Consider the following 113059-nt stretch of genomic DNA (forward strand, 5'->3'; position numbering starts at 1 on the left):
GGTCCGGCTGGCCCGTGACGAGTTCGTCGGCGCCGGCCCCCTCGCGCCGCTTCTCGAAGAGCCCGGCGTCACCGACATTCTCGTCACCGCTCCCGACGAGGTCTGGATGGACACCGGTAAGGGTCCCAAGGCGACGGACATCCGTTTCGCCGACGAGGAAGCGGTCCGCAGGCTGGCCCAGCGGCTCGCCCTCGCCGGCGGGCGGCGGCTGGACGACGCGCAACCGTTCGCCGACTGCTGGCTGCCCGGAGTGGGGCCGCAAGGCCGGGTCCGGATGCACGCGGTACTCCCGCCGCTCGCGCCCGCCGGGACCTCCCTCTCGCTCCGCGTCCTCCGGCCCGCCACCCATGATCTCGCCGAACTCCGGTTGCGCGGGGTGTTCGGCACCAGCGGCGCGGACCTGCTCGGCTCGGTCATCCGGCGACGGTTCGCGTTCGTGATCTCCGGCGGGACCGGGACGGGCAAGACGACCTTGCTCGCCGCGTTGCTCGGCGCCGTCCCGCCGTCCGAACGCATCGTCTGCGTCGAGGACGCCGGAGAACTGCAACCGGACCATCCGCAGTTCGTCAGCCTGCTCACCCGCCCGGCCAACGTCGAGGGCGCGGGCGAGATCGGGCTGAGCGAACTGGTGCGTCAGGCGCTGCGAATGCGTCCGGACCGCCTGGTCGTCGGAGAGGTTCGCGGCGGGGAGGTGATCGCGTTGCTGAACGCGATGAACACCGGGCACGAGGGTGGCGGCTGCACCGTGCACGCCAATTCCTCGGAGGAGGTCCCCGCACGGATGGAGGCGCTGGCCGCGCTCGGCGGGCTGAAACGGGACGCGTTGCACAGCCAGCTGACGGCGGCGGTCCGGGTGGTCCTGCACATGGTCCGGCTGCCGAGCGGGATCCGGCGGCTGGACGAGGTCGGTGTCCTCCGGTCCTATCGAGGCGAGGCCAAAGTCGTTCCGGTCTGGAGCAAAGGCACCTGGATCGGCGACGAGACTCCGTTCGAGGAGTTGGCGGCATGAACCCGTGGTTCCTGCTCTCCTGTGGCGCGAGCCTGGCCTGCTGGCCGAAGCGTATGGCGCGCGCGCCGATCGCTTGGCGTCCGCCACGGGCGCTTCGGACGGGTTGGTGGCCTCTGCCGGCGCTGCTTGTCCTGCCGTTCCTCGGGATCGGCTGGGCCGTCGCGGTACTCATGCTCACCGTGACCATCCGCCAGGAGGTCCGGTCGCGAGCGCGGGCGAACGCGGCGCTGGCCGAAGCCGAGCTCACCGCGTCCGTCCTGCGGACGATGATCGGTGAACTCCGCGCGGGCGCCCATCCGGTGACGGCGGCCGAAGCCACCGCGGAGGCGATCCCCGGGGCGTCCGAGCGGCTGCGCGGGCTCATCGCGGCCGCCCGGCTCGGTGGTGAGACCGCGGCTGATCCGGACGCGCCACCGGCTTTGGTGAACGCGTGGACGCTCGCGAACCGGTTCGGGCTGCCGATGGCCGACGTGCTCGACGCCGCGAGACGGGACGCGGAGGCGGGGATCGCCTTCCGCCGCCGTCTCAAAGCCAAGATGGCCGGTCCCCGGGCGAGTGCCGCCGTACTCGCGGCTCTCCCGCTGGTGTGCTTGCCGCTCGGCGAGGCGATGGGGGCGGGGCCGGTCCAGGTCCTCACGGGGACGGGCGCTGGCCAGTTGCTGCTTGTCATAGGTAGCGCGCTGATCTGGGCGGGCACGGCTTGGTGCCGGGCCCTCACCGGGCGGGTGGCGTCGTGCTGACCGGCGCGGCGTTGATGCTGCTGGGCGGTGCCGTCTTCTGTTGGCCGCGCGTCGCGGCCGGAGGCGTAGCGCGGCCAGGCCGGCTTCTCATCCGGCTTCGGGCGCGGTCGCCCCGGGATAACGGCGTCTTCGAACTCGTCCGGTCCGCGGCCACCCTCGACCTGCTGGCCGCTTGCCTGGCGGGCGGGCTGCCGGTGCCCATCGCGCTCGAGGCCGTCGTGCCGACAGCCTCACCGAAGACCGCGGCGGCTCTGCGTTCGGTGGCGTCGCATCTCGCCGTCTGCATCGGGCCGGCGGAGGCCTGGGCGCCGGTCCGCGACCGGCCCGGCCTGACCGAACTGGCCGTCGCCGCCGTCCGGACGGCGCGGGCGGGCACCGCGCTCGCCACGCACGCGAAGGACCTCGCGCGAAGGCTGCGCGAGTCGCTCTCCGCCGAGGCCGAGGAACGCGCGGAACGGGCGGGAGTGCTGCTGGCGGCACCGATCGGCCTGTGTTTCCTCCCCGCGTTCCTCTGTCTCGGTGTCCTGCCCGTCGTGCTCGGCCTCGCCGGGCGGCTCGGCGGCGTCCTCTGATCCGCCGGAGAGCGGCGCTGAAGAAATAGCGCGAGAAGCGATCAAAGACGTGAACCCGCCCGGCCGACGTCGATCGCGGGTTCACCTGCGAACAATCACTGAAAGGCGAATCCCTTGAACAAGCTCCCCACCTTCCGCGAAGACGACGGCATGGCGACGATCTTTGTCGCTGCACTCGCCGTGTCTAGATGTGTTCGTGTCCCGTTCCGGCGGCTGGCTGCCGCCCTGCGGAGACCCGGCTGCTCATCGTTGCGTGTCTCGTTTCTTCTCGCCAACGCGTCTTCTTGATCTTACCTTCCAGCAACGCCTGCTCCACTCAGCGACCGCGCGAGACAGGACGTCGTCCGGTTGGATGACGTCGCGCCACAGGGCGGTCGCTACCTGCGGTGTTTAACTTTCGGCGTGATATTATCACGCCCATGGTTCAAGACCATGTTGAGCGGATCAGGTCCGCCATGCTCGCCCTCTGCGAGCCGCTGCACGACGCCTTCACCTTCGCCGAACAGCGCCGCCAGGTGCTGCTCGCAGACCTCGACGGTCCGGAGTACGTCTGGTACGGGACGCACACGGTCCGCGCCTTCGCGCACCACCGTCTTCGGCAGCTCGCTGGCGAGCTCGGCGACTGGAAGCTGAGCGGCAACCACGCGCGCAATGGCGAGCTGTGGCTGACAGACGACCACTACGGTGTCCGGATGCTGCACAGCCCGAACGGCGGCATAGTTCCCCCACCCGGGTCGAATCTCGCCCGGAGGGCCTTCTACTGCAACCCTCCGTTGACTGGCATGATCCCGTTGTTCGGCGATCTGGGCGACAAGCTGCTCGGCTTGTGGCGCATCGACCCGGAGACCGCCGCACCGAGCTTCCGGATAGTGCGCACGATCGGAGAGTGGAAGTGGGGCAAGCACCAGAAGACCGACCTGGACTTCCCGTTGCCCGCGACTTCAGACGAGCTGGCTGACCTGTCCTTCGAACCGACAGACGAAGACCTGGGGCTGGACTTGCCCCTCAACGACCAAGAAGAAGAGGGCGATTCCGATGCTGGCGGCTTCACCGGGTGAGCGACTGCGGACCCTGCGGGATCTGCTGGGCCTTACCCAGGAGCAGCTGGAGAACATCTCTGGTGTGAAGCAGTCCTGGATCTCCCAGGTGGAGACCGCAGCTCGCGACGCGACCGAGGACGGGCTGCGGGCGATCGCCGAGGCCACCGACACACCCTTCGGGTTCTTCGCCGTCCAGCCGACGACGGTGCCGCTGGACTCGCTCAGGTTCCGCAAGCGGGCCTCGGCCAGCAAGGTGCTGACCCGCCGAGTGCGCACCTTCTACGCCGAGAGCTACCGCATCAACGAGGCTCTGGTCGCGGCCGAGGGCTACCCGGCCCCGCCGCTGCCCTACGCCACCGCCGAGGACCTGTCCACTGAGGACATCGACGAGTTGGCCGCGCAGACCCGTGAAGCGCTGCGGCTCGCGCCGGACAAGCCGATCCCGCACTTGACCAGGGCCTTGGAACGCTCCGGTGTCGCGGTGGCGCCGTTCATGCTGACCGACGACCCGGACGAGCAGCCGGTCGCGGGCGGCCACTTCGGCGTGTCCTACTGGGGCGGTGTCGGCGAGCCCGCACTGATCGGCTACTTCCCGGGCAGCCAAGGCGACCGAGAACGGTTCACCCTCGCGCACGAAGTCGGGCATCTCGTGCTCCACACCTTCCGGCCCCGCGCCGCAAACGCAGAGCGGGAAGCCGACCGGTTCGCCGGTGCGCTGCTGATGCCGCGCGAACGCGCTGAGGAGAACATCTCCGAACGCGCCACACTGCGGGAGTACGCGCGGCTGAAGGCGACCTGGGGCGTATCCATGCAGGCGCTGATCCAGCGCGCCTACGGCCTCGACCTCATCGGCGAAACCCGCCGCCGGTCGCTGTTCGTCCAGCTGTCCTCGAAGGGCTGGCGCAAGCAGGAACCGGTGAACGTAGGGCGAGAAGCTCCGCTGCTGCTGTGGACACTGCTGAGCAGGAAGTTCGGGGCGCGTCCCTACCGGCCGGCGGCGGAGTCGCTTGCCGTCCCGCCGACGATGCTGCGATCCATCGCTCCGACGCCGGTCGATGCAGCACGGCAAACCCGCGACGAGTCGACGACAGAGTCACCTATCGTGGCGGTCCGCCGGATCGGCCGGGCCAACCGCGGCTAGGAGGCCGCTGCGACCAAGGTTCGCGCTCAAGGTCGGCTGTCTTGTCTCATCGACTTCGTGCGTGGACCGCCGACGTCGAGCTGCTGCTTTATGCCGCTGTCGAGCCTGAGTTGGTCGGGGGTGCCATTGAAGGCGCGGACGGCATCGAGCAACCTCCGATCAGCGCGTCCAGTGAGTTTCGGTGCGATGAGGTCGAGAAGCTCAGCCCACTTGGTGCGCCCAAGATCACGCCGGAGCCGACTGGCGATCTTGCTGTCGGTGAAGACGCGGAGCGCAATCCCGGCCTGCCTGCCATCGAACTTGCCGATCAGCTCCTTGTAGATGGGATCGGCGTTCCAGGCGGTGCCGTTGCCGTTGGTCAGGAAGACGTAGACGAGCTGGCGAACATAGGTCGGGCTGAACCGCGCGGGAACCTGACCGTGCGTGCCGACGAGATTCAGCAGGCGCTGGGCGATCGATGGTTCCTCGTAGAAGTTGTTCCAGCCCTCGTGGGCGTTCGTGAGGTCATCGAGGGCTTGGGCGAACTCGGCCTCGCGGTCAGACTCGGGCAGGTAAGCGGTTCCGTCGACGAGGTCGAGCAGGTCTCGGGCGCGTTGGGCTCTGTCGGTGTCGCCGTTGGCGCGGAATCGCCCGAGCTTGATGCCGCACTCGTTGCGCTGCTCTTCGCCGACGTAGGGCCAGAGTTCGGGCCAGAGGTTGCGGACGTTGTCCAGTGTGTCCGGGGTTGCGTCAGGCGGGTTGAAGATGCCGAAGAGGCCCGCGGCGAGGTTGTCGGCCTGGTCGGGTGGGAGGTTGTCGAAGAAAGCCGCAGCGTTGGTCAGCTCGGCCTCGGGCAGGCGCTGGGCCCTGACGTTGTGCAGGAGCCTGCCGATCTCGGCGACGACGTTGTCGCGGGGAAGAGTGATGACCTCGCGAATGCAGGTTTCCAGCCATTCCGCGAGTTTCAGGCCGGTGAGCGCGACCTGGTTCGGGTGTGCGGCGCTGGCGTTGTTGCGCATGTAGCGGATGTGGTCGAGCTGCTGGTAGCCGACATCGCTGATCAACTTGATCCGGTTGGCCGCCTGCATCAGCTTCGCGTCGTCGATCTTGGCCAGATCCTCCGGGGTGCGGAGCATGTTGCGGCGGGCTGGATCGGTTTCGGCGATCTCGAAGAAGTAGGCGACGTCGAACGAGGCAACCCGGGCGCGCAGCTCGTTGATCGTCTCGTTCCAGAGATAGTTCAACGCGGCATCGAACAGCCCCACTGACGCGGCAAGGATCATCTTCGCGACGTAGGAGGCACGCGCTCGCTGGGTGTCGTCGAGTCTTTCGAGAGCGTCGGGCGTGTTCCGGAGCAGTTTTTCCCGCTCCCGGACGTTGATGATGATGTCCTCGGTGGGCAGTCCCCACTGCTCGATCATGGTGAGCATGAGGTGCTCGAATGCCTCGAGGTCCTTGCCTGCTGCTTCGACTTGAGCGCGTGGGTCCGCACGGACGACCTGCCCGTCAATGGCCTGGCCGGCGTCGCTGACAAAGCCCTCGCTCATGGCGGTGTCTCCCTCGTCCGTGCTGCTCACCAGAACCAGTCGCTTCCGACCAGGTAGTTCGTTAACGACTCCCTAGCAGAGGACGAGGATCGTGATCTCACCGTGCCGTGCCGATTGAGGCGTCCATCCTGTAGCCACGCCGTCCAGCAGAACGCCACCGTCACTGCCTTGCCCCGGGTGGTTGCCCCGATCGTCATCCCGTCCCAAATGGACACCTCCGGCAGCTTCTCCAGCACCGAGCGCGGCTGGCGTGTTGCCGTTCTTGCCGATCCCATGACTGGGTCCGGCGCGTTGACCGCAAAGCTCCGGCAGACGGGAGCGCATGGTGCGCATGACCGGACCGGCAGGGGCGAGCCCGGTATGCCGACGGCCTTGCTGACCGTTTGTCAGGCTGGTTTGCGGATGAGGCCGGTGTAACCAGCAAGAGCGAGGGTGGCCAGGCCCCAGACGGCGGCTTGCACGATCCACACTGCGACCGTGAAGACCTGGCCTGAAGTTGTGGTGGTGTCCAGGTCACAGCGGGCGCGTAGCCCGGTTGGGGCGAACGGGAGGCCTCGGTCGAGGCCGAGGCCGATCAGTTCAACCGGAGTGCACTGCTGGCCTGGAGTTCCGGATCCGACTGTGCGTTCGGCGGCGTAGCCGGGGCTGGTCTCGACGTGTCCCGCCCACAGGCCCAGTCCGACAGCTGCCGCCAGAGCAAGCAGCAAGGCAGCCGCTGTGCGGCGGGCGCGGTAGCCGTAGCCCGCCAAAATCCCCCAAAGCTGGTGGACACTACGGGGCAGCCACCCACCCAGTCCCTCCGGCGCGAGACGATGCAGGTCCTGTTGCTGGGCAATGAGAATGCGGCGGGCGTTGCCGTCATGTCCGGCGGCGCGTTCTATGGCGGCCAGTTGCTGGTACGACGACGGCGAGTAGGAGGCAGTGTGGAAACGGATCAAGTGCAGCCACTCGTGCCAGTCGATAGATATCAGCGCATCGAAGGTGAAACCATCCAGGCTGATACGGCGGGAACAAGGGCACGAACGGCCCCATGGCTGTAAACACACCAGCTCAGCTGGCAGGATCACCGCACCAGCAACCTTTGCGCCTTCGAGATCGACACCTTCCGCAGCACCACTGAAGATTCTCGTCCCGACGAAGCTGAGTTGGCCGCCGACACGGGCTGAGTGCAACAAGACCCCGCCGTGCCGAGCGCTGCCGGTGAGCCACGAATCCTCCAGCCACATACTGCCGCCTACTTGGAGGTCGTCGGCGTAGAACGCAGGGCCGGAGGAGTTGACAACGTGCATCCTCGTTGCGCCGAGCTCGCCACCTATGCGGGCGGCGTGCAGCCAGACGGCGGCCTGCTCGCCGCTGCCGGTAAACCGCGTCTCATCCATCTCCAGATAGGCGTCCACTTGAAGCCTGCTGGCGTGTAGAGCACGGCCGGTCGAGTTCTCGCTGTGCATACCCCTTGCGCTCAGAACACGGCCGATGTGGGCACTGTGCAGCCGGACAGCTCCACGCGCTCCGCTGCCGGTGAACCGCGCATCATCCAAGAACACGTCTAGGTCTACCCGGAGGCCATCGGCGGTCAGGGCGGGGCCGGTGGAGTTGTCGCAGTGCATCCGCTCTGCTCCAAGTTGACCACCAATGTGCGCGCCGAGCAGCCGGACGGCGCTCCGCTCGCCGCTGCCGGTGAACCGCGCATCATCCAGCAACAGGTCTCCGTCTATCCGGAGGTCTTCGGCGGTCAGGGCGGGGCCGGTGGAGTTGTCGCAGTGCATCCGCTCTGCTCTGAGCCGACTACCAATATGCCCACGGTTCAGCCGAATGGCACCGCTGTCGCTGCTGCTGCTGAGCCGCGCGTCCTGCATGGACATGTCGCCGTCTACGCGCAAGCGATTTGCGTTCAAGACAGGCCTGTCAGAATAGTCAGCGCGTAGCCGGTTGCAGTCGAATTTTCCGCCGATGTGCGCGTCGTACAAGCACACTGTCGCTTGAGCACCAGTGAGCTGCACATTAGTTAGCGTCAGGTCGCCGTCCACGCGCAGGCCCTGCGCGTTCAGGGGGTTGATGCGGCTTGATGTCAAGTCGAACCTGGGTAGGTGAGCACCACGTGCCGTGATCGGCTCGTCGAAGCTACAGCCCACCAGTGCGAGTCCCGTTGTTGTGTCGACGTAGCTCAGGTCGAGCTGGCCAAGGATGCGCGCGCCCCTGGCGCGGATCCCGAGCGGATCGAGTGGCCCGTGCAGCCCCAAGAGCATGTCACGAACCACGCGAGCTCGAATATGGTGCTCGGTCGCCGTGCTCATAGCAAGCGTGTGACCGCCCAGCTTGCTGCACACCAGTTCGACGCCGTTGCGCGCGGATTGGATGAGTTCCTGTTCACGCGCGGATAGGTCATTCAAGACAGGAAGCGAAGAAGGCACAGTGTCGGTCACCTCAACATCGTCGGAAACCGTGCGGTGACCGCTACAGCGCACTGAGTCTCCGCAGTTAGGACCCGACTGTTCAGGAGGTGGGCTCAATCAGCTTCCGCACCGCGGACGGTCCGGTGAAGTCCTCGGGCACGGCGTCCATCAGCGTCTCGTTGGCGGGCTGGCCGAGCCAGTAGCCGGAGTTGCGCTTCTCGCCGATGACTCGGAACCCGGCGCGTTCGTAGGCGGCGATGGCGCTCTTGTTCGGGGAGAGCACCGCGAGGTAGACGCAGCGCAGCGCGGTGATGTGGAAGGCGTAGTCCAGCGTGAGCCGGGTGGCGTCGGTGCCCAGGCCCTTGCCGCGGTGGCTGGGGCCGAGCTGGATAACGAACTCGCCGCTCCGGACGTGGTGGTCGATCAGCACTGCGGTCGTGCCGACCGGGGTCGCGGGGGTGGTGGTGATGTCGTAGACGGTGAACCTGAGCTGGTCGTCGGTGCCGCGGGCCTGGTGCTGGAAGCCTTCGCGACGGTTGTTGAGCGAGTCGGGAGTCTGGCGGCCGTAGCCGACGAGCGTGCCGGGGTCCTGCTCCCACTGCCAGTACTGGTCGACGAGGTCTTCGGTGAACGGGCCGAGCCCCGCCCGCTCGCCGCGGATCCACACGATCGGTTCGGTCTGCTCGCTAATCGCTCTCGCCTCCATCGTCACGGGCCGGGATAGTGCGAAGCACCGCGAACCGCTCTGTGGACGGCTGTTCGGCTACCGGCTGTCGGTCGTCAGTCTCCACCCACGCGTGCAGCCGCACTGGATCGGCCGCCGCGCCGTGGCACCACGTCACCCGTTGGCGCGACGCGGCCAGGAGCACCAGCACGGCCGCCGATTCCTCCAGGCAGGCGACCCGGCCTGGTGCGAGCAGCCCGGCCCGGCGGACGGCGTGAACGGCGCGGCGCGCGTGTTCGATGGTGGCCGGGCGCCTGGCTCGGCGGGAAACCCGGTTCAGTAGCCGGGTCAGCCGAGCCAGGCGCCGGCGGCGAGGACCGGCGGCCAGCGTGGCGAGCACGATGGCCAGTGCCATACCGGCGATCACCGTCGTGGTGAGCGGGACGGAGACGTGCTCGGGTCGTCCGNTCGGCGGGAAACCCGGTTCAGTAGCCGGGTCAGCCGAGCCAGGCGCCGGCGGCGAGGACCGGCGGCCAGCGTGGCGAGCACGATGGCCAGTGCCATACCGGCGATCACCGTCGTGGTGAGCGGGACGGAGACGTGCTCGGGTCGTCCGGCGGCGAGTTCGTGGGTGCCCCAGCTTGGTACCCAGGCCGGTCCGGCTGTTGGCGCGGGCCACGGCTGGGGTCGTGCCGTTGGGGCGAGCAGCCCGGCGGCGAGGAGTTGCCCGCGCAGTGTCCGCGCTGATGCCGCGTCCAGCGCGGCAGTTTTCTCCGTGTCGCCGGTGGTGGCGAGTTCGGCCCACCATCGGGCTGCGGGGCCGATCAGGGTTTCGGCCTGGCCGCCGCGGTAGTTCACGATCACTGTGGCGGGGCCGACGTCGACGGCCCGGACATGCGCCGTCGCGGTGAGGTAGTGGTGGTTCATGCGGCGCCCGCTCGGGTGCCGGTGGCCGACCACGCCACGCGGGGTGCGTCGGCGAGCGCGCGTAGCCAGACCTCGGCGGCGATCGCGGGTTCGACAGTGGAGAACGCGACCGGCAGTCCGGCGGCGGTCATGGTCAGCGTGCGGCGCAGCGCGGCCGGGTCGACGAGCCCGAGCGCGGCGAGCTGTCCGTCGGCGAGGGCGTGCAGCGCGGGCAGGTTGGCGCGCATGCCGCCATAGTGGTCGGGATTGAAGTCGCCTTTCGTGGTGCGCGCGGCGAGCTTCGCGGGGAACAGGTCGGCGAGCGCGGCGCCCAGCACGGGTTTGTAGTGGGCCGGGCCAGGCCGGGCGTCCAGTGGCACGGACAGGTAGGTGTCGATCACGCGGGAGTCGGTGAACGGGTTCGCCAGCAGCACGCCGGCGTGTTCGGCGAGCTGGATGTCGGCGCGGGCGGACCGGCCGACCTCGGCCATGTTCTCGGCCGCGACGGTGGTGGCGAACGCGCCGCCCGGGACGTCGGCGAGCCGGGCCGCCGCGCCGTGGGCGAGGGCGGCCGCGCGGCCCCGCGCCGCCGGGCTCGCCCACGGGGGCACGGTTTCCGTGGTGTACCAGCCGATGTGCCCATCCGGCCTGTTCGGGGCGGTGCCTGTCCACAGGTCGACCGCCAAGGTTGTCAGAGCGTCGACGCGGCTGGTGCGGGCAGTCCGGACTGCCGCTGTCAGCAACGGCCAGGCGGGCAGCCGTCGCAACCGTGCCCACCTCACGGTTTCGGCGACGGCCCGGCGGTGGTGGCCTGTGGCGACGAGGTCGGCGAGCATGATCGGCGGCGTGCACAGCAGGCTGTCGCCGCCGTCGCCGGTGAGGTGGCAGTCGGTGCCGAGGGTGTCGCGGATCCAGCGGAGCTGCCCGGCGAACCGGGCGTGCGCGATCGTGGACGGTGCGGGCTCGTCGGTCACCGAGACCTCGTCCAGCGCGGTGTAGGGGGCGTGTTCGCCGGTCAGGGGCATCAGGCGGTGCGCGAGGCCGGGCCGCTGCGCGGCCAGCCGCGCGTAGTCCAGGTCCCCGCCCGAGCTGCATCCGGCCGGGTGCACGGTCACCCCGGTCACGATCCGGCCGGGTCCGGCCTGCTCGGCCGCTAGCAGCGCCAGAGCGGTGGAGTCGAACCCGCCGGACAGGTCGCTGGTCAGCATGGTCGCGGTGGCCAGACGTTCGGCCACGGCCGCCGCCAGCTCGTCGCGCAACCGCCGGGGCGGCGAGCCTGGCTGGCGTCGGGGCCACCACACGCGGTTGACCCGGGTGTTGTCGCCGTCGATGGTCAGCCGGTGTCCCGGCGGGACGAGCGCGATGTCCTCGAACGCGGATCGCTCGGCCAGCAGTACCGGCACCGACGGGGCGAGCAGCCATCCGGCGAGCCGGTCCAGATCCGGTCCGGCGCCGGTGAGCCCGGCGAGGGCGCGGGAGCTGGAGGCCCAATAGACACCGCCGTCGGCGAAGGCGGTGTAGATCGGCCAGGCGCCGCCGAGGTCGGTCCAGATCCGGGTGGCCGCGCGGGTGACCTCGACGGTCGTGTAGCTGCCCGGCCAGCGCCAGGCCACGTCATCGGGAACCCCGTCGGTGCCCAGCCGGGTCAGTTCGGCGGCCGTGACGCCGCAGGTGCCGACCACGGCGACGAACCGGGTGCCGGACCAGGTGGTGTGCACTTCGTTCCCCGACCACGTCCCGACCGTCCAGCACCCGGGCATCGTGGGCCACAGCCGCGCGCCGCCGATCGGGCTGCGCGGTGGCGTCGCCGGTGTGGCGAACCCTCCGAACCAGCGCATGACTTTCCCCTTCCCTGACCGTGGTGGTGATCCGGTGCCCAGCCCCCAGGACGGGCTGGGCACCAGATCGGTGGCCTAGTTGTAGGCCCGTCGCTTGTCCTCCGAGCTGCCCTTGCCCTGCCCCAAGGTCACCTCCGACGCCTCACCGAGGCTGACCAGCAACACCGGCGCGTCAGTCGTCTGACCGCTCTCTGGCTGGTCGTTCACGGTCTCCATGTCTGCCCTCCCTTCCCTTGTCTCACATGGCTTTCGCCGCACTCAGTTGTTCCTTGCACACCCCGCTGGACGGCTGATAGCCGCGCCGGGGTGAACCTGCGGGGCCGTTCGGGAACGGCCTGCGGTTGCGGTATGTCAGGACGAGGTCGGCGTCGCTGGCCGGAAGTGGTGCCGTCCCGTGGCTTTGCCGGTCGCGGCGGGGTGTTCGGCGGCGTCGGTGATCAGGTGGCGGTGAGCGGTCCGCCATACCGTGCATCCCGCCCGGCCGAGTAGCCGCCACGGTGAGCAGGCGCGGCAGCGGCCGCGCTCGTCGGGTTCGTGCGCCTCCAGCAGTTCCCGCCACGCACCGGTCATCTGGGTGATGACGGTGTCGGCCAGCGCCGACTTGGACTCTTTGTCGGCCTCACCGACGATCAAGTCGAGGTAGTCGAGGCGGCCGTAGACCGCTGTCCGCAGAGTGGAGTTCAGGACTTCATCCACGATCGGTCTCCTCATCGGTATCGGAAGGCCACGCCCGCGGGTCTTGCGGAGCAGTCGGTGGCCACAAGCGGGGGTGCAGATCCAGCGGGACGATGTCGCCGACCCGCAGCCGGGCGGTGTGCACGCGGTAGGCCGCGTCATCGAAGTACTCGCACGGCCAGAACCGGCCCGCGCACGTCGGGCAGGCGTTCGGCTCGCCGGGCTCCGGCAGATGCCGAGTCAGGTCGTTGATGGCCTCGGCGGCGCGTCCGGCCGGGCTGTCCGCCGCCACGACCAGCCCTTCCATCGGCCGGAAATTTGTCCCCTCCACCAGTTCACGCCATCCCGGCGGGGCCGGTCGGTGTCTGCAGCGTCGGAAGGCGGCGCCGCCCGAGACGGAGATCGGTGACCAGGTCGTCGTAGGCGCGGCCCAGCTCGCCGAGCTGCGCCGAGGCGATCCGCACCTGTGGGTCGCTCGCATCGAGGTGGTTGTCGGCGAGGAGCTGTCCGCGCATCCAGACCGTCACCATCCGGTCGATGAGCTGCCCGAGCGACTCGGTGTGCAGCACTCCCGCGCGGCCTTCGGCGAGTTCGGTGGCGGCCCAGTTGTCGATCCGGTCGATCAGCACCGCACAGGCGGCGGCGTGAGACCGGGCCGTCCGGGCGGCGGCGGCCACTGTCGGATCGTCGGCCTGGGGATCGCTGACGATCCGGTGGAGGCCGGCGCGCGACCGGTGCTCGGTGGCCAGTGCGGCCGCGGCCTCCAGCACGGGGTGCTGGTAGCCGCCGGGCGGGACGGTGATAAAAGCGCGGACCACAGCGGCCGCGCGCGGCGGAGCGGGCGCGATGCCCGCCGAGGTGGTCATCGGGTCCGCGGTCGTGAGCGTCACGAGGCCGATCCGTTTGGCACTGGGCTGACCGGAACAGGCCGCCCGGTCATCTCCCATCGGGTGAAGTGGGCGACGATGCGGTCCCACAAGCCGGGTTCGCCGATCGCGGCGACGTGCATCCGCACGCGGTGAGCGCGGTCGTCCCAGCAGGCCAGGACTCGTGCCCCCGTCCTGGCGGTGATATCGAGGAACAGATGCTCGTCGATGCGCCGCTGCAGCGTGCGGCGCTGGTGTTCCACGGTCGGCAGGCCGGTGCGCAAGATCTCGGCGGCGGCCTGGTGCTCGATGCCGGGCACGAAGCACGCGGGCGTGAGCGGGGCGGTGGCCAGCTCGGCGATCAGCTCGACGCGATGGTCCGTGCGGCGGGCCGCGCGGACGAGGGCGGTGGCGAGGCCGGACAGGGGCGTCCTGGGCACGGTCAGGGTCGTGGTCATCGCGCGGGTGCTCCTTCGCTGGTGGTGGCAGCGGCCCCGGACTGGTCGGGGGTCAGCGCCGGGGCCGCTGCCGGTCGGATGGCCCCGGGGTGGCGCTCGACGGCGGCGGGATCGCCGGAGCACCACCCCGAGACGGGGGCGCGCCGCCCAGGTACCGTGTTCGCAACCTGAGTGACGTGGGTCATGATGACGACGGTACATCTGACGATCGTCAAAACAGATACTCCGATCGGGTGTGCTCGCGCGTGCGAAGATTCGACGACCGCGAACGCGCTACCAGGCAGAAGAGGAGCAGTGCGTGGCGACGAACAGCCCGACCGCGCTGAGATGGTGGTTTGCCGTCGCGATGCGACGCCTGCGCGAAGCTGCCGGGATCAGCCGCGAGTCCGCGGCCGCTGAGATCCAGGGCAGTGTCTCGGCGATCGCGCACATCGAGAACGGCCGGTCACTCCCGAAACCACTGGAGCTGAGGAGCCTGCTCGCGCTCTACGGGGTCGCTGAGCAGAACGAGAAGTTCCAGAGCCTGCGAGAGCGCGCCCGCAAGGGCAAGGACTGGTTCATCGGCTTCGACCAGCACGAGGTTCCCGAGGACTTCGGGCTGTTCCTCGGCATGGAGTCCTCCGCCAGCCAGTTGGAGAGCTGGGACGCCCAGGTCGTTCCCGGCCTGCTGCAGACCCGCGCCTACGCCGAGGCGATCATCCGCGGCAGCGACGCCGAACTGCCCGATGACGAGGTCGGCCGGCGCGTTGAGCTGCGGATGGCCCGCCAGCGCATGGTCTTCTAGGAAGGCGACCGGCCGCTCGTGTGGCGGGTGATCGCCCAACCAGCGCTGGACTGGCTCGTCGGCGGTGCAGAGGTCATGCGCGAGCAGTTGGAACACCTCGCCGTCCTGGCCGCGCGTCCCGGGATCAAATTGCAGGTGCTGCCCACGTCGGTCGGCGCGCACACTGGTGTCGAAGGAACCTTCACGATCCTGTCCGCGCCACCGGAACTTGAGGACTACCCCGGCTGCGTGTACGTGGAGACACTGGTGGAGCCCTACTACTACGTGGAGCCCTACTACTACGAGGAGTTGAAGAAGATCAGGGCCTACCGCAACGCCTTGGCCGAACTCCGCGTCAAGGCCAGCGAGCCGGAGAAGACACCGGCGCTGTTCCGTCAGCTAGCAAAGGAACTGTGAGCACGATGAACAACGAGGACGCCGTTGCCGCCCTCGCTTCCGCGACCAACTGGCACAAAGCCTCCTACAGCAAGGAAAACGGCGGCTGCGTCGAGGTCGGGTCCGTTCCCGGCGTGATCGGGGTCCGCGACACCAAACTCGGTGCCGCAAGCCCGATCCTCGCGTTCGACCCCACCGAATGGGCCGCGTTCATCCGTAGCGTGAAGGACGGCGAGTTCGACACGCTGTAACTCGAATCCGCGAGCGGGAATACCCCTGACCACCGTTGCTGAACAGGGGTATTCCCGGCGCTGAACTCGGCCGCGCTCCCTCCGATCATGCCCCTCGCCGAGTCCTAATCCATGCTGGCGAACGGGCGAGCGGTCAGAAGCTCCAGTCTTGCTGTTCGATGAAGTCGTAGAGGTTCAGCCAGGGAACACCGAGTACTTCGCATACGTCGGGCACCTTCGGCTTCTCCAGGTTCCCGGTCTTGTTCTCCAGCGTCACGACCGTCATGCCCCGGGCTTTGGCCAGCGCGATGACCCACGGATCGGCCCCGTTGTGTCCCTTGTGTGAGCCGGCCATCTTCTTGCAGTGCAGCAACGCCTCACGCACCGCGAGCTGAACGTCATGCTCGTGGGCGACGAAGAGGTCTGGTCGCTGCTTGCTCCACACCTTGAGCTCGTCGTCGCGCTTGTCGATCTCGATCTTGACCTCTTCGCTTGCCCGCAGGCAGCCTGAGGCGATCATCGAGTCCAGGTTGGTCCAGTAGGTGCTGAACGTCCTGGGGCGGTACAACCGCTGCCACGACTCGATCAGGACATTCGTGTCGATGGAGTACGACTTCACAGCTCACCTCGCAGTGCTGCGGCGTCTGCGAGTTTGTCGATACCACGCACTTTGACGTCGAGATAGCTTGCAGCGGTATAGGTGTCGATCGCTGACTGGCGATACGCGGCCACGACGAGCCGGACGAAACCCTTGCCGAGATCCCGGGCATGCGTGCGGTAGTAGTCGCCGCTGCCCGACGCCTTGTTCCTCGCATCGCGCTGCTCCAGCTCGTCCTCGTACTTGCGTACGAAGTACTCGCGGCGCGCCGAGTAGAACCCGTCCGTCGTCATGCCCAGCGTCAGCAGGCGACGCAGGGCTGCTTCGCTGCTCACTCCGAACGGGCGTGCGACCGCGCGCAGGGTCGCGTCGGTCCAGCCCTCGTGCCCGGGGCGAACTCCGGCGACCTGAGGCACCCTGAGCAGCAGTTCTCGCGGCATCAGGATGGCCGCGGCAAGCGCGTTGCACCTCGCTTCGAGCTTTCGGTCCACGCTTACCGCCCGCTGGGCAACGACCTGGTCGCACAGTCCGCTGCTGTGCAGTAGGAGGTGGGCGTACTCGTGCAGGAGGGAGAACAGGCGACCGCGGGGGAAGTCCTTGCCGTTCATCATGATCACGGGAAGCACATCGAAGTACAGCGAGAAGCCCCGCATCTCGCGGCGCTCGACCCCGGCCGAGGTCATGACGAGCACACCGGCCTCCTCCAGCGCGGTCACCCAGAAGCCGAGCTGGGCGTACTCGTCTGCCGTGGGACCCGGCAGCGGAATCGGCGCCGTTTCGAGCAGCCGACGGCGCGCAGCAGCGGCCAACGCCTCGTCATCAAGGGAAATCGGCTCAGGCAGACGCCAGCTCGTCGGCAGTTCCTCGCGGGTTCGATCGGCGATGTCGAGGGCGGCATCACGTTGATCGAGCGCACGCCGGTACTCACCGTGCAGCTCCGGCGACCATTGTCCAGCTTCGGGGTCCGGGACCCGACGGAAGTCGCGCATGACGTCCCACCCTTGCGGCGGGCTGTCCAGGAAGAAGACGGCAAGCGGCCGTTTGTACTGCTTGGCTAAGATCCTGAGCTGCGCGATGGTCGGCTCGGAGTCTCCGGACTCCCAGCTCTCGAGCTTCTTCTCGCTGACGCCAGCCTTGGCCGCAGCCACGTCGACAGACAGCCCGATCGACCGCCGCGCCCAGACCAGCAACGCTGGACTGACGAGCGCCGTGGGCGTCCTGGGCATATCGACCGCTTCCCTTCACCGACTGTGACGACCATAGCCGAGCAGATGGTGTTTTCCACAGGATTCCCCGTCTGGCGCGGCGCTGCACAAGCAGCTTTCGCAACCGTGAGCCGTAGCCGTTTCACCTGGTTGAGCGGTTGTCGGGTACCGGTCGACGGAGTGGCGGCGCGCCTGACACCTCGTGACGACGCGGGGCCGTGATCGTGTCCGGTGTGACTCTTGAACCGCGTGGCACGGTCCACCATTTCGAAGTGCTCGGCAGGCTGATGTCTGCCCTGTTCGATACCGGCGCGCCGGGCATCCTCGAAGGAGCGAAGAACTTCCGGTTCTGGGAAACCGCGTCCGGTGGGTTCTCCTTGAGCTGGGACCGCGGCCCGCACGCCGTGGAAGTCGTCGCCGAGTTGCTTGCGCTGGCCGCTGACGGCGAACACACGCGCCTGCTGCGCTCCGGCGACGTGGTGTTCGTCCATAACGGCGTCGCCGACCCCAGCCGTTACACCACCGTCGACGTCCAGAACGTGCGGATCCTGCTCCGCCCATACGACACCATCGGTCACGAAGCCGCCGTCGCCGAGGCCTTCGGCCTGATCAGTACTTCCTAGCCCCAGGACTGCGCGAGGTACCCGGGCGACGGTCAGCCGTCGCCCGGGAAGGCGGAACTCCGCCTGTAGCCCAATCCATGATCATCGAGACTGCTCTGAGAAAATCGGAAAGTCTCCCCTCCAGGGGGCTATGATCCCCAGGCCGGAAACCCGTTCATGAGGGGTCTCGCGGCAAGTCGGCGTAGCGGCGATTGAGGTGGTCGTAGCGGCTCTCGTAGCTGGCAATCGAGGCCGTCGAGTAGCACTGTCTGTCGAGGTAACTAACCCAGGGTCGCCGAAGCCACGAAGCCGCTCACAGGGCGCATGATGGGTTCATGCACGACGACAACGGGTTCGAGCCCGATGAGCAACCGGCCAGCCGCGAAGAGATCGTGGCCGCGTACGTCCGCCGGTCCAAGCGCAAGCAGGGTGTCGGGATCCGCAAGGCCTTCATCCAGCAGGGCGGGCGCGGGCGCCACGCGAGACCCGGCCCGCTGGCCAAGCTGGTGCGCAACAGCGATCACACCGCGCTCAACGCCTACTTGTTCGCCCGCATGCTTGGCAGCAGCGCCCCGTGGGACGTGCAGCTCGACGCGAGCGTCTGGGTGCTGGCGCTGAATCTCGAGGACAGGACGCCGACCGCCGCCAAAAGTCTCGTGTCCAAGGCGCTGCGTCGTCTGGAGGACGACAAGCTGATCACCCGGTCGCGCGCCGGCCGCAAGAGCGTCGTCTACCCGATGCACGAATCCGGGAACGGCGACCCGTACACGGAGATCACGGGCGAGAGCGACGATCCGTACCTGCAGCTCCCGCTCACGTACTGGACTAACGACTGGCACCGCAAGCTCATGCTCCCCGGCCTGGCGATGTTGCTCATCGCGCTGGATGAGAAGCGTCAGTTCTGGCTCCCCGCCGACGATGTGCACGAGTGGTACGGCATTTCAGCCTCCACGGCGAACCGCGGCTACCTGGAGCTGGAGGAGCACGGTCTGCTCGCCTCGCGATACCGCAAGGTCAGGAACGAGTACTCCGCCGATGGCCTGGAACGCCGGCTGATGCGGCGGCTCACCGGCGACTTCGCCAAGCCCGCCAAGAAGCCCGCGCTCGAAAAAGTCGTCACTGACGCGGAGGGGACCACCTCGCCGAAGGAACGCCGACTGCGCGCCGTGTGAGCCGCTGCTTCGGCTTTCCTTGTGCTGTCCGGTTTCTGCGCACCAGCTGAGTTCAGAAACCGATCCGCCTCGCGGGTCCGAGCAGCAGGAGGGCCTCAGTGGCCAAGCACAACAACCGTTTTCCGGGGCATCGACGATCGCTTCGCCGTCGATCCCACCCACGATCGGAGGTGACCGGCAAGCGCTCATTCGTCGCGAAGATCCTCGGCAACCTCGTGGCGCGGATCATCGCCGAGTGGCTGAAGGACCTGTTCGGCGACCTGTGGAGCAAGTTCGATCGGCTATGGGACGAGGTCGACCGGTTCTTGTGACCGTGCGAACCGCGCCGTTGCCCGGATACCGGGCGAGCGAGCAGGGCTGTGCAGGTGAGTGCGGACCTCACGGGTTGGCCTCGCACACCTGCACACCGGGCTTCCGCTGCTGGTCATCGCGCTATGCGGGGCCGGATCGAAGCCTGCACGTGACCGGGTCGGGTCAGCACAACTGTGCGGACCCGACCCGATGCTCAACCTCCGGTCAACACGGCGAGCGGTTCTTCTAAAAGCCCTGGCCTCGCCCACCGTGTTCGCCGATGGCGGTGAGGATCGCGTCGACCTGCTGCACTGAGACCGGATGTTTGCTTCCGCTGATGCGCTGTCGCGACGGCTGCGGCGCGGGAATTTCCAGACGTCGCAACGTTTCTCCGAGCGTCTTGGGGTCCCAGCCGATCCGGCCAGCGAGGTCGGCGGTCGCGATGATCCCGGTTTCGTCCGCGGCAATGACGTCGGCCAGTAGTTCCAGGACCTCCGGCACCGGACGGGCTGTCGCGTCGTCGACGATCTCGGCATCTAGGGGATCGGCGTCGGCGGCGCTGGCCGCGACCAACTCGGTCAGCGCCGCCGCGTCGACAGGTGCCGGCGGGCGGTGGCCAGCGGCGTCACCGGTGAGCAGCCCAAGCACATCGCGTCGTTCGCGTCCAGACTCGGCGGCAGCGCGAGTCGGGCCGAGGTCCAGCTTCGCCGCCCGGATGATTACGCCTTCCGACGCGCCGACGCCGGAGAGGTCGTCAGCCAGCAGCCAGGCCGCGCCGCGGTGGCGTTCGGTGAACTTGGTGGCGTCGACCCCGGCGGCGGTCTTCCCTGTCCCGAGGGCCATGTCGTTGGACTGTTGGGTCGGCAACCTGAGTGCTGCGCGGCTGGAGATGTTGTCCCGCAACCGGGTCGGGATCGATCCGCGGTCCGGCTTCTGCGTCGCCAGCAACACCGTCGCCCCGGCAGCTGGTCCTTTGCGGACCAGCCAGGACACCTTGTCCACGATCACCCGCCGCAGATCCTTGACGGTCTTGGTGTCGCTGCCCAGTTCCTCGAACCCGAGCTGGCATTCGTCGATGGCCAGCACCAGCCACGGCATGTTCGCCTCGCACAGGGCACGGGTGATCTTGCCTTCCGGGACGTCGGACTCGGGCATCGCCTTGAATCGCTTGTAGCGGTCCAGGACCTCGGTCTCCAGCTCGATCAGCAGCGCCAGCAGCCGCAGCAGCGTCTGCTCGGTCTCGGCGCCCTCGGCAGAAGCGATCAGCATCCGGTGCGCGACCGGGCGCAGCGGGTTGAAGTCCGCGCCGTCCTTGAGATCCACCGCGTAGATCCGGGTGTGCGGGTCCAGGCAGGCCGCGACGAGGAACAGCCTGAGCAGGTTGGATTTCCCGTAGCGTGGCAGCCCGGCGATCAGCCACGCGGTCCAGCAGAAGGCCACCGTCACCGCCCGGCCGCGGGCGGTCGCGCCGATCGTGACTCCATCCCAAATGGACACTTCGGGCAGCTTCTCCAGCCCTGACCGCAGCGGCGGCTCGGCCAGCGGGTCACGGTCGGCGACCCAGAACGCCAGCCGCCCGGCGTGCCCGCCGGTGCCCCGGACCCGTTCCAGGATCAGCTGGGTTTCGTCGACGCCGAGCGCGCTGGCCAGCGACTCCCGCGCGGCGATCGCCGAGGACGCCTTCCGCCCGGCCGGGAGGTCGACCACGACCGCCCAGCCCTCGCCCTCACGGGTCGGACGGGCGAAGAACGCCAGGCCCTCCTTCGGGCCGATCACCTTCGCCGCCCGAAATGCCTCCACCAGCACGTCCCCGTTGATCGTCCACGCCAGCGTCCGGGTGCCCGGGAAGACGTTCTTGCGGCCCGGCGAGCCGTCCTTGCGCCGCCCCGCTGCGGCAAGCGTGAGCGACAAAGCGGTGGCGGCGATCCACCACACAACCGGCCCGTAGATCAGTTCGACGGTTACCAGTCCGCCGGCACCCACGGTGAGGATGGCGAGGGTCCACCAGCGGCGCCGGACCCGGTGCGAGTGGATCTCGTCGAACCGGTCGGCGAGCTTATCCGCGCTCTTCGCTGCGGCGTAGAAGTCCTCCACCCGCACCCAGGCCCACCACGCCCGCGCGGACACCGCCGTACCGCGTGCGACGGCGACGGGGTAGCGGATCGGTGCCCTGGCGACCGTTCCCGCCAGGCGGAGACCGGCATGGCGGGCGGTGGCGGCGCTCTGCCACTGCGGCGGCAATCTAGCGACCGCCACCGCCACCACCCGGCGTGTCCGGCGGCGTCGGTACTCCTCCTCGCTGAGCAGCTCCCCGTCCAGCGCGGTGTTCCCGCCAGCGGTGGTGACGGCGTTGGTGGTGCTGGTCGCCAGCTCGGTTCCCGCGTTGGTGCTCTCCTCGTCGGCGCAGTCTGTGGAGACGTCGCCAGTAGTGGCGTGGGCAGGGTCGGGGCTGGTGTCGGACATACGGGAACTCCTGGTCAGCGCGAGCGTGGACCCTGAGCGGGCAGCAGGTCCAACGCCGTGGTGCAGGCTCGGCGCGTGCGCCGACCGCGCAGCGGTCGCCTGGGCCGCGGCGGCTGGGCCTGCTACTTTGCCCGGTCCACGCCGCGCCGACGGCCGTTCCGGTCCTGGGGATGTAGGCGGTGGTGGGGCCGGGTCCACGCCGCGCCGACGGCCGTTCCGGTCCTGGGGATGTAGGCGGTGGTGGGGCCGTTTCTGGCCCCACCACCTGCTCACCGGCCACGGCCGACCCCGTCCAGGCCATCGCCAGCGCTGGCGGCGCTCATCGCCAGCAGTGCGAACCCGGAGATCACCATCAGCCCGTCCAGCACGAGCGGACCGACGTACGCGGCCACCGTGGGATAGCCCCAGGCGAGCAACAGGTCGTGCACGTGGCCGTAGCTGATCACCGCGGAACCGAGCGCGACGGTGCCGGTCCCGCCGAACCGGGCGAACCGCCACGCCCACCCGTCCGGCCAGCGGACCCGCGACAGCACTTCCACCGACAGCAGCAGCCCGATCGGCCAGACCGCCGACCCGATCTGCGCCGCGATTCCGGGGCTCCAGCCCGGCGGCATCCGCTCGGCGGGCAGCCAGGTGTGCAGCACGTTGGCGGCTACCGACATCACCGACCCGAACACGAATCCGGCCCAGGACACCACCTTCGCACCCGGCGGGGTTGTCACCGGCTCCTCAGGCGTCACGGCGCTGGTGGTCGTGCTGGCGCCGCTGGTGTTCGTGTCTGCGGCGCTGTCGCCAGTGTCCGTCACTGGGTTCCCGGCCACCCTGGTGACGCCTTCGGGTACCGCCGTCTCGGGCGCGTCCGGGACGTGATCGGCGGGTGGCCGGTGGCCGGGCGCGGGAACGGCGCCGGTCCCGATGGCGATACTGGTGACGTCCTGGTGCTGACCGTTGCCAACGGTGGTGGATTCATCTACGGCGGGCTTACCGCCGACGGTAAGTTCCGCCACCGCCATCCGCACCCGGTAGTCCGTGGCGCCGGTCAGCTTCGCCAGCGTCGGCCGCCCAGGCAGCGGCTGCCCCGCCGCTCGCGCCCGGTCGAATAACTCGCGAATCTGGCCCACCAGATCCTCGTGCACCGGTGCGCTCATCGGGCGCCACCGCCCAGGGCGTCCGCCAGCCGCGCCAGGTCCTCGGCCTCGGCGATGGTCACGCCTATGCCGATGTCCCGGTAGAGCCGAACCTGCTCGGCCAGCCAGCTGGCGAACTCGGTGGCGGCGTCCGGGCCGCTCATGTCGAGCGCGCTGCCGACTTCCGACCAGTCACCGACCGCACCGGCCAGCAGCAGCCGGGTCACCACGACCCACCGGCCAGCCGTGACTTGGCGAGCGAGACGGGTACCCACCGCCAGCTCGGTCCAGTAGTCCTCGACGTCAACGGCCCGCCCGGCGAAGGTGGCCTCAGCCGTGCGTTGCAACGCGGTCTCCCACCACACCAGCAGCTCACCGGCCGGGACATGCCGGGCCGGGCTGTGCGTGCTTCGGGTACGGACCGCGTCACGCCCGCTGTGCGGACGTGCGTCATCGATAGGGTTTCCCATGGGTCGCAGCTCCTCTGCGATCAAGGCCCCGGCCGGTGTTAGCCGCACCGCGCCCGGGGCCGCCTGAACTTTCTGTTGCCGTACACGCGGAATCCGGTCACTCGGCGACCCGGCGGCCTCGATCCCGCACTGCTTCTCGGGGATCGAGGCCGCCGGACCGTCACCGGCCGGGCAAGGACGCCTCACCCGCCTCGCTACGGCCGGCGGGCAGGCCGCGCACCGTGCCCTGCTGCCGCATCGCCTCGCGCAACCGCAGGATCTCCGCGTGCNGCGACCCGGCGGCCTCGATCCCGCACTGCTTCTCGGGGATCGAGGCCGCCGGACCGTCACCGGCCGGGCAAGGACGCCTCACCCGCCTCGCTACGGCCGGCGGGCAGGCCGCGCACCGTGCCCTGCTGCCGCATCGCCTCGCGCAACCGCAGGATCTCCGCGTGCTGAGCCGCGAGCCGCGACACCGCCGACGTACGGAAGGTCTTCAGCACGACGATCTCCTCGTCCCTAGCCGTCAGCCGCTCACGTAGCTCAGTGACCTGCTCCTTGAGCCGCTCGATCTGGTCCTCGCGCGGATCGGGGATGACACCGGCCTCGCGCAGCTGATCGCGGCGCTGCTCGAACTCCTCCTTCAGGTGCAGATAGGTGGTGTAGATCGCCGCGCGGGCCACCCCGGACTCCGCAGCGAGAGTCTTCACATCGCACTTGCCGCCAGGCGGAAGCTCACCACGCAGCAGGCGATCCATCGCCGCCCGGATCCGCTCCTCGGTCTGACGTCGCTGCTCCTCGGTGATCCGCATCAGACATCCCCTCCCTCTCGTCGTTCTCGACCGTGCTGGCGGTGTCGATCTCGGCGACCACACGGACAGTGCGGTCGTACTCGGCCTGCAGCCGCGCCTTCTCGCCCTTGGGCACCCGCGGGTTGCCCAGGAACACCTCGACGGTCTTGGCTTTCCCCGCCCAGACGGGACGGTGTTCGCGGTGATGAGTCGCCTGCGGGCAGCGGCCGGAGTCGCACATGCCGACTAGCGGACGCGAGGCGTCCGGGGTACCGGCCAAGCGCAAGCACAACGCCTTCGCGGGGTCTTTGAACCAGCAGTAGTTCGCCGCTCCCACGTGCAGGGAACCGGCTTGCTGGCGCAGCAGGTTCTCCAGCCGCCGATCGTTGTCCACCATCATCGGCTCCGACCGGGACAGGTCGCTGATCGCCGCATCGACATGCCGGAACGTGGTGATCAGGTCACGTGCGCCCGGACCGGCGGGCATCACGCCCGCCTGGTAGTCCTTGAACGCCGCGACGGTCAGCCCCAGGTGGTGCTCGTGCTCAGCCTGCTCGACTTCAGCGTGGAACAGTGCCTGCGAGCCACCTGGCCGATGCGCGTAGCCCTCGGTGGTAACCACCGACACGTGCTTGAGGTGGATCTTCGTCGCCAACAGCCCACCCGGGCGTTTGGCCATCTCCAGCGCCAATGTGCGTCGGAGCATGCGCGCGTTGAGCGGACCGTCAGGTAGTTCGGCCAGGCCGAGACGCTGGGCGAATGGCCGTCGAAGCCATTCCCGAAAAGTGACGTAGCTGGTGCTGATGTTGCTGGTGCCGAAGAGTGGCTTTCCCTGCGGTACGGACCTGATCCGTTCGGCGAGACCGACGGCGCGATCAACTTCTTCGACGACGACCCACTCGTCAAAAACGCCTCCGAACTCTTGATGCTTGATGAGTTTGCTGCCCAACCGGAAACGGCGGCCGCCGCCGGCGACGTCTATCTGCGGGAGTCGTGCGCCACTCTCGATCTCCTTGAGCTCGCTGGCCCGCATCCCGGTGACCGCTGCGGTCAGCAGGTGGGCGGCGTGGACACAGAAGCTGGCGTTGTCGCGGACTTCTCGGGCATTCATCGGCTCCGTCCAAGGAACCATCTCGCCGGAGTCGGCCCTCGGCACCAGCGCGGCGTCCCGCCCCCACCAGTCCACAATCCCAAGTTCGGCGACAGCAGGTTCCAGGAAGGGGCGCAGCTGAGCGATGTGACCCGTCTTCCAAGGGACGAACCCCGCCTCGCCTGCCATAAGGTTCACGTGGAGTAGCAACAGAGGGTCGTCGGGGCTCCACCCTCTCTCAAGGCGATCACGCACGTCCTTGTCGTGAGCGCGAGGAAGCGGAGTCTTGGTTTGGCGGTACCGGTCAACGACCTCCTCGAACCGGGAGAGGCGGACGTCGCCGATGCGTTCGTATGCAACTGTCGATGTTTCGGGGACGTAAGCGCGAACCTGATCGAGAAGATCCGCCATACGCGGCCCGATAACGTCTACGAGATAGAGGCAGTTGGCCACCAGCGGCCGTAGAACCTCATCCGGGACCGGCGGTGTGGTGTTCGGTGTATGGGCTTTCCTGCCGCTGACACGCCACGCGCTCCGGGTCCCCCAAGGCACGAAACCTGAACGGTACCGGTCTGCCTTGAACAAGGGGGCGTACAGGGTGAGTGCCTGGATCGCTTTGATTGGCTCGTGCATGGTGGCCTCCGCGAGCCGGCGACGGGGCTTCCCGGGCTTTTCCTCGCTCCAGGACTGCTCCTCCAGATAGGCGTCGCAATGTTCCTGACTCACATCCGCGAGCGTGGTAATGCCCTGCGCAGTGAGCCAGCCGAACCACGTCTTCAGCCGGATCAGGTAGCGGTAGCACGTTCGGGGGCTGCGCAGCGTACGGAAGGCGCGTGGCAGGTCGAGCACACGCTCGTCCTGAGCTGCCAACAACCCAAGGAGAAGGTCTTTGAGCACAAGCCGCCACCGTGGGTTGGCGATGTCGGCGAACTCCCATTGCTTCTCGTGGCGCAACATCGAGTGATGCGCGTCGGCCAAGCCGGTCAGATCCCAGGTGTCCTCGTCGTACATCGGGCGGTGAGAGCCGGGACGCAACGCCAACCCAGCAGTCGCGCAGACATCGGCACCTGAGAAGACCGACAGGCCAACGGCCTCATCGAGATGATCGGAAGGGGCAGACATCAGGTCGTCTCCTCTGGACGCAGGGGAATCTCGGTGTCGTCGTCACGGACTTCCTTCACGGCCTCGTCGACCACTGCGGAGTTGAGGCGCGGCAGGATCTCGGTGTCCAGGCGATCGGCGTACGGTCCGAAGACCCGCACGAACTGGTCTGTGGTCATCAGCCGGAACTGGCGAGCGAAGAACGCTTTCAACCGCAACAGATTCGGCGCGTGGCGGGGCAGGAACACCGCCAGAGGACAGAGCAGGCACACCCACGGCCGCGCCGGGCACGGCTTGCCCTTCGGACCATGCTGGCCTGCAAGTTGATCGGCGCACGCGGCGGTGAACACGTCCCGATCCCCACCGACCAGCTCCGCGATCGCGGCGTCATCGAGCGTCAGCCGAGCCACCGCATCCGGGAATCCATCCACCAGCTCGGCGGTCTGCTCGTCGGACAGCACCACCGGGGGCACGGCTTTGCGCAGGATATCGGCCTGCCCATCCTCGATGATCGACTCCACGGCGTCCTGCTGGGCTGGAGTAGTGGCGGTCAGATAGTGGTCACCCTCCACTTTCGCCGTGTGGTTGGGGTCGATCGTCGTGCGGCCAGTCCACCCTCGACGTGCCAGCAGCTGCTGGTACGTCGTGCGGATGCGGCCGCGGTGAACCAGCAACGGTGCGCCGTCGTCGCCTGTCAGGCCACGGCTGCGGACCCAAACCCGCTGAGCTTTCCCGGTGGTGGGGACACCGACGACTCCTTCAGAGCTGCCCGGGACGTAGAGAGAGGCCGCTATCCACAGGCTCTCCCTGCGCTCCGGAGACGCGAAGCGGCGCAACACAGTGGAGTACTCAAGCCAGCGGGTGAGCAACCGCACCGCCCGTGCTGGGAGCGTGATCCCCTCGGGCCCAGAGCGCCCCTTGACGTAGTCGAGCAAAACCGTTTCGTCGCCAGCCCAGTCGATGTCGTCTAGCCCAAGATCGTCGATCCCGTCCGGGACGATCCCGGTGTAGGTGCCGAACAGCAGGCGGTAGGCGATCTGGGTGTCATATGTGGGGAACAACGCTTCGCGCACTTCGGACACCATGAAATGGGGCCTCGTCTTTGCAGGCCCCCACGTAACATGCCCGCGCACGTAGTCGTGGAAGGCCTCGGTGGTCATCGGCCCGTTCCGGAGCAAGAGCCACGCCACGTTCTCCCTGCGCACACCGGCGACTCGTGGGTCGGCACCCCCAGCCGCGAGATCCAGCACAGCGGTGTGAGCTGCCCAACTGTCATCCACGGTCTTCTTGCAACACTCGACCAGGCGGTTCCACTCGGCCTCCGTGTAGGGCTTATACGTCCCACGCCGTGGCTCGATATGAAGGCTTCGACCCGCCAAATGCTCGCGGATCTCTGGCTTGAGCGCGCCAGAAGCGGCGTCGTATCCGCGGAGCAGCATCCGGCTGCGCCGCTCGTCGGCATTGGTGCAAGCCATCCAGAAACGCAACAGAACTGGGCGAGTCAGCTCTGAACCGCCTCCCGAGAATCCCGCCTCGGCGAGCTCCCTGGTCATCTTGCGGGCGGTGACGGCGTACGTCGCCACCGTTCCCTGGCGGGTGACCCGGCCATGCGGATGAACCAGCATCGCCAAGCCGCGCGCGAGATCCAGGGCCAGGCGCGGATTCGGCAGACCGTTCAACCGTGCGGTCCAGGTGGTCTCGTCAGGAAACACACACCGCACCGACAACGGTTCCTCGACCACTGACGCCGGCATCAGACATCCTCCTTGTCGAACTCCGCATCGACCTCCATGCCAGCTGCACCGAGTAACCCGGCGCGCTGGCCTGCACGGTTGTAGGAGTCCTCATAGATCCGGGTCACGTCCAAACGGCGGAGATAGACCTCCGTGGTGACCACCGAGGAATGCCCAAGCAGATCACGCAAAACCGTCAACGGATCGCTCTTCCTCAGATACAGCGCCAGACCGGCATCCGCGTCCGTGTCCTTGACCAGCTCGGCTGCTCGCTCGTGATAGCCACTCACCAAACGCTCCAAAGTGGACATCGCGAAGGTGTGGCGCAACCGATGCGGCGACACAATAGGAAACCGCGGCTCGAACCGCGCCCGGATCCGTTCGGACGTCCGCCGGAACACCGTGGCCCAGTCCACGAACGGAGCACCCGTGGACTGCAACGCCAGCAGGCACGAGCCGCCCTCCGGCGAGACCAGCCGCAGCCGCTCGTTCGGTGACAGCACCCGCCAAGGTCGCCGCACACCGTTGATCCGTGCGCCTTCCCAATCCGGGTTCTCCACGCACAGCGACTCGCCCAGCTTCCGCGGCGGCCGCCACTGGAAGCCCTCGGCCGCAACCGCTCGCTCCAGCTCGATGTACTGCCAGACCTCGGCCAGGTCGTCGTAGTCGATCCACGTCGTACGCGGCTTCGAACCCTTCGTCAGACCCCGACCCAGCGGGAACAGCACCGGCACCGGCGAACGCCGTTGCGGCAGCGGCGGCACCTCATACACCAGCAAGTAGGTGAACTCCTGCCGCCGCAAGCCGCTCGACCGCGCCAGCCTCCCCATCGCCGCGTTGCGGCCCAACTCACGGCCCCGGTACGCCTCGTCCGGGCTACCGTCCGGCAGCAAACCGGCCAGCGCCTTGACGAACAGGTCCGCGAAGTCCTGCTCCAGGTACTTGATCGTCGAATGCGGCTTCGGCGCGCGCAGCTTCGCGTTGTTCCACTCGTATTCCCGCACCGCGCCGTCGACCATCCGGCGTCCCAGCGTGTAGGTGAAGGGAACGGCCTGACAATGTCCCTCCGCCTCCGCCCACTGGTAGAAGCGCGACAACACCGTCATATTCAGGTTCCACGTCGCGACGTCCCAACGGGCCTCCAGCGGCCCAGACAGCCGATGCCCGGCGTACGCGCTCAACGCCGCCCTCAACTGCTCCCGTGACGCGAACGGGTGAAGATCCGCCACGCCGAGGACGAATTCCAGCCACGATCGCAACGCCTGGGCGTACACCTTCCAGGTCCGCTGAGCCGGGGCACCGCTTACCGGCAACTCCCGTAGCCACCGGTTCGCCACGACGGTCGGCCGGGGCGACCCAGGGCCGTCCTCGAACCGCAGATCCTCGTCGATCAGGATTGGCATTCCCTTGCGAATCAACGGTTCCCGCCCTAGATCCCAAGAGTTCCAACCGGCGGGATCGAAGTCGATCATCAACATTTCTCGAACATACTTTCGATTCAAAGTGGACTGCCAAGGACTATGAAGTTCGATACAGACCGAGGGCGGGGAATCGAGACACGGGAACAAAGCAAGATCAACGATCGAATACGCCATCGCCACGCTGGCCGCCGCCGCGCTGGCGGCCCTCCTCTATGTGGTCATCGAAAGCGAAGCCGTCCGAGCCGGTCTCACCTCGCTCATCGAGCGGGCCCTGTCGGTGAGGTTCTGATGCGCGGCGACGACCGCGGCTCCGTCACGGTGGAGGCCGCGCTCGGCATCGGCGCGCTGACCTTCGTCTCTGCCCTGTTGCTCGCCGGGATCGGGCTCGCGTCCGATCAGCTCCGCTGCACCGACGCGGCCCGCGAGGCCGCCAGGCTCCTCGCCCGCGGCCAGCCCGCCCGTGCCGAACAGGCGGTCCGGGAGATCGCGCCGTCCGGCGCCCGGCTGGAAGTCGTCCGCGAAGGCGACACGATCACGGCCGGCGTCGAGGCCGAGCCGGCCGCCGGGCTCCTGCCGGGTATCCGGCTGCGCTCCAGCGCCTTCGCCGTCGCCGAGCCGGGGAGCGGGCCGTGACCGCGGACGATCGCGGTGTCGCGACCGTGTGGACCGCCTCGATGGTCGCGGTCCTGGTCTGCGCGGCCGCGATCGCCTTCTGGATCGGCTCCGCGGTCACGACCCGGCACCGTGTCGAGGCCGCTGCGGATCTGGCGGCCCTCGCGGCGGCCTCGCACGCGTCGAGCGGTCCCGCCGCGGCCTGCGAACGGGCACGGCAGGTCGCCGTCCGGATGTCGGTCACGCTGCTGACCTGCCGGTGGGAACGAGGCGACGCCCTGGTCGAGGTGCGGTCGGAGCCCTCGGGCCGTCCGGCGGTCACCGGGCGGGCGGAGGCGCGGGCCAGGGCGGGTCCGGTCGACCGGTCACCGTGACAGGGGTCGCACGACGAACGGTCGCCAGGCGAGGAGTACGCGCGAGTAACCGTTGGGCGCGAGCAGCGGTCGTTGACGCGCGGCGAGCGGTCGAAGCCATGATCAGCTCACCGCCGAACGGCCGCCCGCCGCTCACCGCGAGCGCCGTCACGCAGGCGGGAAGCCCAGGTCGGCTGCGACGAACGGCTCCACACCGGTCGTGCGGGCCCGATAACCGGACGTCCGGCGTTCGGTCCGTCCGGTCGCACTACCGCGCGTTCATCGCTAAGTAACCGCCGGTTGTCGCGTGAGGTCTTCTCCCGATGTGCAACTTGCCGTTTATTGAGATGTGCGCCACTTCGAAAAGTTCGCCGAGGCCGGTGCGACCGAGACAGACACAGGACAGAGTTGACCTGAGGCAGGGACAGTAATGTTGGACGCGAATTGGCCGGACAGCTGGCGGGGCGCCTTCCGCATCGAAATGCGTGCGGAGGCGATCGGTCTCGCCTGGCGTGGCTGGCCGGTGCTCCCGGGCGCCGAGCCCGCGGCGCTCACCGCCGACGGTGACGACCTCACCTGGCGGCGTCCGGTCCCGGCCCAGGACAACTGGCGTGAACTGACCGAGACCCACCCCCACGAGGTCGCCACCTGGTTCGGCGACGACACGCACAGCCTGCTCGTCGCCACCGGCACCGTGCTCGACGCCATCGAGGTCGACGACGAACTCGGCAAGGCCGCCGCCCGCCTGCTGCGCGCCACCGGGCACCCCGCCCCGATCGTCGCGATGCCGAACGGCCGCTGGCTCTTCCTCACCACCGTCGCCACGAGCATCCCGCGGGAACTGGCCGACCAGGCCTCGGTCCAGTGGCACGGCGCGAACGGCTACATCCCGCTGCCCCCGTCGCCGTTCCAGCACGGTGTCGTGCACTGGCGGGTCAAGCCCGAGGTCTGGGGCTGGCAGCTGCCCGAGGCCGCCGACGTGCACGACGTGCTCGTCCGTGCGCTGGCCGGTGACCAGGCCATCGCCCCGGTGGCGAGCCTCAGCACCGCCGCCTGATCAACCCACAATTTCAAGCCACCCCGTGGCCGGACACGGACCCGTGCTGACGCAAAGCCCCGAGCACGGTGTCCAGAACGGCCACCGCCCCCGCCTTGTCCAGCGGATCGTTGCCGTTCCCGCACTTCGGCGACTGGACGCAGGACGGGCAGCCGGCCGGGCACTCGCAGGAAACGATCGCCTCCCGCGTTGCGGCCAGCCAAGGGACAATCGCGGCAAATCCGCGGTCGGCGAATCCCGCACCCCCGGGATGGCCATCGTGCACGAACACCGTCGCCTCCCCGGTGTCCTCGTGCCACGCGGTCGACACCCCGCCAATGTCCCAGCGGTCGCAGGTAGCGAACAGCGGTAGCAGGCCGATCGCCGCGTGCTCGGCGGCATGCAGGGCACCGGGGACGCGCGCCGGATCCAACTCGGCGCCCGTCCCCGGTGCCCCGCCAAGTTCCTCGGTCCCCACCCTGGAGCCTCCGGTCCCCACCGGCTCCAGAGCTTCGGTCCCCGTCCGATGGCCCCCGGTCCCCGCCACGCCATCGGACGCGCCGAGCAGCTCGGCCGAGATCGTGTACCAGACGGCGCGGGTATGCAGGCTCTGCTCCGGCAGATCCAGCGGAGTCTGGTCCAGCACCTCACCGGACGGCCGTCTCCGCAAGTAGCCGACCACTTGCGAGCTCACCGAAACCTCGCCGAGGTTCACCGTGACCCCGCCGTGCACGCGCTTCTCTTCCGTGCGCAGCACGCTGATGTCGACGATCTCGCGCGGTGACGTGGTCCAGTCCGGATCCTCCGCGTGCACCAGGGCGAGCCCGGTCTCCAGATCCAGTTCGTCGACCACATAGGACGAACCCTGGTGCAGGTACACAGCACCGGGATGGACCGCGTAGCAGGCTGAACCCGGGTCGACCGTGCCGAGCATCCGGCCGGAATCGGCTTCCACCACCGCGATCTGCTCGCCGCCGGAACCCCGGATGCCGACCTCGGCGTGCGGCCGGTCGCGCGAGGTCCAGTACCAGCCGCTCGTGCGGCGGCGGACGATCTTCTCCTTGACCAGGTCGGCGAGCACGGCGCGCGCCGAGTCCCCGCCGAAGGCCGCGACCTCCGGCTCGGTCAGCGGGAGTTCGGCGATGGCGCAGGCCAGCTGCGGCCCGAGCACGTACGGATTCGACGGGTCGAGGACGGCGGCCTCCACCGGCCGGTCCAGGATCGCGGCCGGATGGTGCACGAGATAGGTGTCCAGCGGGTCGTCGCGGGCCACGAAGACGACCAGTGCCGCGTCGCCCGCGCGCCCGGCTCGGCCGGCCTGCTGCCAGAACGACGCGAGCGTGCCCGGATAGCCTGCCAGCACCACCGCGTCCAGCCCGGCGATGTCGACGCCGAGTTCGAGCGCGTTCGTCGTCGCGACACCGAGCAACCGCCCGGACAGCAGCGCCGCTTCGAGGGCTCGCCGTTCCTCCGGCAGATAGCCGGAGCGGTACGCGGCGACCGATTCCGCCAACGCACCGTCCACTTCGGACAGAATGCGGCGGGCGCCGAGCGCGGTCAGCTCCGCGCCTCGCCTAGACCGGACGAACGCCAACGAGCGGGCGCCTTCGATGACCAGTTCGGCGAGGATCCGGGCAGCCTCGGCGCCCGCCGAGCGCCGCACCGGTGCCCCGTTCTCACCCGAGAGTTCCGACAGCAGCGGGGGTTCCCACAGCGCGACCGTGCGGGCGCCGCGCGGTGAGCCGTCCTCGGTGACCGGGACACAGTCCTGTCCGGTGAGCTTCGACGCGAACGCCGCCGGATCCGCCGTGGTCGCGGAAGCGAGGACGAAGACCGGCGAAGCGCCGTAGTACGCCGCGACCCTCCGTAGCCTGCGCAGCAGCAGCGCCACGTGGGAGCCGAACACACCGCGATAGCTGTGGCACTCGTCGACGACGACGAACGAGAGCCGCCGGAAGAACCGTGACCAGCGCGCGTGCGACGAGAGGATCCCGCGGTGCAGCATGTCCGGGTTCGTGAACACCCAGTTCGCGTGCGCGCGGACCCAGTCCCGCTCCTCCATCGGGGTGTCGCCGTCGAACGAGGCCGCCCGCGCCTTCTTGATGTCCAAAGAGGACACCGCACGCAACTGGTCGGCGCCGAGCGCCTTGGTCGGCGACAGGTACAGCGCCGTGGCCCGCTCGTCCTCGACCAGTGCCGAGAGCACCGGCAGCTGGTACGCGAGCGACTTGCCCGACGCGGTGCCGGTCGAGATCACGACGTGCTCGCCTTCGCGGACCAAGGACGCGGCTTCCGCCTGATGCCGCCACGGCGCCTCGACCCCGTTCGCCTTCAGCGCCTCGACGACGGGACCCGCCGCCCAATCCGGCCAGTCCACGGAATCCGCCGGACGAGCCGGCAGCTCGGCCACATGGGTGACCGGGTACAGCGAAGCCGGGATACCCGCCGTCGCGCGGTCGAGAAGCCGCCGGCCCTTGCCGGATCGCATGGTGCCGTCCACCTTCGGAAGCTTCGCACAGCGCACCGACAGAAACGGTCCGCCGCCGGACGGAACGGGCACTGGAAGCGGCCTCCGATGATCGATACAGTGACCAGCCTCACAAGATTACGGAACGTGCGGTGGCGGGGACGCCTTGCCGTCCGCCATCCCACTACCAATACACTCCCGCAATCCACACCGACTGTGGCGAGCGTCATGTGAGACGTGCCTTGCAGTACGACTAGCGTGATGCCCGGTTCAGTTCCCCATGCCAGCGCGCGAGCCGCCGGTTCCATCGGCGGATCGTCGTTGGCCAACGGCGACGTCTCCAGGAGGACGAATGTCCCGGCAGTTCCTCGCGGAGGGCGAACTCACGCTCTCCGGAGGTGGTTACACCATCGTCGGTGTAATCGCCGTGGTCGCCCTTGCCGCACTGGTCATCGGCTACGTTCTGCTCAAGGAGGTCTTGGCCGCCGGCCAGGGCACCTCCAAGATGCAGGACATCGCGAAGGCAGTGCAGGAAGGTGCGGCTGCCTATCTCAAACGGCAGCGCAACACCCTCGTGATCTTCGGGGGAATCGTGTTCGTGCTGCTCTTCGCTTTGCCGGCCGATGACTGGAACGAGAAGATCGGCAGGTCCATCTTCTTCTTGGTCGGCGCCGGATTCTCCTTCGCGATCGGCTATCTCGGCATGTGGCTGGCGACGCAGGCGAACCTTCGCGTCGCGGCAGCATCGCGTGAGGAAGGCGGCCGCGAGAAGGCGATGCGCCTGGCTTTCCGCACCGGTGGCGTCGTCGGCATGATCACCGTCGGTCTCGGTCTCTTCGGCGCCGCGGTGGTCGTCCTGGTCTACACCGGACAGGCTCCGAAGGTGTTGGAGGGCTTCGGTTTCGGTGCCGCGCTGATCGCGATGTTCATGCGTGTCGGCGGCGGTATCTTCACGAAGGCCGCCGACGTCGGCGCGGACCTGGTCGGCAAGGTCGAGCAGGGCATCCCCGAGGACGACCCGCGCAACGCGGCCACCATCGCCGACAACGTCGGTGACAACGTGGGCGACTGCGCCGGGATGGCGGCGGACCTCTTCGAGTCGTACGCGGTCATGCTCGTCGCGGCGCTCATCCTGGGTAGCACGGCCTTCGGCGTGCACGGCCTGATCTTCCCGCTCATCGTTCCCGCCATCGGCGTGATCACCGCGGTCATCGGTGTCTACATCACCAAGGCCAAAGCGGGTGAAGGCGGCCTCGTCACGATCAACCGCTCGTTCTACATCTCCGCGGGGATTTCCGCGGTGCTCTCGACGATCGCCGCGTTCGTCTACCTGCCCGGTTCGTTCTCCGAGCTGACCAGCGGTGCCACCAGCGAGCCCGGCAACCCGGCGCTGATCGCGACCATCTCGGTGATCATCGGCATCGTGCTCGCGGCGGTCATCCTCAAGCTGACCGGCTACTACACCGGCACCGAGCACAAGCCGGTCAAGGAGGTCGGCAAGTCCTCCGAAACCGGTGCGGCGACGGTGATCCTGGCCGGTATCTCGGTCGGTTTCGAGTCCGCCGTGTACACCGCGCTCGTCATCAGCGCGGCCGTGTTCGGCGCGTACCTGCTCGGTGGCGGCGTCGCGCTGTTCGCCGTGGCGCTGGCCGGTACCGGTCTGCTCACCACGGTCGGCGTCATCGTCGCGATGGACACCTTCGGCCCGATTTCGGACAACGCGCAGGGCATCGCCGAGATGTCGGGTGACGTCGACGAGGACGCGGCGCAGATCCTCACCGAACTCGACGCGGTCGGCAACACCACCAAGGCCATCACCAAGGGCATCGCGATCGCCACGGCGGTCCTCGCGGCGACGGCGCTGTTCGGGTCCTATCAGGACGCGATCAGCAAGGCGCTGAAGTCGATCCCGGAGGCGGCGCAGGCCAGCGCGTCCGCGCTGAACTTCTTCGTCAACGAAGTGGTCAGCCCGAACACCCTGGTCGGTGTCATCATCGGTGCGGCGGTCGTGTTCCTGTTCTCCGGTCTCGCGGTCAACGCGGTGTCCCGTGCCGCCGGCGCGGTCGTCTACGAGGTGCGCCGCCAGTTCCGTGACATCCCGGGGATCATGGAGGGCACCACCCGTCCCGAGTACGGCCGGGTCGTCGACATCGTCACGCGCGACTCGCTGCGTGAGCTGACCACGCCCGGTCTGCTCGCGGTCTTCGCCCCCATCGCGGTCGGCTTCGGCCTCGGCACCGGCGCGCTCGCCGGTTACCTGGCCGGTGCGATCGCTTCCGGCACCCTGATGGCGATCTTCCTCGCCAACTCCGGTGGCGCCTGGGACAACGCGAAGAAGCTCGTGGAGGACGGAAGCCACGGCGGCAAGGGGTCGGACGCGCACGAGGCCACCATCATCGGTGACACCGTGGGTGACCCGTTCAAGGACACCGCCGGTCCCGCGATCAACCCGCTGATCAAGGTGATGAACCTGGTGTCGGTGCTGATCGCCCCGGCGGTCGTGCAGTTCTCGATCGGTGCGGACGCCAACGTCGGCATCCGCATCGCGATCTCGCTGGTCGCTGTCGCGATCATCGTCGCGGCGATCGTGGTCTCCAAGCGTCGCGAGTCGGTTCTTTCCGAGAGCCCCGCGCAAACGAAGGCGTAACGGTTGCTCCACCGCCGGGCCCGCCACGGACTTTTCGTGGCGGGCCCGGCGTCTGTCCGGCGCAGGTTAATGTCTGGCCCGTCACGCCGATCCGATCCGGGGAGTCCCTGCCATGAGGCGTTCGATCATCCTGTTCGCCGCGGTTTTCCTGCTGGCCGGCTGCGGTGGCGCCGAGCGGACTGCCGCTCCTTCTCCTTCTTTTCCCGCCCCCGCGGCCGGGAGTTCCTGGATGGACGGTTTCTGCGGTTCGCTGATCGATTTCGCCAAGATCGGCGAGTTCCGGCTGCCCGAATTCGAGCAGGACGACGTCCTCAGTGCGCGGAAGGTGATGGACGAGGCCTTCGGGGTGTTCGCTCCCGGGTTCGACAACGCGGTCACGGGATTGGGGAAGCTCGGCCAGGCGCCGAGCGCGGAAGCCGACGCGGCACGCAAGAGCATCGTCGACACGCTGACGCCCATCCGGGACAAGGTGCTCGCCGCGAAGGCGGCCCTCGACGCGGCACCGAAGGACGACAAGGCCGCCGTGGCGGCCGCCGCGGTTTCCTTCCGGCAAATCGGCTCCGACATCAACGACATGCCCGACCCGTTCCAGCAGCTGGAAACGAACGTTTCGTTGAAAACGCTGGCCGCACAGGCCCCGAACTGCAAGAAGCTGCCTTCCTGACCGTTCTTCGGCGTCGCGTTGATTTGCATTGCCCCCCGGTATCGGTACCGTCGGGGGCCAGCCGGGAAGTCGTCAGGTCGGGAGGTGTTTTCGTGCGGCCGCGGTTCACCGTCCTTGCCGCGCTAGCAACAGGTATCGGACTCGGCCTCGCCGGGTGCGGGCAGCAGCCCGCGGTGACTTCCCACGCCAGACAAGAAGGTCTCGCGACGGTCAGCGCGTCGGAGGCCGACCCCGCGTCCGCTTGGACGGAGGGGTACTGCGGCGCGGCTGGCGGCCTCGTCCGGACGCTGGCGACGCTGCCCAGCGTCGATCCGAGCACGCCACAGCAGGCTTCCCGTACCTCCAGCGAACTGATGGCCTCGGTGGTCGAAGGGCTGGACCGGACCTCCGCCGCCTTGGAGAACCTCGGGCCGGCGCCGGTCGCGGGCGGCGACTCCGCGCGCACGTCCGCCGTCGCCCGGCTCGACGACATCCGGGCCCGCGCCGACGACGTCCGCCATCGCCTCGACTCCTCAAGCGACCCCGAAGCGACGAAAACGGCGCTTCGCGACGCGAGGACGTCCCTCGACGAACTAGACCGCCTCGACCTTCTCAGGGGCCTTAACGACGTCCCTCAGCTCGCCGCGGCGAGCAGCCGGATTCCGAACTGCCAGGATTTGGTCAAACAACCTCGCTGAGTCACCGCCTCATCACTGGCCATGAGTCGAACTTGTGTTCTATTCTGTCCGGGTGGACGGGACGATCTCGCTCTTCTCGGCGGAGGCGAGCGGGCCGGGGCTCGCCGACCTCGCCGGAGTGCTGTGCGGGCCCGGGCGGATGACGGGTTTCGGGCGGACGGCCGCGCGGCTGTCCGCCGTGGTCGACGAGCCGTGGCGGGCGGGCGCCCTCGCCAGGGAATGCCGTCGTCGCGGCGCGGAGGCGCAGGTCTCGGCCGCCGAATGCGGGCGGCCGCTCGTGAGAACGCCGTTCCGGGTCGATCTGCTGCCACTGGAGCAGCGCTGGAACCGTGGTGAAGAGAAGGTCCTGCCGGAGGGTTTCCGGCTCGATGGGGCCATGTTGAGGATGTGGGCGCTGGCGGCGGGCAGTCCCCAGGGCAACGGCTACCTGCTCGCGCTCGATCCGGAGGCGCCGGAGACGCACGAGCGGCTGATCACGGCGCTGGCCCAGCTGGGCGTCCCGGCGAAGGTGCAGAAGGGTGAAGAGGCGCTGCTGCGGGTCACCGGGCGGAGACGGCTCGCGCACGTGCTGGAGCTGATCGGAGACGCGCCGACGGGTGCCGAGCCCGCTTGGCCCAGTCTCGTGCCGGTGGTGCGTGCCGTCTGAGGGTCGTGAGCGTGAAGGACGGTTAGCCCACGGTGTCTTGGTGTCTCCTTCCGGGCCGTTTCACGTGCTTGGACTGCCGGCTCACGTGATCAGGCGGACGGCTCGCGTGTCTGAAGGGACGGCTCGCGTGTGGCCAGGTGGAAGCTCACGTGATTGGGCGGACGGCTCGCGTGATTGCACGGACGACACGTGTGATCAGAGAGCCGACACGTGTGATTGGGGAGACGGCGCGCGCGATCAGGTGGACGACTCCCGGCGGCGGAACCCGGGCACGGGAGTGTCGTCCATTCAGTCACGCGTGTCGTCCGTCTGATCACGCGAGAAGGCCGTCTGGGTCACGGGCGGCTGGCTGGGCGGCATATGGACTCGTGAGTGGCTAGGGCGGTTAGAACCGTCCTAACCACTCACGAGGAGGAAGTCAGGGTTTCGGAGCCCGGCAGTTCGGGTTCGAAAGGTCCAGTTCGCTGTGCGAGAGACAGGAGGTCAGCTGGTAGGTCTGCTGCCCGTAGTTGATGCCCTTCCGCACGGTCACCTTCCCGGCCGCGTCGACCTCGCACGGGTTGTTCATCGTGCACCGCTGGCCGCTTTCGTTGCCGGTGTTGTTGACGCCGACGACCTTCCCCGTGGCGGTCTCGATGATCGGCGACCCCGAGGTCCCGCCGATCGTCTTGCACGCCGAGGTGTACCTGATCGAGTCCTTCCAGACCCAGTTCGCCTCGCGCAGCTCGTGGACGAAGCCGTCGACGTTGCAGGAGTAGATCTTCTTCCAGTAACCCGAAACCACGTCCATCGCGATACCCGCCGACGGACGGGTCGGCGAGAGCGTCAGCGGGGCGATACCGTAGGCCGACTTGATCTTGGCGTAGCTGGTGTCGAGCTGGTAGAGCGAGACGTCGGTGTCGGTCATCGTCGCGTAGAGCAGCTTCTTCGCCTTGAGCGTGCCGAGCGAGGAGCGGCCGTCCTTGGACAGCAGGCTGAAGGTCCGCGTGGACGGCTTGTCGACGATTACTTCCCCGGGGTCCGGGAAACCTTCTTGCAGGCAATGCCCGTTGGAAAGGACGAGGGCCGGGTCGTCGAGGCTCGCCTCGGGCGGTTTGACCACCGACCCGGAGCAGTTCGACAACGCCACGGTTCCGGCGAAGGTGGTAGTGGCCGCGTGCGCCGGCGCGATGCCGACGAGGGCGGACGCGGTCAGCATGGCGAACAGCGTGCCGAGGAGTCGTCGGGTCACGTGGAGTCCTTTCGGGTCGGCGTGGACATCAAGTGAAGCGTTGGCGGGAGGTGAGCCACCACCGTCGAACGGAGGGTGTTCGCCCCGTCACGCGGGCCCCCAGGCGGACGTGTCCGACATCACGTGCTAGGTGTTGAAAGGAAACATCGACGAGGTCAGCGGCGATGCGCTGAACACACGATCGGCGGCGTGTTGCACCACCTAGCCGTGGTCCGGGCGGTGCGAGCGTGCACACTGACGGGTCGAGAGGCGGCGCGAAGGCGCCGAAGATGAGCGGAGAGCAGGACAGCGTGGCAGGAGCACGGACGAAGAAGACCGCGGCGTCGGACGACGGCGCGGGCCGTCGTCGGCTGGTGATCGTCGAGTCGCCGACCAAGGCCCGCAAGATCGCCCCGTACCTCGGCGGTAACTACGTCGTGGAGTCCTCCGTCGGACACATCCGCGACCTCCCTCGCGGCGCGGCCGACGTCCCCGCCCAGTACAAGGGCGAGTCGTGGGCGCGGCTGGGGGTCGACGTCGACAACGACTTCAAGGCGCTCTACGTCGTCACGCCGGACAAGAAGTCCAAGGTCACGGAGCTGAAGGGCCTGCTGAAGGACGTCGACGAGCTCTACCTCGCCACGGACCCCGACCGCGAGGGCGAAGCCATCGCGTGGCATCTGCTGGAGACCCTCAAACCGAAGGTCCCGGTGCGCCGGATGGTCTTCCACGAGGTCACCGAGCAGGCGATTCGCGCCGCGGCCGACAGCACCCGCGAACTCGACGGCGACCTGGTCGACGCGCAGGAGACCCGCCGCATCCTGGACCGGCTCTACGGCTACGAGGTCTCGCCCGTGCTGTGGAAGAAGGTCATGCCGAAGCTTTCGGCGGGCCGCGTGCAGTCCGTCGCGACCAGGATCGTGGTCGAGCGGGAGCGCGAGCGCATGCGCTTCACCTCGGCGTCGTACTGGGACATCTCCGCCACGATGGACGCGGGCGCCGACGCGTCGCCGCGCAACTTCCCGGCCAGGATGATCGCCGTCGACGGCGCGCGCCTGGCCACCGGCCGTGACTTCGGTTCCGACGGTCAGCTCAAAGCTTCGAACAACGAAATCCGCGTGCTGGCCGAGGCCGACGCGGTCCGGCTGGCCGAGGCGCTGAAGAACCGAGACTTCAAGGTCGCGAGCGTCGAGGAGAAGCCGTACACGCGCAAGCCATACGCGCCTTTCATGACCTCGACCCTGCAGCAGGAGGCGGGCCGCAAGCTGCGGTTCACCTCCGAGCGCACCATGCGGATCGCGCAGAAGCTGTACGAGAACGGGTACATCACTTATATGCGTACCGACTCCACGACGCTGTCGGAGTCGGCGATCTCGGCGGCGCGCAGCCAGGCGACGCAGCTGTACGGCAAGGAGTACGTCTCGCCGTCGCCGCGCCAGTACACCCGCAAGGTGAAGAACGCGCAGGAGGCCCACGAGGCGATCCGTCCTTCGGGTGAGGTCTTCCGCACGCCGGGCCAGGTCGCGAAGGATCTGGACACCGACGAGTACCGCCTCTACGAGATGATCTGGCAGCGCACGATCGCGTCGCAGATGGCGGACGCGAAGGGCACCACGATGTCGGTGCGCATCGTCGGCACCGCCACCAGCGGCGAGGAGGTCACGTTCGCCTCGTCGGGCCGCACGATCACCTTCGCCGGGTTCCTCAAGGCGTACGTCGAGGCCGTCGACACCGAGAGCGGTGGCGAGGCGGACGACAAGCAGAGCCGTCTCCCGCAGCTGGTCAAGGACCAGGCGCTGACCGCGACCGAGCTGAGCCCGGACGGGCACACCACGTCGCCGCCGGCGCGCTACTCGGAGCCGAGCCTGGTCAGCAAGCTCGAAGAGCTGGGCATCGGCCGCCCGTCGACGTACGCGTCGATCATCAAGACCATCCAGGACCGCGGCTACGTGTGGAAGAAGGGTTCCGCGCTGGTGCCGTCCTGGGTCGCGTTCGCCGTGATCGGCCTGATGGAGCGGCACTTCGAGCGGCTGGTCGACTACGACTTCACCGCCGGTATGGAGGACGAGCTCGACCGCATCGCCGCCGGCGACGAGCACCGCACGCAGTGGCTGTCGAAGTTCTACTTCGGTGGCGACATGGGCGTCGACGGTTCGGTCGGCCGTCTCGGCGGGCTGAAGAAGCTGGTCGGCTCGGGTGTCGAGGACATCGACGCCCGCGAGATCAACTCGATCCCCCTGTTCACCGACGCCGACGGGCACACCGTGGTCGTGCGTGTCGGCCGCTACGGCCCGTACCTCGAGCGCGAGGTCGACGGGACGTCGCAGCGGGCGAACCTGCCCGAGGACCTGCCGCCGGACGAGCTGACCAAGGAGATCGCGGAGAAGCTGTTCGCGACGCCGCAGGAAGGCCGCGTTCTCGGAAAGGACCCGGTCAGCGGGCACGAGATCGTGGCGAAGGAAGGCCGCTTCGGCCCGTACGTCACCGAGCTCCTGCCCGAGCCGGAGCCGCTGCCCGAAGGCGCGACAACCGCGCAGAAGAAGGCCGCCAAGGCGAAGCAGCCGAAGCCGCGGACGGGCTCGCTGTTCAAGTCGATGTCGATCGAGACGATGACCCTCGAAGACGCGCTGAAGCTGCTCTCGCTGCCGCGCGTGGTCGGCAAGGACCCGGAATCCGGCGACGAGATCACCGCGCAGAACGGGCGCTACGGGCCGTACCTGAAGAAGGGCACGGACTCACGTTCGCTCACGACCGAGGACCAGCTGTTCTCGATCACGCTCGAAGAGGCGCTGAAGATCTACTCGGAGCCGAAGCAGCGTGGCCGGTCCGCGACCGCGAAGCCGCCGCTCAAGGAACTGGGCGACGACCCGGTGTCCGGTAAGCCGATGGTGGTCAAGGACGGCCGCTTCGGTCCGTACGTGACCGATGGCGAGTACAACGCGACGCTGCGGAAGTCCGACAGCATCGAGGAGTTGACCGCCGAGCGCGCCGCCGAACTGCTGGCGGAGAAGCGCGCGAAGGGGCCGGCGCCCAAGCGCAAGGCTCCGGCGCGGAAGACGGCGGCGTCGAAGACGACGGCCACCAAGACGACCGCGGCCAAGAAGACCGCCGCGACCAAGACGGCAGCTAGCAAGTCGACGGGGACCAAGACCGCGGCGGCGAAGAAGCCCTCGACACGCTCGACGGCCACGAAGACGAAGTAGTTCCCTGAGCGCGTTATGAACGGGCCGTTCCTTGCGAATCTCGCAGGGAACGGCCCGTTCGTCGCTCGTCAGGAGCGAAGGTCCGCCCAGAAGCCGCATCGGTGATCGGCCGCATGCGCGACCGGACGGATCGCGTCCGGCGCGAGCGACAGCACGACGTCCCGATCCCAGCGGGGTGACCCTGGCGAGTTCGGGTCACCCGTGCGCATGAAGGTGGTCCAGTACGTGATCATCTGCTCCGAAAGGCGTCGCTGCGCCTCGTCCAGCGACTTTTCGACGCCGCTGAGTTCGAACAGATAGACCAGATCGAGGGCGTGCGCCGCGCCGTGGGGCACGGTGGGCACGTCGTTGCCGTTGACATCGGGCGCGTTCTTGTCGTCGAACTCGTAGGAGTGCACCGGAGTGCGCCGTGAAAGCAGCCTGTTCCCCTCGGCCGTCGGGCAGGCCCATGACCGGTCCGTGGTCACGGTCGCCCAGGCCAAAGCGGGCGAAAGGTAGTTCCGCGACGGGTATTCGGCCGCGACCTCGTCCGCGTGCTCGCCGAACGTCTTGCGCAGGAACTCCTGATAGCGCTCCTCGGTGATCGGCTTCAGCTTCTCGACACCGGCGATGAACGCGCGCATCTCGTCGTGCGTGCCGCCCGAAAGCACCGGCACGCGGTGGAAAGCGCCCTGTCGCACGGCTTTCGCGGGGTCGAGCGGGAGCAGCGGGGTCCCGTAGGTCAGGTGATTGGCGAAGGACTGGTGGTCCTTCAGCAGATCCGCGGCCGGAAGACGACGCAGGCAGCCGAGCGCGTCCGGGCCCTCGCAGCCGTGGCTCGCGGCCATCGCGGCGCCGTCGGCTTCGGTCTTGGCGAGCGGCGAGTACGGGGTCTGCGCGGGCTGATTCGGGATGAGACCGCCGGGAGGCCAGTCCAGCAGGCACGAGCCGGACATGATCGCGGCCTTGTGGAACAGGCCTGCCGCGGCGGGCGAGGTGAGCAGTGCGCAGGTGCTCATCCCGCCCGCGGACTGCCCCGCCAGCGTGACGTTCCGCGGGTCGCCGCCGAACGCGGCGATGTTGCGCTGGGTCCAGCGCAGCGCGGAAAGCTGGTCCATGAGCCCGAAATCGCCGGAACCCGCGAGACCGGGAAGGCCGAAGTAGCCGAAGACGCCGAGCCGGTAGTTCGTCGTCACCACGACGACGTCGCCCTGGTCCGCCAGCCGCTGCGCGCCGTAGAGGCTGCCCGCGTCCATCGTGTAACCGCCGCCGTGCAACCAGGCGAGCACCGGCAGGCGACGGCTCCCCGCGTCACGCGGCACGGTGACGTTCAGGAAGAGACAGTCCTCGGCGCTGTCCGGCAGATACTGGGTGCAGGCGGGGCCGGGTTTCGCCGCGTCGGCGACGTCCTTCCACGGTTCCGGCGGGCGCGGCGGCTTCCAGCGGTCCTCACCGACGGGTGGCGCGGCGAACCGGATCCCGTTGAACGTCCTGGTCGGGCCGGATTCCACGCCGCGGACCAAGCCGGCGTCGGTGCGCACGACGAGCGGGTCCGCGGGGGCGGCGATCGTGAGGAGACCGGTGACGATGGCCAGCAGGAGATGCATGAGCGGTCCTTTCAGGAGGCGGCGAGGCGGCGCCACCGCCCGACGCGGCGGAAATAGGGGTGTTGCAGAACCTGCACGGCGACGAACGCGACGCCGTCGACCGGCAAGCGTGTGCGCCAGCAGGATCCGCCCGGCGGCGTCGGCGAATCGGAGATCGCCAGCACGAAGATCGCGAGCAGCACCACACCCCACTGCCGCATCACGGGATCACCGCCTTCGGGTCGCGAGATCGAAGAGGGTCACCAGTTCGGCCGCGTAGGTGGTGAGGTCCGGCTCCGGCGTTCCGGCGAGCAGGAACACCGGGCCCTCCACCGAACGCCGGATCGTCGTCGCCATCACGTGGACGTCGAACTCGCGGAACTCGCCCGACTCCTGGCCCCAGCGCAGGATGCGTTCGACCGGTTCCAGCGCCGCCCGCTCGTTCGCGGGGTCGTAGTCGAGGGCGCCGCCGAGGAAGATGTTCAGCAACGCGCGCATCCGGGTCGGCTGCGCGGCGGCGAACTCGAGGTTCGCCTCCAGGTACGTCCGCAGTGCCTCGCTCGCGGACGCGGGCTCGCTCATCCGCTCGGCCATGAACGCGCCGATCTCACGGAAGACGTCTTCGAGGACCGTGCGGACGAGTTCCTCCTTGTTCGCGAAGTGATACGAGATGAGTCCGGTGCTCGACAGATTCGCCTGCTTCGCGATCCGGGCGAACGACGCGCGGGTGTAGCCGAGCTCGGCGATCGTCTCGATGGCCGCGGCCACGATCTGTGCGCGTCTCGCACTCTCGGTGAACGTCTTCGCTTTTGCTTGCATGAGCAAAAAATAGCTCAGCCGAGCAAAACCGGCGACCGGAAACCGCTCACCGACCGCTCGCCGAACGACCTCACCCGTTCGAACAAAAGTTCTAAAAATTGTCGGTACCAGGGTGTTCAATGGTCAGGTGAGCACTTCAACGACCGCTGTCTTCGACGTCATCGACGAGGTCATCGCCCCGCTGGCCGCCGAGGTTCCGGAGCGTCCCTCGGTGATGGAGTTCTACGACCCGGAGCTCGCCGTGCCGCCGGTGCTGGCCGACGAGGAGCCGACTCCAGGGCTCACCCTGGCCGAGGAGGTGGAGCAGTACACCCGGTTCGTGAGCGGGATGGCGACCATCGGGCTGGCCCCCGGCGGTGAGGTCACGCCCGAGGCCGTCGGGCTGTATCGCGCGCTGCGCGGCGGGTTCATCCGCGGCGTGGTGACCGGCGTGTTCCCGTCGCGCGCGGAGCCGTGGGAGGTGCGGTTCTTCGGCGACGAGGACTACACGACGGTGCTGAACAAGCTCGGCAAGCGGGCGCGGCTGCGCTCCGGTTTCCTCAGCGCGCTGCCGGGCTGGGTGTTCGACGGGCTGCCCGACCATCCGCCCGGCACCGGCGAGACCGTGCGCATCGAGACGGACGCGGGCGGGCTGATCCCGGTGCGGGCGCGCGATGCCGTCGAGGTGATCCGCGAGGGGGCTTCGCGGCCGCGGCACGGCACGGTCCTCGTCGATCTCGCGGTGCGGAACGCCATCCTCGCCGAGTATCCGCACGGCGCGTTCGGCCTGGTGGACAACGACCTCGGCCGGTACCAGTTCAGCGCGGCGATGGACACCGACGGCCGCTGGACGCTCACCTGGGGCCCGGCCAGCCGGTCGACGGCCGAGCAATGGATCGTGAAGGCGGTGCAGAACCATGCGTGAACCGGCGACCGTGAAGGAACTGATGAGGCGCGCCGCCGAGCCGGTGCTGCGCGCCGTGCCCGAGCGGCGGAGCGTGTACCTGGGCTACGACCCGGAGATCACCGACGACGAGATCCGCCGACTGTGCCCGTCCTACGACGGGCCGGCGGATCTCGTCACCCAGGCCGAGCGGTACGCGGCCAAGGCGGCGATGCTCGAAGAGGCCGGGCTGATGGAGAACGGCGAGATCCATCCCGCCGCCGTCCGGATGCACGGCGTGATGCTGCGGGGTTCGGTGCGAGGCGTCCTCACCGGCGTCTTCGCGTCCGCGCCCCGTTCGGTACGCGTCGATTGCTACGGCGACGGGCAGCAGGCGGTCGTCTGGCGGATGAGGTCGGGGCGGCGGACCACGTTCAGCCTGAGCGATTTCGGCGAGCTGGGCGCCCGTGTCTTCGGCGGGCTGCCACACGTTCCCGCCGGTGAGACCGAGCCGATGCGCATCAGGATCGACGAGCACGGCGTGCCGTTGCCCGGCCAGGACGAGGAGGTCGGCCTGGCCGCCGACACGCTGAGCCGTCCGCGGACCGGCACGGCGATCCTCGACCTGGTCGCCTTCGGCGGGCTGAACGCCGAGTATCCGGACTACGGCTTCGTGATCGTCGACAACGATCTGGGGAGGTTCGTGTTGTACGCCGCCCCTTCCGAAGGGTGGCTGATGTTCGGTGGAATGGACCGCCGGGCACTGGCGGGCTGGCTGCACGAGGCGGTGGACATGAGCCGTACATAGTGCCGCTGGCGCCTTGAGCGATGAACGACTGGGGAGGGCGGGCATGGACCTGGACCGGCGCGCGGCCGACGCGTGGTTCCGGCGGCGAGGGCTGCCGATGGTCATCCACCGGCGGAGGCGTGGGGCGGCCATGTTGCGCCGGTCCACGCCAGGGCTGGTGTTCCTGTGCCTGCTCGACCTCCTCCTTGCCGGGCTGCTGAAGCTGCTCGACGTCCCCGAGGACGTGCTCGCGGCCAGGATGCGCAGCAGCGGCGTCGGTTACGTCCTCGGCGTGCTGGCGCTGACGTTCGCCGTGGTCGTGGTGCCGGTGATCGCGGGCCGCCTGATGGCGAAGCTGCTCCGCGTGCTCAGCCGCACCAGGGTCCGGTTGGCCGTCATGGCGGTGACGATCGGCTTCTGGTTGTTCGTGCTGCCGCTCGGCGAGCGGTTCACCGGGCTGGTGGCCTGGGACAACCCGCTGTGGGTCGCCGTGCTCGCCAACCTCGCCGCGCTGGGCGTGCTGATGCTGCTGGTCCGGATCGGCGTCGGTTCGATCCTGACCTGGGCGGCGCGGAGCGCGGTCGCGCAGGTCAGAGCCATCGGAACGCTGGCTTCGCGGGCGTTGCCGCTGCTCCTGCTGGTGGTGATGTTCAGCTTCTTCACCGCAGAGCTGTGGCAAGCGGTGGAACGGCTGACGCCCGGCCGGTTGTGGCTGGTGGCCGGCTTCCTCGTGCTGATCGGCGCGGTGTTCCTGGCGTCGATGCTGTCGGACGAGATCAAGGAGCTGAAGTCCTGGACCGTGGAACCCGGGGCGGCCGTCCTGCGCGGCACGCCGTTCGACGACGACACGCCTCCGCCGGAGCGGCGCGCCCTGACGAAGACCGAGCGCCTGAACATCGCCTTGGTGCTGTTCTTCGCCCAAGCCGTGCAGATCGTGGCGTTCGGGGTGCTGGTGTTCGCCTTCTTCGTCGTGTTCGGGGTGCTGATCCTCAGCCCCGAGGTCGTGACCGAGTTCGCCGGCCGTGAATCGGCGCCCGGAACACTGTTGGGTGTCCCCCTTCCGGTCAGTTCCGCGCTCGTCAACGTCTCCGTCTTCCTCGCCGTCTTCTCCGGTCTGTATTTCGCCGCATCGACCGCGACGGATGCCCGGTACCGGCGTTCTTTCTTCGAACCTTTGCTGGAGGATGTGAAGATCAGCCTCGCGGCGCGTGACATTTATCTGGCCCATTGGGCGGATGTGCGGCGGGCCGAGGTGGTTACCCTGGAAGCAGAGGACATTCCGTAGTGAGGTGGTCACCATGAGCGGGAAGGGCGAGACTCCCTTCTTCGATGCCCCCGACTTCGTGAAAGGCGACGGCACTCAGGCAGATCCTCCAGGCGACAGGTTCGCCGACCCGCTGTCCGGGCTGGTCACGACGGCCCCGGCGTCCCCTCCGGCGGGAGCCGACGACGTCCACGTGCAGGTGCCGGGACCGGTGCAGCCCGACCCCGAAGTCGTGAGCCGGATGGTCAACGCGGCCATGCTCGCGGACGAGCGGCCCGCCGAAAACCCGGGCCCCGAGCAGACCGCCGCGCAGCCGCCCGCGAGGGTCGTCAGCACGGTCGGTGAGCAGGGCGCTGCGCCGATCGGGATCCTGCCCCAGCAACGCACCTGGCCGTCGAGGCCTTCCCAGCTGATCCGTACGCCCCGGCGGGTGAAGCAGGAAGAGCCGGTCGATGTCGACGAAGAAGCCGAAGTCGAAGTACGGCGGGCAAAGCGCTCCATGCAGATGCCGCGGCTCGGTAAACCGTCGTCGAACACGGCAGGCGTCATGATCGCGATCGCCCTCATGATCATCTTCGCGATCCTGGCCATCCAGCTGCTGGCCAGCCTGTTCAACAGCATCGCGGGGATCTTCGGGTAACCCGTCCGGCGGATAGCGCCGGACGGGGCCGTCCGTCCAGACGTCACCCATCGGGATACCCTGGCCCTACGGTCGGGGTACCCGGTGTTGACCCGGGTCGCACCCCGGCGCCGCATGACTAGTGGGGTGGGCGTATCAGCGAGGGCGTGCGGTCGGTGCCCGAAGCGGGCACGGGTGATTCGGCGGGGCGTGAGGCTTCCACCATGCACCGGGTGCGGCGGGTGCTGGCGATCAAGCCGTTCCGCCGGATCTGGGGTGTCTCCTACCTGTGCAGCGTCGCGGACTGGCTGAACCTCCTGACGCTGACCGGCCTGGTCACTAAGCTGACCGACAACTACGCCGCGCAGAACTTCGCGTTCGTCGGGGTCGTGCTGACCTCGCTGCTGCCAGGGCTGCTGTTCGCCCCGCTCGGCGGGCTGCTCGCCGACCGGTTCGACCGGCGCAAGGTGATGGTGCTGTGCGACCTCGGCCGGTGCGGCTTCCTGTTGTCGATCGCGTTCGTCGGCACGCCGTGGTGGGTGTTCGTCGGCAACTTCCTGGTCGGCTGCTGCTCGATGATGTGGATCCCGTCGAAGGACGCGGCGGTGCCGAACCTGCTGCGCCGTCCGGACCAGGTCGAGACCGCCAACCAGCTCGGCATGGTGATGACCTACGGCCTCGCGGTGATCACCGCGGCCGGGGCCAACGCCGTGCTCACCGGTAGCAACACGACGTTCCACTTCTTCCAGGGCGACGCCCAGCTCGGTATCGCCAAGGTCGCCGTCGTCATCACCGGCCTGCTGTACCTGACCAGCGCGATCGTGATCGCGACCCGGATCCCCGAGCTGTCGCTGCGCAACGTCCACGCGGTCGAGAAGCCCAAGATCAAGGCAGCCGACGAGGAGAAGTTCGGCTTCCGGCAGATGATCGCCGACGGCGCCCGTTTCGTGCGGACGACGCCGCTGGTGCGCGGGCTGATGATCGGCGCGTTCGGCGCCTTCGCCGCCGGTGGCGCGGTGATCGGTTCGGCCAAGCCGTACTCGTCCAGCCTGCTCGCCGGTGACGCGGCGTTCAACCTGCTCGTCCTCGCCGTCTTCCTCGGGCTCGCCACCGGGATGGCGGTGGCCCCGAAGCTCGCGCGGCGGCTCGCCCACGACCGGCTGTTCGGGATCTCGATCGTCGCCGCGGGCCTGTGCCTCGTCGTGGTGGCGCTGTCGCCGCATCTCGCCGTTTCGCTGGTCGCGGTCGCCGCGGTCGGGGTCTGGGCCGGGACGGCGTTCCTGACCGGTGTCACGATCATCGGTTCGCGGATCGAGGACTCCATCCGCGGCCGGATCAACGCGATCTACCAGTCGCTGATGAAGATCGTGCTGTTCGGCTCGACGGTGCTCGTGCCCGTGCTGATCAGCCTGGTGCAGCCGACCGCGATCTCCGTGTGGGGGAGCACGATCACGATCGACGGGACGCGGCCGGTGATGATCGGCGGCGGCGTCCTCGCGCTGCTCGCCGGCATCTTCGCGTACCGGCAGATGGACGACCGGCGCGCCGAGCCGATCCTCGCCGACCTCCGCAACGCCCTGCGCCGCAGCCCGCGTCGTGTGAACGGGCTGCTGATCGCGCTGGAGGGGACGCGGGCGATCAACACCGAGACGCAGGCCGCGCGGCTGGCCGAATGGCTGCGCGCCGGTACGCGTCCGGTCGTGCTGGCCGCCGACCCGGCGCTGGACGATCAGCGGCTCGCGAAACTCGTCTCCGGTGCTTCGCTGTCCGGTGCGCGGGCGCAGGCGCTGGCCGCCGCCGCGGTGCGGGCGGACATCGTCGAACGGGACATCCAGCCGGCGCTCGACGCCGGGTCCGTCGTGGTGATGGAACGGTTCGTGGACTCGCCGCTGGCGCATCTGTCCGCGGTCGCCGGGCTGGACAGCCAGGAGCTCGAAGGGCTCGCCGACTGGGCGACCGGCCGGCTGCGGCCCGACATCACCATCCTGCTCGACGCCGATCCCGGCACGGTGATGCGGAAGTCCGCGTCGCTGGACGCGCAGTGGCGGGTGCAGCATCTGCTCACGGAGATGGCCGCCGCCGACCCGGACCGGTACGTCGTGGTCGACGCGGAGGGCACTGAGGACGAGGTGAGCGAGCGGGTGCGGACCGCGATCCGCGCGGTGCTCGTCGGCAGGCTCGCCGGGCTCGCGCCGGCGGAGGAAAAGGTCGAGGTGAGATGACGGAAGCCCCTGCGCTGATCGGTGTCTGGAAGCAGCTCGTCGGCCAGGAGCCCGCCGCGCGCACGCTTTCCACGGCGTCGGCCGCGGCCGCGCGGATCGTCGAGAACCAGCCCGTCGCGCCCGGCGCGATGACCCACGCCTGGCTGGTCACCGGCCCGCCGGGTTCGGGGCGGTCGACGGCCGCGCGGGTCTTCGCGGCGGCGTTGCAGTGCAGCACCGGCACCGGCTGTGGCGAATGCCCCGGCTGCCGCACCGTGCTGGCCGGGACGCACGCGGACGTCAAACTCGTCGTGCCGGAAGGCCTTTCGATCTCCGTCGCGGAAATGCGTTCGCTGGTGCAGGCCGCCGCCCGCCGCCCGACCACCGGGAAGTGGCAGGTGGTGATCATCGAGGACTCCGACAGGCTGACCGAAGGCGCGTCGAACGCGTTGCTGAAGGCCGTCGAGGAGCCGCCGGACCGCACGGTGTTCCTGCTGTGCGCGCCGTCGGATCACCCGGACGACGTGTCGGTGACGATCCGCTCGCGGTGTCGTCTGGTCACGTTGCGGACGCCGCCGCCGGAGGCGATCGCTCAGGTGCTGATGGAGCGGGACGGCATCGATCCCGAGCGCGCGCGGTGGGCCGCGTCCGTCTCGAGTGGACATGTCGGCCGCGCGCGGCGGCTCGCCACCGACGAGGCGGCCCGGCAGCGGCGGGCGACCGTGCTGCGGATCCCGCTCGGCCTGCGGCGTCCGTCCGATGTGTTCACTTGCGCCGATCAGCTGATCAGCGCCGCGGAGGCCGACGCGGGCGAGGAGAGCAAGGTCCGCGACGAGGCCGAGCGTTCCGAACTCCGCACCGCGATGGGCGGCGACGGGATCGGGAAGGGCGTCGCCGGGGCGAAACGAGCCGCCGAGGCCGCCGTGAAGCAGCTCGAGAAGCGCCAGAAGTCCCGCGCGACCCGAACCCAGCGGGACACCCTCGACCTCGCGCTGGTGGACCTGGCCGCGTTCTACCGGGACGTGCTCGTGACCGCCAGCGGCGCGGGCGCGACGCTGAACCACCCCGACCACGCTTCGGAGATCGCGCAGGCCGCCTCCGCCTGGGCGCCGGACTCGATCCTGCGGCGGCTCGAAGCCGTCCTGGAATGCCGCGAGGCCATCGACCTGAACGTGAAGCCGAGGATCGCGGTCGAAGCCATGGTCACCACCCTGCGCCAAGGCTGATCGGCGCTTCACTCACCACCCCAGCCCCCCACCCGTCCCAGGGGGGCGACCCCGAGTCCAGTCTACCGGGGGTGGAGGGGGAAAAGGGCTGGTCGCGGGAGTTGTCCACAGGTGGGGGTGGTTGTGGACAACTGCTGTGGGTAAGTGAAGGCGGTTCGGGTTCGGTGGGGTGTCCCCAATGTCGCATTGGAGACGCTCAGTGTCCCCAATGCGACATTGGNGCGACCCCGAGTCCAGTCTACCGGGGGTGGAGGGGGAAAAGGGCTGGTCGCGGGAGTTGTCCACAGGTGGGGGTGGTTGTGGACAACTGCTGTGGGTAAGTGAAGGCGGTTCGGGTTCGGTGGGGTGTCCCCAATGTCGCATTGGAGACGCTCAGTGTCCCCAATGCGACATTGGGGACACCGTGGGCCCGGAAGTCACGAAGGCAGTCACCGCAAGGCGAAAGGGGCCCTCGCCGGAAGGCGAAGGCCCCTGAAGTCGGTCGAGGTACGAACGGTCCTTCCACGCCGGTGCAAAGCGTGAAAGGACCGTTCATCACCCTCCTCGCCCCGTCTAGTCCTCCGAGTCCAGAGAGCGCGGACGCGGCGAAGGTTTGAACGGCTTCTTCGCTTCGACAGGAACCGGAACGATCGCGAGCCGTCGCCGTCCCGGCATGGCCGCCACGAGCACCACGCCGAGCAGCAGCATCGCCGTACCCGTCCAGAACATCGGCACCGTGTCGTAGGCCGCGTTGGTGTAGGCCAGGTTCTTGACCGGCCCCTTCGGCGCCGCACCACCGTTGTTGCCGGCGGGAGGTGCTTGAGCCGTGCCGCATTCGACGCCGCCTGCCGGAGCGTGCGCCCGGGCGATCTGCTCGCCGAGCGAGATCTGCGCCAGTGACGACGGCAGGTTCTTCGCGGCCTCCGGCGGCAGCGCCTTCTGGAGCGCCGTCGTCGGGAGGATCTGCAGGTCCAGCAGCCGCGCCGAGGCACCCAGCTGGAAACCCTTGAACGGCGACGTCGTGTCGCTCGACTTCTGGTTCAACCCGGCGATCGACAGCTTCAGCACCCCGAGGTCGAGCGTGAGCCCGTTGCCGGCCTCGCCGCCGGGAAGCTGCTTGGTGGCACCGTTCAGCATCTCGGCGAGCCCGCCGACGACCGGCACGTTCTTCAGCTGCTCGAAGCCGGGGGTCTGCTTGAGCGACGGCAGCGGGATCCCGATCGGGATGTCCTTGGTCGGGTTGTTCGCGTCGAGGGTGAACAGCACCTTGTCGCCGCGGACGATCTGCAGCACCGGCGCGGTGTACTCGACCTTCGACGTCTTCTTGTCACCGGTCGAGGTGACCCGCAGCGTCGGCTGGCTGGCGACCTTGATCGTCAGGCCGAGCGGCGTGCCCTTCAGCAGCTCGATGTTGGCCGCCTGCAGCGTCGACGTCGATTCGACGGCCTTGTTCTTCGAGCCGGGGATGTCGACCAGCCGCACGACCGAACGCGACGACAGCGTGTTCGGCAGGCTCAGCACGGCGCCCTTGCCGTCGGCGCTGGTGCTGGTGCCCGAAAGCAGGCCGCCGAGGTTCGCGAGCGGGCCGGGAAGCGCCTTCAGCCCGGCCGTGAGCTGCTCCGAAGCCTGGGTCAGCTGGTCGGCGCCAGGGATGTTCGGGATGGTCGGCAGCAGCGCGAGGTTCGCGATCGACGTGCTCGAGTCGGCGATCGTGCCGACGCACGGTCCGAGCGTCGGGCTCCAGCGCGCGTGCGCCTCACCGTTGAGCAGGCCGAGGTTGAACAGCGGGTTCGTCGGCGCGTTGAGGCCGCCGCTGATCGGCTTCGAGTTGTCCGGCAGCGCCGTCTGCACGAGGCTGCCCGGCGTCTGCGGCGCGTTGCCCGCGGCGGACAGGCCGAACGGCGACGACTGCGCGATCGCCTTCTCGTAGCTCAGGTAGGCCTCGGAGTTGGCCTGCGCGCTGGAAAGACCCATCCCGGCCTCGAGCGCGGACTGCTTCGGCAGCAGCTTGTCCGCCCCGGGCAGGATCGCGCTCGTCGGCACCGCGTTCGGCAGCAGCCGCAGCACGCCCAGTGCCGCTCCCGCGTCACCGACCGCCTTCCCGAGCGGCTGGGGGCCGATCGGCGCCGACATCGGCGGCTGTCCCGGATTGGCCGGATCGGGGATCGGCGTGGTCGGGATGTCCTGGGCGATCGCCGGGGCCGCGGTCAGCAGGAGCAGGGCCGCGGCGGCCGGAAGCGCCAGCACACGGGGCAGTCGTTGCCGCATGAACAGGTCCTCCAGTGGGGATGGGCCGATCTTGGGGGACTGAGACCGGCGTCATAGGACCCTAACGACGGTGGCCCCGGAAGGTGACGTTCAAGCCTCCGCTACACTTGTCCCCGTCATCGGGTGCGAGCCCGATGTCCGCCGCCTTAGCTCAGTCGGCCAGAGCGATTCACTCGTAATGAATAGGTCAGGGGTTCGATTCCCCTAGGCGGCTCCGCAGGTCAGGGCCTCATTCGGAACACTCCGGATGAGGCCCTGACTCGTTTCCGGACCGGCGAAGAGCTCGCGCCGGAAGTTCACCCGTTGGTGTCACCCCTTGAGGAACATCCGGGACAGCGAAGTACCCACACCGGTGACGTGGCCGACCAGCGTGTCCGCGTCCGCGTCGAGCAGCCCGGAGCGCCACGCGAGCATGATCTCCACGAAGCCGCCGATGCCCAGCAGGACGTTGACCCGGAACTCCAGCCCGTCCACGTCCGGCTTCAGATGCGGCCGCGCGAGTTCGATCAGCAGGCCGGTGGTCTCCTGGACGGTCTGCCGCCGCAGTTGCTCCAGCACCGCGCTGCCCGAGTGGTCGCCGAACAGGATCTGCGCGCGGGCGGGCTCCTCCTGCACGTGGTGCACGACGACGTCGACAGCGGCGCGGAGCTGCTCCAGGGCCGGTCGCTCGATGTGGGCGGCGACGGCGTCGAGGACCATCCGCAGGGTTTCGTCGCGGACCTGTTCCCAAGCGGTCGCGAGCAGCGCGTCGCGGTTGGCGAAGCTCTCGTAGAAGTACCGGTCGGTCAGGTTCGCCCGCGCGCAGACGCCGCGCATGGTGACCGCCGCCCAGCCCTGTTCCTGCCAGATGTCGAGTGCGGCGCCGAGAAGGGCGAGCCGTCGTTCGGCACGGCGTTCGTCGGCGGTCTTGCCGCTGTAGCGGCGGGACGCGGTCACCTCCCCATCTTGACAGCAGGTGCCCTCAGATTCATTCTGAGGGCATGCGACCGCAGAATGGCCTGCGCACCGGTTTGGCCGCCGCGCTGACGTCCGCTTTCGTGCGGCCGATAGCCAACGCGATCCCGGCCAACCGCGCCGGCGTCGTGTTCTCCCGCGCTTTCATCGCGAGCAGTCTGTGGCTGGCCTCGCCGCCGTTGAAGGGGAGCCGCGTCGAGCCGGGCATCCGCGGCGAGTGGGTCCGCGCGCCCGAGGTGACCGAGGGCAACGCCGTGGTCCTCTACATCCACGGCAGCGGTTACGCGCTCTGCTCGGCGCGCACGCATCGCGGGCTGACCACGCGGGTCTCCGCCGGCACCGGGCTGCCGGTCTTCGCCTGCGAATACCGTCTCGCGCCGCGGCACCGCTTCCCGAGCGCCGCCGACGACGTCCGCGCGGCCTACGACCGGCTGCTCGACCAGGGTTACCGCCGGATCCTCGTGGCGGGTGATTCCGCGGGCGGGCATCTCGCGGTCGACCTCGCCGCGCAGCTGATCCGCGAGCACCGAGAACCGCCCGCGGCGTTGGCGCTCTTCTCGCCGCTGTTCGACGTGACCTTCGGGCTGGCCGCCGAAAGAGAACGCATGAGCCCGGACCCGATGATCTCCGCCGCCGCGGCCGCGCGGCTGGTCGGTCTGTACACAGTGGACGCGGACCTCGCGTCGGCTCGGCTGCGGTTCGCCTTCGACGACATCAAGGGTTTCCCGCCGACGATCATCCAGGCGGGCGGGCTGGAAATGCTCGCCGCGGACGCCATCGAACTGGCCAGGGCCCTGCGCCGCGCGGGGGCCGACTGCGAACTCGAAGTGGTCCCCGGCCAGATGCACGTCTTCCAGGCATTGACCCGCTTCATCCCCGAAGCGGCACCGGCGATGGAGCGGGCTTGCCGCTTCCTCACCGGCAACCTTCCGGCGATCGTGAGGGCGGCATGACGAAACGGACCCATGGGGCACATGCCGTCGTCACCGGCGCGGGCAGCGGGATCGGCAGGGCGATCGCGACCGAACTCGTCCGGCGCGGCGGCCGGGTCGTCTGCGCGGACATCGACCTCGAAGCGGCCGAAGAGACCGCGAAGACGCTCAAGGACGCGGTCGCCATCGCCTGCGACGTGTCCGATGTGGACGAAGTCGCCGACCTGGCGAACCAGGCGCGGTCCTGGTTCGGCCGCGAGCCGGACCTCGTCGTCAACAACGCCGGGATCGGCGCGGGCGGCAAACTCGTCGGGGAGAGCCCGCTGCCCGATTGGCGGCGCACGCTCGGCGTGAACCTGTGGGGCGTGATCCACGGCTGCCACACCTTCGTCCCGGCCATGCGGGCGGCGAAGGCGGGCGGCGTCATCAACGTCGCTTCGGCGGCAGGCTTCACCGCCGCGCCGAGGATGGCCGCGTACAACGTGAGCAAGGCGGGCGTCGTCAGCCTTTCCGAAACGCTGGCCGCCGAACTGTCCGGCACCGGCGTCGCGGTCACCGTGCTGTGCCCGACCTTCGTGCGCACCAACATCTTCGGCGGCGAACTCATCGAAGACGGGGCACGCGGGCTCGCCCAGCGGGTCTCCGACGTGGTCGGGTTCTCGCCGGAGCGCGTCGCCCGGATGACGCTCGACGCCCACGATCGCGGCCGCCTCTACGTGGTGCCGCAGCCCGACGCTCAGCTTCTGTGGCACGCCAAGCGTTTCGTGCCCGTCCCGTACACGCGGATCGCCGGTCTGCTCGGCCGGTTCCTGCCCGCCGAAAAGGAGAAGTGATGGCCTACGACTTCGCGGCGATGCTCCAGACGATCAAGGACAAGCAGTGGTCGCTGGCCGACATCGACTGGGACGCGCCCGGCGCCGAGACGATGACCGACGAGCTCCGCGCCAAGATGCGGCCGTTCATGGCCGATCTCGTGTGGATCGAGCACGTCGGCGCGCGCGGATTCGCGTCGCTGGCCAAGAAGGCGCCGACGCCGGTGATCCAGGAGATCTACCGCTACTTCCACGCGGAGGAACAGAAGCACGCCAACGCGGAACTGGCGTTGATGAAACGCTGGGGCATGCTCGACGAGCACGGTTCGATGCCCGAGCCGAACATCAACGTCAAGCTCGCCATCAAGGTCCTCGACGACTACGGCGACACGCTGCCGCTGACGGCGCTGGCCACGCTCATCCCGCTGCTGGAATGCGCGCTGGACGGCGCACTGGTGAAGTTCCTGCTGGAAGAGGTCTCCGATCCGGTGTGCCATCAGGTGTTCCGGCACATCAACTCAGACGAGGCCCGGCACATCACGGCCGATTTCGAGGTGCTGGAGCTGATCGGCGCCGGTTCCACGACCAAGCTGCTCACCGAATCCGTCGGCTCGCTCAAACCCCAGATCGTCCTCGGCCTGATCGTGGTGTTCGTCCCGCTGATCAACAAGATGCGGGACAACATCGTCGCGATGGGCCTGCCGGAGAAGAAGCTGTACAACGCCGTGAAACGGTTCTCCACCATCGGCGGGCGCGGCGAGTTCACGAAACGGATCCCGGCGTACCACGTGCTCAAGGCGCAGGCGGCGATGATCGTCGACCGCTCGCACGTCTACCACCGGCTGCTCGCCGACCCGATGGTGAAGATGACCCGGCTGATCCCCGCGCGGCTGCTGGGAAAGCCGCAGTCGTGGACCGAGGAGATCACCCACGAACCGGTCGCGTCATGAGCCTCGGCGACTTCCGGGGCGAGGTGCTGCGCGGCACCGAGTGGTTCGGGCACGACTTCTCCGGCCGGCGGGTGGCCGTGGTCGCGCCCGGCCGCGAGGCGGCGCAGATCGTGCCCGAGGTCGCGTCCACCGCGCGTGCGGTGAAGGTGTTCCAGGAAGAACCCGGCTGGGTGGTGCCGATGCCGGTGCCCGGGCCGGACGTCCTCGGCATCGCCGTCGCCCGGGTTTTCCTGCGCTGGCAGGTGAAAGACCCGTGGATCCGCAGGCTCCTGACGCCGGACAGGCGCTTCGGATCGCGCCGGACGGCGCCCGGTCTCGGCTACTACGGTGCGCTCCAAAGGCCCGGGTGCAAGCTCATCACCTGGCCGATCTACGCCTTCGCGCCCGGCGGGATCCGCACCGCCGAAGGTATCGAGCACCAGGCCGACGTCGTCGTGCTCGGCGCGAGTTCGCTGTTCGCCAAGGAAGGACTTCCCGCATGAAGCCGGACCACGAGATCGCGATCATCGGCGGAGGGTTCTCCGGTATCGGTGCCGCGATCCTGCTCCACAAGGCGGGTTTCGAGGACTTCCTGATGCTGGAGGAGGGTGACGGCGTCGGCGGCGCCTGGCACTGGAACACCTATCCCGGTGTCGCCGTCGACATCCCGTCGTTCAGCTACCAGTTCTCGTTCGAGCAGATCTCCGGCTGGTCGCGCGTCTACGCGCCCGGCCGCGAGCTGAAGGCGTACGCCGACTACTGCGTCGACAAGTACGACATCCGCCGCCGCACGCGCCTCGGCAGCAAGGTCGTCTCCGCGACCTTCGACGACGAGACGCACTTGTGGCGGCTGGAAACCGCCGAAGGCTGGTCGATGACGGCGCGGTTCGTCGTCGGCGCCACCGGCGTGCTCACCCAGCCGAAACCGCCGGATATCGCCGGGCTCGACGGTTTCCGTGGCACGGTCATGCACACCGCGCGCTGGGACCACTCCGTCGACCTGCGGGGCAAACGCGTCGCCGTCGTCGGCACCGGGGCCTCGGCCGTGCAGGTGATCCCGTCCATCGCGCCGGAGGCGGGCCACCTGACGGTGTTCCAGCGCACGCCGATCTGGTGCCTGCCCAAACCCGACGCCGTCCTGCCGCGGCCTGCCAGGCTCGCGCTGCGGCGCCTGCCGGGCGCGAAACTGGTGTCCCGCCTGGCCAGCCAGGCACTCGTCGAGGTGACCTTCCCGCTGGCGGCGCATTTCCACAATCTCCTGCCGACCGCGGGCGCGGGGGAGCGGATCGGGCGCGCGCATCTGCGCCGCGCGGTGAAGGACCCCGTCACCCGGGAGAAGCTCACTCCGCGCTATGCCTTGGGCTGCAAGCGGCCGAGCTTCTCCAACGAGTACCTGCAGACGTTCAACCGGGACGACGTCACGCTGGAGACCACGGGCATCGACACGATCACCGAATCCGGCGTGCGCACCGCCGACGGCACCGAGCATCCGGTCGACGTCCTGGTGCTGGCGACCGGGTTCAAGGTGTTCGAGAAGGGCAACATGCCGGCCTTCACCGTGCGCGGCGCGGGCGGCGCCGATCTGGAGAAGTTCTGGGCGGAGAACCGGTTCCAGGCCTATCAGGGGGTCAGCGTCCCCGGTTTCCCGAACTTCTTCACCATTCTCGGACCGTACGGCTACAACGGTTCCTCGTACTTCAACCTGATCGAGACGCAGACCGCGCACATCATCCGGTGCCTGCGCAACGCCCGGAAGACCGGCGCGACCCGGGTCGAGGTCACGAGCGAGGCCAACGACCGGTACTTCCGGAGCATGCTGGAGCGTCGCAAGCACCAGGTGTTCTTCCAGGACAGCTGCTCGCTGGCCAACAGCTACTACTTCGACGCGAACGGTGACGTGCCCTTCCGCGCCTCGCCCACCCTGGAAACCATGGTGACGAGCCGGTTCTTCGACCTCGACGACTACGCCTTCGCGGACGGCCGGTGAACACTGGCTGAAGTCCGCCGTCCGCCGCCGGGATGAGCCATAGGTTCGATACCCCGAACCTGGAGGCTGGTCTTGGAAGGCTTTCCCTGGGACGTCCTGCTCGCGGTGGCCGGGATCGGCGTCCCGGCCGTCGCGTTCCTGTGGGAGTTCGTGCTCGTCGGCCGCAAACGCCTCGGCTACCGCGTGCAGATGGACACCCCGACGGCGTCCGGGCGCGGGTTCGCGCCGACCGCCGACGCGCTGGCGCAGCTGCAGCACGAGAACGGGGAGCGGCTCGTCGACCCGTCGTTCGTGCTGCTGCGCATCGAGAACAACGGCACCACCGACATCGACACCGACGACTACGCGGTCAACGCCGACGACCCCGTCGGCATCCGCGTGAAGTTCCCCGGCCGCACCGTGGCCGGGATGGTGGTGACCGAGCTCAGCTCGCCGCATCTGCACGAATGTTTCGGCGACGACTCCGGTTTCGGGGCGCGCGACGAGAATCCCGCGCGGCCGTCCGGCGTGATCGACCTGCCGAGGGTGCCGCTGAACCGCGGCGCGCACTACAAGATCCTCGCCGTGCTCGACCGCGTCCCCAACGGCTCGCCCGACGCCTTCGACGAACCTCAGGTGATCGGCGAGATCAAGGGCGGCAGCCTCCGCGAGACCAAGAGCCGCACCGGGCCGACGGGTTCGGTGATGGCGCTGATCCTCTTCCTCGTCGTGGTCAGCATCTTCCAGCTGACGCGGTCGCTGTTCTTCGACGAGAAACCGCCGCCACTGGACTGCGCGTCCGGGAAGCTCACGATCACCGGATCGACGGCCTTCGCGCCGGTGCTCAGGGAAGCGACGGCTTCGTACACGAACACGTGTCCGGGCGCGTCGTTCGTCTTCGACAGCCGGGGCAGCGCCGAAGGGCTCGGGAGCCTGAACCAGGCGGCGAACGACGGCACGCTGGCGTTCTCCGACGGCGCCAAGGGCGAGGGCTACCCGCAGCTGCTTCCGCGCCCGGTCGCGTTCTCGCTGTTCACGCTCGTCATCAACAAGGAGGCCGGCGTCCAGGATCTTTCGCTCGCGCAGATCCGCGACGTCTACGACGGCAAGATCGCGAACTGGCGGGAGATCGGCGGCAAGGACCAGCCGGTCCGGCTCGTCGACCGGCATTCCGACTCCGGCACGCGGCGGACGTTCGAGGCCCAGATCCTGGCGGGCAAGCGGGAACCCGGCGACAACTCCGACGACTGCCTCAAACCGGCGTCGGGCGCCCAGCCGGGAGTGGCGCGGTGCGCGAAGCCGTCCACGAACGACGTCCTCGACGCGGTGTCGCGGGTGCCGGGCGCCCTCGGCTACAGCGAACTGGGCGTGGCCACGAAACGCGAGGACGTGCTGCCGGTGCGGATCGACGGCCACCAGGCGACGCTGGAGGGCGCGATCCACGCGGCGTACCCGTTCTGGGAGACCGAGTACGCGTACACGTTCGGCGAGCCGAAGGCCGACTCGCTCGTCGCGAGCTTCCTGCGGTACCTGACGAATCAGGTCGGCAAGGACATCGTCCGGTCGCATGGGCACCGGCCGTGCGCGGAGCTGGCGAATCCGGTGCTGTGCCGTCCGGGTGCGTGACCGGGCGCTTGCGCCGGAGGTGTCGCGAAAGCCACTTTCGGGACATCAGGCGTCGCGAAAGTGGCTTTCGCGACATGCGTCCAGACGGCCTGGGCAGGTCGCTGACGTTGCGAAAGTGGCTTTCGCGACATGCGTCCAGATGGCCTGGGCAGGCCGCTGACGTCCCCCTCGACAACGCGCGTGAAGGCCCCCTTCCCTCGGCTCAGCCGAGAGAAGGGGGCCTTCACGCGCGAACGAGTCAGGCGGGTGGCTTCAGCGTGACCACGGTGGCGCTGGTCTCGCCACGCGGCGTCCGGTACGTGATCTCGTCGCCTTCCTTCGCGCCGACGAGCGCGAGCCCCAGCGGGCTGTCCGAGGTCACCGTGGAGGCGTCCGCGTCCTCCCCGGGGATCGTGACGATGTGGAGCTCGTCTTCGTCACCGTCGGCGAACCTGAGGGTGACGGTGGTGCCGTCGGGGAGCAGGCCCTTGCTGTTCCGGCCGCCGTGCTCGAGCTTCGCCGCGACGTCGGCGATGCGCCGGTCGAGGTAGGCGGCTGCCTCCGCGCGGTCCAGCACCTCCGCCTGGTCGGCCGCGTCGCCGGTTCGTTCCTGCTCACCGACGAGCGGCGCCATCGCGTCGCGCTGCGCACGCAGATCGGCGAGTTCCTTCTCCAGCTGCCGCCGCGCGGCCGGGCTGAACCCGTTGTCCCCTGAGGTCACCATGTCGCGCATTGTCCGCTACGGATCGACGGCTAGCCACCTAGATTTTTCACCCGCTGTGATCGGCCAGGACGGTTGCCCTAAGCTTCAGGGCTCCCGTCCTGACTACTTGGTGTAAGGAACTTCGTGACCGCCGTTCCCGGCCGCAGCGCGCGGCTCTCCCCCAATCAGCTGCAGAAACAGGAGCAGATCGTCGAAGCGGCGCGTGTCGTGCTCGCCAGGGACGGGCTCGCGGGTTGCACCGTGCGCGCGATCGCGGACGCCGGGCCGCTCACGAAGAGTGCGATTCATTACTACTTCGCGGATATCGACGTCCTGATCGACCGCGCGATGGCGGCGCACATCACAAAGTTCATCGCCGATTTGCGCAAAATTTCGGCGAAGCACGATCACCCGTCCGAGCGGCTCTTCGCCGCGCTCGAAGCCTTTCTCGGCGAGTTCTCCGGACGTCCGAACGCGGCCTTCCTCTGGTTCGAGTACTGGATCGCCGCGGGCCGCGCGCAGCATCCTCAGGCCATCGACGTGATGCTGACGTCGATCACCGAACTGCTCGCGGAACTGCTCGCCCCGCTCGACGTGGAAGACCCGCGGGCCCGTGCGCGGGCGCTGCTGTCCTACCTGCTCGGCGCGATCGTCCAGCAGCGCGTCCGGCGTCGGCCGTTCGCCGCACTGCGTGGCGACATCGAAGCGCTCTGTTTCGCGAACTACGGCTAGAAATACGCATTAGATCCGTACCGTTACGGATTGTTCGCCCTTCCCGCTCCGGCCATGGTGAGGTTCCCCTTCCCTGCCTGAGAGCTAGGAGACGACGATGCGCATAAGACGGTGCATGGCCGTGGCGATCGCGGCCGTCGCGGCGTTCACCATCCCGGTCGCCGCGAGTCCGGCGACCGCGGACCAGCAGGCCGAGGACGCGCAGGTCCAGATCTACGAGGTCTTCGGGACCGGGACTTCGCAGCAGCGCACCCAGATCTCCCGGCTCGGGGTCGACGTCCTCGGCTCGGCGGGCGGCACGACCACGGTCATCGGCGAGGCGCGGGACGCGGCGAAGATCCGTTCGCTCGGCTACCGCGTCGAGCAGCGTGGCGTCGTCGACCGGTCGGAGAAGGCCGGCACGAACGCGATCAACGACTTCCCGCCGTCGGACTCCGGCTACCACAACTACGCCGAGGTCACGACGGAGCTGCGCAACGCCCAGTCGAACTTCGGCTCGATCGCGCGGCTGAGCAGCGTCGGCAACTCGTACCAGGGCCGCGCGCTGAACCTGCTCAAGATCAGCGACAACGTCGCGACGGACGAGAACGAGCCCGAAGTCCTCTTCACCTGCAACCAGCACGCCCGCGAGCACCTCACCACCGAGATGTGCCTGCGGATCGTGAACCGGTTCACCCAGGGCTACGCCTCCGACCCGGCGATCAAACGCTTCGTCGACAGCGTCGAGATCTACGTGATCCCGAACGTCAACCCGGACGGCTCGGAGTACGACATCTCCGGCGGCAGCTATAAGTACTGGCGCAAGAACCGGCAGGGCAACGGCACCGACCCCAACCGCAACTGGGCCTACAACTGGGGCTGCTGCGGCGGTTCGTCGGGCTCGACGACCAGCGAGACCTACCGCGGCCCCTCGGCGTTCTCCGCGCCCGAGACCCGCGCGGTGTCGAACTTCGTCAACTCGCGCAAGATCGGCGGCGTCCAGCAGATCAAGGCGAGCATCGACTTCCACACCTACTCGGAGCTCGTGCTGTGGCCGTTCGGCTTCACCTACAACGACACCGCCCCCGGCATGACCGCCGCGGAAGCGCAGCGGTTCCAGACGGTGGGCCGCCAGCTGGCGGCGACCAACGGCTACACGCCGCAGCAGTCGAGCGACCTGTACATCACCGACGGGACGATCGACGACTGGATGTGGGGCACCCACAAGATCCTGAGCTTCACCTTCGAGATGTACCCGCGGGGCTCGAACCCCGGCTTCTACCCGCCCGACGAGGTGATCGTCCGGGAGACCACCCGTAACGACAAGGCCGTGGACCTCCTGCTGAACACCGCCATCGGCTGATCTCCGACGTTCCGTGAAGGCCCCCTTCCCTACGCTCAAGGTAGGGAAGGGGGCCTTCACGGACTTTCGGCATAGGGTGCGGGGCATGCCGATGTTCGAATTCGAGGGACACCGCCCCCAGGTGGATCCCGAAGCGTGGATCGCCCCCACCGCCACCCTGATCGGCGACGTCGTCGTCGAAAAGGGCGCCTCCGTCTGGTACGGCGCCGTACTGCGCGCCGACTTCGGGAAGATCCTCATCCGCGAGGGCGCCAACATCCAGGACAACTCGGTCATCCATGTCAACGGCGGCGTGACCGAGGTCGGCAAGAACGTCACCGTCGGGCACCAGTGCCTCGTGCACGACTGCACGATCGGCGAGCAGGCGCTGATCGGGAACGGCTCGACCGTGCTCGACAAGGCGCAGATCGGCGCGAAGGCGCTGGTCGCGGCCGGCGCCACGGTGACGCCCGGGATGGTCATCCCGCCGGAGACGGTCGCCATGGGCAGCCCGGCGAAGAAGCACGTCCCGCTCGACGGCACCGCCCGCGGCTGGGTCGAGCACAACGCGGCGATCTACCAGGAGCTGGCGCGCCGTCACGCGGAAAGCGTCAAGCCGATCGATTGACTCTCCAGTAACTGGAGATCATAGCTTCGGCGCATGGCACCGAAGTCGAAGAAGAAAACGCACCAGGCGACGCTCGAGTTGACCGCCGGCAACGCGCCGGTGGTCGACCTCGGGAAGACGCTCGGGCAGACCGGCGTGAACCTCGTCGAGGTCAAGAAGGCCTACGACGCGGCGACCGCCGCCCAGCGCGGCGACATCGTCCCGGTGGTCGTGTCGGTGTTCGAGGACCGCTCCTTCGAACTTCGGCTGAAGACCCCTCCGACGTCGTTCCTCATCAAGAAGGCCTTGGGCGGCAAGGGATCCAGCCGTCCGGGACACGAGGTCGCCGGGAAGCTGAGCCAGGAACAGCTGCGCGGCATCGCGGAGCGGAAACTGCCGGACCTCAACACCGGAGACCTCGGCGCGGCCATGCGCACGGTCGCGGGCACGGCCCGCTCGATGGGTGTCGCGATCGAAGAACCGTGACGCGCAAGCACGTGATCGTCCCGCCGTTCCGCGACCTCGACCCGGCGCTCGAGGTCGCGGAAAGGCTGCTGGCGCAAGGGAATCCGCGGCTCATCGAAGTCTTTTCGGCACTGCCGGACGAACACGCCGCCGCCGACCGGCTCAACCGGATCCTCGCCGGGACCGGCGCCTCGCCCCGGCTCGTCGAAGTCGCGAACGGCTGGCGTCTCGTGCAGGTGGCGTCGTGGCCGGGCTGCGGTGACCTGGTCGCGGGCGCCTCCGGGCTGGCGGAACTGGTCGCGTTCGGCGGCTGGCGGCGGCTCAAACGCTGCGCCGTCTGCGCGCGGGCGTTCTGTGATCGCACGGCCGGATGCAGCCGCCGATGGTGCGCCGGGCATCGTCCGCACGCCGAGCCGCGCCCGAGCGGAGTGCTCTAGTCTGTTCCGCACCAGCGACTGGCGCCATTTGAGGTGGAGCACCACCGGGAAGCGACGACGAGGCCGGTACCGCGCGCCTGGGTCCGGCCGTCTCTGGCAGGAGTACGTCCGATGACACACCAGCCCGAACTTTCCGCGCTCGCCGCCGCCGACCCGCAGATCGCGGGGCTCGTGGAGGACGAGGCGAAACGCCAGCACGAGAAGATCCGCCTGATCGCGTCCGAGAACTACGTCTCACAGGCCGTACTGGAGGCGACGGGCACCGTCCTCACCAACAAATACTCCGAGGGCTACGCCGGCAAGCGGTACTACGAGGGCCAGCAGCTCATCGACCAGGTCGAGAACCTCGCCATCGAGCGCGCTAAGGCCGTCTTCGGCGTCGACCACGCGAACGTCCAGCCGTACTCCGGCTCCCCGGCGAACCTGGCGGTGTACCTCGCGTTCGCCCAGCCGGGCGACACCGTGCTCGGCATGGCGCTGCCGGACGGCGGCCACCTCACGCACGGCTGGAGCGTGTCCGCGACCGGCAAGTGGTTCACCCCGGTCCGCTACGGCGTCCGCAAGGAGACCGGCCGCGTCGACCTCGACCAGGTCCGCGAACTCGCGCTGAAGCACCGGCCGAAGCTGATCTTCGCGGGCGGCACCGCGATCCCGCGCACCATCGACTTCCCGGCGTTCGCGGAGATCGCCCGCGAGGTCGACGCCGTCCTGGTCGCCGACATCGCGCATATCGCCGGGCTCGTCGCCGGTGGCGCGCACCCGTCGCCGGTCGGGCACGCGCAGGTCATCACCACGACCACGCACAAGACCCTGCGCGGTCCGCGCGGCGCGATGATCCTTTCCGACGCCGACCACGCGAAGGCCGTCGACAAGGCGGTGTTCCCGGGGCTGCAGGGCGGCCCGCACAACCACACCACCGCCGCGATCGCCGTCGCGCTGGGCGAGGCGCGGAAGCCGGAGTTCTCCGAGTACGCGCACACGATCGTCGCGAACGCGCGGGCGCTGGCGGAGGCGCTGGTCGAGCGCGGTTACGACCTCGTGTCCGGCGGCACCGACAACCACCTGCTGCTGATCGACCTGACGAACAAGAACGTGCCGGGCAAGCCCGCCGCGCAGGCGCTGGACCGCGCCGGGATCGAGCTGAACTACAACACCGTGCCGTTCGACCCGCGCAAGCCGTTCGACCCGTCCGGCATCCGGCTCGGCACGTCCGCGATCACGACGCGCGGGCTCAAGCCGGAGCACCAGACGCAGGTCGCGGAGTGGATCGACCGCACGATCACCGCGGCGGCCGGCGAGGAACAGTCCGCTTTGGACACCATCGCCGCCGAGATCCGCGAGTTCCTGGCGCCGTTCCCGATCCCGGGCTACTCGGCGTAGAAGTACGTGAAGGCCCCTTCACGTACTACGGCGGGGGGTGGCATGTCGCGAAAGCCACTTTCGGGACGTCTGGTGTCCCGAAAGTGGCTTTCGCGACACCGCCGGCGGGCTGCGACCTGCGGGGTTCTCAACCTGATGCCGGGAGACGCGGTCGAAGTACGTGAAGGCCCCTTCACTGCGCCAAGCGCAAGGAAGGGGCNCGGCCCCCCCCCCCCCCCCCCCCCCCCCCCCCCCCCCCCACCGCCGGCGGGCTGCGACCTGCGGGGTTCTCAACCTGATGCCGGGAGACGCGGTCGAAGTACGTGAAGGCCCCTTCACTGCGCCAAGCGCAAGGAAGGGGCCTTCATGTACTGGGGAGACGCGACCAGGCACTCACGAACGCGCGAAGGGCCCCTTCACCGCACGAGATGCGGTGAAGGGGCCCTTCGGCACTTAAGCGACTAGTGCGCCGCCGGACCGTCGATGGCCTCCTTGGCCAGCCGGTCGGTCTCGCGGTCGAGCGAACGCTTGATCTCGGCCTCGGCCTCGGAGCGCCCGACCCAGCTCGAACCCTCGACGCTCTTGCCCGGCTCCAGGTCCTTGTACACCTCGAAGAAGTGCTGGATCTCGAGCTTGTGGAACTCGTTCAGGTGGTGGATGTCGCGCAGGTGCTCCAGCCGCGGGTCGTTCGTCGGCACCGCGAGGACCTTGTCGTCCGGGCCCTTCTCGTCGGTCATCCGGAACATGCCGATCGCGCGGCAGCGGATCAGGCAGCCCGGGAACGTCGGCTCCTGGACGAGCACCAGCACGTCGAGCGGGTCGCCGTCCTGGCCGAGGGTGTCGTCGATGAACCCGTAGTCGGCGGGGTACTGCGTGGCGGTGAACAGCGTCCGGTCGAGTTTGATCCGACCGGTCTTGTGGTCCACCTCGTACTTGTTGCGCTCCCCCTTGGGGATTTCGATAGTGACGTCGAATTCCACGCCGGCCTCGCTGCTCTCGTCTTTGGTACGCCCCGCCGTCGCGGACGGCTCACCGAGTTCATGGTCTTGTCTTCACTAGTGTGGACCACGGGGTCCCGGGTGCTCGCATCGATGTGGTCGTATGTGAGCTTGGCCCCTTCCCCGGACGGTGGATGAAGGAGCGTTGAGTGCCGGAAAACGATGACCCGAGGTGGCCGTCGGACGACAAGGACACCTCATCCGCCGAGCCCAAGGGCGCCAAGGGGGAGGGCGAGGCCACGATGTGGCTGCCCATGTCGGGGATGGCGAACGGCAAGACCGAAGAGCTGTCAGTGCCGAAGGTCACACCCGAAAGTGGCTCCTGGTTCGAACCCGTCGTCGAGGTGGAGGAGGAACCGGACGTCCCGGAGACCCCGAGCCCGAAGTGGTCCGCGTTCGAACCGGTGACGCCGGTCGAGCCGAAGGAACCTGAGGCGCCGAAGACGGTCTTCGTGCAGCCCGTCCAGCCCCAGCGAACGGAAGAACCGGACTGGGACCAGTTCGACCGGGGCGCCGCCACCCCGCCGCGTGAGGCCGAGCCGCCGAGTCCCGAGCCTCCGCGCCGCCCCGAGCAGACGCGGGTCGAGCCGCCGGAGCCCGCGCCGGTCCCGTCCGCGAGCATGCACGCCCGCCCGGTCCGTATCGAGCCCGCCGAAGAGCGCTTCGACGCCGAAGCGACCGTCGGCATCCAGCGGCCCGAGCCGCCGTCCCAGGAACCCCCGGCCGCCGAAACCGAGGCCGTGCCCGCGCCGAAGCCGAAACGCAAGCGCAAGGCCCTGCTGATCACGACCCTGGTCGTCGTCCTGCTGCTCGCCGGGATGGGCGGCGCCGCCGCGATGCCGAAGGTGTCGAACCGCCTCGGCCTGCCCTGGGCACCGAACGCGCCGAAGGGCGAGATCCCCAAACCCGCCGGGGTCACCCGCGTCCTGCACGGGCCGGACATCAACGGCGCCGGACCGACGAAGGCAGGTCTCGCGGCCGCGCTGGCGGGCCCCGCCGGTTCCCCGGACCTGGGCACGCTCACCGGCACCGTCGTGGACGCGGCGTCCGGCGAAGTCCTGTGGGACAAGAACTCAGGCACCCCGCTGACCCCGGCGTCGACCACGAAGATCCTCGTCGTCGCGGCCGCTCTGCTGTCGATGGACCACGGGACGCAGTTCTCGACGAAGATCGTCCAGGGCGCGGAGCCGGGCACGGTCGTCCTCGTCGCGGGCGGCGACCCGTCGCTGACCTCGCTTCCGCTGGGCACGGACTCGCCGCTGTACCCGGGCGCTGCCCATGTCGACGACCTCGTCGCCCAGGTCAAGAAGGCCGGAGGCGGCAAGATCTCCAAGGTCCAGCTGGACATCAGCCTGTTCAAGGGGCCGACGTCGGCGAAGGGCTGGGACCCGGAGGACACCGCCGCCGGGAACACCTACATGGCGCCGGTCCTCCCCGTGATGGCCGACGGCGGCCGCACCGACCCGAAGAACGACCACTCGCCCCGCGTCGCGAACCCGGCGGCCGCGCTGACCCAGAAGATCGCGGGCAAACTCGAAGCCCAAGCCGGCGGTACGACGACGGCGCCGAAAGACGCGAAGGTGCTCGGCGAGGTCAAGTCCCAGCCGCTCGCGGAGTTCGCCAACTCGCTGATGCAGCTTTCGGACAACCTGATGGCCGACGTCCTCGCCCGCCAGCTCGCGCTCGCGAAGGGCGCCGAGGCGTCGTTCACCGGCGGCGCGACCGCGACGATGAACGTGCTCAAGGAGGCCGGGTTCGACCTCACCGGCGTCCAGATCAACGACGGCAGCGGGCTGTCCGACCAGAACAAGATCCCGGCCAAGGTGCTCAGCGAGATCCTCGCGGTCGCGGCGGCGCCGGACGGCAAGGATCCGAGGACGCCCAAGCTGCGGCCCCTGCTGGCGGGTCTTCCCGTCGCGGGCGGCAGCGGGACGCTGGAGAAGCGCTACGGCGATCCGGCGTCGGCCGCGGGCCGCGGCTGGGTGCGCGGCAAGACCGGGACACTGTCCGGCGTGAACACCCTGGCCGGTGTGGTGCTGGACACCGACGGCCGGATGCTGGTGTTCGCGCTGATGTCGTCCGGTTCGGACCAGAACAAGGGCAGGGCGGCGCTCGACGTCGTCGCGGCGACCCTGCACAAGTGCGGCTGCAGGTGAGCGACCGGAATCGGAGCGTGAGGAAGTCGGGACGGAATCCGGTCTTCCAGCGGGTAGCGTCATAAGAGTGACTGAGGAAACGCCGACCAAGACGCGTTCGATGGTCGACTGGTCCCTGGCCGCCTCGACGGGCGCCCTGCTGGTGCGCGGCGGTCCGGTGGTCGACCGCGAAGAGGCCGAAGAAGCCGTCGCCGATCTCCGTGACCTGACCGGCGAAGCGGAGGGGCACGTCCGCGAGCTGACCGGGCTCGGCCTCGATCTGCCGCTGCTGCCCGCCGATGTCGTCGACAGACCCGGCTGGGTCCGTTCGGCCGCGGCGGGGCTCGACGCGCTCACCGGCCGCGCGCTGCCGGAGGCCCAGGGCGGCCCGCTGGCGCCCGTGCTGGCAGGCGGCGCGGGTGTCCAGACCGGACTGGTGCTCGCCTTCCTGGCTTCCCGCGTGCTCGGCCAGTACGACCCGTTCGGCGGGCCGGACCGCGCCGGTCGTCTGGTGCTCGTCGCGCCGAACGTGGTCGCCGCCCAGCGCGCGATGGACGTGCCGGGGCACGACTTCCGGCTGTGGGTCTGCCTGCACGAATGCACCCACCGGCTGCAGTTCACCGCGGTCACCTGGCTGCGCGACTACTTCGCCGACGAGGTCGAGCGCCTGATCGGCGGGCTCGCCGGCCGGGACGCGGACGGGCTGAGCGATCTGGTCGGCCGCCTGCCGGACACCATCAAGCAGATCGGCAAGGGCAAGGCCGGCGGCGCCGGTCTCGCCGAACTCCTGCAGTCGCCGGGCGAACGAGCGGTGTTCGACCGGCTGCTCGCCCTGTCCACCCTGCTGGAGGGGCACGCCGACTTCGTGATGGACGCCGTCGGGCCGCAGGTCGTGCCGAGCGTCGAGCTGATCCGTTCGCGGTTCACCGCCCGGCGCAAGGGCGGCGGCCTGATCGATCGCGTGCTGCGCAGCCTCCTCGGCGTGGACGCGAAGCTGCGCCAGTACGAACAGGGCGCGAAATTCACCAAGCACGTCGTCGACGCCGTCGGCATGGACGGCTTCAACGCGGTGTGGACTTCGCCGAACACGCTGCCGACCAGGGCCGAGATCACCGATCCGGCGGCCTGGGTGCGGCGCCTGCACGGGTGAGCGGACCGGATCCGGCGATCGCGGCCGTGCGGACGGCCGTGCGGGACTTCCTCGCGCCGTCAGTGGTCGCCGACGAGCTCTGCGTCGCGGTCTCCGGCGGCGCGGATTCCTTGGCGCTGGCCGAAGCGGCGGCGTTCGTCGGGGCACGCGCCGGGCTGAAGGTGCGGGCGCTCGTCGTCGACCACGGCCTCCAGGAGGGTTCCGCCGAAACCGCCGCCCGAGCCGCGAACACGGCGCGGGAACTGGGCGCCGACACGGCCGAAGTCCTGACGGTGCGCGTCGAGGGCGCGGGTGGACCGGAAGCGGCGGCCCGCCGGGCCCGCTACGGCGCCTTGCGTTCGGCGCTGCCGGACGGACGCGGCGTCGTCCTGCTCGGCCACACCCTCGACGACCAGGCCGAAACCGTCCTGCTCGGCCTCGGCCGGGGTTCCGGGCCGCGTTCGCTGGCCGGGATGCGCCCGCACGATCCGCCATGGGGACGGCCGCTGCTCGGCGTCACCCGCGCCACCACGCGGCAGGCGTGCCGGGCGCTCGGCGTCGACCCGTGGCAGGACCCGCACAACGAAGACCCGCGCTTCACCCGTGTCCGGTTACGGACCGAAGTACTGCCCCTTCTGGAGGATGTGCTGTCCGGCGGTGTCGCGGCGTCGCTCGCCCGCACGGCGGCGCAACTGCGCGAGGACACCGAGGCGTTGGACACACTCGCGGACGAGGTCCACCTGCGTGCCTTCACCGGCGAAGGACTCGACGTCGCGGTGCTCGCCACCGAGCCGCCCGCGCTGCGGCGACGCGTCCTCCGCAGGTGGCTGCTGGACTCCGGCGTCCGCGAACTCACCGACGCCCACCTGCGTTCGGTCGACGCGCTGGTGGGGAACTGGCGGGGTCAGGGCGGGGTCTGGCTACCCGGCGACTTGGTGGCCGCGCGGGCGCATGGCAGGCTCTCCCTCGAAGCACCCCAGTCCACCACCTAGAGGGGATCGTCCCGTGTACGAAGGCGAGATCGCCTCCGTGCTCGTCACCGAGCAGCAGATCAACGACAAGATCGCCGAACTGGCGGCCAAGGTCGCAGCGGACTATCCGGCCGACGGCCCCGGCTCCGGGCAGGGAGACCTCCTGCTCGTCGGCGTGCTCAAGGGCGCGGTGATGTTCATGACCGACTTCGCCAGGGCGCTCCCCCTTCCCTCCCAGCTCGAGTTCATGGCGGTCTCCTCCTACGGCTCGGCGACGTCGTCGTCCGGCGTGGTGCGGATCCTCAAGGACCTCGACCGCGACATCGCCGGCCGCGACGTGCTCATCGTCGAGGACATCGTCGACTCCGGGCTGACCCTGTCCTGGCTGCTGAAGAACCTCGCCAGCCGGAATCCCGCTTCGCTCGAGGTCGTCTCGCTCCTGCGCAAGCCGGAGGCGGTCAAGGTCGACGTACCGGTCAAGTACATCGGGTTCGACATTCCCAACGAATTCGTAGTCGGATACGGCCTGGACTACGCGGAGCGTTACCGGGACCTGCCCTACATCGGAACTCTGGATCCCCACGTCTACACGTCCTGAGAACCGCTTGCCCGGGTGTGCGGGAATACGGAACCCTGAGCACGCAGAACGCGTCATAGGCTGCGATCGAGTGCGTTAACCTATGCGAAGACCTTTGCCACGCAGCCGTCGTGGCCTGGCCCGGGGGAAACGGAGAGAGCTCAGATGGGGAACAGCTTGGCGGACGCGAACGCGTTCAAGAACGCCGCGGCCCAGGGTCAGGTCGGGATCGACCCTGACGCGGCCCAGACCGTCCTGAACAAGATCCGCACCGGCAAGGACGCCATCGAGGCCCTCCTGCAGCGGGCCGGCGACCTCGGGCAGGCGCCGAAGCTGGGCAACAACCCGGTCGGCAACGCGATCGCCGCGAAGGTGGCGAACCGTGCCGACGGCGGAGGCGACTCGTACGCGGCCGCGCTCCAGAACCTTTTCCAGCAGTACGAGGCCGCCGAGTCCGGCATCGTGACCGCGATGGCCCGCTACCACGAGATCGACCAGGCCGCGGCCGAGCCGTTCCGTAACGTCTGAGGGGGAGTCAGAAAGCCATGCCACCGAAGCACAGCGCCGACTCTTACGGCGAGAGCAACACCAGCGGCACCCCGGTGCAGCTCGGCGACAACTCGGAAGCCGCGAACATCGTGTCGTCCGCGCGCGGCCGTTCCGACGGGTTCGACATCGGCGCCGACCGCGCCATCACCAACCCGCCGAACTGGGAGAGCGCGCCGAGCAGCCAGGACCTGTGGAACCAGGCCAACATCGGCAACGACCCCAGCACGGCGACCGCCATCAGCCAGTCGTGGGGCTCGCACGGCGCCAAGCTGAGCCAGGCGTCGAACGACCTCTACAACGCGATCTCCGAACTGGGCGCCGCCTGGATCGGCCAGGGTGCCGCGGCCGCGCAGGGCTCGCTGGTCGCCATCGCGAACTCGGGTTCGCAGGCCTCCGAGGCCGCGCACACGATGTCGGACAGGCTGCAGAAGCAGGCCGACGCCGCCACCAAGGTCAAACTCATGCCGAAGCCGACCGACTACAGCCCCGAGAAGGCCATGGGCCAGGCGCTGGCGGCGGGCCCGATCGGCATGATCACCGACCAGAAGCCCCTCGCCGACCAGGACAAGGAAGTGCGGGCGGAGCAGGCCAGGTTCCTCGAGGCCTACACCAAGGAGATGAGCGAGGTCGACAGCTCGACCCCGAGCTTCGGCCCCGAATCCCTCGGCATGAAGCCGACCGCGACGCACAACAGCGCCGGGTTCAGCGGCGTCGGCAACCTCGGCGGCGCGGGCCTCAACTCCGGCGCCGTCTCCGGCACCCCCGTCTTCGCCGGCACGCACGGTTACGGCGGCGCGCAGGGCAGCGTCGGGGCTCCCGTCCACGTCGGCCCGGACTCGGGCGTGTTCTCGCAGGCCGGCTACAGCCCCGCCGCGAGCCCGGCCGCCGGTGTCGCGCCGGGTGCGGGCGTCGCGTCCGGCGCCGGTGCCCCGATGACCCCGCACGCCCCGGCGAGCGGCGGCAACGGGCTCGGCCAGGCCCTCACCGCGGCCGCGCTCGGCGGTGGCCTCGGCTACGCGGGCGCCAAGGCGCTCGGCCAGGGCAACAAGTCCGGCGCCAAGGACACCGACAGCACCGACGCCGCCGCGACCGAGAAGGGCGGGCCCGCGCAGAGCGCCGCGTCCCAGGCCGTTCCGCAGCAGGGCATCGTGTCCTCCAGCGGCACCATCGGTGGCGCCACGCCGCCGATGCACGGTATGGGCGGCGGTATGGGCATGGGCGCTCACGGAGCGCAGGCCGAGCAGGAAGAGGAGCACACGCACGCGTCGTTCCTCATCGAGCCGGACCCGGACGACGCCTTCGGCGCCAACGAGGCGACCCCGCCACCGGTCATCGGCGCGTGGACCGAGGACGACGAACGCTAGAGCGGTTTCCCACCGGGCGCGCGGCCGATCCGGCGGCCGAGCCGGCCGCGCGCCCGCTGACTTGTGCGAGAGCCTGTCGGCGGAGCTGAAGTTGGATGCCGAAGGGCGACCACACGTGAACCCGCCCGGCCGAAGGCCCCGCTATCGCGGTGGCAGGACACCCTGTATGCGGTCGCGAGACAGCTGACCAAGCAGTGTCCTGCCGACGCCGATCGCGGACGCGGGTTCACCAACAGACACTAGGGGCGGATGATGGCGAACGGTGACCTGCTCACCCCGGTCGAGCTGGACTTCCTGTGGGAGAGCGCGAACGCCGGTGAGCTGCCGTACCCGCTGCGGCTCCGCTCGCACGGGGCGACCATGGACGAGCGCGGCGCTCTGCGGACGCAGACGCTCCAGTCGCTGAACCAGCGCCGTCTCGCCGACGAGCGCGGACGCCCCGAGCCGCATATCGAGGACTACTTCGGCGTCCTCGCGAGGCCGGACCTGAGCCTGGACTGCGTCCAGCTCAACAACCCCGGCACCGAACCGCTGCTCGCGGTCGCGTCGGTGCTCGGCGGCCAGGGCCTGCTGACGGTGCAGGATCCGCGTGGTTTCCACTTCCACCCGATCGCCCCGGACGGCCTCGCGAGCGCGATCGTCTCCCTGCTGCCGCCGGGTTCGCGTGGCACGGAGAAGTCGATCACCCTCCCGCTGGACGGGCTCGTCGGCACGTCGGGCGCGGACTTCCTCCAGCGCCGTCAGCCGCAGGTCGACGGCTCGGCGACGTCCGACGAGGACCGCAAGGCCCTGTCGAGGCTCCAGGCGCAGCCGCGGCTCCGCGGTGGCCAGTTCGGCGCCAACGCGCGCAGCAAACACGGCACGCGGAGCCGGTCTTCGGTGCTGAGCTGGTTCGACACGCAGTCCGGCCGGTACTTCACCCAGGCCACCCGCGGTTCCGACGGCCGGGACTGGATCACCGTCGCCCCCGCGGACCCGGCGACGCTGCGCCAGCGGCTCACGGAGCTGCTGGGGAAGATCGCTTCCGACGCCTCGCTCGCGCACTGACCTGAAGGAGTCCTTCGCCGCGCACCCCCCGGCCTGTGTCGCGAAAGCCACTTTCGGGACATCAGGCGTCGCGAAAGTGGCTTTCGCGACACGGCCAGGATATCACGCCACCTTGCCTTACCTCGCAATAACCCGAACGCCACTCACAACCGGGTCCGGTGCCGCGCACGGCACCGGACCACGGCCGTCAGCNGTCGCGAAAGCCACTTTCGGGACATCAGGCGTCGCGAAAGTGGCTTTCGCGACACGCGTCCCTGCCAGGCACCGGGCATGATCCGCGATCCGGACGCCGGCTGTCGTACCCCTTCGCTATCGTGAACCTCTGGGCGTCCCGAGGCCCATGAAGCCGAGGTGCAGGGAGGGCACGGAGCAAATGCACCAGGAACACTTCACACCGATGGCGTTCGACTTCCTCTGGGAGTCCGCCGAGCTCGGCGACCTGCCATACCCGCTGCGCGTCCGGTCGCACGGAGCGACCGAGCTCGAACGCCGGGCGCTTCGCCAGCGCGTCGACAACGAACTCCAGGCCCGCGGAATCCGCGACGGCCGGGGAAGGCTGGAGCGGCGGATCGAGGACTGGCTGTACCTCCTCGCCCGCGGCTCGCTGACCATCGACGCGCTCCACATCCCCGAATTCCAGGCCCCGACGATCGCCGTGCTCGGCGCCACCGACGGCCGCGACGCGGTGATCGCGATCCAGGACCAGTCCGGGATCTGGCTGCGCGAAGCACCCGCCGACGGGCTCCCGACGGCGGTCGTCGACCTGCTGCCCCCAGGACAGCGCGGCTCGGAGGCGTCCGTCACGCTGCCGATCGACGACGCCCGCCGCACCGAGCCGATCCGCGCCGCCATCAACCCGACGAAGCAGGCCGAGGAGCCCGAAGCGGCGAAGAGCCGCCGCAAGGACAAGCCGCGCGTCTCGCTCAGTGAGCGCATCACCGCGGATCCGCGCGAGGCGTTCGGCAAGCTCACCGGCCAGCCGAGGCTGCGCGGCGGTCAGCTCGCAGCGAACAGCCGGTCCCACGTGGGCGCCAAGCAGCGGTCCCGCGTGCTCGGCTGGTTCGACACCGCCAGCGGGCGCTATCTCAGCACGTCACAGGCCGGTCCGGACGGACGCGAGTGGGTCACCGTCTCGCCCGCCGACGTCAAGACGCTCCGGATGCGGCTGGGCGAAATGGCCGCCGGTGTGGCGGTCGACACACGCTAGGGTCCGGCTCCGGGAACCCTCGCGCGACGTCCGCCGTTTACGTCCGAGAGGCTCACCACCCTCATCCGTCCAGGCGGGCGGTATCCTGAGGGGCGGGTGTCGGAGCACCATGGGTCGTCAAGATCGTGATGGCGGGTATCACATGAGCCGCCCAACCAGGAAGGGTCGAGGCCACCAGGGCCGAGTCGTATGAACCGGAAGAGCGTGCTCAGGAACCCAGTGCTCTGGATTCTCGCGGCGGTACTGGCGTTTCTCGCATACAACACGATCTTCGACAGTGATCGTGGCTACACCCAGGTGCCGATCTCGATCGCGAACCAGCAGATCACCGCGAACAACGTCAAGGAAGCCTCGCAAGAGGACAAGGAGCAGCAGATCAAGCTGCTCCTGAACAAGAAGATCGAGGTCGACGGCCAGCAGGTCGACCAGATCATCGCGCAGTACCCGGCGAACGTCGCGGGCACCATCTACGGCCAGCTCATCGGCCTGAAGAGCGGTGACAACCCGGTCAAGTTCACCACCAAGGTCACCCAGCAGAACGTCCTCACCCAGATCCTGATCTTCGCCATCCCGCTGGCGCTGGTGCTGGGCCTGCTGATGTGGATGATGAACAACGCGCAGGGCGGCGGGAACCGCGTCCTCAACTTCGGCAAGTCGAAGGCCAAGCAGCTCAACAAGGACATGCCCAAGACGACCTTCGGGGACGTCGCGGGCGCCGACGAGGCCGTCGAAGAGCTGTACGAGATCAAGGACTTCCTGCAGAACCCGGCGCGCTACCAGGCGCTCGGCGCGAAGATCCCCAAGGGCGTCCTGCTCTACGGGCCGCCCGGTACCGGTAAGACGCTGCTCGCGCGCGCCGTCGCCGGCGAGGCGGGCGTGCCGTTCTACACGATCTCCGGTTCCGACTTCGTCGAGATGTTCGTCGGTGTCGGCGCTTCGCGAGTCCGCGACCTGTTCGAGCAGGCCAAGCAGAACGCGCCCTGCATCATCTTCGTCGACGAGATCGACGCGGTCGGCCGCCAGCGCGGCGCCGGCCTCGGCGGTGGCCACGACGAGCGCGAGCAGACGCTGAACCAGCTCCTCGTCGAGATGGACGGCTTCGACGCGCGCGGCGGCATCATCCTGATCGCCGCGACCAACCGTCCCGACATCCTCGACCCGGCGCTCTTGCGCCCCGGCCGCTTCGACCGCCAGATCCCGGTGTCCGCGCCGGACATGCGCGGCCGCAAGGCGATCCTCGAGGTGCACGCCAAGGGCAAGCCGATCGCGCAGGGCACCGACCTGAGCAGCCTCGCCAAGCGGACCGTCGGCATGTCCGGCGCGGACCTGGCGAACGTGCTCAACGAGGCCGCGCTGCTCACCGCCCGCCAGAACGGGCACGTGATCACCGACGCCGCGCTGGAGGAGTCGGTCGACCGCGTCGTCGGCGGTCCCGCCCGCAAGAGCCGGATCATCTCCGAGAAGGAGAAGAAGATCACGGCCTACCACGAGGGCGGGCACGCGCTCGCCGCGTGGGCGATGCCGGACATCGAACCGGTCTACAAGCTGACGATCCTGCCGCGCGGGCGCACCGGCGGTCACGCCCTGCTCGTCCCGGAGGACGACAAGGAGTTGATGACCCGCTCGGAGATGATCGGGCGCCTGGTCTTCGCGATGGGCGGCCGGACGGCGGAGGAGCTCGTCTTCCACGAGCCCACCACCGGTGCCTCCTCCGACATCGAGCAGGCGACCAAGATCGCCCGCGCGATGGTCACCGAATACGGCATGAGCGCCCGGCTCGGCGCGGTCAAGTACGGCCAGGAGCAGGGCGACCCGTTCCTCGGCCGCTCGGCGGGCCGCCAGGCGGACTACTCGCTCGAGGTCGCGCACGAGATCGACGAGGAGGTGCGCAAGCTCATCGAGACCGCGCACACCGAGGCGTGGCACGTGCTGAGCACCTACCGCGACGTACTGGACGAGCTGGTCATCGAGCTCCTCGAAAAGGAGACGCTGACCCGCAAGGACCTCGAGCGGATCTTCGCGACCGTCGAGAAGCGCCCGCACATCACCATCTTCAACGAGTTCGGCGACCGCAAGCCGTCCGACAAGCCGCCGATCAAGACCCCCGGCGAGCTGGCGATGGAACGCGGCGAGCCGTGGCCCCCGCCGGAGGAGAAGAAGGAGCAGCCGGTGCTGCAGCCGGCGCCGACCCCGGTCGGCACCGCGCAGGGCGGCGGCGACCTTCCCGGTGGCCCGCCGTACGCGCAGCCCGCTCCGCCGCCGGACCCGAACGCGAACCCGTACGCCCCGCCGCCGCCGGGCGCCTACCCCAACGGTGGTCGCCCCAACGGTGGGCCGAACGGCACCGGTCACTGGCCCCAGGCATATGGTGGGCAGCAGCCGGGTGGTCCGGCAGGCGGTTACCAGGGTGGGCCCGTTGGCGGCCCGCCGAACTACGGGGCTCCTCCCGGCTGGACCCCGGCCACGCAGCCGGGCGGCCAGCCGAACCAGCCCTGGCGTCCCGCCGAAGACCGCCCGCGTGACGGCTGGTTCGCTGACCAGCCCGGCGGTCAGCAGGACGAAGGACAGCAACGGCGTGACGACGGACAGGACGACACCAAGCGGTAACGGCATAAGCCCGGTCTTCGACCAGGACCGGGCCGAGAAAGCCGTACGCGAACTCCTGCTCGCCTGTGGTGAGGACCCGGACCGGGACGGTCTCTTGGAGACCCCGGCCCGGGTCGCTCGCGCTTACCGGGAAATGTTCGCCGGTCTCTACACCGAACCGGACCACGTCCTGGACCGCACGTTCGACGAGGCACACGAAGAACTCGTGCTGGTGACGGACATCCCGATGTTCTCGACCTGCGTGCCCAGCAAGCAGACGGTGAACGCGGTCGGAGGCCGTAAGCAGGCGGCCGAGGTCGAAGTCGGTGACAAGCTGTGGACTCTGTCGGGTGGCAAGGTCGAGGAGACCACGGTCGCCGAGATCAGCTCGCACCAGACTCGTGAGCTTGTCGAGGTCACGACCGCGGGCGGAAGTTTCAAGGTCACTCCTGATCATCCTTTGGCGACGCCCAAAGGCTGGGTGGAGGCCAAGGACGTCGAGGGTTCCTTCATCGAGTGGACCCACGCGCGCAAGCTCTGCCGGGATCGCTGGAAGCCGAAGTTCGGCTACGACTTTGGTTATGTCATCGGTGCGACCTGCTCGGACGGGACCGTCGCCGAGCGCTACGTCTCGCTGGTGGTGAACGACCGCGACTTCGCGAAGAAGTACGCCGAGTCGCTCTATCGGGCCTTCGGGATCGAGGCGAAACTCGAGCCGGTCACGCGGCCTTCGGGCTACCTCGGACGTGAAGCGCCCGGCTTTCGGGTGCGTGTCGTCTCATCGTTCCTCGCGGATCTCATGCGGCAGTACGTCGGTGGCGATGCTCATCATCAGCGGCAGCGCTTCCCCATGGTCGTGCTCAACGATCTGAGCACCTTCAACGGTTTCCTCGACGGGTATGTGGAAGGCGACGGCTTCCGCCACAAGAAGATCGCGGGCCGAACCATTGTCAGCGCGAACATTCCTTTCCTAGAAGATCTGGCCACGGTCATCGGGGCACGTTTCACGCCCCGGACCGGAGGAATCGCCTCGCAGCTCTACGTGGCTGACAGATGGTTCCGGCGACACGGCTTCCCGCAGGACGACTACACGACCGATCTCATCGAGTCGGAGTACGTCGAGGTCGAGTCCGTCCGGCCGGTGAAGGCCACGGGGACCAAGCCCTACACGGTGTACAGTTTCAAATGCGAGCCCCACCCGACCTTCCTGATCGCCGGGCACCTGACGCATAACTGTGAACATCATTTGGTGCCCTTCCACGGTGTCGCCCACGTCGGCTACATCCCGAACGGCCACGGCAAGGTCACCGGCCTGTCCAAACTGGCCCGCCTCGTCGACCTCTACGCCAAGCGTCCGCAGGTCCAGGAGCGTCTCACCTCCCAGGTCGCCGACGCGATCATGCGAAAACTCGAACCCCGCGGCGCGATCGTCGTGGTCGAGGCCGAGCATCTCTGCATGGCCATGCGCGGTATCCGCAAACCCGGCGCCAGGACGACGACGTCCGCCGTGCGCGGGCTGCTGCAGACTTCGGCGTCCTCGCGGGCGGAGGCGCTGGACCTGATCAAGGGCCGTCGATGACCGCCCTGCCCCGGCCCGGCCGGTGTGCGGTGATGGGGATCCTCAACGTCACCCCGGATTCCTTTTCGGACGGTGGCCGCTACCTCGGCGTCGAGCAGGCGCTGGAGCACGCGCACGAGATGTGGGCACGCGGCGCTGACCTGATCGACGTTGGCGGGGAGTCGACGCGGCCGGGAGCGTCCCGGGTGGACGCCGAGATCGAGATTTCCCGGATCATGCCCGTGATCCGCGCGCTCGCCGCCGACGGGGTCGCGATGTCCGTGGATACCACCCGAGCCGAGGTCGCCCTCGCCGCGGTCGAGGCGGGCGCGTCCGTCATCAACGACGTCTCCGGCGGACTGGCCGATCCGAACATGGCGAAGGTCGCCGCCGAGACGGGTGTCCCGTATGTACTGATGCACTGGCGCGGGCACAGCAAGGACATGAACGCGCTGGCGTCCTATGAGGACGTCGTCGCGGACGTGCGCGCCGAGTTGCTGTCCCGAGTGGACGAAGCGCTCGCCGCCGGTGTCGACGCCGATGCGATCGTGCTCGACCCCGGGCTCGGTTTCGCGAAGAACGCGGAGCACGACTGGGCGTTGTTGAACGGCCTGGATTCCTTTCTGTCACTGGGTTTCCCGGTTCTCGTCGGCGCGTCGCGCAAACGGTTCCTCGGGCGCCTTTTGTCCGGAAAGAACGGAAAGCCCGCTCCGCCGGACGGCCGCGAGAACGCGACCGCTGCCGTGTCCGCGCTCGCGGCGGCGGCCGGCGCCTGGGGAGTGCGGGTGCACGAGGTCGGCGCGAGCATCGACGCCGTGACCGTCGCGGCGGCTTGGCGGAAGGGGAGTCCCGTTGTCTGACCGGATCACGTTGACCGGATTGAGGGTCTTCGGCAGGCACGGGGTCTTCGACCACGAGAAGCGGGACGGGCAGGAGTTCGTCGTCGACATCGTGGTGTGGCTGGACCTCGGCCCCGCCGCCGCGTCCGACGACCTGACCAAGACGCTGCACTACGGCGAACTGGCGGAGCTCGCCGCCGGGATCGTGGCGGGCGAGCCGTACGACCTCATCGAGAGTGTCGCCGGGAAGATCGCCGACGAGGTGCTGCGCGACGAGCGGCTGACCGCCGTCGAGGTGACGGTGCACAAGCCGTCCGCGCCGATCCCGCTGAACTTCGACGACGTCGCGGTCACGGTGCGGCGGGAGCGATGAGCCGCGCGCTGCTCTCGCTCGGCTCCAACCTCGGGGACCGTCTCGCGTACCTCCGGTCCGCCGTCGACGCGGTCCGGCCCGCGGTCGTCGCGGTGTCGTCGGTCTACGAGACCAAGGCGTGGGGCGTCGAGGACCAGCCGGACTTCCTCAACGCCGTCGTCCTGGTCGACGACCCGGCGCGTGATCACTGGGACTGGCTGCGCACCGGGCAGGCCGCCGAGCGGGCGGCGGAGCGCGTGCGCGAACTCCGCTGGGGTCCGCGCACGCTGGATGTCGACATAGTGACCGTGGACGGGGTGCGCTCCGACGACCCCCAGTTGCTGCTTCCGCATCCCGGCACGCCGGAGCGCGCGAGCGTGCTGATCCCCTGGCTGGAGATCGAGCCCGGCGCGGTGCTTCCCGGCCACGGTCCCGTCGCCGACCTCCTCGCCGCCCGCCCCGCCTCGGACCGCGACTCCGTCCGCCTCACGCATTTCGTCCTCTGAATGCGGTAGTTGGCGATACGAACCACCGCATCCAGAGGACTAAACGCGCCCCTCGCGCTCGGTCCCGGCCCCGGAGGTGGGGGACTGTGTGGATTTCTGGTCATCTGACGCCCCAAAACCCACACGGTCACGGCCAAGCCCCCAGTGGTTCGTGATGCGAACCACCGCGTTTAGTCGCCTGATTGCGAGGGGCGGCGACCCCGGAGAGGTTGCGAAAGCCACGTTCGCAAACTTCAACGTCGCGAACGTGGCTTTCGCAACGCCCACCCGGTGCCCTTGACCCACGCAATTAGTCGGCTAAATGCGGGAGTGGTAGCAAAGGTCCCTTGCTACCCCAGCGCCGAGCGCAGGGCGGCGATGATCCANCCCCCCCCCCCCCCCCCCCCCCCCCCCCCCCCCCCCCCCCCCCCCCCCACGCCCACCCGGTGCCCTTGACCCACGCAATTAGTCGGCTAAATGCGGGAGTGGTAGCAAAGGTCCCTTGCTACCCCAGCGCCGAGCGCAGGGCGGCGATGATCCACTCGGCCTGCGCCATCTGCGAGGGGAACGACGGCCAGCCGTTGATCTTCCCCAGCAGCAGCCAGTACCGCTCGGCGCGCGGGTCGGAGCTGATCGCCATCCCGTCGGTCAGCCGCTTCCGCCAGGCCGGGTCGGCCGGATCACGGCCGTTCCGCGAAGACTGCGTGAAGATCGTCTCCGCCAGTTCGCGGCCCTCGGGCGAGTCCGGCGCGAGGCCGGCTTCGAGCGCTTCGGTCGCCCGAGCGCTCCACGCCATCCACAGCTCCTGCTGCTTCGCGCCGAAGTCCGCTCCGTCCTGCTTCCGGAGCTGCGAGTGCCACTCGCTCATCCGGCGGATGGACGCGCGGAACTCCTCGTCCTGCACGAGTTCGGCGAACTCGATCCAGGCCTCCAGTTGCTCGGGCGTCGGGTCGTCGGGCAGTTCCGGTTTCGCCGAGCGCATCCGCTCGTAGAACTCCGGGTCCAGATCGAGCCCTTCGACCATGTCCGCCCAGAACTCGTCGAGCAAACGTTTGCGGTCTTCGTCCGACATCGACGCGAGTTTGTTCATCAGTTCGACCTCCTCCAGTGGTGAGTCCCGTTTGGCCACCGCTCGCAGGACCGCGCGGCGCAGTTCCAGCCGCCGGATCTGCTCGTCCAGGGCGGCGACGTGCTGGACCGCGAGGTCCCCGATGGTCGCTTCCCTGGTCAGCGCCCGCTCGACGTCGGCGAGGCCGAGCCCGAGCTCCCGCAGCGTCCGGACCAGCTCAAGACGTGCCATCGCGGTCGCGTCGTAGAGCCGGTAGCCCGAATCGGTGCGGTCGGTCGGGGGCAGGAGCCCCTCGTCGGAGTAGAAGCGGATGGTCTTCACCGGCAGGCCGGTCCGTTTGGCCAGCTCCCCGATGGTGAAAACCGCTGCGGTGCCCATATGCCTCATCGTCGACTCTCCAGTTGGTGGAGAGTCAAGCCTGCCAGGTAGCGTTGGACCATGCACTTCACCCGGCCACGTGAGCTGGCGGTGGCCGGCCTCCTGGGATTGGTCCTGGCCTATCTGCTCTTCCAGGTCGCCTACGGATCCATCCCCGCGCTTCCGCTCTTCGCCGGAATCACGCTGCTCGTCCTCGCGCTCTGCGAGTTCGTGCTCGCCTTCATCATCCGGTCGCGGATCAAGGAGGACCGCGTGCTCTCCGCGATCTCCGTCGCCCGATCGGTGGCCCTCGCCAAGGCCTCTTCGCTCGCCGGATCCGCGATGACGGGCGTCTGGCTCGCGGCTTTCGCGTATCTTTTTCCGCGACGTGACGAACTCCTCGCGGCGAGCGGTGATCTCCGCTCGGCCACGGTCGGGATCGTCAGCTCGGCGGCGCTGGTAGCTGCGGCTTTATGGCTCGAACACTGCTGCCGGACCCCCGAGGGCGGTGATCGGGACACCGATCCCGAGCCGACCGGTTAACGCTCGAGAGCCACCGCTCGAAGTACCGACTAGGTCTCGTTCGGATTACTAGAAGGTACGGTGTTGGGCATGACCGGGGTGGGTGACGACTCGCGCGGCCGCCTTGCGGGTAGGCCGTGGCTTGTCGTCGGCTTGGTTCTCGCCGTCGGCGCGACTCTCGCATTGGTGCTTTCCGACGACCTCCGCTACCTGCGTCTGGGGATCGTCGCGGCGCTGTGGGCCGCCTTGATCGGTGCGTTCCTCGCGGTCCGCTACCGCAAGCACGTTTCGCAGAGCGAGGACGCCGTCGCCGAGGCGCAGGCCGTCTACGAGCTGGAGCTGGAACGCGAGATCGCCGCCCGCCGCGAGTTCGAGCTGGAGATGGAGGCGGAGACCCGGCAGGCCGCCGAGAGCCGCTCCCAGGAAGAGCTCGAAGCGCTCAGAGCCGAGGTGAGCGCTCTGCGTGAAAGCCTCCAGTCGCTCTTCGGCGGCGAGGTCCTCCTCGAACGCGTCGCGCTCACCGCGCAGGCCACCCGGATGCGGTCCCTCGACAACAAGCAGCTGATGAGCGCGGGATCCGAGAACGGCAAACCCCAGCTCATGGCGGCCAAGAGCACCACGATCGACGTCGACGAGCGTGAGCGTGAACGCCCGACCGAGATGATCGACCGCGTCCTCGAACCCGCCGCCATGCGGGCCGGGACGCCGCCCGCCGCCCGCCGTAAACCGGCGAACGGTCAGGTCAACGGCGCAGGCGGTTACGGCCAGAGCAATCAGGTCCAGCGGCCGAAACCGGTCGACGAGTCGACTCGCCGCAGTATGCGCAAGGCGGACGCCCGCGCCTCCAAGGCCGCCGAGGCGCTCGCCGCCGAAGCCGCCCGCCGCGAGCGGATGGAGCTGTCGAACCCCGGGATGTCGCCCGCCGAGGTCTCCCGTCCGATGCCCAGGGTCGACGCCCAGCGCAAGACCCCGCCGCCGGTGACCCCGGCCGAGGTGTCCCGCCCGTCCATGCCGGGTGTGTCGCGCGCCGAGGTCTCGCAGCCCTCGATGCCCACCGTCGCCCGCCAGCCCCAGCGCAACGAACCGCCTCGCCGCCCGCAGCAGCAGCCGTCGCTGCAGCAGCGGCTCGACGCCGGCACCGTGCAGCGTCCTCCCGCGCCGCGGCCCGAGGAGCAGACCCGGAAGCAGACGCCGCCGGTGAAGCCGCCCGCGCCGGCGAAGCCGGTCAAGAAGGTCGAGCCGGACCGTCCCCGGCCGAACCGCGAGCTCGGCCTGACCCGCCCTGGCATGAAGCCGGTCGAGCGGTCCCGTCCGGCCGGTGGCACGCCGCCGCCCGCGAACAAGCCCGCGACGCCGGAGCCGATGGAGGCCACCGGCGAGTGGAAGCCGTCGTGGACGCAGGAGCGCCCGGTCTCCGACCTGAGCGCGGCGTTCCCCAGGAAGGACGACGTCCAGGACCGGCTGCGTCCCAAGCCCCAGCAGCCGCAGCCCTCGGCGTCCCAGCCGCGTCCCGAGCCTCGTCGTGAGCCCGAGCCGCCGACCCCGCCGTCGATCCCGGCCGTGTCCGAGCCGCCTCGCCGGGCCGAGCCCGTGCGGAAGCCGGAGCCCGAACCGGTGCGCCGTCCGGCGGCCGAGGCGCCGTCGCGGCATAGTTCGCCGCCCGTCGAGGAGCCGCCCGCGGTCAACCCGACGTTGCCCGAAGAGATCCGCCTGTCGCAGAACGGCGGAGGTGGACGCCGTCGCCGCGCGGCGGAAGACTCCTCGGCCTCGCTCACCCCGGCCCCGAACGTTCCCGAGCCCACCGGTGGCGGCCGTCGCCGTCGCCCGGACGGGGAACCCCCGGCTTGGCAGAGCACCGAGTCATCTGGCGGCCGTCACGGCGGCAGGCGGGCGAAGCCGGACGACGAGACGCCGTCCCGCAACGGGTCGTCGCACAGCCGTCCGGAGACGTCCGAGGCGGGTTCCCACGCGTCCGGCCGGTCGGTGATGGATCTGCTCGCCGCCAACGGCGCGAACGAATCCACTCCGCGGCGCAGGCGGCGTGCCGAAGACTGACCCCGTACCGACGGTAGGGTGACCCGCTGTGAGCGAGCCTTCCTCCCTGGCGCCCGGCCCCGACCGGATCCGCCGGTCCCGGTCGATCACCGTGCTGCTGCCGGTGCTCGGGCTGATCGCCGTCGCGCTGTGCGGGTTGTTCGTCTTCGGCACGGTGACCGAAAAGGTCGGCCCGCTCGCGGTCGGGATCGGCGTGCTCGCGGCGCTGGTCCCGGTCGCCGTGGTGGTCACCGCGTTCCTGTGGGTCGACCGCTGGGAACCGGAACCGCCGAAGCTCCTGCTGCTGTCCTTCGTCTGGGGCGCCTGCGTCGCGACGATCATCGCGCTGCTGCTCAACAGCGGCGCCGAAGCCGTCGGTGACCTGCTGCTCGGCACCGGCGTCGGCGGCAAGATCAGCGGGCTGGTCTCGGCGCCGCTGGTCGAGGAGGCCGCGAAGGCCGCTTTCATCCTTTTGCTGTGGTGGCGCCGCCCGATCGAGTTCGACGGCGTCGTGGACGGCATCGTCTACGCCGGGTTCACCGCGGCGGGCTTCGCCTTCACCGAGAACATCTATTACTTCGGCCGCGCCTTCGCCGAGCACGGGTTCGGCGACGGCACGAGCGCCGGCGTGCTCGCGGCGTTCTTCCTCCGAGGTGTGCTCTCGCCGTTCACCCACCCGCTGTTCGCGGTGATGACCGGGATCGGGCTCGGCGTCGCCGCGGGCAGCAAGGTGCGCTCGCTGCGGATCCTGGCGCCCATCGGCGGTTACGTAGTCGCGGTGCTGCTGCACGCGCTGTGGAACGGTGCCGCGTTGCTCGGCGGCGCGAAGACCTTCCTGAACGTGTACTTCCTGATCATGGTGCCGCTGTTCGTCGGGGTCTTCTCGGTGGTGGTCATGCAGCGACGCCGTGAGCAGCGGATCGTCGCGGCAGCGCTGCCCCTGATGGTTGATGCACGCTGGATCGCCCCGTCCGAGGTCGCGCTGCTGGCCAGTCTCTCCGGACGGCGGTCGTGGCGGAAACAGGCGCGGAAGCAGTCGGGGCGGGAGGCGGCGAAGGCCGTCGGCCGCTACCAGGCCAGCGTGACCGAGCTCGCGTTCCTGCGGCGCGGCCGCAAGCTCACCGACGACGCGAAACAGCGGCAACGCGAGCTGCTCCAGGTGCTCAAGACGTCGCGGGCCGAGGCCGTGCGGCTGGCCGACGGCGCGCCGCGCGGATGACCACTGTCAGGTGAAGCTGGTCACGGGGGCCGGTTCAGACCCGTGCCGGAGGGTTACCCTCGCGCCGTCGTCTGGTACCCGCGACCGCAGAGCGGGACTGGAACGAGTTGAGGAGTTTCGACCATGAGCGTCCACTGGCGCACGCCATGATGAGGCCCGCTCGCCTGGCCGTCGGCGTCGTTTCCGCGGGGCGCGTCGGCAGTGTCGTCGGCGCCGCGCTCACCAGGGCCGGGCACACGGTCGTCGCCGCTTCCGGCCTTTCCAACGCTTCGGTGCGCCGAGCGGAGCAACTGCTCCCCGACGTGCCCCTCCTGCCTCCCGACGAGGTCGCCCGCCGTGCCGACCTGGTCCTGCTGGCCCTGCCGGACGACGCGCTCGCCGGGATGGTGCGCGGTTTCGTCGCCACCGGATCCCTCCGGCCGGGGCAGATCGTCGTGCACACCTCGGGCGCGCACGGAATCGACGTCCTCGCGCCCGCCGCCGAGGCCGGCGCGCTGCCGCTGGCCCTGCACCCCGTGATGACCTTCACCGGCCGCGCCGAAGACCTCGACAGGCTGGCCACCTGCAGCGTCGGCGTCACGGCGACAGCGGGTGACGAAGCGGCGTGGAACGTCGGCGAGGCACTGACCGTGGAGATGGGCGCGGAGCCCGTCCGGGTCCCGGACGAGGCGCGAGCGCTCTATCACGCGGCGTTGGCGCACGGCGCGAACCACCTGATGACACTGGTCGCCGACTGCGGGGAACTGTTGCGGGAGGCGGGAATCGCCCAGCCCGAACGCCTGGTGGCTCCGTTGTTGTCGGCGGCGTTGGATAATGTTCTCCGACACGGGGACCGGGCGCTGACCGGGCCGGTGGCCCGTGGTGATCTCGGCACCGTGCGTAAGCATCTCGCGGTGCTGGCCGAACGTGGCCCCGACATCGCCCCGAGCTACCGCGCGCTGGCCAAGCGCACGCTGGCGCGCGGCGACGCCGCCGGGCTACTGGACGCGTCGGCCGCCGCCGAGCTCACCGAACTCCTGAGTGATCCCGCAGATCCCGCCGAAGGGCAGCAAAACCAGTGACCACACCGAAATTCGCCCGAGGCACGCTGCACACCTTCCAGCCGCCCGAGCAGGTCAGCCAGGTGACGCGTGCCCTGCACGGCGTCGGCCGCAAGGTCGCGCTCGTGCCCACGATGGGCGCACTGCACGCGGGGCACCGCGAGCTGATCCGCCGGGCGAAGCGGCTGCCGAACACGGTGGTCGCGACGTCGATCTTCGTGAACCCCCTGCAGTTCGGGGAGGGCGAGGACTTCGAGGCGTACCCGCGTCCGCTGGACAAGGACCTCGAAGTGCTGAAGGAGGACGGCGTCGAGCTGGGCTTCCTGCCCAAGGCGTCGGATCTGTATCCCGAGGGGGCCACCGTCACGGTGCATCCCGGCGCGCTCGGCGACGAGCTGGAAGGCGCGGCGCGGCCGGGGCATTTCGCCGGCGTGCTGACCGTGGTGGCGAAACTGTTCAACATCGTGCGGCCGGACTACGCCTTCTTCGGGGAGAAGGACTACCAGCAGCTGGTGCTGATCAAGAAGATGGTGCGTGACCTGAACTTCGACACCCGCGTCATCGGGGTGCCGACGGTCCGGGAACGCGACGGGCTGGCGTTGTCCTCGCGCAACGTCTACCTGACCCCGGAACAGCGCGAGGACGCGATCGTGTTGTCGGCGGCACTCACCGCGGGTGCCTTCGTCGGACGCGACGGCGCGGAAGCCGTGCTGGCGACCGCCAGGCAGACCCTCGCCGCGCGTCCCGCGGTCGAGGTCGACTATCTGGAATTGAGGGGAACCGACCTCGGGCCCGCGCCCGTGGACGGTGAAGCGCGGTTGCTGATCGCGGCCAGGGTGGGGAGTACCCGGCTGATCGACAATGTCGGCGTGATGCTCGGCGCTGCCGTGGATCATCCGGAACACGCGCTGGACGCAGGGGAATAGGGAGAGTCCACGATGTACCGCACGATGCTCAAATCGAAGATCCACCGGGCGACGGTCACCCAGGCCGACCTCCACTACGTCGGCTCGGTGACCGTCGACGAGGACCTGATGGACGCGGCGGATCTGCTGCCGGGCGAACAGGTGTCCATTGTGGACGTCACCAACGGCGCGCGGCTCGAAACGTACGTGATCGCGGGCGAACGCGGCAGCGGGGTGCTCGGCATCAACGGTGCCGCGGCGCATCTGGTGCACCCTGGCGACCTGGTGATCCTGATTTCGTACGCGCAGATGGAGAACGCCGAGGCGGCCGCGTTCCGGCCGCGGGTCGTCTTCGTCGACGCGGACAACCGGATCGTCGAGAAGGGTGCCGACCCCGGGCACGCGCCGGAGGGTTCCGGCCTGCTGAGCGGCACCGTGACGCTGGCCGACGACGACACGATGACCTTCCCGGTCGCCGAAACCGCCGACGCCCGCCGTCTCGACGCGCTGCTGCACGCCGAAAGCTGAGCCCTTGCTGCTCACGGTCGACGTCGGCAACACCAATATCGTTCTCGGGCTGTATTCGGGAAACGAGCTGATCGGTGACTGGCGCATGCGCACCGACGCGCGTATGACCGCCGACGAGCTCGCGCTGACCATGCGCGGGCTCCTCGGTTCGCACGCGGACTCGATCACCGGGATCAGCGCGTTGTCCACGGTTCCCGCCGTGCTGCGGGAGCTGCGCGTCATGCTTTCGCGGTACTACGCCAAAGTGCCGAAGATCGTCGTCGAGCCGGGGGTGCGCACCGGCGTGCCGCTCCTGGTCGACAACCCCAAGGAGGTGGGCGCGGACAGGCTGGTGAACACCCTCGCCGCGCACCATCTGCACCCGGACACCGCTTGTGTGGTGGTGGATTTCGGGACTTCGACCAATGTGGACGCCATCTCCGCCAAGGGCGAGTTCCTCGGCGGCGCCTTCGCGCCCGGTATCGAGATCTCGGTCGACGCGCTGGCCGCGCGGGCGGCGGCGCTGCGCAAGGTGGAGCTGGTGCCGCCGCGGTCGGTGATCGGGAAGAACACCGTGGAATGCCTGCAATCCGGCATCCTCTACGGTTTCACCGGCCAGGTCGACGGCCTGGTGAAGCGGATCGAGCGCGAGCTCTCACCCGGCGGGGCGGAGCCGGTCGCGGTGATCGCGACGGGCGGCCTCGCGCCCCTGGTGCTGGAGGAATCCGAAACGATCACCGAACACGTCCCGGATCTGACGCTTCTGGGCCTCCGGCTGGTCTACGACCGGAACCGCGCCACGTCCCGCGCTTGATCAGAGCCGTAACTCGTGTGACCAGACACGTAACTCGCGTGATCAGAGCCGTAACTCGTGAGTTACGCCTTCAATCACGCGAGTTACGTGTCCAATCACGCGAGTCACGCCTTCCGTCACCGACGGGAAGCGACCATCAGCACCCGCCGCGTCATCAGGTCCTGGTTCCGCAGCGTCTGTTCGAGGCTCGCCCGCAGCTGGGCCGGATCCTGCCCCGATTCCCCGGCCAATTCCTCAACCCGCGCGAGCGAGAGCTCCACGGTCCGCCGCTGCCGCGCCCGCCAGTCCGGCGTCTCCTCGTAGGAGAGGACGTCGAATCCCGCCGCTTCCAGCAGCGGCCGATGGTCGGCCACCTGGGGCGGCCGGTTCACCGGCTGCCCGTCGAAGTCCCAGGTCGTGACGAGCAGCCGTCCGCCGGGCACGAGGATCCGCGCGAACTCCGCGCAGGCACGCCGCTTGTCGGGCGCGAACAGCAGCGCGTCGACGCTCATCACCGCCTCGAACGACGCGTCGTCCAGGCCGGTGTCCTGGAAATCGCCGACCAGGAACTCGGTCGCTTCGACGTCCATCAGTTCCGCGCGTCGCCGCGCCGACGCCAGCGCCGTCTCCGCGATGTCGACTCCGGTGAGCGTCGCGTACGTGCGCGCGGCGACCCACAGCCCGGGACCGCCGCGCCCGCAGCCGATGTCGGCCAGCCGCCCTCCCGGCTCCAGACGCGCTTCGGCCGCGATGCGGCGCAGGTCGGTGCGGGTCACGAAACTGTAGGTGTCCAGCTCGGCGGGGTACTCGTCGCCGTACACCTCGGCCCAGATCCGCGCGGACACCGCCGACGCGGGAGCGCCGAACGTCGCGGTGAACGTCGCCTTCCAGTCGGTCATCGCTTACCCGCCCGGAAGACGGTGGTGGTGATCGGCAGGTCGAATTCCCCCGAGGCGGTTTCCGGATTCCGGTCGAGGAATTCCCGCGCCGTGCGAAGTTTGGCTTCGCGTTCCTCCGCCGGGGCCACCAGCATGTGCGAATGGGTGGCGAGAGTCGCCACCAGGGTCTCCGCGGTCCTCGGCTGTTTGTGACCGAACATCTTCTTCTCGAACGGCTTGAAGGCCTCGTGTTCCGGCAACGATTCGTAGTCGCTCAGCCAGCGCCTGCTCGCCGAGGTCTTGATCAGGGCGTTCAACTCGGCCAGCCAGCCGGACGACTCGTCGTCGTGATTCCACAGCGCGGCGACGACGCCGCCGGGTTTCAGCACCCTGGCCATCTCCGGATAGGCCCGGTCGAGGTCGAACCAGTGGACGGCCTGGCCGACGACCACGGCGTCCACGGAGTCGTCGGGCAGCGGGATCTCCTCGGCCGTCCCGATGAGCGGGGTCACGGAGGGGAGCGCCTTCTTCAGTTCCGCGAGCATCTTCTCGTCCGGCTCCACCGCGGTGACCTCGACACCCAGCGCGAGCAGCCCTTCGCTGACCTTGCCGGTCCCGGCCGCGAGGTCCAGTACCCGTTCCGGCGCGTGCCGGGCGCCGGCCAGCCCCCAGGCCAGTGCCTTTTCCGGATAATCCGGCCGATGCGCGGCATAGGCGGCGGCTCTCGCGCCGAACGAGGCGGCGCGGCGGGCGTGCAGTTCGGGTTCGATGCCGGGACCGGATGAGTTCACGCGCTCAAGGTTAATGGACAGAAAACCGGCCGGTCCGGATCCGGAAAAGGTAATCCGGTTGGCGTAGGGAAGCGGCGGGTTCGTACGCTGTGCGCCATGACTGAAATCCCCGCATCCGAGGGCGTGAGCCCCGACGAAGACCTGCCGGAACAGATGCGGGTGCGCCGGGACAAGCGCGACCGGATAATCGCGGAGGGTATCGATCCGTATCCGGTAGAGGTGCCCCGGACGCACTCACTGGCCGAAGTCCGCGCGAAGCATTCCGGTCTTCCCGCCGACACGGCCACCGGCGAGATCGTCGGTATCACCGGCCGGGTCATGTTCATGCGCAATACCGGCAAACTGTGTTTCGCGAGTCTCCGTGAAGGCGACGGGACCGAGTTGCAGGCGATGCTCAGCCTGGCGAAGGTGGGCGAGGAGGCTCTCGCGGCCTGGAAGTCCCATGTTGATCTCGGTGATCACGTATTCGTCTCCGGCGAGGTCATCACCTCGAAGCGCGGTGAGCTTTCCGTGATGGCCACCTCGTGGCGGATCACGTCGAAAGCATTGCGCCCGTTGCCCGTGGCGCACAAAGACCTCGCCGAGGAAACGCGGATCCGGCAGCGTTATGTCGATCTGATCGTGCGTCCCAAGGCGCGGGACGTGGTCCGCACCCGCGCCGGTGTGCTGCGTTCCCTGCGTGACTCGTTTCACGGCCGGGGATTCCTCGAGGTCGAGACCCCGATGCTGCAAACGCTGCACGGCGGCGCGGCGGCCAGGCCATTCGTCACTCATTCGAATGCCTTCGACCTCGACCTCTACTTGAGGATCGCGCCGGAGCTGTACCTCAAGCGTTGTGTGGTCGGCGGTATCGAGAAGGTCTTCGAGATCAACCGGAACTTCCGGAACGAGGGCAGCGACTCGTCGCACTCGCCCGAGTTCGCCATGCTCGAGTACTACGAAGCGTATGCGACCTATGACTCCAACGCGGTGATGACGCGGCAGCTCATCCAGGAGGCGGCGCAGAACGTTCTCGGTACTCAGGTGGTCACTCTCGCCGACGGTTCGGAGTACGACCTGTCCGGCGAGTGGACCACACTCGGAATGTACGAGTCGTTGTCCGAGGCGTTGTCGGAAGAGGTCACTCCCGAGACATCGGCGGACAAGCTGCGTTCCTATGCCGAAGCACGAGAGCTGGAGCTCGACCCCAAGTTAGGCCACGGCAAACTCGTCGAAGAACTTTGGGAACATCTCGTCGGCGATCATCTCCACGAACCTACTTTTGTCCGTGATTTTCCGGTCGAGACATCCCCGCTGACCAGGCAACATCGCAGCAAGCCGGGGGTCGCCGAGAAGTGGGATCTGTACGTGCGCGGATTCGAACTGGCCACCGGATACTCCGAGCTGGTCGATCCCGTGGTGGAGCGGCAGCGGCTGGTGGAACAGGCTCGGCTGGGTGCGCAGGGCGATAGTGAGGCCATGAACCTGGATGAGGATTTCCTCCGTGCGCTGGAGTACGGAATGCCGCCGAGCGGTGGTGTCGGAATGGGGATCGACCGGTTGCTGATGGCGCTGACCGGCCTTGGTATCCGGGAGACCATCCTGTTCCCGCTCGTCCGACCCGAATAACCCGTCCGCGTGACAGATACCTCGATCGTTCTCGTAAACAAGATTTGCGTTATGTCTCGGTAGCGGGTATTAATGTCGCTAGACAAAGTCTTCTGTCCGGGGCATGCCCCGTACCAGATCATTCGTGTAAGCCCCCAGCAGGAGGAAACAGATGGCACAGAAGGTGCTCGTCTCGCTCGTCGACGACCTCGACGGCACTGAGGCGGAAGAGACCGTCGAGTTCGGTTTGGACGGTGTGAGCTACCAGATCGACCTTTCCGCGGAAAACGCGGAAGAGCTTCGTGACGCGCTGGCCCAGTATGTGGAGCACGCCCGTCGCGCGGGTGGCCGTAAGCGCACCGCCATTCGTCCGGTCGCCGGCGTGAAGGCCGCCGCCCGTCCCGCGACCGTGGACCGCGAGCAGAACCAGGCCATTCGCGCCTGGGCCCGCAAGAACGGCTTCCAGGTTTCCGACCGCGGACGTATCCCGTCCGAGGTCGTGGAGGCCTACCACAAGAAGAACTGAGGTCTTTCAGACCTGACGGCCGCCGGGAATCCGTTCCCGGCGGCTTTCTTGTTCTTGTACACGGTTCAAGCGGGCGTACTCGGTGGGCGCCCATCCGGTCACGGAGCGGAAATCCCGGATGAAGTGCGCTTGGTCGCTATAGCCCAGCACGGTCGCCAGTTCCGCGTAGTCCGGCCGTTCCTCGGCGGCGATCCGTGCCGCCGCCTCGTTCAAGCGGTATACCTGGATCGCCCATTTGGGGGCGGCGCCGACATGTTCGGCGAACAGGCGTTGCAGGCTTCGCTGAGACAGGCCCGTCCGGCTTGACAGCTCGCCGACTCTGGTAATGGCCGGATCGGCCGCGATTGTTTCCACCGCTTCGACGGCCGTCCTGGCCGCGGCGGTCAGCACCGGATCTTTCGCGAGGAGCAGTTCCTCGCAGCGGCGGACCATTTCGAAGTCGTCCGTCGCATTCCGTACCGATTCCGTCACTCCTCCGGCGCCGGGGAAGAGATCGGTGAGCGGAACGGAACCGCCGGAGATCATCGAGACCGGACCGGTGAGGAATGCCCGGAAAGCCCCCGGCCGGAATCGCACGCCGATACCGTGGTCCGTGTCCGCGACGGTGTAGCGGAAAGGTCGTTTCCCGGGGCCGAACGCGCCGGCCGCGTCGCGGAAGAACGTGACGTTCACCGCGAGATTGGGCAGGACCACCTGTTCCTGGGACGGGCGGCCGCTCAGGTCCCAGCGCAGCACCCAGTGATGGTCGACGAACGGGCGCAGCTCCGGCGCGGGGCGATGCCGGACGAGGCTGAACTTCGCCTGCCGCGCGTTGACGATCCCCGCCGGGATCCGGTGCCCGCTCACCGGATCAACTTAGGCCGTCTCCGGTAGGTCTGTTCGATGGTCTTCGTGATCCAGGGGCCGCAGGGCGCGAAGACCGCGGACAGAGCTGCCGGGCACGATCTGACCCTGTCGCGTTTCTTCAAGACAGCGCGCCGGGTTCCGTGAACTCATGCCCTCATGTCCGAACACGCTGCCCTGATCGCCCCCGCCGCCGCGGAATTCGCCGGAATCCTCCGCGGGATCGGTGAGTCCGACCTCTCCGCGCGCACCCCGTGCGCCGAATACGACGTCCGCGCGTTGCTGAACCACCTTCTCTACTGGGGTCCCTGGCTCGAAGCCGCCGGACGCAAGGCGGCGCCGCCCGAGGTGTCCTCCGGCGAGGCCGCGGCGGACCTCGTCGGCGACGGATGGCTCGCCGACATCGAGAAGCAGACCTCACGCCTCGTGGACGTCTTCGGGGCGCCGGAGGCGTGGCAGGGACAGACCACCTTCGGCGGCAACCCGATGCCCGCGTCGATGGCGGGATACATGGTGCTGGACGAGTTCGTCTTCCACGGATGGGACCTCGCCAGGGCGACGGGTGCGAAGTTCTCCGTCCTCCCCGAGGTCGCCGACGCCGTGTACGCCATCGCGCTGGAGATCGGCGATCAGGCGCGCGCGATGAAGGTGTACGGCGAAGAAGTGGCCGTCGCGGACGACGCGACGACGTTCGAGCGCGCCTTGGGCGCGTCGGGGCGTAATCCCGGCTGGACGCCTTAACGAACTCTCGGGCAGCCGCCGCATTCCGATTCCGCGGGAAGCAGATAGTTGAAACAGCAGCCCTCGCGGTTTCTCGTCCACTCGCGGCGTCCGTCGGCTCCCGTGGCCAGCGTCAGCTTCGACGCCGACGTCAGCGGCGGGAACCGGGCTTCGAGGACCAGGGCGGCATCCGCGACGCCTGCGCCCTCGGACTCCGGCGTCCCGCCGAGGCGCCCCGCCGACCACAGCGCGTTGTCGAGCGCGTCCGTGGCGGCCGCCCACAACTGCCGCCGGCCGAGCCTCGTCAGCGGCCCGTAGACGTCGATGAACCGGCTCGCGTGGGCGACGAACCTGCCCCGCAGCACCGTCGCCAGCGCCCGCTCGTCCGGGGCCACGACGGCCCGCGGATGCGCCGAGCCAGGGTCGGTCGGCAGGCAGTGGAAACCGTCACCGAGGACGGCGACGGAGTCGGGGTGGGGCCGGTCGGCGCCGATCCGGAACGCCAGCGCGGACGGCGCCAGCGACGGGACGCGGCGTGCGTGATGGAGCAGCATCGCGCCGGCGAGGGCCGGGACGTGCAGGTACCAGGACAGGATCCAGCTCGCCGGGGTCCGCTCGGGGATCCCGGCCGCCTCCGGATACGTCTCGGCCAGCCAGCCGGTGAGCCGCTCCCGCCACCGCACGAGCCGGGCAGGCTCGGCGAGCAGGTCGCCGCAGCGGACCCAGCCGGGCTCGTCCGCCGGGACGTCCGCGCGGAGACGGGCGTCCCCGGGCATCCTGGAGAGGGAGGCCCCGAGTCCGCCTTCGGGTGACGCGAGCGTCCGAGGATGCGACACGCCGACCTCCCGTCATTAGGTACGCCTTACCTTACATACTGTCCGTGACTACTCCGGACGGGTGTCCATCCACTGGGCAGACCCGTGTTCGCGCTCAGCGGACAACGCTCGTCCGGCGGAATCCGAGCGCGCCTTCGCACGTTGGGCTTGACGTAAAGGTGCAGGGCAACCGGAAGATGAAAGAGCGCACGGCCGGAGAACGGCCGGGGCGCGAACGGGCCGCAATCAGCCGTAGTGGTACGCCAGCGCGACCGCATGGCTACTAGAGTGGTCTCACGGTGCTGAATCCATCGCGGTGAAAGCACGATGGAAACGGGCCGCCGTCGCAGCAGTCGAGGGAGTGCACATGTTTGAGAGGTTCACCGACCGCGCGAGGCGGGTGGTCGTCCTGGCCCAAGAAGAGGCCAGGATGCTCAACCACAACTACATCGGCACCGAGCACATCCTCCTGGGTCTGATCCACGAGGGTGAAGGTGTCGCCGCCAAGGCGCTGGAATCGCTGGGCATCGCGCTGGAGGGCGTCCGCCAGCAGGTCGAGGAGATCATCGGCCAGGGGCAGCAGGCCCCGAGCGGGCACATCCCCTTCACCCCGCGGGCCAAGAAGGTGCTTGAGCTGTCCCTGCGCGAAGCGCTGCAGCTCGGCCACAACTACATCGGCACCGAGCACATCCTGCTCGGGCTGATCCGCGAGGGTGAGGGCGTCGCCGCACAGGTGCTCGTCAAGCTCGGCGCGGACCTCAACCGGGTGCGTCAGCAGGTCCTGCAGCTGCTGTCGGGCTACCAGGGTGGCAAGGAGTCGACCGAGACCGGCTCCGGACGCGGTGAAGGCACCCCGTCGTCGTCGCTGGTGCTCGACCAGTTCGGCCGCAACCTGACCGTCCAGGCCCGCGAAGGCAAGCTCGACCCGGTCATCGGCCGGGGCAAAGAGATCGAGCGGGTCATGCAGGTGCTGTCGCGGCGCACCAAGAACAACCCCGTCCTCATCGGCGAGCCCGGCGTCGGCAAGACCGCCGTCGTCGAAGGGCTCGCGCAGAACATCGTCAAGGGCGAGGTGCCCGAGACGCTGAAGGACAAGCAGCTCTACACCCTCGACCTCGGCTCCCTGGTCGCCGGTTCCCGGTACCGCGGTGACTTCGAAGAGCGCCTCAAGAAGGTGCTCAAGGAGATCAAGACCCGCGGCGACATCATCCTGTTCATCGACGAGCTGCACACGCTCGTCGGCGCGGGTGCCGCCGAGGGTGCGATCGACGCCGCGTCGATCCTGAAGCCGATGCTGGCCCGTGGTGAGCTGCAGACGATCGGCGCGACCACGCTCGAGGAGTACCGCAAGTACATCGAGAAGGACGCCGCGCTGGAGCGCCGCTTCCAGCCGATCCAGGTCGGCGAGCCGTCGCTCGAGCACACGATCGAGATCCTCAAGGGTCTCCGTGACCGGTACGAGGCGCACCACCGCGTCTCGATCACCGACGGCGCGCTGGTGCAGGCGGCGACCCTCGCGGACCGCTACATCAACGACCGCTTCCTCCCGGACAAGGCGATCGACCTGATCGACGAGGCCGGCGCCCGGATGCGCATCCGCCGCATGACCGCGCCGCCGGACCTGCGCGAGTTCGACGAGAAGATCGCCGACGTGCGCAGGGACAAGGAGTCCGCGATAGACGCGCAGGACTTCGAGCGCGCCGCCCGCCTGCGCGACGAGGAGAAGACCCTCCTCGGCCAGAAGGGCGAGCGGGAGAAGCAGTGGAAGGACGGCGACCTCGACGTCGTCGCCGAGGTCGACGAGGAGCAGATCGCCGAGGTCCTCGCCAACTGGACCGGTATCCCGGTGTTCAAGCTCACCGAGGAGGAGACCACGCGTCTGCTCCGCATGGAGGACGAGCTGCACAAGCGGATCATCGGCCAGGAGGACGCGGTCAAGGCCGTTTCCCAGGCGATCCGCCGCACCCGCGCCGGCCTGAAGGACCCGAAGCGCCCCTCCGGCTCGTTCATCTTCGCCGGCCCGTCCGGTGTCGGTAAGACCGAGCTGTCCAAGGCGCTCGCGGCGTTCCTGTTCGGCGAGGACGACGCGCTCATCCAGATCGACATGGGCGAGTTCCACGACCGCTACACCGCTTCGCGGCTCTTCGGTGCCCCTCCGGGCTACGTCGGCTACGAAGAGGGCGGCCAGCTGACCGAGAAGGTGCGGCGCAAGCCGTTCTCGGTGGTGCTGTTCGACGAGATCGAGAAGGCCCACCAGGAGATCTACAACACGCTCCTGCAGGTCCTCGAAGACGGCCGTCTCACCGACGGCCAGGGTCGTACGGTCGACTTCAAGAACACCGTGCTCATCTTCACCTCGAACCTGGGTACCTCGGACATCTCGAAGTCCGTCTCGCTCGGGTTCTCGTCCGGCGGCGACACCGCCAACCGGTACGAGAAGATGAAGCAAAAGGTCAACGAGGAAATGAAGAAGCATTTCCGGCCCGAGTTCCTGAACCGGATCGACGACATCATCGTCTTCCACCAGCTGACCAAGGACCAGATCATCCAGATGGTCGATCTGATGATCGCCCGGGTCGAGACGCAGCTCAAGGCCAAGGACATGGAGCTCGAGCTCACGCCCAAGGCCAAGTCGCTGCTCGCCAAGCGCGGCTTCGACCCGGTGCTGGGCGCGCGGCCGCTGCGTCGCACGATCCAGCGCGAGATCGAGGACCAGCTGTCGGAGAAGATCCTGTTCGGCGAGGTCCAGCCCGGCCAGATCATCCTGGTCGACGTCGAAGGCTGGAACGACGAAGAGGGCGAGAAGGACGACAAGGCGCACTTCGTCTTCCGTGGCGAAGCCCGGCCTTCGTCGGTCCCGGACGCCCCGCCGGTGAGCATCGGCGCCGGCTCGACCGAAGAGAACGGTGAAACCGAGGGCGAGTAAGTCCCTTTCGGTTCCGGAAGTGCCCGTCGCGGGTTCGCCCGCGGCGGGCACTTTCGCGTCCGCGGCCGTGTCGTCCCTCTGATCACGTGTCGGCCTCCCAATCACGCGAGTTCGCCTTCCAGTCACGTGAGTTACGTCCCTAATCACGTGAGTTACGCCTTCAATCACGCGAGTTCCGCCCCCAATCACGCGAGTTACGCGTTCAAGCACGTGAGTTCGCCTTTCCCACACAGGGGCCTGTGTGCCTGATGGTGAACTCGCGTGATCAGACGGACGACACACGTGATTGAGCGGACGACACACGTGATTGAGCGGACGGCACGCGTGACCAGGCGGGGAACTCGCGTGATTGGGGCCGTAACTCGCGTGATTGGGGGCGGAACTCGCGTGATTGGGGGCGGAACTCGCGTGATTGGGGGCGGAACTCGCGTGATTGGAAGCGGAACTCGCGTGATCGGGCGCGGGCTACGGCGGGGGGAGGCGGGGCTCGCGAGGGGGACGCCTTGCGGCCGCGCAACACCGGCCGGTGTCGAGCGGCGGAAGCGCACCTTCGTGGGAACTCTGGCTTTCGCGCCCTGATCGATATAAGGTCTACATTATGGTCGCCTGATGCAGTGGGAGATCGAGCTTCACGACGAAGTGGATCGCTGGTTCGCGGCGCTGTGTCGCGAAGAACCGCGCACGGCCGACCGGGTCGAAGAGGCGATCGACATGTTGGCTCGTGAAGGACCGCGGCTCGGGCGGCCACTGGTCGACCGGATCAGTGGCTCGCGCAGGCACAACTTGAAAGAACTGCGCCCGGCGTCGGCCGGGCGAACCGAGATCAGGATCTTGTTCGTCTTCGATCCGGCGCGCAAGGCCGTGCTCTTGGTGGCCGGTGACAAGGCCGGAAACTGGAAACGGTGGTACGACATCACCATCCCGATCGCGGAGGAGCGATACCGGCAACATCTGGACGCGATGGAGGAAGGCTGAAATGGGTCGATCCTGGAAAGAGGTCAAGGCCGAAAAGCTCGCCGCGGACCGTGAGGCGGGGCGCGACGTCGAAGCCGCGCGGGCCGAGGCACGAGAAGCCACTCAGGCATACATCCTCGGCTTCCGGCTGTCGCGGCTTCGCGAGGACGTCGGATTGAGCCAAGCCGAGGTCGCCAAGCGAATGGGCGTCAGCCAGCCGCGGATCAGCCAGCTGGAGCAGGGCGATCCGAGCCAGATGGAATTGGACACGCTCCGCCGGTACATCGTCGCCCTGGGCGGCCGCATGCGCGTGGTCGCCGATTTCGACGATCACGACGTCACCATTTCCACCGCCGTCTGACCCGGCCCGGTCTCCCGAACATCGCGTGAGACGATGCCCTTCGGGTCCGGGAGGGGGTCAGGTGGACGTTCTGGCGATCGATTTCGGTACCTCCAGCACGGTGGGGGTGCTTTCGATCCACGGCAGGGGGACGCAGGTCGTCGAGATCGACGGGTCGGTGACGATGTCGTCCGCGATCTACGCCGACAAGGACGGCACGGTCTTCGTCGGCCGTGACGCCGAACGCCGGGCCCGGCTGGATCCGAGCCGGTTCGAGGCGAATCCCAAGCGGCGCATCGACGAGGGCGCGCTCCAGCTCGGTGACGTCTCGCTTCCCATCGCCGACGCCTTCGCCGCGGTCCTGCGCCGGGTCGGCGAAGAGGCCGAGCTGATACTCCAGCGTCCGCCCGCCCAGGTGCGCATTTCGCATCCCGCGGGCTGGGGTCCGGATCGCAAGCAGATCCTCCGCGACGCCGCGCTCAAGGCCGGTTTCGGGACGACGGTGCTCATTCCCGAGCCGGTCGCCGCCGCCGCGCATTACGCCTCGCTCAACAACGGTCACCGGCCGCCCGGTCCCATCGCGGTGTACGACCTCGGGGCGGGCACCTTCGACTGCGCGGTGGTCGGTGTCAGCGCGCAGGGGTTCGCCGTGCTGGCCGAGGACGGCCTGCCCGATCTCGGCAGTCTCGACATCGACCAGGCGCTCCTGGTGCACATCGGCCGCGAGGTTTCGCATTCCGAACCCGCGCGCTGGCAACGGATCCTGCGCCCGCAGTCGGTCAGCGACCGCCGGACGCGCCGGTCGTTGCTGCAGGACGTCCGTGACGCCAAGGAAAGCCTGTCCCGCCATCAGCAGACCGAGATCCCGATGCCGGAGCCGTTCGGCGACGTGCGGGTGACGCGGATGGAGCTCGAGGCGCTCGTCCGGCCGAGTTTCCTGCGCAGCGCCGAGCTTCTGGCCACCACGATCCGCCGCGCCGGGCTGTCCCCGGCCCGCCTCGGCGGCGTCTACCTCGTCGGCGGGCCGAGCCGGATGCCGTTGCTGGCGAGCCTCCTGGCGAATCAGCTCAGGATCGCGCCCACGACGCAGGATCAGCCGGAGACGGCGGTCGCGTTCGGCCTGCATCACGTGCCGGCCGGGGGCGAGGATTCCCAGCTGACGGTGCCCGCCTTCGCGCCGGTCGCGCCGCCGGTGCGGCAGCAGCCCGTGCAACAGCAGCCCGTGCAACAGCAGCCCGTGCAACAGCAACCGCCGCGCCGTCCGCAGCCGCCGCGCTGGACGCCGCCCCCGCCGCCGGGCCGGAACTGGCAGAAGCCCACGACCTACGGCGTCGTCGCGCTCGCGCTCGCGGCGATCGTGACGACGATCGTCCTGCTCAGCGGCGGCGAAGACGAGCCGGTCGCCGCGCCCGCACCGGCGAAACCGGTGAGCTGCGATCAGCCCGGGCCGAAGGACGCGCAGGGGTTCACGGACTGTCTCCGCCGGATCGCCGCCGTCATCCCGCAGCGGGACGAGTGCCGGGACGCGCCCGACGCCGCCACCACGGTGGGCGCGGCGTCGGCGGTCACCTGCGTGTTCAAGGACGACAAGGGATCGAACGCGATAAACTACTACCAGGGCGTCGCGATGACCGGTCTGGAGGACGGCGTCCGGCAGCGCATGACCAAGGGCAAGCCCGCGGAGGGCACCTGGGCGGCCGACGGGCTCCGGGGGCGCTACTTGGCGGGCGTGGGCGCGCGAAGCGGCATCGTGCTCTTCGGGACCGAAGACGCGCCGTTGAGCGCGATGCTCGTGTCGACGCGCAGCGACGGCTCCGCGCGGACGACGGCGGAGATGGTCGAGTTCTTCACGGCACAGCTCAAGCCTTGATCAGTGCAGGGTGCCCGCCGGTGTCGAGAGATCCTCGGTCACCGAAAGCGCGGTCTCCACGATGATCTCCAGCGCCTCGGCGGCGCGGTGCACGGCCAGGCTCGGCGCGGTCGTCCGCGCGGCCTGCTCCGGCGTGTACGGCACGTGCACGAAACCGCCGCGCACTCCGGGAAAGTCGTTGTCCAGCAAGTGCATCAGCCCGTAGAAGACCTGGTTGCACACGTACGTCCCGGCGGTGTGCGAGACGGACGCAGGAAGCCCAGCGGCCTTGATCCCCGTGACACACGCCTTCACCGGCAGCGTGGTGAAGTACGCGTTCGGCCCGCCGGGGATCACCGGGACGTCGACGGGCTGCGAGCCCGCGTTGTCCGGGATGCGGGCGTCGATCAGGTTGATCGCGACCCGCTCCGGGGTGACGTCGGGGCGCCCGCCCGCCTGGCCGACGCAGATCACCAGTTCCGGCCGGTATTCGTCGATCGCGTCGCGCAGGGTGACCAGCGAACGCGAGAACACGCACGGCAGTTCGACGGCGACGGTGTCGTGCCGGCGGCGGGTGAGCAGGGAAACCGCCTGCCACGACGGGTTCACCCGCTCACCGCCGAATGGTTCGAAACCGGTGAGGAGCACTGACGTCATGCCCTCACCCTAACGTGTGACGCGCCTCAGGCGGCCGGCTTGAGGTCCCCCGGGTAGAGGAACTCGGGCGCCGGTTTGGTGTTGCCGTAGAACCACGCGTCGAAGAAGCCCTGCAGGTTCTTGTGCGCGACGCGTTCGGCGAATTTCTGGAACTCCGGCAGGCTCGCGTTGCCGTCGCGGTGGATGGCGGGCCACGTCTTCAGGATGCGGTCGAACGGCGCCGCGCCGATGTAGTTCTTCAGCGCGTGCAGCGCCACCGGGCCCTTCGAGTACACGTACGTGAACTCGTTGCCGGGCCCCATGTCGTACAGCTTCCCGGCCCAGAAGCGGTCCGTCGCCTTCTGCACGGCGGTCAGGTATCGCGCCTTGAGGTCCTGCCCGGACTTCGCCTCGGACCAAAGCCATTCCGCGTACGAGGCGAAGCATTCGTTGAGGCAGACGTCCTTCCACTTGTCGACGGCGACCGAATCGCCCCACCACTGGTGGGCGTTCTCGTGCACGATCGTCGGGACGTTGCCCGCCGCGCCCGAGTAGATCGGCCTGCTCAGCGTCTCCAGCGAGAACCCGATCGGCTCGGCGAGGAAGATGCCGCCCGCCGCGTCCACCGGGTAGCGCCCGAACTTCGACGACAGGAAGTCGATGATCTCCGGCAGCCGCGCCTCGGCCTGCTTGGTCGACGCCGGGGTGCCGGGGGCGTAGGCGTTGACGACCGGGGTGCCGTCGGACAGCTTCGTCCGCTCGAACTCCCATTTGTCGATCGCGACCGTCGTCATGTACGGCACGGCCGGGGTCTCTTCGGCCCAGACGTACGTGGTGTTGTTCCCCGAAGCGAACTTCCCGCGCTCGCGGCCGTTCGAGATGACGCCCCATTCCGAGGGCACGGTGACGGCGAGGTGGAAGGTCGCCTTGTCCCGCGGGGTGTCGTTGACCGGGTACCAGGTGGTCGCGGATTTCGGCTCGCCCGCGACGAACGCGCCGCCGGATTTCGCGTACTGCCAGCCGTTCTCGCCCAGCGCCGGATCCTCGATCGGCTGCGGGACGCCGTGGTAGGCGACCTCGGCGGTGAACCGCTCGTGGTTCCGCAGCGAACGGGCCGGGGTGATCACGAGTTCGTGGTCGCCGGTCCGCGTGAAGGTCGCTTTCCGCCCGTTCACCTTGACCGAGTCGACGGTGAGCCCGCGCAGGTCGAGGTTGAACGAGCTCAGTGCCTGGGTGGTCCGGCCGGTGATGCTCTGGAGGCCGGTGAGCTGCCTGGTGGCGGGCTCGTAGCCGATCTTCAGGTTGTAGTCGGCGACGTCGTAGCCGCCGTTGCCGTCCTGCGGGTAGTAGCTGTCGCCCGCGCCGTCGGCGCCGGGTTGCCCGGTGTCGGCGAGGGCGGTCCCGCCGCCGAGGACACTCGCGGCCAGAACGGCGGCGATGACGGCCGTACTCCGGTACCTCATTCACGCTCCCAGTCGATCGGCTGTGACTCGGTCACGAACGTAGCGCCGTGCCCTCGGCCGTCCGCCCGGAAAGATCCTTCGTGCCCGGATAATCCCCACTTCCGTCGCCTGATCGAGGTCTGGAGTCCGAGAGCGCGCTCTGAGAGACACAGCCTGATGGAGCTATCCATTTGCGGCTTCTGGAAAGCTGGGGGTCGTGCGTGTGACGCTGCTGGGCCCGGTCGGAGCGGAGGCCGGTGACGGCACCCCGGTCGACATCGGCGGTGCCCGCCTCCGCATGCTCTTGGCCAGGCTCGCGCTGGAGCCCGGCCGCGCCGTCCCCGCCGCGGCCCTCATCGACGGTCTTTGGGGCGCGGAGCCACCCGCCGACGCGGCGAACGCGCTGCAATCCCTGGTCTCGCGGTTGCGCAAGGTGCTGCGTGCCGACGACGTCATCCTGGACTCGGGGCCGGGTGGTTACCGCCTGGACATCGCCCGCGAGGACGTCGACGTGTGCCGCTTCGAGCGGCTGGCGGCGGAGGGGCGCGCGGAGCTGGCGGCGGGCCGGGACGCCGGAGCGGCCGCGATTCTCGCCGAAGCGCTCGGCCTTTGGCGTGGTCAGGCGCTGTCCGACGTGCTCGATGCCCCTTTCGCGCAGGCACCTGCGACCCGGCTGGAGGACCTGCGCCTCGAAGCCGCCGAAGACCGTTTCGAGGCGGAGATCCGGCTGGGCGGGCACGACCGGGTGCTCGCGGATCTCAAGGAGGCGGCCGCGCGGCACCCGCTGCGTGAACGGCTCGCCGGGCTGTGGATGCGGGCGTTGTGCGCGGCGGACCGGCAGTCCGACGCCCTCGCCGTCTACGAGGAGGTCCGGGCGGCGCTGGCCGACCAGCTCGGCGTCGACCCGTCGGCCGAACTCCGGGAGATCCATCTCGCCGCGCTGCGCGGTGAACTCGGCCCCCCGCCCGCGGCCGCCGATCATCTCCCGGTCCGGCTCACCAGTTTCGTCGGCCGCGATGACGAGTTGAAACTGGTCGCCGAGCTTCTCGCGGGTGCGCGGCTGGTGACGCTCGTCGGGCCCGGCGGCGCCGGAAAGACACGGCTGGCCACCGAGGTCGCGACGCGGCATCCGGCGCACGCGCGCGGACGCGTCTGGTTCGTGCCGCTCGCCGGCGTCCGCGACCCGGGAGACCTGCCCGGCGCGGTCTTCGCCGCACTGGAGCTGTGGGATCTCGGTCTTTCGCACGGTGGCGACCCGATGCGCCGCCCGGTGGACGCGCTGGCCAGGGTCGTGGAGACGCTCGGCGCCGGTGAATCGGTGCTGGTGCTGGACAACTGCGAGCATCTGGTCGACGCGGCCGCGGAGCTGACGAACACGCTGTTGCGCCGCGTGCCGACCTTGCGGATCCTCGCGACGAGCCGGGAAGCGCTGGCCATCGACGGCGAGACGCTGTGCCCGCTCGGCCCGCTGTCCGTCCCGGAAGGCACGCCGACCGTCTCCCAAGCGGCCGAGGCGGGCGCGATCCGGCTGTTCGTCGACCGGGCGGCCGCCGTGCGCCCGGACTTCGTGCTCGACGAGTCCACTGTGGACGACGTCGCGCAGATCTGCCGCAGGCTGGACGGGATGCCGCTGGCGCTGGAACTCGCCGCCGCGCGGCTGCGGTCGATGACCGTCGCGCAGATCTCGCAGCGGCTCGACGACCGGTTCCGCCTGCTGACCTCGGGCAGCCGCACCGCGTTGCCGCGGCAGCGCACGCTGCGGGCCGTCGTCGAGTGGAGCTGGGACTTGCTCGACGACGCCGAACGCGTGCTCGCCAGGCGACTGTCGGTCTTCGGGGCCGGCGCCGAGGTGGAAGCGGTCGAGAGCGTCTGTGCCGGCGACGGCCTGCCCGCCGAAGACGTCCTGTACGTCCTCGGCTCGCTCGTCGAGAAGTCCATTGTGGACGCCATCGCCGGAGACCACGGCGAGCCGCGTTACCGCATGCTGGAGACCATCCGGGCCTACGCGGCGGAACGGCTCGACGAAGCCCAAGAGCGAGAACAGCTCACGAAGGCCTACCACCGCTACTACGCCCAGCTCGCCGAGCGGCTGGAGCCGATGCTGCGGACGGCGGATCAGCTCGTCGCCATCTCGCGTTACGACGCGGAGCACGGCAACATCGTGACCTCGCTCCGCCAGGCCATCGACGCGGGTGACGTGGAAATGGCGACGCGACTGTTCGGCGGCACCTTCTGGTACTGGCTGGTCAAAGGCGACAACGACCGGGGCGAGTCCTTCGTCGACGAAGTGCTCACCTTCGGAGACCGGCTGGAGGACGACTTCGCGGCCGCGTTCCGGGCGATGCGGGCGATCTCCGGCATGGTGCCCGGCGTCGGCGACCCCGAAGCCGTGCGGGAGCTCATCGACGACTGTGTGCGGACGAACGCGCACACCCGGTTCGCCGGGCTGGCGATCGGCCTGCCCATGCTGGCCTTCTTCAGCCAGAACAAGGAACTGGCGCACCGCGAGGTCGAGCGGGCGCTGGCGAGCCCGGACCCGTGGTCCAGGTCGGCGGGGTCGTGGGCGCAGAGCTTCCTGCTCGCCGACGACGGCGACCCCGAGGGCGCGGAGAAGGCCAGGGACAAGGCCTACGAGGGGTTCACGGCCGTGGGCGACCGCTGGGGCACCGCGATGGCCGTGGGTATGAAGGCGAGCGACATCTCGATGTCGGGCGATCACGACGCCGCGATCGCGCTGTACCGGCGAGGCCTCGCCCTCGCGCTCGAACTGGGCTCGCAGGACGACGTGATCCAGCAGCGCTGGCGCCTCGCGACGGAGTACGCGCGGGCCGGGGACCTCGAGACGGCGATGCGCGAGATGCGCGACGCGGAGCGCTACGCGATCGACACGGGCAACGACCAGCTCGCGGTGATGGTGCTGGTGGGCAAGGCCGATCTGCTCAGCCGCGCCGGGCGGATCGACGAGGCACGCGCGGTCGGCGTCCGATTCCGCGAGCGGATGGCGACGGTGCCGATGCCGGGCCTCTTCGGCGACGAATTCGGCGGCTACATCGACACCGAGATCGCGCTGGCCGCCGGCGATCTGGCCGCGGCCGAACGCGGGGCCGCGGTGGTCGTGAAGTCCACCGCGAAACGCGGTGACATGCCCGACCTTGGCCGGATCGTGGAGGTCTGCGGCCTGATCCGGTTCCGGCAGGGGAGGCCCGAGACGGCCGTCCGGCTGCTCGGCGCGGCGAAGCTGTTGCGCGGCAGGCTGGACCTCGGGGAACCCGGCATCCGGCAGCTCATCGACGACCTTCGCGAGCACTTCGGCGAGGAGCGCTACGAAGAGCTTCTCGTGCAGGACGCCGGTCTGTCCCGTCCGGACCTGGTCGCCTGGATCTGTCAGGAAGCGAGCGCGTGAAGAAGGGCTCCTCGCCCGGCAGAGGCGAGGAGCCCTTCACGCGCGTTCCCCCTGACCCCCGTCAGACGCGCTTCCGGTAAGCCCAAGTGGCGAGCGGGAAGAAGACCGCGATCGCGGCCGCCATCCAGATCAGCGCCCCGGTCAGCGGACCGGCGACCGGTCCGCCGTTCATCAGCCCGCGCAGGACGTCGGACATCTGCGTCACCGGGCTGATGTCGGCCCACGCCTTCAGCCAGCCGGGCATGGTGCTCGTCCCCACGAACACGTTGCTGCCGAAGGTCAGCGGCATCAGCACCACGAACATCAGGCCCTGCACCGCGCCGGGGCTCTTCACCAGCATCCCGACGAACACCGAGGCCCAGCAGAACGACAGCGCGAACGCGATGACGAGCACGATCGCCAGCGCGAACTCGGCCGGTCCGGTCTGGATCCGGTAACCCATGATCGTCGCGACGACCATCAGCACGACCAGGCACACCAGGTACCGCACGATGTCGGCGAGCACGGCGCCGATCAGCGGCGCGGACCTGGCGATCGGCATCGCGCGGAACCGGTCGAACACGCCCTTGGTGACGTCGGTGTTCAGCTGGACGCCGACGGTCATGCTGGCCTGCAGGATGTTGAACACCATGATGCCGGGCACGATCATCTGGAGGTAGTCGTCGATGCTCGGGGCGAGCGCGCCGCCGAACAGGTAGACGAACATGACCAGGAAGATGATCGGCGCGATGGTGACGTCGGCCAGCTGCTCCGGGTTCTTGCGGATCTTCAGGACGCCGCGCCAGGCAAGGGAAAGCCCGTGCCGCACGCTGCTCGACGGTGAGACGCGCCGTGGTGGTGCGGGCACTGCGATGGTCGTCATACCAGGCTCCCTTCCGGAGTTGTGTCCTTTGTGGACTCGTCGGTCTTCTTGCCGGTCAGCGCGAGGAACACCTCGTCGAGGCTGGGCAGCCGCAGCGCCAGCTCGTCCGCGGTGATCCCGGCCTCGTCCAGCTTGCGGACCAAAGTGGACAGCAGCACCGGGTCGGCGACGGGCGCGGTGAGCAGCCCGGTGTCGTCGTCCCGGTTCGGCCGGACCCCGGTGAGCCCGGCGAGGATGCGCTCGACGGCGTCGAGGTCGGCGAGCGCGGACGGCCGCACCTGCAGCGTCTGGCCGCCGGTCCGCCGCTTGAGCTCGTCGGCGCGCCCGTTCGCCACGACGTGCCCGTGGTCGAACACGGTGATCGTGTCGGCCAGCTGGTCGGCCTCCTCCAGGTACTGCGTGGTGAGCAGCACCGTCGTGCCGTCCGCGACCAGCGTCCGGACCACGGCCCAGACCTCGTTGCGGGCGTGCGGGTCGAGCCCGGTGGTCGGCTCGTCCAGGTACAGCACCTTGGGACGGCCGACCAGGCTCGCGGCGAGGTCGAGCCGCCGCCGCATCCCGCCCGAGTAGGTCTTGATCGCGCGCCCGGCGGCGCCGGTCAGCTCGAACCGCTCCAGCAGCTCGGCCGCGCGCTTCTTCGCGTCCGCCCTCGAGAACTCCAGGAGCCTGCCGATCAGGACGAGGTTCTCCGTACCGGAAAGGTCCTCGTCGACCGACGCGTACTGCCCGGTCAGCCCGATCATGCTGCGGACCGCCATCGGGTTCTTGACGACGTCGTAGCCGAAGACGCTCGCGTGGCCGCGGTCCGGCCGGATCAAGGTGGCCAGGATCCGGACGGCGGTCGTCTTCCCCGCGCCGTTCGGCCCCAGCACCCCGACCACCTTGCCCGCCGGGACCTCCAGATCGACCCCGTCGAGCGCCTTCGTCTCCCCATAGTGTTTGACCAGGCCCTCGGCCCTGATCGCGTGAGTCATCGTTCCTCCTGTGGATCTCGCCCCGCCGATCAAGGTGCTCCCCCGGCCTGGCAGACCGCGCACAGCGCGCTGGCAGCGGCTGACAGGACCTGATAAGCGCTGGTAGACGTGGTGTGAGGAGGTTGTGAAGGTGTTGTGGAGACGGCCGCCGCCACGCTCGTGATCGGCATACTCGACGGCATGGTGATCGAAGAACGCGTGGTGCCCCGAGGCGCCGGGCGAAAGCTGGTCAGCGGGCTGCTCATCGGGGCGGTCGTGCCGTTCGCGGTGCTGACGGCGTTACGGCTGGTGGGCTACGACGGCAACACGTACACGATCGCCGCGCTCGCGCTCACGCCGTACGCGGGGATCGCGACGCTGGTGCTCGGCGTCCTCGCGCTGGGGCTGCGCCGCTGGTGGATCGGCGTGGTCGCGCTGGTGCTGACCTGCACGATCGCGTCCCTGGTGCTGCCGCGGGCGTTCGCGAACGAGCAGAAGGCGCTCGACGGGAAGCACGTGCGCGTGCTGGCGTCGAACATGCTCGGCGGGCAGGCCGATCCGGACCGGATCGTCGGCTACGTGAAGGAGCACCGGGTCGACGTCCTGAGCCTGACCGAGATGACGCCCGAGGCGATCGCAGGACTCGAACGGGCCGGACTGTTCCAGGTCCTGCCGTACCACGTGCTGCACCCGGCCGAGTGGGCGTCGGGCTCCGGGCTGGTGTCGAGGTATCCGCTGACGCCGCTGAAGCTGAGCGGCGCTTCGGACTACAAGCAGCCCAGCGCGAGCGTGGACCTCGGTGACGGCGTCCGGATCGAGGTCGTCGCGGTCCATCCGGCGGCGCCGATGTGGGATCGGCACGCTTGGGTCGACGAGGCCAAGGACCTGCCGTACGCCGACGCCGAGCACGACATCCGGATCCTGGCGGGCGACTTCAACGCGAGCCTCGACCACGCGCTCTTCCGTGAGCTGCTGACCAGGGGATACGTGGACGCGGCCGATCAGCTGGGGAAGGCGCTGGAGGGGACATGGACGAACGGGCTGGTGCCGCCGGTGCCGATCGACCACGTGCTCGCGGACAAGCGGACGGCCATCGCGGACTTCAAGGTGCTGGAGACGCCGGGCAGCGATCACGACGCCGTCTACGCGGAAATCGTCCTGCCCGGAAAGTGACCTTCCGCTGGCAGGCTTACCGCTCATGAGGAAGCTCTGGGGAGTGCTCGTGTTTTCGCTGGTCGCGGCGTGCGTCCCGGGACAGTTGCCGCCGGCCGAGGCGAAGAGCGCGCTGGGTTTCGCCGCCCGGCCGGGCGAGGCGCGATCCCTCGGCGTCCAGGATCCCGTCGTCGAGGCCGAGCGGCTGTTCCGGCCGGGTCCCGACCGGCGAGCGGTGGCGCTGGCCCGCGCGGGCCGGAACGCGATCGGTGTCGGGGTCCGTGAGTTCCGCGGTGAAGAACGGTCCGAGCCGATCGCGTGGGTGACCGAAGACGAAGGCCGCAGCGTGCGCGAGATCGTCCTGCCGCAGGACCGGCCAGGGCGCTGGTCGCCGACGGCGGTCGCGGCCGACGGTGATCGGGTCCTCGTGGTCGGCTCGCTCGGCGGGGACGTGCGGGTGTGGGCCTCCGGCGACGCGGGGGCGACCTGGACGGTCTCGCCGGTGCTGGTGTGGGGAAGCGACCTCTGGTTCTCCACGGTGCTCCGGACAGGCGGGGAATGGTTGCTGGCCGGGGGTTCCGCGGCCGGGGCGCTGGTGGTGACCGGTACGCCCGGTGTCTGGGTGACCGCTTCCCTCGGCGACGGCCGGATCCTCGGCGGGACGGTCGACAAGGCGGGAAAGCCGGTGCTGTTCGGCGACCGCGTGGAATGGAACCAGGCCCGGACCTCGAACCGGTCGTGCCTGGTGGTGTGGGTCGCGGATGGCGGCTGGCAGCGGGGTGAACTGGGCTGCCCGGCGGATCGGCTCGTCGCCGCGGTGACCTTCGACGACGGGCGGGTGATGCTGAAGGGCGAACGCGACCTATGGATCCGCCCTAGCTGAGCAGCGCGTCCAGCGCCCTGAGCGTTTCCAGGCCGTTGCTCGCCAGTGAAACGCCGCGGCCGTGCCGGA

General features: G+C 69.0%; 103 protein-coding genes, 1 tRNA gene and 3 pseudogenes (2 of these 107 only partly in view). 69 read left to right on the forward strand and 38 right to left on the reverse strand.

The genetic code is table 11. The features are described from left to right. From ACXIZN_RS36215 to ACXIZN_RS36235, 5 genes are all read left to right on the forward strand, one after another. Positions 1-1009 carry the 3' portion of a TadA family conjugal transfer-associated ATPase gene (locus tag ACXIZN_RS36215; protein ID WP_457959372.1) on the forward strand. The gene continues 134 nt to the left of window position 1, outside the view, so the window shows 1009 of its 1143 coding nt (coding positions 135-1143); its start codon lies beyond the left edge, outside the window; the stop codon is at positions 1007-1009. After that, a complete protein-coding gene (locus ACXIZN_RS36220; protein WP_457959373.1) occupies positions 1006-1749 on the forward strand; it encodes a type II secretion system F family protein in 744 nt (247 codons plus the stop codon). Before ACXIZN_RS36215 ends, ACXIZN_RS36220 begins: the two co-directional genes overlap by 4 nt. Next, positions 1743-2321: a type II secretion system F family protein gene (locus ACXIZN_RS36225; protein WP_457959374.1), complete on the forward strand. Its 579-nt coding sequence runs from the start codon at positions 1743-1745 to the stop codon at positions 2319-2321. Before ACXIZN_RS36220 ends, ACXIZN_RS36225 begins: the two co-directional genes overlap by 7 nt. Positions 2322-2740: 419 nt before the next feature. After that, on the forward strand, positions 2741-3379 hold the full coding sequence (locus tag ACXIZN_RS36230) for a hypothetical protein (protein ID WP_457959375.1): 639 nt from the start codon (positions 2741-2743) through the stop codon (positions 3377-3379). Continuing rightward, entirely contained in the window at positions 3357-4502 is a 1146-nt protein-coding gene (locus ACXIZN_RS36235) for a helix-turn-helix domain-containing protein (RefSeq protein WP_457959376.1), read from the forward strand. Before ACXIZN_RS36230 ends, ACXIZN_RS36235 begins: the two co-directional genes overlap by 23 nt. A 26-nt stretch (positions 4503-4528) precedes the next feature. Here ACXIZN_RS36235 and ACXIZN_RS36240 read toward each other — a convergent pair whose 3' ends face one another. The 10 genes from ACXIZN_RS36240 to ACXIZN_RS36285 all read right to left on the reverse strand — a co-directional run bounded on the left by ACXIZN_RS36240 (position 4529) and on the right by ACXIZN_RS36285 (position 13828). After that, on the reverse strand, positions 4529-6058 hold the full coding sequence (locus tag ACXIZN_RS36240) for a hypothetical protein (protein WP_457959377.1): 1530 nt from the start codon (positions 6056-6058) through the stop codon (positions 4529-4531). Between the two features lie 356 nt (positions 6059-6414). After that, entirely contained in the window at positions 6415-8451 is a 2037-nt protein-coding gene (locus tag ACXIZN_RS36245; protein WP_457959378.1) for a hypothetical protein, read from the reverse strand. A 70-nt stretch (positions 8452-8521) separates the two neighbouring features. Beyond that, a complete protein-coding gene (locus ACXIZN_RS36250; RefSeq protein ID WP_457960687.1) occupies positions 8522-9127 on the reverse strand; it encodes a GNAT family N-acetyltransferase in 606 nt (201 codons plus the stop codon). Beyond that, complete coding sequence (locus ACXIZN_RS36255; protein ID WP_457959379.1) at positions 9108-9500, reverse strand: lasso peptide biosynthesis B2 protein; 393 nt, start codon at positions 9498-9500, stop codon at positions 9108-9110. Before ACXIZN_RS36255 ends, ACXIZN_RS36250 begins: the two co-directional genes overlap by 20 nt. Before the next feature lie 508 nt (positions 9501-10008). Beyond that, positions 10009-11829 (reverse strand): albusnodin/ikarugamycin family macrolactam cyclase, encoded by a 1821-nt coding sequence (locus ACXIZN_RS36260; protein ID WP_457959380.1) that lies wholly within the window; start codon positions 11827-11829, stop codon positions 10009-10011. Between the two features lie 75 nt (positions 11830-11904). Further along, on the reverse strand, positions 11905-12045 hold the full coding sequence (locus tag ACXIZN_RS36265; protein ID WP_457959381.1) for an albusnodin family lasso peptide: 141 nt from the start codon (positions 12043-12045) through the stop codon (positions 11905-11907). Positions 12046-12180: 135 nt separating this feature from the next. Continuing rightward, positions 12181-12525 carry a hypothetical protein gene (locus tag ACXIZN_RS36270; RefSeq protein WP_457959382.1) on the reverse strand — a complete coding sequence of 115 codons (345 nt, stop codon included), beginning with the start codon at positions 12523-12525 and terminating at the stop codon, positions 12181-12183. After that, on the reverse strand, positions 12518-12811 hold the full coding sequence (locus ACXIZN_RS36275; protein WP_457959383.1) for a hypothetical protein: 294 nt from the start codon (positions 12809-12811) through the stop codon (positions 12518-12520). The genes ACXIZN_RS36270 and ACXIZN_RS36275 overlap by 8 nt, the downstream gene beginning before the upstream one ends. A gap of 28 nt (positions 12812-12839) precedes the next feature. Continuing rightward, entirely contained in the window at positions 12840-13394 is a 555-nt protein-coding gene (locus ACXIZN_RS36280) for a DUF4254 domain-containing protein (RefSeq protein WP_457959384.1), read from the reverse strand. Beyond that, positions 13391-13828, reverse strand: a complete 438-nt coding sequence (locus tag ACXIZN_RS36285) for a hypothetical protein (RefSeq protein WP_457959385.1) — start codon at positions 13826-13828, stop codon at positions 13391-13393. The genes ACXIZN_RS36280 and ACXIZN_RS36285 overlap by 4 nt, the downstream gene beginning before the upstream one ends. Before the next feature lie 346 nt (positions 13829-14174). On the opposite strand from ACXIZN_RS36285, the pseudogene ACXIZN_RS36290 reads away from it, so the two are divergent. Both ACXIZN_RS36290 and ACXIZN_RS36295 read left to right on the forward strand, forming a co-directional pair. Further along, positions 14175-15008, forward strand: a pseudogene (locus ACXIZN_RS36290) (helix-turn-helix domain-containing protein). Positions 15009-15013: 5 nt separating this feature from the next. Then, positions 15014-15238 (forward strand): DUF397 domain-containing protein, encoded by a 225-nt coding sequence (locus ACXIZN_RS36295; protein ID WP_457959386.1) that lies wholly within the window; start codon positions 15014-15016, stop codon positions 15236-15238. Between the two features lie 133 nt (positions 15239-15371). On the opposite strand, the gene ACXIZN_RS36300 is transcribed toward ACXIZN_RS36295, so the two are convergent. Together ACXIZN_RS36300 and ACXIZN_RS36305 are read right to left on the reverse strand one after the other, a co-directional pair. Beyond that, positions 15372-15836 carry a DUF4411 family protein gene (locus ACXIZN_RS36300; protein ID WP_457959387.1) on the reverse strand — a complete coding sequence of 155 codons (465 nt, stop codon included), beginning with the start codon at positions 15834-15836 and terminating at the stop codon, positions 15372-15374. Beyond that, complete coding sequence (locus tag ACXIZN_RS36305) at positions 15833-17041, reverse strand: ImmA/IrrE family metallo-endopeptidase (RefSeq protein ID WP_457959388.1); 1209 nt, start codon at positions 17039-17041, stop codon at positions 15833-15835. Before ACXIZN_RS36305 ends, ACXIZN_RS36300 begins: the two co-directional genes overlap by 4 nt. Positions 17042-17292: 251 nt before the next feature. On the opposite strand from ACXIZN_RS36305, the gene ACXIZN_RS36310 reads away from it, so the two are divergent. From ACXIZN_RS36310 to ACXIZN_RS36320, 3 genes are all read left to right on the forward strand, one after another. After that, positions 17293-17643, forward strand: coding sequence for a hypothetical protein (locus tag ACXIZN_RS36310; RefSeq protein WP_457959389.1), 351 nt, complete (start codon positions 17293-17295; stop codon positions 17641-17643). 314 nt (positions 17644-17957) lie between these two features. Then, a complete protein-coding gene (locus ACXIZN_RS36315) occupies positions 17958-18794 on the forward strand; it encodes a hypothetical protein (RefSeq protein WP_457959390.1) in 837 nt (278 codons plus the stop codon). Positions 18795-18964: 170 nt separating this feature from the next. Beyond that, a complete protein-coding gene (locus tag ACXIZN_RS36320; protein ID WP_457959391.1) occupies positions 18965-19105 on the forward strand; it encodes a hypothetical protein in 141 nt (46 codons plus the stop codon). A gap of 226 nt (positions 19106-19331) precedes the next feature. On the opposite strand, the gene ACXIZN_RS36325 is transcribed toward ACXIZN_RS36320, so the two are convergent. From ACXIZN_RS36325 to ACXIZN_RS36355, 7 genes are all read right to left on the reverse strand, one after another. Beyond that, positions 19332-21548, reverse strand: coding sequence for an FtsK/SpoIIIE domain-containing protein (locus tag ACXIZN_RS36325; RefSeq protein ID WP_457959392.1), 2217 nt, complete (start codon positions 21546-21548; stop codon positions 19332-19334). A gap of 269 nt (positions 21549-21817) precedes the next feature. Further along, the gene (locus ACXIZN_RS36330; protein ID WP_457959393.1) at positions 21818-22696 is read right to left on the reverse strand and encodes a DUF2637 domain-containing protein; all 879 of its coding nucleotides are present in this window, start codon (positions 22694-22696) and stop codon (positions 21818-21820) included. Then, a complete protein-coding gene (locus tag ACXIZN_RS36335; RefSeq protein ID WP_457959394.1) occupies positions 22693-23145 on the reverse strand; it encodes a hypothetical protein in 453 nt (150 codons plus the stop codon). The genes ACXIZN_RS36330 and ACXIZN_RS36335 overlap by 4 nt, the downstream gene beginning before the upstream one ends. A gap of 326 nt (positions 23146-23471) precedes the next feature. Then, complete coding sequence (locus ACXIZN_RS36340) at positions 23472-23936, reverse strand: hypothetical protein (RefSeq protein WP_457959395.1); 465 nt, start codon at positions 23934-23936, stop codon at positions 23472-23474. Continuing rightward, positions 23860-26127: a hypothetical protein gene (locus tag ACXIZN_RS36345; protein WP_457959396.1), complete on the reverse strand. Its 2268-nt coding sequence runs from the start codon at positions 26125-26127 to the stop codon at positions 23860-23862. Before ACXIZN_RS36345 ends, ACXIZN_RS36340 begins: the two co-directional genes overlap by 77 nt. Then, complete coding sequence (locus tag ACXIZN_RS36350) at positions 26127-27860, reverse strand: hypothetical protein (RefSeq protein ID WP_457959397.1); 1734 nt, start codon at positions 27858-27860, stop codon at positions 26127-26129. Before ACXIZN_RS36350 ends, ACXIZN_RS36345 begins: the two co-directional genes overlap by 1 nt. After that, positions 27860-29242 (reverse strand): hypothetical protein, encoded by a 1383-nt coding sequence (locus ACXIZN_RS36355; protein ID WP_457959398.1) that lies wholly within the window; start codon positions 29240-29242, stop codon positions 27860-27862. The genes ACXIZN_RS36350 and ACXIZN_RS36355 overlap by 1 nt, the downstream gene beginning before the upstream one ends. Before the next feature lie 178 nt (positions 29243-29420). Here ACXIZN_RS36355 and ACXIZN_RS36360 point away from each other — a divergent pair, with 178 nt between their 5' ends. From ACXIZN_RS36360 to ACXIZN_RS36375, 4 genes are all read left to right on the forward strand, one after another. Then, positions 29421-29549 carry a DUF4244 domain-containing protein gene (locus tag ACXIZN_RS36360; RefSeq protein ID WP_457960688.1) on the forward strand — a complete coding sequence of 43 codons (129 nt, stop codon included), beginning with the start codon at positions 29421-29423 and terminating at the stop codon, positions 29547-29549. Continuing rightward, a complete protein-coding gene (locus tag ACXIZN_RS36365; RefSeq protein WP_457959399.1) occupies positions 29549-29893 on the forward strand; it encodes a TadE family type IV pilus minor pilin in 345 nt (114 codons plus the stop codon). Before ACXIZN_RS36360 ends, ACXIZN_RS36365 begins: the two co-directional genes overlap by 1 nt. Continuing rightward, positions 29890-30246, forward strand: a complete 357-nt coding sequence (locus ACXIZN_RS36370) for an Rv3654c family TadE-like protein (RefSeq protein ID WP_457959400.1) — start codon at positions 29890-29892, stop codon at positions 30244-30246. Before ACXIZN_RS36365 ends, ACXIZN_RS36370 begins: the two co-directional genes overlap by 4 nt. A 409-nt stretch (positions 30247-30655) precedes the next feature. Next, complete coding sequence (locus tag ACXIZN_RS36375; RefSeq protein ID WP_457959401.1) at positions 30656-31282, forward strand: bifunctional DNA primase/polymerase; 627 nt, start codon at positions 30656-30658, stop codon at positions 31280-31282. A gap of 13 nt (positions 31283-31295) precedes the next feature. Here the strand turns inward: ACXIZN_RS36375 and ACXIZN_RS36380 are convergent, their stop codons facing one another. After that, positions 31296-33749 (reverse strand): DEAD/DEAH box helicase, encoded by a 2454-nt coding sequence (locus ACXIZN_RS36380; RefSeq protein WP_457959402.1) that lies wholly within the window; start codon positions 33747-33749, stop codon positions 31296-31298. 331 nt (positions 33750-34080) lie between these two features. Between ACXIZN_RS36380 and ACXIZN_RS36385 the strand changes: the two genes are divergently transcribed. From ACXIZN_RS36385 to ACXIZN_RS36400, 4 genes are all read left to right on the forward strand, one after another. Further along, the gene (locus ACXIZN_RS36385) at positions 34081-36375 is read left to right on the forward strand and encodes a sodium-translocating pyrophosphatase (protein WP_457959403.1); all 2295 of its coding nucleotides are present in this window, start codon (positions 34081-34083) and stop codon (positions 36373-36375) included. A 112-nt stretch (positions 36376-36487) separates the two neighbouring features. Beyond that, the gene (locus ACXIZN_RS36390; protein WP_457959404.1) at positions 36488-37039 is read left to right on the forward strand and encodes a hypothetical protein; all 552 of its coding nucleotides are present in this window, start codon (positions 36488-36490) and stop codon (positions 37037-37039) included. 92 nt (positions 37040-37131) lie between these two features. Continuing rightward, positions 37132-37716: a hypothetical protein gene (locus tag ACXIZN_RS36395; RefSeq protein WP_457959405.1), complete on the forward strand. Its 585-nt coding sequence runs from the start codon at positions 37132-37134 to the stop codon at positions 37714-37716. Between the two features lie 34 nt (positions 37717-37750). Then, positions 37751-38362 carry a hypothetical protein gene (locus ACXIZN_RS36400; RefSeq protein ID WP_457959406.1) on the forward strand — a complete coding sequence of 204 codons (612 nt, stop codon included), beginning with the start codon at positions 37751-37753 and terminating at the stop codon, positions 38360-38362. 418 nt (positions 38363-38780) lie between these two features. Here ACXIZN_RS36400 and ACXIZN_RS36405 read toward each other — a convergent pair whose 3' ends face one another. Then, positions 38781-39593: a S1 family peptidase gene (locus ACXIZN_RS36405; RefSeq protein ID WP_192743985.1), complete on the reverse strand. Its 813-nt coding sequence runs from the start codon at positions 39591-39593 to the stop codon at positions 38781-38783. Between the two features lie 269 nt (positions 39594-39862). Here ACXIZN_RS36405 and topA point away from each other — a divergent pair, with 269 nt between their 5' ends. Beyond that, complete coding sequence (topA, locus tag ACXIZN_RS36410) at positions 39863-42775, forward strand: type I DNA topoisomerase (RefSeq protein ID WP_457959407.1); 2913 nt, start codon at positions 39863-39865, stop codon at positions 42773-42775. A gap of 68 nt (positions 42776-42843) precedes the next feature. On the opposite strand, the gene ACXIZN_RS36415 is transcribed toward topA, so the two are convergent. From ACXIZN_RS36415 to ACXIZN_RS36425, 3 genes are read right to left on the reverse strand one after another with little or no spacing between them, the layout of a single operon-like run. Continuing rightward, entirely contained in the window at positions 42844-44361 is a 1518-nt protein-coding gene (locus ACXIZN_RS36415) for a carboxylesterase/lipase family protein (RefSeq protein ID WP_457959408.1), read from the reverse strand. 11 nt (positions 44362-44372) lie between these two features. Continuing rightward, positions 44373-44564 carry a hypothetical protein gene (locus tag ACXIZN_RS36420; protein ID WP_457959409.1) on the reverse strand — a complete coding sequence of 64 codons (192 nt, stop codon included), beginning with the start codon at positions 44562-44564 and terminating at the stop codon, positions 44373-44375. A 4-nt stretch (positions 44565-44568) separates the two neighbouring features. Beyond that, a complete protein-coding gene (locus ACXIZN_RS36425) occupies positions 44569-45159 on the reverse strand; it encodes a TetR/AcrR family transcriptional regulator (protein WP_457959410.1) in 591 nt (196 codons plus the stop codon). Positions 45160-45271: 112 nt separating this feature from the next. Between ACXIZN_RS36425 and ACXIZN_RS36430 the strand changes: the two genes are divergently transcribed. The 6 genes from ACXIZN_RS36430 to ACXIZN_RS36455 all read left to right on the forward strand — a co-directional run bounded on the left by ACXIZN_RS36430 (position 45272) and on the right by ACXIZN_RS36455 (position 52118). After that, entirely contained in the window at positions 45272-46063 is a 792-nt protein-coding gene (locus ACXIZN_RS36430) for an ESX secretion-associated protein EspG (protein WP_457959411.1), read from the forward strand. Next, positions 46056-46829, forward strand: coding sequence for an ESX secretion-associated protein EspG (locus ACXIZN_RS36435; protein WP_457959412.1), 774 nt, complete (start codon positions 46056-46058; stop codon positions 46827-46829). The genes ACXIZN_RS36430 and ACXIZN_RS36435 overlap by 8 nt, the downstream gene beginning before the upstream one ends. A 43-nt stretch (positions 46830-46872) precedes the next feature. Further along, on the forward strand, positions 46873-48093 hold the full coding sequence (locus ACXIZN_RS36440; RefSeq protein ID WP_257483200.1) for a hypothetical protein: 1221 nt from the start codon (positions 46873-46875) through the stop codon (positions 48091-48093). A 13-nt stretch (positions 48094-48106) separates the two neighbouring features. Next, positions 48107-48712: a hypothetical protein gene (locus tag ACXIZN_RS36445; protein WP_457959413.1), complete on the forward strand. Its 606-nt coding sequence runs from the start codon at positions 48107-48109 to the stop codon at positions 48710-48712. Positions 48713-48858: 146 nt separating this feature from the next. Beyond that, positions 48859-50913: a bifunctional MFS transporter/dTMP kinase gene (locus tag ACXIZN_RS36450; RefSeq protein ID WP_457959414.1), complete on the forward strand. Its 2055-nt coding sequence runs from the start codon at positions 48859-48861 to the stop codon at positions 50911-50913. After that, a complete protein-coding gene (locus tag ACXIZN_RS36455; protein ID WP_126730112.1) occupies positions 50910-52118 on the forward strand; it encodes a DNA polymerase III subunit delta' in 1209 nt (402 codons plus the stop codon). Before ACXIZN_RS36450 ends, ACXIZN_RS36455 begins: the two co-directional genes overlap by 4 nt. A 552-nt stretch (positions 52119-52670) precedes the next feature. Here the strand turns inward: ACXIZN_RS36455 and ACXIZN_RS36460 are convergent. Beyond that, entirely contained in the window at positions 52671-54365 is a 1695-nt protein-coding gene (locus ACXIZN_RS36460; RefSeq protein WP_457959415.1) for a hypothetical protein, read from the reverse strand. A gap of 140 nt (positions 54366-54505) precedes the next feature. On the opposite strand from ACXIZN_RS36460, the gene ACXIZN_RS36465 reads away from it, so the two are divergent. Beyond that, positions 54506-54579: transfer RNA gene (locus ACXIZN_RS36465), tRNA-Thr, on the forward strand. A 95-nt stretch (positions 54580-54674) separates the two neighbouring features. Here ACXIZN_RS36465 and ACXIZN_RS36470 read toward each other — a convergent pair. Further along, positions 54675-55301 (reverse strand): TetR/AcrR family transcriptional regulator, encoded by a 627-nt coding sequence (locus ACXIZN_RS36470; protein WP_457959416.1) that lies wholly within the window; start codon positions 55299-55301, stop codon positions 54675-54677. A 44-nt stretch (positions 55302-55345) separates the two neighbouring features. On the opposite strand from ACXIZN_RS36470, the gene ACXIZN_RS36475 reads away from it, so the two are divergent. The 6 genes from ACXIZN_RS36475 (at position 55346) to ACXIZN_RS36500 (ending at position 61584) form a co-directional block, all read left to right on the forward strand. Further along, the gene (locus tag ACXIZN_RS36475) at positions 55346-56272 is read left to right on the forward strand and encodes an alpha/beta hydrolase (protein WP_457959417.1); all 927 of its coding nucleotides are present in this window, start codon (positions 55346-55348) and stop codon (positions 56270-56272) included. Then, positions 56269-57084 (forward strand): SDR family NAD(P)-dependent oxidoreductase, encoded by an 816-nt coding sequence (locus tag ACXIZN_RS36480; RefSeq protein ID WP_457959418.1) that lies wholly within the window; start codon positions 56269-56271, stop codon positions 57082-57084. The genes ACXIZN_RS36475 and ACXIZN_RS36480 overlap by 4 nt, the downstream gene beginning before the upstream one ends. Continuing rightward, the gene (locus ACXIZN_RS36485; RefSeq protein WP_126730118.1) at positions 57084-58013 is read left to right on the forward strand and encodes a ferritin-like domain-containing protein; all 930 of its coding nucleotides are present in this window, start codon (positions 57084-57086) and stop codon (positions 58011-58013) included. Before ACXIZN_RS36480 ends, ACXIZN_RS36485 begins: the two co-directional genes overlap by 1 nt. Further along, on the forward strand, positions 58010-58495 hold the full coding sequence (locus tag ACXIZN_RS36490; RefSeq protein ID WP_457959419.1) for an FAD-dependent oxidoreductase: 486 nt from the start codon (positions 58010-58012) through the stop codon (positions 58493-58495). Before ACXIZN_RS36485 ends, ACXIZN_RS36490 begins: the two co-directional genes overlap by 4 nt. After that, positions 58492-59979 carry a flavin-containing monooxygenase gene (locus ACXIZN_RS36495; RefSeq protein WP_457959420.1) on the forward strand — a complete coding sequence of 496 codons (1488 nt, stop codon included), beginning with the start codon at positions 58492-58494 and terminating at the stop codon, positions 59977-59979. Before ACXIZN_RS36490 ends, ACXIZN_RS36495 begins: the two co-directional genes overlap by 4 nt. 72 nt (positions 59980-60051) lie before the next feature. Further along, positions 60052-61584 (forward strand): PstS family phosphate ABC transporter substrate-binding protein, encoded by a 1533-nt coding sequence (locus ACXIZN_RS36500; protein WP_457959421.1) that lies wholly within the window; start codon positions 60052-60054, stop codon positions 61582-61584. Positions 61585-61822: 238 nt separating this feature from the next. Here the strand turns inward: ACXIZN_RS36500 and ACXIZN_RS36505 are convergent, their stop codons facing one another. Further along, positions 61823-62287, reverse strand: a complete 465-nt coding sequence (locus ACXIZN_RS36505) for a GreA/GreB family elongation factor (protein ID WP_034310019.1) — start codon at positions 62285-62287, stop codon at positions 61823-61825. 123 nt (positions 62288-62410) lie between these two features. Here ACXIZN_RS36505 and ACXIZN_RS36510 point away from each other — a divergent pair, with 123 nt between their 5' ends. The 6 genes from ACXIZN_RS36510 (at position 62411) to ACXIZN_RS36535 (ending at position 67208) form a co-directional block, all read left to right on the forward strand. Further along, entirely contained in the window at positions 62411-62998 is a 588-nt protein-coding gene (locus ACXIZN_RS36510) for a TetR/AcrR family transcriptional regulator (RefSeq protein ID WP_457959422.1), read from the forward strand. Positions 62999-63113: 115 nt separating this feature from the next. Continuing rightward, entirely contained in the window at positions 63114-64340 is a 1227-nt protein-coding gene (locus ACXIZN_RS36515; protein ID WP_457960689.1) for a M14 family metallopeptidase, read from the forward strand. A gap of 85 nt (positions 64341-64425) precedes the next feature. Next, complete coding sequence (locus ACXIZN_RS36520; protein WP_126730126.1) at positions 64426-64947, forward strand: gamma carbonic anhydrase family protein; 522 nt, start codon at positions 64426-64428, stop codon at positions 64945-64947. Positions 64948-64980: 33 nt separating this feature from the next. Further along, positions 64981-65412 carry an uL11 family ribosomal protein gene (locus ACXIZN_RS36525; protein ID WP_192743968.1) on the forward strand — a complete coding sequence of 144 codons (432 nt, stop codon included), beginning with the start codon at positions 64981-64983 and terminating at the stop codon, positions 65410-65412. After that, positions 65409-65828, forward strand: coding sequence for a hypothetical protein (locus ACXIZN_RS36530; protein ID WP_457959423.1), 420 nt, complete (start codon positions 65409-65411; stop codon positions 65826-65828). Before ACXIZN_RS36525 ends, ACXIZN_RS36530 begins: the two co-directional genes overlap by 4 nt. Before the next feature lie 111 nt (positions 65829-65939). After that, a complete protein-coding gene (locus ACXIZN_RS36535; protein WP_457959424.1) occupies positions 65940-67208 on the forward strand; it encodes a serine hydroxymethyltransferase in 1269 nt (422 codons plus the stop codon). Between the two features lie 440 nt (positions 67209-67648). On the opposite strand, the gene ACXIZN_RS36540 is transcribed toward ACXIZN_RS36535, so the two are convergent. Further along, entirely contained in the window at positions 67649-68167 is a 519-nt protein-coding gene (locus tag ACXIZN_RS36540) for an inorganic diphosphatase (RefSeq protein WP_034310036.1), read from the reverse strand. A 167-nt stretch (positions 68168-68334) separates the two neighbouring features. Here ACXIZN_RS36540 and dacB point away from each other — a divergent pair, with 167 nt between their 5' ends. The 14 genes and pseudogenes from dacB (at position 68335) to folK (ending at position 83005) form a co-directional block, all read left to right on the forward strand. Further along, entirely contained in the window at positions 68335-70341 is a 2007-nt protein-coding gene (dacB, locus tag ACXIZN_RS36545; protein ID WP_457959425.1) for a D-alanyl-D-alanine carboxypeptidase/D-alanyl-D-alanine endopeptidase, read from the forward strand. Between the two features lie 100 nt (positions 70342-70441). Continuing rightward, complete coding sequence (locus ACXIZN_RS36550) at positions 70442-71470, forward strand: zinc-dependent metalloprotease (protein ID WP_192744157.1); 1029 nt, start codon at positions 70442-70444, stop codon at positions 71468-71470. Then, positions 71467-72441, forward strand: coding sequence for a tRNA lysidine(34) synthetase TilS (gene tilS / locus ACXIZN_RS36555; protein WP_457959426.1), 975 nt, complete (start codon positions 71467-71469; stop codon positions 72439-72441). Before ACXIZN_RS36550 ends, tilS begins: the two co-directional genes overlap by 4 nt. Before the next feature lie 13 nt (positions 72442-72454). Continuing rightward, positions 72455-73018, forward strand: coding sequence for a hypoxanthine phosphoribosyltransferase (gene hpt / locus ACXIZN_RS36560; protein WP_093933323.1), 564 nt, complete (start codon positions 72455-72457; stop codon positions 73016-73018). 144 nt (positions 73019-73162) lie between these two features. Beyond that, positions 73163-73525 (forward strand): hypothetical protein, encoded by a 363-nt coding sequence (locus tag ACXIZN_RS36565; RefSeq protein ID WP_125683481.1) that lies wholly within the window; start codon positions 73163-73165, stop codon positions 73523-73525. Positions 73526-73542: 17 nt separating this feature from the next. Beyond that, positions 73543-74910, forward strand: coding sequence for a WXG100 family type VII secretion target (locus ACXIZN_RS36570; protein ID WP_457959427.1), 1368 nt, complete (start codon positions 73543-73545; stop codon positions 74908-74910). Between the two features lie 252 nt (positions 74911-75162). Then, positions 75163-75957: an ESX secretion-associated protein EspG gene (locus tag ACXIZN_RS36575; RefSeq protein ID WP_457959428.1), complete on the forward strand. Its 795-nt coding sequence runs from the start codon at positions 75163-75165 to the stop codon at positions 75955-75957. Positions 75958-76330: 373 nt separating this feature from the next. Beyond that, a complete protein-coding gene (locus ACXIZN_RS36580; protein ID WP_457959429.1) occupies positions 76331-77164 on the forward strand; it encodes an ESX secretion-associated protein EspG in 834 nt (277 codons plus the stop codon). A gap of 189 nt (positions 77165-77353) precedes the next feature. Further along, on the forward strand, positions 77354-79771 hold the full coding sequence (gene ftsH / locus ACXIZN_RS36585) for an ATP-dependent zinc metalloprotease FtsH (RefSeq protein WP_126730140.1): 2418 nt from the start codon (positions 77354-77356) through the stop codon (positions 79769-79771). Next, a pseudogene (locus ACXIZN_RS36590) lies at positions 79740-80012 on the forward strand (GTP cyclohydrolase I); the annotation flags it as partial. The gene ftsH and the pseudogene ACXIZN_RS36590, both read left to right, overlap by 32 nt. A gap of 972 nt (positions 80013-80984) precedes the next feature. Then, positions 80985-81329 (forward strand): annotated as a pseudogene (gene folE, locus ACXIZN_RS36595) (GTP cyclohydrolase I); the annotation flags it as partial. After that, positions 81326-82168: a dihydropteroate synthase gene (folP, locus tag ACXIZN_RS36600; protein WP_457959430.1), complete on the forward strand. Its 843-nt coding sequence runs from the start codon at positions 81326-81328 to the stop codon at positions 82166-82168. The pseudogene folE and the gene folP, both read left to right, overlap by 4 nt. Continuing rightward, positions 82161-82520 carry a dihydroneopterin aldolase gene (gene folB, locus ACXIZN_RS36605; RefSeq protein WP_020632060.1) on the forward strand — a complete coding sequence of 120 codons (360 nt, stop codon included), beginning with the start codon at positions 82161-82163 and terminating at the stop codon, positions 82518-82520. The genes folP and folB overlap by 8 nt, the downstream gene beginning before the upstream one ends. Beyond that, complete coding sequence (folK, locus tag ACXIZN_RS36610; RefSeq protein ID WP_457959431.1) at positions 82517-83005, forward strand: 2-amino-4-hydroxy-6-hydroxymethyldihydropteridine diphosphokinase; 489 nt, start codon at positions 82517-82519, stop codon at positions 83003-83005. The genes folB and folK overlap by 4 nt, the downstream gene beginning before the upstream one ends. 484 nt (positions 83006-83489) lie before the next feature. Here folK and ACXIZN_RS36615 read toward each other — a convergent pair whose 3' ends face one another. Next, on the reverse strand, positions 83490-84431 hold the full coding sequence (locus tag ACXIZN_RS36615; RefSeq protein ID WP_457959432.1) for a MerR family transcriptional regulator: 942 nt from the start codon (positions 84429-84431) through the stop codon (positions 83490-83492). A 60-nt stretch (positions 84432-84491) separates the two neighbouring features. Between ACXIZN_RS36615 and ACXIZN_RS36620 the strand changes: the two genes are divergently transcribed. The 7 genes from ACXIZN_RS36620 (at position 84492) to ACXIZN_RS36650 (ending at position 91451) form a co-directional block, all read left to right on the forward strand. After that, positions 84492-84953: a DUF3180 domain-containing protein gene (locus ACXIZN_RS36620; RefSeq protein WP_457959433.1), complete on the forward strand. Its 462-nt coding sequence runs from the start codon at positions 84492-84494 to the stop codon at positions 84951-84953. A gap of 69 nt (positions 84954-85022) precedes the next feature. After that, positions 85023-86987, forward strand: coding sequence for a DUF6779 domain-containing protein (locus ACXIZN_RS36625; protein ID WP_457959434.1), 1965 nt, complete (start codon positions 85023-85025; stop codon positions 86985-86987). Positions 86988-87015: 28 nt separating this feature from the next. Then, positions 87016-88185 (forward strand): PrsW family intramembrane metalloprotease, encoded by a 1170-nt coding sequence (locus ACXIZN_RS36630; RefSeq protein ID WP_457959435.1) that lies wholly within the window; start codon positions 87016-87018, stop codon positions 88183-88185. A gap of 134 nt (positions 88186-88319) precedes the next feature. Then, entirely contained in the window at positions 88320-89246 is a 927-nt protein-coding gene (locus ACXIZN_RS36635) for a Rossmann-like and DUF2520 domain-containing protein (protein ID WP_457960690.1), read from the forward strand. After that, positions 89243-90151, forward strand: a complete 909-nt coding sequence (gene panC / locus ACXIZN_RS36640) for a pantoate--beta-alanine ligase (RefSeq protein ID WP_457959437.1) — start codon at positions 89243-89245, stop codon at positions 90149-90151. Before ACXIZN_RS36635 ends, panC begins: the two co-directional genes overlap by 4 nt. Before the next feature lie 12 nt (positions 90152-90163). Further along, on the forward strand, positions 90164-90658 hold the full coding sequence (gene panD, locus ACXIZN_RS36645) for an aspartate 1-decarboxylase (protein WP_126730155.1): 495 nt from the start codon (positions 90164-90166) through the stop codon (positions 90656-90658). Between the two features lie 4 nt (positions 90659-90662). Continuing rightward, complete coding sequence (locus ACXIZN_RS36650) at positions 90663-91451, forward strand: type III pantothenate kinase (RefSeq protein WP_457959438.1); 789 nt, start codon at positions 90663-90665, stop codon at positions 91449-91451. 116 nt (positions 91452-91567) lie between these two features. Here the strand turns inward: ACXIZN_RS36650 and ACXIZN_RS36655 are convergent, their stop codons facing one another. Then, on the reverse strand, positions 91568-92329 hold the full coding sequence (locus ACXIZN_RS36655) for a class I SAM-dependent methyltransferase (RefSeq protein WP_457959439.1): 762 nt from the start codon (positions 92327-92329) through the stop codon (positions 91568-91570). Then, a complete protein-coding gene (locus ACXIZN_RS36660; protein ID WP_457959440.1) occupies positions 92326-93099 on the reverse strand; it encodes a methyltransferase domain-containing protein in 774 nt (257 codons plus the stop codon). The genes ACXIZN_RS36655 and ACXIZN_RS36660 overlap by 4 nt, the downstream gene beginning before the upstream one ends. Before the next feature lie 96 nt (positions 93100-93195). Here ACXIZN_RS36660 and lysS point away from each other — a divergent pair, with 96 nt between their 5' ends. Together lysS and ACXIZN_RS36670 are read left to right on the forward strand one after the other, a co-directional pair. Beyond that, positions 93196-94707 carry a lysine--tRNA ligase gene (gene lysS / locus ACXIZN_RS36665; RefSeq protein WP_457959441.1) on the forward strand — a complete coding sequence of 504 codons (1512 nt, stop codon included), beginning with the start codon at positions 93196-93198 and terminating at the stop codon, positions 94705-94707. 151 nt (positions 94708-94858) lie between these two features. Beyond that, positions 94859-95212 carry a histone-like nucleoid-structuring protein Lsr2 gene (locus ACXIZN_RS36670; RefSeq protein WP_005165380.1) on the forward strand — a complete coding sequence of 118 codons (354 nt, stop codon included), beginning with the start codon at positions 94859-94861 and terminating at the stop codon, positions 95210-95212. A 6-nt stretch (positions 95213-95218) separates the two neighbouring features. On the opposite strand, the gene ACXIZN_RS36675 is transcribed toward ACXIZN_RS36670, so the two are convergent. Beyond that, on the reverse strand, positions 95219-96058 hold the full coding sequence (locus ACXIZN_RS36675) for an AraC family transcriptional regulator (RefSeq protein WP_457959442.1): 840 nt from the start codon (positions 96056-96058) through the stop codon (positions 95219-95221). 156 nt (positions 96059-96214) lie between these two features. On the opposite strand from ACXIZN_RS36675, the gene ACXIZN_RS36680 reads away from it, so the two are divergent. Continuing rightward, positions 96215-96796 carry a TIGR03086 family metal-binding protein gene (locus ACXIZN_RS36680; RefSeq protein WP_457959443.1) on the forward strand — a complete coding sequence of 194 codons (582 nt, stop codon included), beginning with the start codon at positions 96215-96217 and terminating at the stop codon, positions 96794-96796. Here the strand turns inward: ACXIZN_RS36680 and ACXIZN_RS36685 are convergent. Further along, positions 96793-97551: a (2Fe-2S)-binding protein gene (locus ACXIZN_RS36685; RefSeq protein WP_457959444.1), complete on the reverse strand. Its 759-nt coding sequence runs from the start codon at positions 97549-97551 to the stop codon at positions 96793-96795. The genes ACXIZN_RS36680 and ACXIZN_RS36685 overlap by 4 nt on opposite strands. 406 nt (positions 97552-97957) lie before the next feature. Here ACXIZN_RS36685 and ACXIZN_RS36690 point away from each other — a divergent pair, with 406 nt between their 5' ends. From ACXIZN_RS36690 to ACXIZN_RS36705, 4 genes are all read left to right on the forward strand, one after another. Beyond that, the gene (locus ACXIZN_RS36690; protein WP_034310092.1) at positions 97958-100516 is read left to right on the forward strand and encodes an ATP-dependent Clp protease ATP-binding subunit; all 2559 of its coding nucleotides are present in this window, start codon (positions 97958-97960) and stop codon (positions 100514-100516) included. A 609-nt stretch (positions 100517-101125) separates the two neighbouring features. After that, positions 101126-101491 carry a type II toxin-antitoxin system RelE/ParE family toxin gene (locus ACXIZN_RS36695; RefSeq protein WP_126730168.1) on the forward strand — a complete coding sequence of 122 codons (366 nt, stop codon included), beginning with the start codon at positions 101126-101128 and terminating at the stop codon, positions 101489-101491. A 1-nt stretch (position 101492) separates the two neighbouring features. Next, entirely contained in the window at positions 101493-101831 is a 339-nt protein-coding gene (locus ACXIZN_RS36700; protein WP_126730169.1) for a helix-turn-helix domain-containing protein, read from the forward strand. A gap of 61 nt (positions 101832-101892) precedes the next feature. Beyond that, the gene (locus tag ACXIZN_RS36705) at positions 101893-103680 is read left to right on the forward strand and encodes an Hsp70 family protein (RefSeq protein ID WP_457959445.1); all 1788 of its coding nucleotides are present in this window, start codon (positions 101893-101895) and stop codon (positions 103678-103680) included. On the opposite strand, the gene pcp is transcribed toward ACXIZN_RS36705, so the two are convergent. Together pcp and ACXIZN_RS36715 are read right to left on the reverse strand one after the other, a co-directional pair. Then, complete coding sequence (gene pcp, locus ACXIZN_RS36710) at positions 103681-104316, reverse strand: pyroglutamyl-peptidase I (RefSeq protein ID WP_192743945.1); 636 nt, start codon at positions 104314-104316, stop codon at positions 103681-103683. 26 nt (positions 104317-104342) lie between these two features. After that, positions 104343-105758, reverse strand: a complete 1416-nt coding sequence (locus tag ACXIZN_RS36715; protein WP_457959446.1) for a M1 family metallopeptidase — start codon at positions 105756-105758, stop codon at positions 104343-104345. A gap of 196 nt (positions 105759-105954) precedes the next feature. Here ACXIZN_RS36715 and ACXIZN_RS36720 point away from each other — a divergent pair, with 196 nt between their 5' ends. After that, positions 105955-109140, forward strand: a complete 3186-nt coding sequence (locus ACXIZN_RS36720; protein WP_457959447.1) for a BTAD domain-containing putative transcriptional regulator — start codon at positions 105955-105957, stop codon at positions 109138-109140. Positions 109141-109201: 61 nt separating this feature from the next. Here ACXIZN_RS36720 and ACXIZN_RS36725 read toward each other — a convergent pair whose 3' ends face one another. Both ACXIZN_RS36725 and ACXIZN_RS36730 read right to left on the reverse strand, forming a co-directional pair. Then, positions 109202-110002 (reverse strand): ABC transporter permease, encoded by an 801-nt coding sequence (locus ACXIZN_RS36725; protein WP_457959448.1) that lies wholly within the window; start codon positions 110000-110002, stop codon positions 109202-109204. Then, on the reverse strand, positions 109999-110976 hold the full coding sequence (locus ACXIZN_RS36730; RefSeq protein WP_457959449.1) for an ATP-binding cassette domain-containing protein: 978 nt from the start codon (positions 110974-110976) through the stop codon (positions 109999-110001). Before ACXIZN_RS36730 ends, ACXIZN_RS36725 begins: the two co-directional genes overlap by 4 nt. Before the next feature lie 135 nt (positions 110977-111111). Here ACXIZN_RS36730 and ACXIZN_RS36735 point away from each other — a divergent pair, with 135 nt between their 5' ends. Both ACXIZN_RS36735 and ACXIZN_RS36740 read left to right on the forward strand, forming a co-directional pair. Then, positions 111112-112128, forward strand: coding sequence for an endonuclease/exonuclease/phosphatase family protein (locus tag ACXIZN_RS36735; protein WP_457959450.1), 1017 nt, complete (start codon positions 111112-111114; stop codon positions 112126-112128). Between the two features lie 25 nt (positions 112129-112153). Next, positions 112154-112990 carry a hypothetical protein gene (locus ACXIZN_RS36740; RefSeq protein ID WP_457959451.1) on the forward strand — a complete coding sequence of 279 codons (837 nt, stop codon included), beginning with the start codon at positions 112154-112156 and terminating at the stop codon, positions 112988-112990. Here ACXIZN_RS36740 and ACXIZN_RS36745 read toward each other — a convergent pair. Further along, positions 112983-113059: the 3' portion of an SIR2 family NAD-dependent protein deacylase gene (locus ACXIZN_RS36745; protein WP_457959452.1), read on the reverse strand. 736 nt of this gene lie beyond the right edge of the window; only the last 77 of its 813 coding nucleotides appear in the window; its start codon lies off the right edge, out of view; its stop codon occupies positions 112983-112985. The two genes, ACXIZN_RS36740 and ACXIZN_RS36745, sit on opposite strands and share 8 nt — an antisense overlap.

The organism is Amycolatopsis sp. TRM77291, from assembly GCF_054166285.1.

What these genes read in the sequence shown, in the direction of transcription:
- ACXIZN_RS36385 (WP_457959403.1), top strand. Translation starts at nt 34,081, where the DNA reads ATGTCCCGGCAGTTCCTCGCGGAGGGCGAACTCACGCTCTCCGGAGGT.
- ACXIZN_RS36690 (WP_034310092.1), top strand. Translation starts at nt 97,958, where the DNA reads ATGTTTGAGAGGTTCACCGACCGCGCGAGGCGGGTGGTCGTCCTGGCC.
- lysS (WP_457959441.1), top strand. Translation starts at nt 93,196, where the DNA reads ATGACTGAAATCCCCGCATCCGAGGGCGTGAGCCCCGACGAAGACCTG.
- ACXIZN_RS36390 (WP_457959404.1), top strand. Translation starts at nt 36,488, where the DNA reads ATGAGGCGTTCGATCATCCTGTTCGCCGCGGTTTTCCTGCTGGCCGGC.
- ACXIZN_RS36565 (WP_125683481.1), top strand. Translation starts at nt 73,163, where the DNA reads ATGGGGAACAGCTTGGCGGACGCGAACGCGTTCAAGAACGCCGCGGCC.
- ftsH (WP_126730140.1), top strand. Translation starts at nt 77,354, where the DNA reads ATGAACCGGAAGAGCGTGCTCAGGAACCCAGTGCTCTGGATTCTCGCG.
- ACXIZN_RS36340 (WP_457959395.1), bottom strand. Translation starts at nt 23,936, where the DNA reads ATGCGGATCACCGAGGAGCAGCGACGTCAGACCGAGGAGCGGATCCGG.
- ACXIZN_RS36425 (WP_457959410.1), bottom strand. Translation starts at nt 45,159, where the DNA reads ATGCAAGCAAAAGCGAAGACGTTCACCGAGAGTGCGAGACGCGCACAG.
- ACXIZN_RS36295 (WP_457959386.1), top strand. Translation starts at nt 15,014, where the DNA reads ATGAACAACGAGGACGCCGTTGCCGCCCTCGCTTCCGCGACCAACTGG.
- ACXIZN_RS36615 (WP_457959432.1), bottom strand. Translation starts at nt 84,431, where the DNA reads ATGGGCACCGCAGCGGTTTTCACCATCGGGGAGCTGGCCAAACGGACC.
- ACXIZN_RS36670 (WP_005165380.1), top strand. Translation starts at nt 94,859, where the DNA reads ATGGCACAGAAGGTGCTCGTCTCGCTCGTCGACGACCTCGACGGCACT.
- ACXIZN_RS36685 (WP_457959444.1), bottom strand. Translation starts at nt 97,551, where the DNA reads ATGCCCGGGGACGCCCGTCTCCGCGCGGACGTCCCGGCGGACGAGCCC.
- ACXIZN_RS36505 (WP_034310019.1), bottom strand. Translation starts at nt 62,287, where the DNA reads ATGGTGACCTCAGGGGACAACGGGTTCAGCCCGGCCGCGCGGCGGCAG.
- ACXIZN_RS36365 (WP_457959399.1), top strand. Translation starts at nt 29,549, where the DNA reads ATGCGCGGCGACGACCGCGGCTCCGTCACGGTGGAGGCCGCGCTCGGC.
- ACXIZN_RS36580 (WP_457959429.1), top strand. Translation starts at nt 76,331, where the DNA reads ATGCACCAGGAACACTTCACACCGATGGCGTTCGACTTCCTCTGGGAG.
- ACXIZN_RS36535 (WP_457959424.1), top strand. Translation starts at nt 65,940, where the DNA reads ATGACACACCAGCCCGAACTTTCCGCGCTCGCCGCCGCCGACCCGCAG.
- folK (WP_457959431.1), top strand. Translation starts at nt 82,517, where the DNA reads ATGAGCCGCGCGCTGCTCTCGCTCGGCTCCAACCTCGGGGACCGTCTC.
- ACXIZN_RS36695 (WP_126730168.1), top strand. Translation starts at nt 101,126, where the DNA reads ATGCAGTGGGAGATCGAGCTTCACGACGAAGTGGATCGCTGGTTCGCG.
- ACXIZN_RS36345 (WP_457959396.1), bottom strand. Translation starts at nt 26,127, where the DNA reads ATGTCTGCCCCTTCCGATCATCTCGATGAGGCCGTTGGCCTGTCGGTC.
- ACXIZN_RS36230 (WP_457959375.1), top strand. Translation starts at nt 2,741, where the DNA reads ATGGTTCAAGACCATGTTGAGCGGATCAGGTCCGCCATGCTCGCCCTC.
- ACXIZN_RS36480 (WP_457959418.1), top strand. Translation starts at nt 56,269, where the DNA reads ATGACGAAACGGACCCATGGGGCACATGCCGTCGTCACCGGCGCGGGC.
- ACXIZN_RS36625 (WP_457959434.1), top strand. Translation starts at nt 85,023, where the DNA reads ATGACCGGGGTGGGTGACGACTCGCGCGGCCGCCTTGCGGGTAGGCCG.
- ACXIZN_RS36285 (WP_457959385.1), bottom strand. Translation starts at nt 13,828, where the DNA reads ATGACCACGACCCTGACCGTGCCCAGGACGCCCCTGTCCGGCCTCGCC.
- ACXIZN_RS36275 (WP_457959383.1), bottom strand. Translation starts at nt 12,811, where the DNA reads ATGGAAGGGCTGGTCGTGGCGGCGGACAGCCCGGCCGGACGCGCCGCC.
- ACXIZN_RS36380 (WP_457959402.1), bottom strand. Translation starts at nt 33,749, where the DNA reads ATGCGATCCGGCAAGGGCCGGCGGCTTCTCGACCGCGCGACGGCGGGT.
- ACXIZN_RS36520 (WP_126730126.1), top strand. Translation starts at nt 64,426, where the DNA reads ATGCCGATGTTCGAATTCGAGGGACACCGCCCCCAGGTGGATCCCGAA.
- ACXIZN_RS36415 (WP_457959408.1), bottom strand. Translation starts at nt 44,361, where the DNA reads ATGCATCTCCTGCTGGCCATCGTCACCGGTCTCCTCACGATCGCCGCC.
- topA (WP_457959407.1), top strand. Translation starts at nt 39,863, where the DNA reads ATGAGCGGAGAGCAGGACAGCGTGGCAGGAGCACGGACGAAGAAGACC.
- ACXIZN_RS36700 (WP_126730169.1), top strand. Translation starts at nt 101,493, where the DNA reads ATGGGTCGATCCTGGAAAGAGGTCAAGGCCGAAAAGCTCGCCGCGGAC.
- ACXIZN_RS36495 (WP_457959420.1), top strand. Translation starts at nt 58,492, where the DNA reads ATGAAGCCGGACCACGAGATCGCGATCATCGGCGGAGGGTTCTCCGGT.
- ACXIZN_RS36255 (WP_457959379.1), bottom strand. Translation starts at nt 9,500, where the DNA reads ATGGCACTGGCCATCGTGCTCGCCACGCTGGCCGCCGGTCCTCGCCGC.
- ACXIZN_RS36375 (WP_457959401.1), top strand. Translation starts at nt 30,656, where the DNA reads ATGTTGGACGCGAATTGGCCGGACAGCTGGCGGGGCGCCTTCCGCATC.
- ACXIZN_RS36525 (WP_192743968.1), top strand. Translation starts at nt 64,981, where the DNA reads ATGGCACCGAAGTCGAAGAAGAAAACGCACCAGGCGACGCTCGAGTTG.
- ACXIZN_RS36265 (WP_457959381.1), bottom strand. Translation starts at nt 12,045, where the DNA reads ATGGAGACCGTGAACGACCAGCCAGAGAGCGGTCAGACGACTGACGCG.
- ACXIZN_RS36740 (WP_457959451.1), top strand. Translation starts at nt 112,154, where the DNA reads ATGAGGAAGCTCTGGGGAGTGCTCGTGTTTTCGCTGGTCGCGGCGTGC.
- ACXIZN_RS36620 (WP_457959433.1), top strand. Translation starts at nt 84,492, where the DNA reads ATGCACTTCACCCGGCCACGTGAGCTGGCGGTGGCCGGCCTCCTGGGA.
- folP (WP_457959430.1), top strand. Translation starts at nt 81,326, where the DNA reads ATGACCGCCCTGCCCCGGCCCGGCCGGTGTGCGGTGATGGGGATCCTC.
- ACXIZN_RS36575 (WP_457959428.1), top strand. Translation starts at nt 75,163, where the DNA reads ATGGCGAACGGTGACCTGCTCACCCCGGTCGAGCTGGACTTCCTGTGG.
- ACXIZN_RS36475 (WP_457959417.1), top strand. Translation starts at nt 55,346, where the DNA reads ATGCGACCGCAGAATGGCCTGCGCACCGGTTTGGCCGCCGCGCTGACG.
- ACXIZN_RS36325 (WP_457959392.1), bottom strand. Translation starts at nt 21,548, where the DNA reads ATGTCCGACACCAGCCCCGACCCTGCCCACGCCACTACTGGCGACGTC.
- ACXIZN_RS36260 (WP_457959380.1), bottom strand. Translation starts at nt 11,829, where the DNA reads ATGCGCTGGTTCGGAGGGTTCGCCACACCGGCGACGCCACCGCGCAGC.
- ACXIZN_RS36715 (WP_457959446.1), bottom strand. Translation starts at nt 105,758, where the DNA reads ATGAGGTACCGGAGTACGGCCGTCATCGCCGCCGTTCTGGCCGCGAGT.
- ACXIZN_RS36490 (WP_457959419.1), top strand. Translation starts at nt 58,010, where the DNA reads ATGAGCCTCGGCGACTTCCGGGGCGAGGTGCTGCGCGGCACCGAGTGG.
- ACXIZN_RS36680 (WP_457959443.1), top strand. Translation starts at nt 96,215, where the DNA reads ATGTCCGAACACGCTGCCCTGATCGCCCCCGCCGCCGCGGAATTCGCC.
- pcp (WP_192743945.1), bottom strand. Translation starts at nt 104,316, where the DNA reads ATGACGTCAGTGCTCCTCACCGGTTTCGAACCATTCGGCGGTGAGCGG.
- ACXIZN_RS36455 (WP_126730112.1), top strand. Translation starts at nt 50,910, where the DNA reads ATGACGGAAGCCCCTGCGCTGATCGGTGTCTGGAAGCAGCTCGTCGGC.
- ACXIZN_RS36220 (WP_457959373.1), top strand. Translation starts at nt 1,006, where the DNA reads ATGAACCCGTGGTTCCTGCTCTCCTGTGGCGCGAGCCTGGCCTGCTGG.
- panD (WP_126730155.1), top strand. Translation starts at nt 90,164, where the DNA reads ATGTACCGCACGATGCTCAAATCGAAGATCCACCGGGCGACGGTCACC.
- ACXIZN_RS36355 (WP_457959398.1), bottom strand. Translation starts at nt 29,242, where the DNA reads ATGCCAATCCTGATCGACGAGGATCTGCGGTTCGAGGACGGCCCTGGG.
- ACXIZN_RS36305 (WP_457959388.1), bottom strand. Translation starts at nt 17,041, where the DNA reads ATGCCCAGGACGCCCACGGCGCTCGTCAGTCCAGCGTTGCTGGTCTGG.
- ACXIZN_RS36570 (WP_457959427.1), top strand. Translation starts at nt 73,543, where the DNA reads ATGCCACCGAAGCACAGCGCCGACTCTTACGGCGAGAGCAACACCAGC.
- ACXIZN_RS36725 (WP_457959448.1), bottom strand. Translation starts at nt 110,002, where the DNA reads ATGACGACCATCGCAGTGCCCGCACCACCACGGCGCGTCTCACCGTCG.
- ACXIZN_RS36440 (WP_257483200.1), top strand. Translation starts at nt 46,873, where the DNA reads ATGGACCTGGACCGGCGCGCGGCCGACGCGTGGTTCCGGCGGCGAGGG.
- ACXIZN_RS36485 (WP_126730118.1), top strand. Translation starts at nt 57,084, where the DNA reads ATGGCCTACGACTTCGCGGCGATGCTCCAGACGATCAAGGACAAGCAG.
- ACXIZN_RS36515 (WP_457960689.1), top strand. Translation starts at nt 63,114, where the DNA reads ATGGCCGTGGCGATCGCGGCCGTCGCGGCGTTCACCATCCCGGTCGCC.
- ACXIZN_RS36445 (WP_457959413.1), top strand. Translation starts at nt 48,107, where the DNA reads ATGAGCGGGAAGGGCGAGACTCCCTTCTTCGATGCCCCCGACTTCGTG.
- ACXIZN_RS36550 (WP_192744157.1), top strand. Translation starts at nt 70,442, where the DNA reads ATGGTCGACTGGTCCCTGGCCGCCTCGACGGGCGCCCTGCTGGTGCGC.
- ACXIZN_RS36730 (WP_457959449.1), bottom strand. Translation starts at nt 110,976, where the DNA reads ATGACTCACGCGATCAGGGCCGAGGGCCTGGTCAAACACTATGGGGAG.
- ACXIZN_RS36350 (WP_457959397.1), bottom strand. Translation starts at nt 27,860, where the DNA reads ATGCCGGCGTCAGTGGTCGAGGAACCGTTGTCGGTGCGGTGTGTGTTT.
- ACXIZN_RS36435 (WP_457959412.1), top strand. Translation starts at nt 46,056, where the DNA reads ATGCGTGAACCGGCGACCGTGAAGGAACTGATGAGGCGCGCCGCCGAG.
- ACXIZN_RS36655 (WP_457959439.1), bottom strand. Translation starts at nt 92,329, where the DNA reads ATGACCGACTGGAAGGCGACGTTCACCGCGACGTTCGGCGCTCCCGCG.
- ACXIZN_RS36335 (WP_457959394.1), bottom strand. Translation starts at nt 23,145, where the DNA reads ATGGGAAACCCTATCGATGACGCACGTCCGCACAGCGGGCGTGACGCG.
- ACXIZN_RS36250 (WP_457960687.1), bottom strand. Translation starts at nt 9,127, where the DNA reads ATGGAGGCGAGAGCGATTAGCGAGCAGACCGAACCGATCGTGTGGATC.
- ACXIZN_RS36315 (WP_457959390.1), top strand. Translation starts at nt 17,958, where the DNA reads ATGCACGACGACAACGGGTTCGAGCCCGATGAGCAACCGGCCAGCCGC.
- ACXIZN_RS36235 (WP_457959376.1), top strand. Translation starts at nt 3,357, where the DNA reads ATGCTGGCGGCTTCACCGGGTGAGCGACTGCGGACCCTGCGGGATCTG.
- ACXIZN_RS36460 (WP_457959415.1), bottom strand. Translation starts at nt 54,365, where the DNA reads ATGCGGCAACGACTGCCCCGTGTGCTGGCGCTTCCGGCCGCCGCGGCC.
- ACXIZN_RS36330 (WP_457959393.1), bottom strand. Translation starts at nt 22,696, where the DNA reads ATGAGCGCACCGGTGCACGAGGATCTGGTGGGCCAGATTCGCGAGTTA.